A 115,343-nucleotide genomic window follows, 5' to 3' on the forward strand; every position below is an offset into this window, starting at 1 on the left:
GTTTATGGAGGAAATTAGGGAGAACGAGACGAGGAATGCGTCCGGCGTCATGGCGAGATACAAAATGCGCTAATGAATAAGGGGCTGTCCCAACATCCAAAGCTTTGGGGCGGCCCCTCTTTTACTTTTCAATTCTAACCATCTTCGCCTTCCGATCATTTGAATATCATACGTTGGACAATCTCATCCTTTGACGGAACCGATCAGGGCGCCTTTCACAAAATGCTTTTGCACAAACGGATAGACGATCAAAATCGGAATTGTCGATACCATAATCGCAGCCATCCGAACCGTGAATACATTCACCTGGTTTTGAAAGCCGATGGAGAGCCCCGACTGCTCGGTGGCAGCGCTCGTGTTGCTGATGATATCACTGAGCACCATCTGCAGCTGCCACATGTTCTTTTCCGTCATATAAAGAATGGAGCTGAAGAAATCGTTCCAGTACCCGACGGCGATAAACAAGGCGATCGTTGCGATGACGGCATTGGAAAGCGGGAGCACGATACGAAAAAATACAGTCAAATCGCCAGCCCCATCGATCTTGGCCGCCTCCTCCAGCTCATCCGGTAGGCCACGAAAGAAACTCAGCATCACAAATATGTTCCATGCCCCCATTGCATTCGGCAGAATCAGCGCCCAATAGGAGTCGATCATGCCCAGCCCTTTGACCAATAGATAAGTGGGGATCAGCCCGCCGCTGAACAGCATGGTGAACAGAATGAGCAACGCAAAAGTCTTTTGTCCGCGCAGCCGCTTTCTGGAAAGGGCATAGGCCGTTGTCGCGGTGAAGAACGTGCCAATCAGCACGCCGCCCAAGGTCGAAATCACTGTCACCTGAAAGCCGGTCAGCAGCGATACGTTTTGCAACACCGCCTTGTAGGCGGATATCGAAAACCCTTCGGGCATCAGGAAAAATCCGCCCCCCATTGTCTTTTCCGGTTCGCTTAACGAGCCCATGACGATATACCAGAACGGATAGATCATCGCAACCATCAGGATAATAAAAAACAAATGATTCAGCACATGAAACAAACGTTCGCCCTTCGTTAATCCAATCAAGTCCTCACCTCCTACCAGAGCCCCTCTTGTCCGAATTTCTTCACGATTTTATTGGCCGACACGATTAAGATCATTGCGATCAAAGACTTAAATACACCCGCCGCGGTCGCATAGCTGTAATTGGCATCGGCAATCCCTACTCTGTAGACGTAAGTATCGATAATGTCGGCGACGTCATATACGAGCGGGCTGTACAACAGGAAGATTTGCTGAAAGCCAGCTTCCAGAATGTTAGCCAAGCTAAGGATGACGAGAATGATTATGACAGGACGAATGGCAGGAAGCGTCACATGCCACATCTGCCTTCCTTTATTCGCCCCGTCCATTCTCGAGGCCTCGTACAACTCGGGGTTTACGCCCGACATGGCCGCCAGATAAATGATCGTTCCCCATCCCACTTCCTTGTACAGATCACTCGCCACGAGAATGGAACGGAAGTAATCCACATTGATGAGAAAATCGATAGGCTTTCCGCCGGCGCCTTTGATAATATAATTAACTAGGCCATCGACCGGGTTCAGGAAGGTAATGAGGATGCCGGAGAAAATGACCCACGACACAAAATGAGGCAAATAAATAATCGATTGCGTAATCCGTTTAAAGACCATGTTCTTTAACTCATTCAACAGCAGGGAAAGGATGATGGGAACAGAAAAGCCCGCCGCCAGTTTATACACGCTGATCACGAGCGTATTCCGCAATATTTCATAGAAATCAGGGGAATTAAACAACTTATTGAACTGCTCGAAGCCGACCCATTCGCTGCCCTTGATTCCGTTATAAATATTGTAATCCTTAAAGGCGATGACGATGCCGTACATCGGGGCATAACGAAACACGAAAATCAGCAGCAGACCGGGCAACAACAGCAGATACAAATACCTGTCGCGCACAACATCCTTCCACAATTTCCGTTGGCTGGTCGAACTCAACTTCGTTCGGACCATGGTTTTGGCTGACGGTTCCATTCGGACACCTCATCTCTTCTTGAAATGGAAGAGGAGCTCCGCGTCGGAGCTTCCTCTTCCCCATTTTGCAAGAAAACTTCGTCTGGTCTTCTATTGCTGCACGTCTGTCAGGCTGCCTGCTTAAAGTCGGTCCGGCCGGCTGGACTTATGCAAAAAGCTACTTATAGGGAATGATGTTTTCCTCGTACCATTCGTCATACTTGGCGTATTCTTCTTCCTGAGCGCTGTAAAGCGCGTTCGCTTCTTCATCAACTGCCTTGCCGCCCAGCTTCTGATATTGATCTACAAATTTATCGAATGCATCGATGCCGAGCTTGCCGGTAATGATGCCCCAAAACGTCTCGTCGCGGGCTTTTTGGATATCCGTTGAATATTTATCCCATTGCGGACGGTTCGTCGCTTTGAATACGGCAATCTTGTCGCGCATCGGTTGGGACGTTTTTTCCTTATATTCGAACAACTTGGTCACCTCGGGCGTATTGGAAAGGTTGGACGCATCCTTGCGCGTGATGACCCAGGAAAAATTGTCGAGTCCAAGCTTGTTGGCTTCGTCTGGCGTAACTTTTCTGTTATACACGCCGTTATCCATCGTATAATGCTCACCTTCCTTGCCGAAGCGGAGCAAAGAGTTGACTTCCGGCGAAGCAATGACGTTGAGCACCTGCACCGCTTCGTCGGCAGAGCCCGCGTCGGTTACGACCAGATAGCACCAGCCTCTCGGGGCAGACGGAATGTCGGACTTGAAACCGTCCGGCCCCGCCACCGGATCGATGGCCATATATTCGCCGCCCGGGTTGTTCTGTTTAAAATTGATTGCCGCATTGCCTGACGGATTGAAGTAGGCGACCCACCGGTAGAACGCCCCGACCTTGCCGGAAGCATAAATTTCATCGACTTTTTCGTTTGTAATGTTCGCGGCGCTGGCCATTCGGGGGTCAATAACCCCTTCACCATACAGTTGGGCAATCTGCTGCAGCACCGTTTTTACCTGTGGCATGGTGGCACCGTATTTGATTGATCCGTCATCCTGCTTGATGAACGCATCGGGATCCACCCCATATGCATAGAAGAACGGCGCGAGACTGCGGAAATAGTAATCGCCCGACAAGCCGTACGTATCCTTTTTGCCGTTGCCGTCCGGATCATCGTTCGTAAAGGCACGGAGTACTTGAACGAATTCATCCAGCGTTTTCGGCACCTGAAGCCCTAACTTGTCCAACCAATCCTTGCGAATGATTGTGGTCATGGTGCCGGCTTCCGCAACATCTCCGGGGATTTGATACAATTTACCGCTGGAATCCCAATGATAAAAGAGTGTGTCCTTGGAATAGTAATCGATAATTTCTTTGCCGTATTTCTGCAGCGAAGGGGTAAGGTCCTGAATGATGCCCGCCTGGACCCACTTCGAATATTCCTTCGTATCGCCGGTCCATAGAATATTCGGCCGGGTGTTCTTGGCGCTCATCAGTAAGTTGATCTTCGTATCTACTTCTGAAGCCGGCAGGAAGATCGGGTCGACCGTTACCTGCCTCCCGAGTTTATCTGTCAGTTGCTCCTCTAATGTCTTCTCGCTCCATGAATTCGGCGTTTTCGGGCCGCCGTTCAGCGTTATGCTGATATCCATCGGCTTCTCAGGCGCGGCGGTATCGGCCGTCCCGTTGTTCGCCGGCGTATTGTTTCCGCTGTTTGCGCCGTTCGAGCAAGCGGTGCCCAGCAGCGTTACGCCGGTCAGCGCCAGCCCAAGCCATTTCGTTTTGATTCGTTTCTTCACCTTCAAGCCCTCCTCAAAGTTCAACCAATGATTGTAAACGCTTCCGAAATGATGGTAACAACACCTCTTCGTACAATCAGGATGACCGATACGTGAATCCGATTAGTCCGGAAATACCTGGTCAAAGCCAGCTTTGGTCCGCTTCAGGAGCTCTTCAGGATCACCCGCGGGCGGCTCCGGAGTCAGCACCTCTTGCGCAACCGGTCCATCATATCCGATCTTCTTCAATGCGGAGAGGAAACCTTTCAAGTCTATTACGCCTTCGCCCGTATAGAGGCGGTCGTTGTCTCTCAGCTCTTCGACCGGCAAATCTTTGGCATCGTTGATGTGAACATGAACAATTTGTTCTGCCTTCAACCGCTCCAGTTGGGACGGTTGAAATCCGGTCGTATGGCAGTGATAAGAATCAACCAGCAGTCCGACATTCGGAAGGCCGATTGCGGCGGCCATGTCAAGCGTCTCTTCCACTGTCCAAATAAACGGATTCTTCTTGGACGTGCGCGCATGGTGAGGCCCGACGAATTCCAGGCCAAACCGCAGCCCATATGCGCCTAAGATTTCAGCGCAGACGCGAAGCCGATAGACGGCCTGCGCCATAAAGCGGGCGGACGGTTGATCTGTGGAAGGCAGAATGTACGTGACGCAGCGTGTACAGCCGAGCGCAGCCGCAGCGGCAGATGACTCGGCGAGCGCAGGTAAAGCCTGCTTGAATGCTGCGTCAGTACTGCGCCAATCAACAGGGAGCCCGATCGCGCCGATCGCAACGTCGGTTTCGGCAAGCAAGCTTGCCGCCCCCTCCCTGCCCAGCGAACTAATCAAACCTTTCGCGTCGATATCCACCGATTCGAAGCCGTATGCTGCCGCTTTACGGATAAATTCCTCGTTGCTCCATGTTGATCCCAGCCCCGCTCGAGTCAATCCTCTAATCATGTAATCGCCTCCATTTCCTTGTATGGACACATCCTCATGCCAGCTGATGCTGGCGCTGCCAACCACAGTAAAGGTCATGATCGCGCAGGGCCAGAACCGGTTCAATCAAAAACCTTTCACATAATAAAGCGCTTCCATAGCCTTAACAAAAAAAGACTGATGCGCCAAAGGAGATAAACACGTACAGTTACGAACGTTACATTATCGTCATTTTGCACACCAATCTGTTCGGGAAAATTATAGCATCGCTGTATTTAAGTGTAAATATTATTTTTCCAGCAGATGATACCTGTTACATCCAGCAATCTCTCAATGTTGAAATAATGTTACAAACGAATCGATTCGTCATTTCGCAAAGTAAACATAGTTACAAAGTTTGCACAGTAGTTGACAAATATTTGCCAACTATTAAAATTAAATTAATACTCGTACAAAAGAGGGATTGGAAACTGGTGAACAAAAAAGTAACCACCTACGACATCTCCAATGAATTAGGTATTTCTAGAAACACGGTATCAAAGGCACTGAATAATCACGCAAGCATTTCGGAAGAGACCAAAAAAAAAGTCTTTGAACAGGCTATTGCAATGGGTTATAAGAAAATGGTTCCCGGCACCGGCGAACGAACCGCTATTTCCCAAAGCACGAAGTGTATTGCCTATTTAACTCGAATCGACAGGAGTACAAACGGATATTGGATGAACCTGATGAGGGGCGTCGAGGATGTACTCAGAGGAAGCGGTTACGACATGAAGATGTCGTTTATCAAAGATGAGGATATCATTTCCCTCACGGTGCCTCCCATGCTGAACAGTACAATTGACGGATTTGTCGTAGTGGGAATGTTGAACAAGGCCTACACCGAGAAATTACTGGCTCATTCCCTGCCCAAGGTTTTTATTGATTTGAATGCCGAGCTGCCGATAACCGACCTCAAAGCCGATCTTGTACTGATGGAGAGCGAGGAAAGCGTGTACCGGATTACCCGTCATCTCATTGAGTCGGGGCACCGCGAGATCGGTTTTATAGGAGATATTTCGTCCCGAAGCTTTCGTGAGCGTTGGATAGGATATAGTAGAGCCCTTCATGAAGCAAATATTCCACAGAATCCAAGCTACTGCATAACGAGTACGCATTCTATAAGTTATCAATCCTTTGAAGGCATTGCCGATACGCTTGGAGCTCTCGAACAGCTTCCTACCGCATTAGTTTGCGGTAACGACCTTATGGCGCTTCACGCCATCCGGTTCGTAAAGGAGAAAGGTTTGCGGGTTCCGCAAGATATCGCTATATCCGGTTTTGACCAGATGAAAGAAACCGAGCTTCTGGATATTTCGCTTACAACGGTTGCGAATAATGAGTTTCAACTGGGGTTGCGGGCCGCAGAGGAGCTTCTGTACCGGATCCAGCGGCCAAATAGGGCTTTTGAGGTGATTCACCTATCTACAAAGGTTATCTTCGGGGAAAGCACACATACGACACGCCCCTGACGCAATGCCCGCTTTATCTTGCCGCAACGTAACTAAACTGCGAATTGGGTATTCTGTGCCAGTAGATGAGATTAGTTTAAAATCAAATCTTTCCGTAGAAAGTATGACGGTACTGGCGGCGTTTGGCTGAAACCATAACCAAAAATAGGGCGTACTCCAAGGTCAATCATTGACTTCGAAGTATGCCCCTTTATTTTACTTATCGATTCTTACCGTCTTCGTCTTCCCATCCCAGTTTACCTTCGCCCCGAATGTTTCGCTTACCACTGCGCTTATGTAGAATGCAAGCGGCCAGTCGCAATCAATATAGACAACAAGCCCGACTTCGGCACGCCATGCAACATTTTTGCATCCTTTCCGTCAAAAAAAGGGAGGAGGTGTTCACATGAGTTTGGCAAGAAAAATGAAGCTGACGCTGGGGATTGCTGCAATGGTGCTGGCGCTTGCCGCATGCTCAGGGAATAACGCCGCGAACTCGGGAAACGATGATGCGCCTGCCGTGGCCGGAACCGACCAACCGCCAAATGATACAGTTACGGTCCGACTGCCTGCCGAAAAAACGTTCGAGTTAGAACTGGAAGGCATGCAGGAAGAAAAGACAGCGATGCTTGCCGAAGGCAACGGATATTCCCTCTATGTATTCGATATTTTCAACTATGATGCGGCCAACGGCAAGCTCATGATGGATTTCGACAAGAATTACAATGTGGAAATTGAGAAACTGCCAGCGGACTATAATTGGGATGAATTAAAAAAGGAAGCCGAAGCGGAACTGTCGGAACTGGGCGAGGTTAGCGAGCTCCAGGATAACGAAATTCATCCGATGATGCAGGATGCTCGGCTTGTACTGAAAGCCAGCGCTAGTAACCTGACCAAGCTATATATTGTCAAAGACATCGGAGGCAGCACTTATGCGTTCAAAGTCAACAAGCCGCAAGGAGAAGCGAGCGATGGATTCGAGACTCACGCCTATGTGATGCTGAATTCTATCGTAACGCGATAATGCCGCGTCGAATCGTTCATTCGTCCTGATGTCCAAATCGGCGCATTCCACTATAAAAAGCGGTATATATTCCCGTAGGACCGCCGCCAATAATCGTCACCTCGTATAATTCGAGCTGCGCAGACAATCCCTATCCTCCTTCCGGCTCTTGTAACGCCCTTGTTATGATTAACATGATCAACTAATCGCGCCGAAACGCTCATCTATTAACGCTCATTTGCAGTAGCTAAGAGATAAAGAAAATACGGCGCTCCAATAATGGCGACGATTATCCCTGTGGGGATACCGGCAGGCGGTAGAATAACCCTGGATAACGTATCCGCAACAGACACTAGCACTGCCCCAACCAGCGCGCACACGGGTATAAGGATACTATGTCTGGAACCTACTAACCGTCTGGCGAGGTGAGGCGCGATCAGCCCCACGAAGCTTATACTCCCGCTGACGGACACACAGGACGCCGCCAAAGCCACGGAAACAAATAACAACTTTCTGTGCTGTTTCACAACCGAAACACCCAAGCTGTATGCGGTGTCATCACTCATGCTCAGTACGTCTAATTTTCTCGAGTTGTACATTAAGTAGGGGATCAAGATGAGAAGCCACGGAAGCAGGGCAATCACGAATTGCCAATTGCTCCCCCATATATCGCCTGCTCGCCACGCGGCTACAAAGTCATATTGTTCCTCGCTTAGTTTAATGACAAGTACGATGGTCAGGGCAGAGATTCCCGCCTGCATGGCAATGCCTGTTAATATCAATCGCATGGGCGCAATGCCATCCGTTTTTTTGTAGGCAAGAACAGTGATCAAAATAGCCGTCAACCCGGCACCTAGTAAGGCTAAAAAAGGCAGCGTAAATATAGACAAGAAGGATTCCGTGCCAACAAACATGGTAAATAGAATAACCATCAGCCCTGCGCCTGCCGTTATACCAAGCAATCCAGGATCTGCCATCGCGTTTTTTGTTACTCCCTGAACCGTACATCCAGATAAAGCGAGCCCGGCACCTACAAGTATGGATAAGGTTATTCGTGGCAACCGGAAATCGAATAAGATTACATTTTCCCTCTCCGTTCCTCCCCCGAATAAAGTGCGCAGCGTATCAAGCGCGGAGAGCTTTGCATGACCGGTTTTCATACTGACAATAAAGGAAACTGCAAGTGCGCACGCACACATGAGAACGATCGCTATATTTCGAAACGCCACCTTGTTCTCATACGCTTGGTTCTTCTTGATCAGGTCATTCATTACACCGCCCTCCTTTGCCTGCGCGCTAAATAAAGGAAGAAAGGAATGCCGATCAACGCAGTCAGCACACCAATAGGCGTTTCAAACGGCGGGTTTAACATACGCGCACCCAAATCCGCGCTCACCATCAGGATGGCTCCTAAAACGGCCGATGCAGGTATAATCGCACGGTAATCCACCCCTACCAGAAATCTGGTTACGTGCGGTACGACCAAACCCACGAATCCTACCGCGCCGACAGCCGATACCGAAGTTCCGGCTAGAACCAGCACAGTCAGTGAGCATAGCAAGTTGATCAGCTTCGTATTTAAGCCCAAGCCCTTTGCAACATCATCTCCCAGATTGAGGAGCGATATATACCGAGAAAGGACAATAGCACTAATCAATGCTAGGCATATCCAGGGAGACATGAGAGTAACCTGTTTCCATGTGCTGCCAGCAACACCGCCCGCCATCCAAAACATGATGTTTTGCGAAACTTTGTTATACAGCGCAATCCCCTGGCTTAGCGCGGTAAACAAAGCACCGACAGCTGCGCCTGCCAGCACAATCCGCATGGGCGTTGCAGCACTGCGGCGATACATGGCGATTCCGTTGACCATTAAGTAGGCGATCGTTGCACCGATAAAGGAAAAAATAATGACATTATTGTATCCAATTTGCGGAAAGAACGCGATGCAAACGGACAGAGCCAAGCCAGCGCCGGCATTAAGACCCAAAAGGCCGGAATCTGCCATGGGATTGCGCGTTATGCCTTGCATGACTGCGCCTGAAACTGCAAAAGCGGCGCCGACCAGAGCGCTGGCAAGCACACGGGGTATACGTAGGTCGACAATGACGATGTGCGACATGTTGTTACGGTCAAGGTTGAAGATCGCTTCCCAGATCATTGAAAACGGAATAGGTTTGGCTCCCTGCGTAACAGAAAACGCCATCAATAGCAGCAGGGCGATACTCCCGCCAAGCATAAGGAAAGCCTTCATTCCGTTTTTATTTTGAATGTCGGAAGATGTAGCAACGGATTTAGAAACCATTCTGAACGCCCTCATTCTACTGGATATAACACAAGAAATCGGGTGACTGGTATAGTCGGCCCGATTTCCTATGCGGTTTTATTCTTTATTTAACAATGCTTTCTACCACTTTTTCTATCGCAAGCTTCTGGCTTAGCGGGGCGCCTGCCATAGATCCTGGAGGAAGATTGAACACGTGATTAGCTTTCACTGCCTTCAAATTTTTCCATATTGCAGTGTCCTCAGTACCAGGCATAAGCCAGGTTGGCGCATAATTGTCTTTCTCCGCACCGTCTATATTATCCAAAAAAATGTAATCCGGATCCAACTCTGCCAATCCTTCCAGCGATATCTGGGTATATTTCTCGGGGTAACCTTTCGGTGGAGTCAAGCCAAACCCCGTCTTATCAAACCATGGGGTTCGACCAGCAGGATCGGAGCCGACAAGGCCAAAGGTATTATTACCCTGGTCGGCCATGACAACCGAAGTGTTGTCCATGTATGGAGCCAACTTTTCACGGGATGTCGCGATTAAGCTTTCTAGATCGGCGATAATTGTCGCAGCTTCTTTCTCTTTGCCCAGGACCTTAGCATAGTCGTTTAAAACATCTTGCCACGTTTGAGAGTCAAACATCAGCGTGGGTGCAACCTTATTGTATGCTTCATAATCAGCACTATCGTTAGCTGTTGCTACAATTAAATCCGGAGAGACTTCCATCATTTGCTCAAAGCCTTGAGAGTCGGCCAATTCTGTGATGTTTAATTTATCTGCCATCGGCTTGAGCGCTTCTCTGGTCATAATAAACGACTTTGCTCTCGGTGCCGCGACCGGCGGCACACCAAGCGCTATCAGTGTTTCTATGTGTCCGAAATAAGCCGGGATTACTCTTTCAGGGGCCTTCTCAAAAGTAACGGTATGCCCAAGATCATCCGTGATCGTTCGCGGCCACTCGCTTTCGGAAGTTGATGCCGTTGCGTCGGATCCAGCTTCTGTATCTGTAGCAGCTGCTTCTGGACTTGCAGAAGCAGCTTCCGTCGCAGGTTGAACGCTGGCGTTGGATTCAGTATCGTTGTTACCGTTATTCGAGCAACCAACGAGCAGAACCATAATAATAGCAGAGAAAATTAGTGCCTTTAACGAAATCTTGCGTTTTGCTTGCATGTCTAAAACCATCCCTTTTCTCATTTTTATTCCGTAATCCTGTTCAAATCCTATCATTCATTGATAATGATTATCAATATCGATAATTGTATATATATGTTAGCGTTGTGTCAATTACAAAACGCAAAAAACTTTGCCCGACGCTACAATGACCAGAAGACCATCTGTTGAAAGTTGTTCGCATCGTATTCGAATCGGATCAGCTCGCCAAGGTAGAAGTCTCGAGTCCCGCGTTGCTGCTATTTTTAAAACTTGAAAAGGCTGCCGGACATTTCGTCGGCAGCCTATTTTCGTTGTGTGTCACCTATCGCATCAGAATAAATTTCCACTCAGCGGCCTTTAATGAGATCCTGTTCTTGTCACCCGACAGCGATTTACGCAGCTTAGACATGCTCCTCAATAATCGGTCGATATGCTCAATTGTTCCCACTGTTTGGTTTCATCAAGCTTAGCTTGGTCTACCATATTTGCGATTTTCACTGCGTCACTGCCCATCAATAACCGAAGGGGTGGGTTTTCGGCGTTCGCAATCGTAATGATTGCTCGTGCTCCTTTTACCGGGTCTCCCGGTTGCTTGCCGCTTGATTCTCTCGTTCTTTGCAGCATCAGTCCTACCGTGGATGTATAGTTTTCTCCTGGTTCAACATGCTGCATGGAAGCACCCGCCCAATCTGTACGGAATCCGCCAGGCTCAACGATGGATACTTTTATTCCAAGCGGCGCGACTTCTTTGGACAACACTTCGGAAAATCCTTCTACAGCCCATTTAGCAGTTTGATAAGCCCCCAGGCCTGGTGCACCCGTCCGTCCGCCGACGGAAGAAATTTGAATAATATGTCCGGACTTTTGTTTGATCATATAAGGAAGAACGCCTTTGGATACGTGAATAACGCCCCACAAGTTCGTTTCGATTTGCGCCCTAAAATCTTCTTCGGAAGTTTCTTCGATAGCAGCGATATTTCCGTATCCCGCATTATTGACGACCACATCCAATCTTCCAAAAACATCAAATGCCGTTGCAATTGCTTTCCTCACTTCGTCCGTCTTGGTTACATCCAGCGATACGGGATGAACTTGCGAACCATAACGGTCAACAAGGTCCTGTAGCTGATCTGCTTTGCGTGCCGTTGCAATTAATTTGTCTCCGGAAGCCAGTACCTCTTCGGCCAATGAACGACCCAAACCCCGAGAGCTACCCGTAATCAGCCACACCTTAGTCATTTTTTTATCACTTCTCCTTCTAAAAGTATCTTCGTATCTTCGTATTGGAGTCTTGATTCCAACATAATTGAGTGCCGTATTTTTTCAATTACTCCATTAAGTATTGTTAATATCCCTAAGAAATATTCGGAAACAGCAGTAAAGATTAAGAAAGACAAGCAGCTTTGAGTATCCTTCAAAACTGCCCATTGCTTCAACGAACAACGGCAGCCGAAATGTGGGCGCTAGTTGAACAAAAGCAGCCGAACATTTCTGGTCGGCTGCCAAGAGTGAGAATTGGAAATTAGTCATGCGATAGAAGAAATGAGTTCGGCAAGCAAAGCTTTTATCCGATTCAGTAGGCTTATCTTCGAGGAGGAAGCCTGCATATAGATCTTGAGAAACCGTTTCTCTTCCGCCCACTTCCAAGCTTCCGCTTGTTTTAGTTCCACCAGCTTCTGACGCTCGTAGTCATTTAACATCTTTCGCTTCAGGGCCCCCGGTCAGGTCTCGAAATTTATGCCGGTCATGTCCTCGCTGAGCTGCCACAGTCGCTCCGCCATAACGGGATCAATGGCCCAGGTCATGACGCCCGGCTGCCCCATCGGGGTATCGGCAGGCACGACTTTGGCGATATCAACATTTTCGCAGTAGACGCCGCCTTTGCCGTCAAGCTGGGCGCTTGCCGCGCACCATACGCTTGTCGCCGCGCCTTGCTCAGGAGTTTTTAAATTGCTGTTCCGGCGTCCGGCACGAATCTCGTCATTCGACAGATGACGCGTCAGATCAGTCTCGATTATGCCTGGGTGCACGGAGAAGGCGCGCACGCCGGATGCATATCCTCGTTTGTCCAGTTCGACGGCAAACAGCGCATTGGCGGATTTTGATTGTGCATAGGCAATCCACTTATCATATTCCCTCCGCTCGAATATCGGATCGTCGAAATCGACGCCTCCAAGGCGGGCAGCCCCCGATGAGACGGCGACCACCCTGGCCCCGCCTGACTGTTTCAAGGCTGGCCAGAGCCGCGCCGCAAGCTGGAAGTGCCCCAGATGATTGGTAGCGAACTGGGATTCGTATTCCCGGGCGTCGCGCGCCAACGGAGTAGCCATAATGCCGGCGCTGTTCACGAGAATGTCCAGTTGCCTTCCCGAATCGAGAAACCGCCGCGCAAAAGCATCAACCGACGCCGGGTTAATGAGATCCAACTCCTCTAGCTCCACCCGCGGAATGCCGGCGAGCGAAGTGCGAGCTTTCTCCAACGTACGTGCAGGCACGACTACCGTCGCTCCTGCTTTTGCTAGAACTCGAACGGTCTCCAGGCCGATTCCTGAGTAACCTCCCGTTACAATGGCGGTTTTTCCAGTAAGATCGCGACCGCCAAGCGCTTCCGTCGCCGTTGTATCATGCCCGAAGCCCGATGGTATTGGCTGCTGTGGCGTAATCGGATATCCGTTAATTGTCCTCATGTTAACCGTCTCCTTTTAATTCTAGCGAGTTGTTGGCCCGGATTTCTCGTCCAATACACCTGCGAGCGAATCAGCCGCATTTTATTCGGACGGCGTCCAAGATACGGGAGAATGTATACGATTAGTGTACGCCGCCTGAAGCGTTAATTCTCTCACCCGTCAGCCATGCGGCGTCGTCCGAGGCGAGGAAGACGACCGTCGGTGTAATATCCTCAGGCTGTCCGAAACGGCCGCCGAGCGGCGTTGTCGCGGCAAACGCCTTTCCGGCCTTGCTGGCAACGAAACCGGCGTTACCCTCAGTATCTGTATAGCCCGGGGCAACGGTATTGACGCGAATGTTACGCGAACCAAGCTCTTTCGCGAGCGCTAATGTCATCGTATCCACTGCCCCTTTGCTCGACGCGTAAAGCATAGTAGTCGGAACCGGAGTCTTGCTTGCGATCGTTCCGATATTGATGATGCTTCCACCTTCCTTAGGGAAGTGCTTCAACGCTTGCTGCGTGGTCAGAATCGGCCCGAGCACGTTAATGTTATAGTGGCGATAGAAAAGCGCCTCCGTCACATCCTCGACCGGTTGGAATTCGAATATTCCGGCGTTGTTGACCAGGATGCTCGGCGTGCCGAAAGCCTTTTTCGTTTCCTCGAACAGCCGCTCGACATCCGCGGCTTTGGATATATCCCCCTGAACGGCAATGGCCTTGCCGCCAAATTCAGAAATAACCGAAACGACGCGCTCTGCCCCTTCACGACTCGAGGAATAGTTGACGACGACCGTCGCGCCTGCTTCCGCCAAACCCTTCGCGATTCCTGCTCCGATCCCCTTCGACGCGCCTGTTACGATTGCTACTTTACCGTTTAAATTTGCCATGTTTTATATCCTCCACTCCTGATTTATGATAATTATTTTTGTTTTCATCGTTCTTCGCTTTACCTGCGCTGTAATGGGATCGATCGTTCTCATAATAGAAACTCCTACAACCTTTTGTCAACGCATCTACTGCAAACTTAATATTTCATAATTTATGCCAGTTAGTCATTTATTCACGATTTATATTTTACCGATCGTTCTCATTATGGTAAAATCGTAATCAAGAAGTGAAAACGATGACAAGAAGTAAAGAGTTCGATAAAAAAGAAGGACCTAGTTACGCATATAGGCGTACAACGCAGAAGCATGTATAGTCTGGCGGCCTTAATCATCCAATGGAGTATTGTTCTTGTGTTTAAAAAGAGCCATTGCCGACATTGGCAATGGCTCTTGCTTAATTCTTTATTTTGAGCAATCGCATGCTATTGAGAATGACGACTAGCGCCGCTCCCGTATCGCTAATTACGGCAATCCATAATGTGAGAATTTCCGGAAAAATCAAAATTAGAGCCGCTGCCTTGATCATCAGAGAAAATGCAATATTCTGTTTTATAATTCTCATCGCGGTTCGACTCAATCGCATCGTATGCGGGAGTTTTTCCAAATTGTCCGCCATGAGCACAATGTCGGCCGTCTCTATGGCGGTATCCGTGCCGGCGCCGCCCATGGCTATGCCCACATCCGCCGTTGCAAGCGCCGGCGCGTCATTGATGCCATCTCCGACCATGGCCACCGTATGGCCTTCTTCCTGCAGCTGCCGAATGACGGAAGCCTTATTTTCGGGCAGAAGCTCGCTCCCGGAACGGGTTACGCCCGTTAGCGCGGCAATTTTTTTGGCGGTCCCTTCGTTATCGCCCGTCAGCATGATGACCTCGCGGATGCCTTCGCGCCGCAGTCCGGATATCGCCGCAACCGACGCTGCTCGTATCCTGTCGGCGACCGCAATAACGCCGAGCATACGATCGACCGTGCCTACGATAACAATCGTGTTTCCTTCTTGCTGCAGAGCTCGAATCTGTTCTCCAAGTCCGCCAAGGGAAGCCCGAAGCTCCTGGAATAAAGTCATACTACCGGCATAATAGAGCTGACCATGAATGATTGCCCCTACCCCTTTACCCGGCAGGTTGCGGAATTGCTCGCCTCGCGCCGGCGCGATCCCCCTCTCCTTCGCGTATTGAACGACGGATTTTGCAATGGGATGGGTTGAATATTCTTCCAGTCCGTAAGCGATGGCTAGCAGCTCCGCGTCGCTCCCCTCCGACGGAATGACTTGCGACACCATTGGTTTGCCCTCGGTTAACGTACCGGTTTTATCAAAGGCGATCGCAGATACCTTGCCCGCCAGTTCCAGAAACGCGCCGCCCTTAATGAGCACGCCGTTTCGCGCCGCATTGCCGATTGCAGCTACGATCGCGACGGGCGTAGAGATGACTAATGCGCACGGGCACGCCACGACCAATAATTCAAGTCCCTTATAGAACCAGGCGCTCCATGCCCCGAAACCTATGATCGGCGGGAAGATCATGACCGCCAAAGCAAGCAGAAAGACAATCGGCGTGTAGACGCGCGCGAACTTATCGACAATAGCCTCCGTCGGCGCTTTTTTCTCTTGGGCTTCTTCGACGAGATGAACGATTTTGGCAAGGGTCGTGTCCTGCGCCAGCTTCGTGGCTTGAATTTCCAGAAGCCCTTCTTCATTGATCGTTCCGGCATAGACGGGATCGCCCGGAAGCTTGTCGACTGGAATCGACTCCCCGGTAATCGGAGCCTGATTGACGCTGGACTGCCCAGCGACGACGGTGCCGTCAAGCGGAATCTTGTTGCCAGGTTTGACGACCATCATCTCTCCGATTCGAATCTCTTCTACGGGCTTCCTTAGAAGCTGGCTGCCGCTTCGGATGTCTGCTTCGGCAGGCGCAAGATCAATGAGATTTCGAATGGAATCACGGGTTTTCTCGATGGATCGTGCCTGAAGCATATTTCCCAGCGCAAACAACCAAACCACGGTCGCGCCTTCGAGCCATTCCCCGATCGCCGCGGCACCGATCACTGCGGCCGTCATCAGGACGTTCATGTCAAGGGAACGGCTTCTAGCCGCATAATACGCGCTTCGTGCCGGCTTATACCCTCCTATAACGATGGCGATGCCATACAACGCATTCACAAGCATCGACTGAACTCCGGCATGCGAACCAAGAAACCCGCAAACCAACAAAACGCCAGCGATGACGACGGCATTATTTTCGCTGCGATTCTTCGTCGCTTCTCGGCTACGTCCGACTGAGCCTGCCGGCACTGCTTTATAACCGGCTTGAGCAACTGCTTGAATCACCTCTTCGACGGAATTGTCATGCTCGATGGTCATTTTCCCCGAAGTAAAATGGACGCTTACTTGCTTGACGGCCGTGTTCATCTTCAAATGGTTCTCGATCGTCAGCGCGCAGGAGCTGCAATCCATCCCTTCAATCGTATAGGTTCGCATAGCTCTTGATGGCTCGATCCGTTCAAGCGCGTGAGACTCTTGTTCATCGCTCATAGGAAGTCTTCCCTCCGGCGTTTGAGCAGCAATCCAGCTCGTCGTTTTTCTCGCATGCCTCAACTTCGGCTTCAACCTGCGAAAATACGCGCTCCATGAGATCCAGCAGTTGCGTGACTTGTTCGTTCCTTATGCTGTAATAGACATGCTTGCCTTCCTGACGGCTTACAAGGACGCCGCAGCCTTTAAGACAAGCTAAATGCTGAGATATATTGGATTGGTTCCCGTTTAAGGCCACAACGATTTCAGACACTGTCTTTTCGGAGGTTTTGATGCAATCGAGTATCTGCAGTCTAGTTTTATCGCTGAATCCTCGAATGAACTTGGCTTTCACGTCCAGCTTCGTCTTCGTCACTTAGGATCACCTGCTTGATCATATTAGCAACTTCTAATATTAAAATATTAGTGTTACCTAATATGTGTGTCAAGACGCAAGAAAAAAAGCTGCAATTTACAACAGCTTTTAAAGGATCACGTTCAGTCACCCGACTCGAGCCGATCATTATGTAGCGCTACGCAGCCGTTTCTTTCAGTGCCCTATATAAATAAGTGCCTGCTGCCGCACGATTTTTCGCCTTCTCCGGCTCCATTGACTCCCGCTATCGGAACGGTTCTTTATCTCGTCCTTGCGAGTCCAAGCGCCCGATGGTCCCAAAGGATATCTTCAACGACGGAGGCTTGTCCTTCCTCGCACGTTACGACGACGACCACTTCGCCTTTCTTCCCCTGCTTGATTTGAGTTTGGTTTTTCTCTCGTTTGATTAAGTAAATGACCCAGCTGAGGATTATGCCTACGATAAATCCGATTACGGCTCCTACGATCCCCCAGATGATCGGCCCTCCTTGCCATACGAAACCTTTGCTTGCTCCTACCGTCGAGAACAGAAAGGCAAAAATCATCCCCTTATCGATGAACGACACGCCGTCGGCGCGATGGATACTATCCAGGAGTCGCGGTTCCCGCTTGCGCAGGTCTAGCGGTACGGCGTAAATTGAAGCAACCTTCTTTTCCTCCAGTTCCGTCAAGGCGATTTCCAGCAAGCTCGAGTGTTCAAACGTTGCAATGATTTGCATGATTATTCCTCCTCGATGGCAAGTGTGAATCCCGCCGGCTGGTACTTTTCGATCAAGTACGTTTTTTGGGCGTCGATAAACAACTTGTTATTCTCTACGGTATTTGTGTACGCGTCATAGATCGTGAAGAAATAAAAGGACGGTAAATACAATAACCATTGTTCGTCAAGGACGGCCGCGGAGGTACGAACATGTCCTAATATCAGATGGTGCACGGCTAAGATGAAGTTGGACTGCCACACGATAATGATCGTACTGATCAAGATAAAACTAGCCAATACGATACGATGAAGATACAGTTGACCGAGACTCGGTATCCCCATCGACCAAAACGCGGCCACCCATGGTTTACGTCTATCCAGGTAGTTGATCTCCAAAGCGCCGATACTGAAGACGTTAAATGGCCCCTTTTCGCGTTGAGCCAGTAGATAAACTTTATTCAAATCGACGGTTGACCGATAGCTGTCATAAATTGCGAATAAATACACGGGGATGTAGAGGGACATGAACTTCGGATCTAACGCATCTCTTGTGGCTTGGAATTGACCGTTAAAGGTGTAGACGATGGCTGCATTTAGGTGGATTTTTTGGTTGATGAACACTTCCCACATAATCAGTGCATAGCCGCGAAGATATTTGTTCAACAGCAAGTGACCAAAACCCGGGAAGGCCAAGGACCAGCAAGCAATCGTATATGGATTACGCTTATGAAGTTGCGTGGTCCCCAGTATGCTCACATGCGCCATGTAACGTTGGCTGCGGAATTTTTCCCTGAAATTCTCCATCGTCTGCCCTCGATTCATTCCAATTGGGATTATATTCCCCTGTCCAGATGATGAATATTCGGTATTACGTTACGCTTTGTTTTGTCGCTGGAGACTCCGAGCGCGATTGCATCGTTTTAGGACAAGAATAAGCCGGCCATACCGACCCATATGCGTACGCGGCGATGTCAGATCATATCCGCGACGCCGATCAAGAGGCGAAAAAGAAAAAAGCTTGATTTCTCAAGCTTTTTTCTCAATATGTCCCTCTTTTGTGCCCTTGGACATTCGTCATTGCGGCCGGCGCGCTTGTGCTGCCTAGGATCGCTGCACTCTTCCTGCCAAGCATCGGGAATGAGATAAAGTTCTTGTCGATTTCGGAAATGGGATCAAATGCTTGTCATCCGACAAGAGACACTCATGCGTCACCCCATGCATCCAATCCGAGCAATTTTCTGCCAAGCGGCGTTAGTTCGGGCGGACCGTCAAACTCGGTTTGTTCCCATTTTCTCGGATCTCCAGGGAAGGCATGGTGATTCTCGGGCGCGCTGCGCTCTCTCCACATCTTCACGCGTTGTTCCCTGGTCTGCTCGTTTCCCTCCGGGTACATCGTAATATATTGCGCGTAACGAGGGACGGTATTTCGGTTATGCCCGTTTCCGTGCGCCAGCAGCACGTCCCAGATGAGCAGATCTCCAGCCTTCCCGGGAATGGGCTGCACATCGTAACCTGTCAAATCTGGAACACGGGGATTCCGATCGGCGGGCTGCCGATCTAGGTACTGCTCCAAATCACGATATATCTCCGGCACGCATTGAAAACCGCCCTGATTCGCCTCCGTATCCGCCAAATAAAGAACGCCCTGCACTTTACGCCCTTTCGGAATCGGGCGCGGAAGGACGCTCGTATCCGTATCCCAATGAATAAAGCTGTTATCCAAATGTTGTTTATCCGCTCTCACTGGCGGCTTCATATTCACACGGTCAATGCTCACCCACAGTTTCTCCTCATCCAGCAGCGTCGAGAACGCGCCATAGACTTCTTCCAGCTGGCGATTGTCCCACATTGTTTGATGATGATACATTTCGACCATGCCGTCACGGTTCATCACGCTTTGCGGAGGGTTATACCAATTCTCAGGGTCGGATGCGTCCTTACCGAGGCAGGACCAAATCGCCTCAATGACCCTGTCGCAATTAGCTTTGGGAACGATGCCCTCCAGTTTCACATAACCGTTATGACGAAAAAAATCCACCTGTTCCTTGGTGATGTTAGTCATTTCCTTGTCCCTCCATGGATCCGAATTTTGTCTTGCCTTGTTTTCAGATTATGAAGTCGGTTCTGCTAATTCAACTATCCATTTTGCGTCCATCCAGACCCAATACCCCATTACCATTATATCACAGCGACCTTTTTCTGGAAGAAACGGCGTATACATTCTAACTTTAGTTGACATAAATATTATTTCGTCTACTAAGTTGAAAATAGGAAGCAGACCTCAATCACCTGAGCGGTTCACGACAAACATTTCAATATGTAAATATGAATTATTAAAGAAGACCTTTCTAGGATGGTACATTGACATAATGCCCGTTAGCGGAACAGGCTGCCGTTCAATGCCTGCAGCCTTTTTTCGTTGTGCTATTGTGTCCCGTTAGCTGAAGAACGACTTGTGTAAGTGTAAATTCTGCAAGCGTTGTTCTTCGACAAGACTAATTTGTGGCTACCCGATAATCGTTTTGAAATGAATGATTAAGTTTTCCCGACAACGTTTCCTTGAGAGGCGTTGTTCCATATATAAAAACCAAGAACATAAGCAAGTACGCAGCCAATCATAGTATCGAGCAATCGATATTCTAACAAGTGGGCTGTCACTGGACTGCCGGTGCTGAACATCATTAGCATTAACGGTGTCATAAGCATGGCATAGATCGCATAACTTCGATTTTTAAAAATGGGGCGAAGCGCGCCAAGTAATCCGATAACGACTACACTATTCCATTGCGGCAGAGACCACAGCAACAAACAGCTTCCGAGTAGTACGCCTGCCGCCGTACCTATGCCTCTTTGAAAAATACGTCTTTGCGAATAGGCTAAATCACGTTTAAGGACAATAGCCACTGTTAAGCCGATCCAGTAGGAACGTTCAAGATGGAAAACGATCCCCATCAATTGTGCCGCTATCATACATAATGCGACTCGAACTGTGTATTTCCAGCCTGTAAAATGAATTAATTTACTCCGCCACAGTGTAAATCGTTGCTTATAAGAAAGCTTAGCGGTTTGAACTGAAACGTTGTGGTCCGATTTCTGCATTAGGTATCCCGCAATGACAGATAAGATTATTCCCAATAAAGAACCTGATGCAAAATAAGCAGGTACTCTGAAAATGTCCTGATGCAACAATCCATCGCCCATGCTAGAACCAATAATGGAAAGTATCACAAACTGGACGCTGGCTATTGCAACAGATCTGCTTATGCCTCCCAGTAGGGCTGCCAATGTCGAAATCATGACGATTAAACCACCTGTCACCCAACCGTTCCCTGCTATAATGATGCCTATAAATATTGCAACTGTCCCTGTCGCCATTGTACGAAACAGTTCAGTTGCATGTTTCTTGATTGTTCCATTAGACGAAGTATCATTTGTAATCATTACACCAAAAGTAGATACTAATCCGAACATTAAATGATTCAGATAGAATCCTAAAGAAATGCAGCCTGCCATTCCGATAAACCCTGCGATAACTTGCGGGTAATTGATCGGCGCTTCATTAGACCATTGCAGTGTATCTTTCAATATAAATCCTAAGCCTGTGTATCCTTGGTCACTTTTACTCAATAGGTATCCACCGCTTTAGCTAAGTTCTGACGTAATGATAATGCCTGCCATTCTTTGACTCCCACCACAGTATGCTAGGGATCTATACGAATTGTAAAGTGACGACATTCTGTCGTTAAACTGCCGTTAGTTGAACAAAGACTGCTTGGGGCTCGTCTCGTAAGGAGACCTCACGCCAGCCTTCTCCTCTCTGATCTATCGATCAGCTCAGGACGATCCGATCGTCCGATAGAGGGTTACCGCTTATCCGCTCGAATTCGCCGAGCAGCTGCGAGACGGTAAGGCTGCCCTTCCGCGATTCCGGAATGTCCAGAATTATGCGTCCTTTGTCCATCATGATCAAGCGATTGCCTAAGCGAATTGCTTGCTCCATGTTATGCGTGACCATCAGCGTCGTCAGATTCGTCTCACGGACGATCTCTTCCGTCAGCGCCGTGATGAGCTCCGCACGCGCCGGATCAAGCGCTGCCGTATGCTCGTCCAGCAGCAAAATTCGCGGCTGCGTGAACGTCGCCATCAGTAAGCTGAGCGCCTGCCGTTCGCCGCCGGACAACAGACCTACCTTGGCGCTGAGCCGTTCCTCCAGCCCAATACCGAGGCGGTTCAGCTGCTCGCGAAACAGCCTGCGGCGGGAAGCGGTCACGCCCCAGCCAAGTCCCCGCTTCTTGCCGCGTTTGTACGCCATCGCCAAATTCTCCTCGATTGACATCGTCGGAGCCGTGCCTGCCAACGGATCCTGGAACACGCGTCCGATCCATCGGCTGCGCGCGTGCTCAGGTAGCTGCTGAATCGCTTTGCCGTCGATGCGCACCTCGCCGATATCCGGTTTCATGACGCCGGATATGATGTTCATCAGCGTCGATTTGCCGGCGCCGTTGCTGCCGATGACCGTCACGAAATCGCCGGGGTTCAGCTTCAGCCGAACGTTCATAAGCGCGATTTTCTCATCCGGCGTCGCCGGGTTGAACAGCTTCGATACTTGGTCGATTTCCAGCATTACGCTCGACCTCCCTGATTGCTTGCCCCGCCCAACAGCTCCTCGGTTCGCCTGCGGGCTAACGACTTCTGTCTTAAGGAACGCCTTGCGGTCGGAATGACCAAAGCCGCAATGACAATTAGCGCCGTCATGATTTTCAGGTCGGACGCATCCAGCAAATCGATACGAAGCGCCAACGCATGGATGATCCGATACGCGACGGAGCCCAGAACAACCGCAAGCGTGGCTTGGAATACCGAACGGAAACCGAAAATCGCTTCGCCGATAATGACGGAAGCCAAGCCCAACACGATCGTGCCGACCCCGCTGGCAATATCAGCGAAGCCGCCTTCCTGCGCAATGAGCGCCCCGGATAAAGCCACGAGCCCGTTGGAGAGGCTGGCGCCGAGAATTTTAGCCGTATCGGTATTTGCGCCGAGGCTGCGAATCATGCGGGCATTGTCGCCGGTCGCGCGAAGCGCCAGACCTAGGTCTGTATGGAGAAATGCGTCAAGCAGCAACTTTGCGACAAGCACCATGGCCACAAGCACAAGGATGAACACGGCGCGGTTATCCGATATCGCCGAGAACAAGGTATCCGAGCGAAGGAGCGAGATATTCGGCCTCCCCATCAGGCGCAAATTAATCGAATACAGCGCGATCATCATTAGAATACCGGCAAGAAGGCCGTTGATTTTGCCTTTCGTATGCAGCAATCCCGTACATGCGCCCGCAGCCAAACCGCAGACGAACGCGCAAAGCGTCGCAATAAACGGGCTGTGCCCGTGCGTAATCATGATCGCGGTAACTGCGCCTCCCGTAGTATAGCTACCGTCAACGGTCAAATCGGGGAAATCCAGTATGCGAAACGTGATATAGACGCCGAGCGCCATCAAGGCATACAGCAGCCCTAGCTCTACCGCTCCTGTCAATGCAACTAGCACCAGCCCAGCCTCCTCATAGAAACGGGGCGAGCGCCTCTGCCCGCTCACCCCAATCGTGGTTACTTGTGGTTATTCAATGATGTTGGCCGATGGATCCTTCACTTGGTTCTTCATCTCGTCCGTCACCGTGATGCCCTGTGCTTGCGCGGCCTTCAGGTTGAGAATTAGATCCAGCTTGTCCGGGATGGTTACTTTCATATCGGCCGGTTTCTTACCGTTCTTGAGAATATCGACCGCCATTTGGCCGACTTGATAGCCGTGGTCAAAGTACTTGAAGCCGACGGTTGCAAAAGCACCCGCTTCCACCGTATCCCGGTCGCTTGAGAAGAACGGGATTTTGTTGTCGTTTGCGACTTTGATGATGGAATCCACGCTGCTGACGACCGAGTTATCCAGTGCAATGTACAGTGCATCTGCCCGACCGACAAGCGATTCCGCCGCTTGGCTGACTTCAGAGGTTCCCGTTACGGGCGCTTTGAGAAGCTTGATCCCGTGAGCCGCAAGCGCCTTCTCCGCGTAGTCCGCCATGATAACCGCGTTTGATTCGCCTTCGTTAATGACCATGCCGACGGTCTTCACGTCCGGGAAATTGCCCGCGATAAAATCCATCAACTGCGTGATTGCCGCCGGATTCGTATCGGAAGCGCCGGAGACGTTGCCGCCCGGCTTGTCCAGACTGCCGACGATCTTATCCTTCAGCGGATCCGTGACAGCTGCGAACAGAACCGGCTTTTCTTTCTCCTGCTGCACGATGGCGAGTGCGGACGGGGTGGCAATGCCGAGAACGAGATCATAATCTTCGGATGCGATTTTTTGAGCGATCGAGAGGTTGTTGCCAGCATCGGCCTGTGCGTTGTTCATATCTACCTTGAGGTTATCGCCTTCTACGATGCCTGCGTCCTTCAGCGCCGCAAGGAAGCCCTCGCGGGTCGCATCGAGAGACGGATGCTCCACGTACTGCGAAATCGCAATGGAATAGTGTTTCGCGCTTGATCCGGAAGCACTATCGTTCTTGTTCCCGCAGCCGGTCACCGCCGCTAACGCGGCCCCGAATAGGAGCAGAACGGTCAGCATCTTCTTCTTCATTCCGTTACCTCCTTCAAGTTTGTTCACTTCCACGCTAACGCACTTCCGCTTGACTTGGCTATAGGTCGTGAGGACACAATTTCTCAATAATTACCATGAGCCTAGTAGTTATGACGCACGCCATAAACCCCGAGAATGTCCCTCCAAGGCAAGCGAGGGGAACGCAGTGTAAACAAAAAACGACCGCCCTCAAACGAATGTTCGAAAGCGGTCCTGCCGTGCCGGTGATGTTGGTTGATTGCCCCCAGTACAAATGAACGGTTGAAGCCATATAAACCGGTTGGTTTGATCTCCGTAATTATAAAATTTTACCAGTTCAAGGCACGGACCCATACCTAGATATGTATCCTGCACATACAGTAATTAACTTGCTTTCCGAAGATACGATGTGAGATTTGATTCTGGGGGGAATATTAAACGTTTCCCCGATTTGATATTGCTCGAGCTCGATCTGTCTTTTAAACCGCTGCTAGGCGATGACGATGTCGCCTACCGTACCGTTCATCTTCGTTTGTTGATGTGGAACAGTAGGTTTCAAAAAGCGAAGGGAGGATTCAATTGATAATCAAGGGAACCGTTCTTGTCTTTATTAATACATCACGTAGTGATAAGGAGTTATTCTTGAATGGGTGTGCTCAAGGCGGGAGTCGCCTTCTTGCAATCGATAACGGGACTTCTGCGTTATTTCGAAGGAGAAACATACAAAAACGTGTAACGATCTTGACTGTAGAGGATTGTCCGGGCGAACAAGACAATAATTTCTTGGAGGTCAGTCCAGCAACTGCAGAAATGTTTCAATTAAGAAATGAATTTCTGTATTTTCTCGAATTTAACGACATCACGAACGTTTTGGCCATAAGTCTTAGAAGGACTCGAACTACCGCGACATTTGGAATTGAAGAAGTTAACGAACTACGAAATGATACGCTGTTAGTCACTTTCGACACGTTCGTCCAGCTAAACTTACCGGCTAATAATACGATACTAACCGTCACTAGGGCCGGTAAAATTAAAAAGCTCAGATTGCAAGTAGTCTCTAGTGAAATTGAAGGTGCGGGATTTGAAACCAGTCCTCAAACGGCAACCTTTTTGGGCTTTATTACCGGTAATAGGTACATTCTAAGGTTTAATCAAGTGACCAATGTACTCGAGATTCGTAGTGTAGGTGCGAAATAGAACATTTATTGCATGAAGAAACCAACTCTGCGTAAGTCGGTTTCTTTTTGCATATCCGTAAAATAGTTCGTAACGCGCCATGAGCCGATTCCAGTACTGCCCAATAGCAGTACAAAAAAAGCCTAGAGTACTCACACCTTTTACAGGTGTCCTCGTCTTATTCATGTCTGTTCACCCCCTACGTGTTCCAAGGCCGTTCATGAATCGGCAGTCCAAACATTTCACGTCCAGTAAACAGAAAGGTGCTCTACATGAAGGCGTGTCTGGCCGGCATAATCTGCCTATTCCTCAGTAACGGCTGCTGGGATGTATCATTCGGACGGAGCCACCCGTGATGACACGAACTTGATGTCATTCATGACAAGAACATTTATCATAGTGCTGGCCGTGAGGTCATTTCAATAGACGGACGATGATTTGCCCTTCTGCAACGCTTTGATCGTGGAGTCAATTCCCTTCTGGAACGGCGTGGCCACGACCGGACCGACGAACCGTTCGTACTTGTCGCGGCTTAGCGTCAGCGGTTCTTCGGTTAAGTAAAGCATTTCCACGACCTCTTTCATGACGGGCAGGCCGATTCCGAGCAGGGATAAGCCTACCTTCTTCAACGAAATGACCGGCTTGACGCTGCCGCTTGCCGCTTGCGCGATCTTCACGATATTCCGCCCGGCGATTAACCCGGACCCCGGAATATTCCAATTCTGCTCGTAGGCGAAGTCCTTGCCGGCCAACTCGACGATCATGGCCGCCGCGTCCGGTCAATAGATAAACTCGCGGGGCGTACGCATGTTGCCGATATAGAACGCCATCTTGCCGGCAGCGACCGCTTCCAGCGTCGAGCCCAAATACGAGGCTTCGTTGGCCGTAGGCCCGTAATAATCGGGCAGCCGGGCAATCAGCACCTTGGCCTTGTTCCACCGTTTGCTGAACAGCATCCGTTCATAATCCAATCGAACTTTACCCTTGCGCGTATGCGGCTGTTTGGGATGCTCCTCGGTTACCAAATCGGCTTGTCTCCTGCCGTAAGGGTAAATGCCGTCGATCGCGACGACTCGGACGGCCATCCGCTCCGCGGCTTCCATTACCGATTCGCCCAACGGAATCAGCTTGCTCGCCATTTCGTGGTAAGGTACGTTCGCGCAATGGAACCATACGTCCGCGCCGTTTGCTTGAGTAACGATATCGTCGGGCCGCATCGCATCCCCTACCGCAAGCGTCAAATGCGCGGGATGGCCTAGCCGAGCGGCGAACTGCTCCAATTTCTGACGGGAACGCCCGAACGCTATCGTATCGATCCCTCGTCTCACCAGTTCCTCCGTAATCGCGGCTCCCGTTCCGCCGGTTGCTCCAATTACCATCGCCTTCATCATAGTCATTTCGTCACGTCTCCTTCAATTTTTCTCAGCTCGTGTATGCTGATCACCTTACGGATTCTCGGATTTGGTTTTACAGGCCGGGAAGACTGCCTGACTTGGTGCCTGCCTGGTACGGCGTCGTGACACCTCGTAATTGAGCATCATGCTCATGCCCATCGAGGCATGCATGAGATTGTGGCCATGAGCCATCCAGAGGCACGGATTGTTAGCTTCCCAATACAGCTCGTCAATCTCGCCTTTCCTCGTTAAGAGCGAATCTAGATACACCGGCCTGCCTATTGTTGTTCTTTGCCGGATCGCACAAGAAGCGTTATTGGATCAGTTAGCCGCCTCGGCTGTTGTCTTGAGCACGGCGAGCCAGGCTTCAAGCGAGGATGCGAGTGCTGCCCGCATGCCATCGGGGTCGGCTGCCACGGGTGGTCCGTCCCAAGACTCCGTGGTATGTACGAGGACTCCTGTAGGCGTGGGCGTTATGCTCCACACGTGAATACCCTCGATTCCTAACGCCGGACCCCCCCATACAATTCTCCGCTTCGGGACGACCTCGCGGATGGTGGAGGCAATCTTCAGCCCGTGAGTCTCCCAGCGGAACACGCTTCCGACCGCGACCGGACCGGATAGCTGCGCGTCAGAGATGTCTTTCTGCCAAGTCGGCCACTGCTCGATGTCCGTCTGGATTTTCCATACAATTTCTGGAGCAGCTTCGATTTCAATGGAAAGGTCGACGATGACCGGCGCTTCCCGGTCGACATCGACCGTGCTCACCTGTAAATTGAATTCCTTCCTAATCTCGGATCCCGTCCGGTTGCTTGCTTCAAATCCCATCGATTTTCCCATCTTCCTCTACCTCGATTCGTTTGATTGAATTTCTGTTAGTGATTGATCAATCACTAATAGTTACAGAAGGATGTTCGCCTCACCGTTGCGGGGGCGGCTCCTGCCCTTGTTACCTGTATCGTATAAAAAGGCCTTGATCGCTTCGCTTATTCAATTCCGAGCATTGTAATTGATCAATCACTAACTGTTGTATTCACTATAACGAATCGTTAGTGATTGGTCAATAACTAATTTAAAAATCTGCCGCTCATCCCTCCATTAATTCGGGCAGATTAATCGCAACGGCCACGTTGCACAGCACTCCGCGTGCGAGGAACAGCATCGCTCGTTCTTCGGCATTCTCTATGCCCGCATCGCGAAACGCCGCAAGAACCATATCGCGGATTTCCTTATATGCGTTGCGCATCGTTTGCCGGATGGCATCCTCTCGAATGGTCTGAGCCTGCATCTGCAGGAGCATCTCGTTCTGGTACATCGCCTGAATGTTCACGTACTCCTGAACAAGCTTCGTTTCCAGCCATTCAGGCGGAGTCGTCTCCATCACCTTGCGGAACGATTCGATAACCCGGTTCCAAGATGCCTCCAGTGCGGCTAACAGGAGCGCTTCTTTGGTCGCGAAAAATCGGAATACATAAGGCTGCGAGATGCTCGCTCGTTCGGCTACCTGCGCAGTCGTAGCCCGAAAATAGCCGACTTCGGCGAACACTTCGATCGCTGAAGAAATGATATCCGATTTGCGATTTACCGAAGTTGCTTCGATTTTATCCAACGTTGTTCTCCTCCCGTCTCAAAGTGATTGATCAATTAATAAAAACAGTATACATAGGCTGCCGCGACAATGCAACCGTCTGGCGGTTGCTTACCGACTTCTACATGCTTCGAATATGTACGTTCTACTGCTGGACATAATAACCAAGGTTGTCTTACCCTGAAATATGAAGAGAGCTGAATATACGATCTTTATCGATTGAAGGTGCGTGCTTTCCTGGCTCATTCGCGATAAGATTGCGGCAATAGCTATAGGTTAACGGAGGTGGCTTGATGAATGACAATAACATGGACACCGTGACGCTTGGCATGGGCTGTTTTTGGAGTCCTGACGCTTTGTTCGGACAAATGCGAGGAATCATCAGAACCCGCGTTGGCTATGCCGGAGGAACCCTGGATCAACCTACTTACCGGCAGCTTGGAGATCATACGGAAACGGTCGAAATGGATTATGATACCCGGATCCTTTCATTGGAGAACGTCCTGGATGTATTTTGGAGTAACCACAATCCTTTCAATATTAACGATTATAAAGGCCGTCAGTATCAATCCTTGGTTTTGTATCGTGGCCAAATTCAGCTAAACGTAATCCATGGAGTCATGAAAATACGAGAAGAAGAAGGAAAAGGAAAGCCTGACACCGAGATTGCTCCCTTTAACCGTTTCTACCCTGCTGAGGATCGACATCAAAAATATTATTTAAAACGCTATCCTAGCGCAATCGAAGAGCTGAGCAAGCTTTTTCCGTCCCCTCAAGAACTGACGAATGCAACCTTGGCGGCAAGGCTGAACGGTTTGGCCAAAGGGTATACCAATCTGCGTACCATCCTAGACGAAATCCGTACATGGCCGATCAGCGAGGAGGAAAAAGGAAACTTGCTCCATCTTATCCAAAGAATCAGATGGTGATTGAGCACACTTTCTTATTCCACTTAGCATAATTCTGTCCGTTAGCGCAACGACGGTTGCCGATTGATCTGAAGTCGGCCGCCGTCGCGTCGTATCATGATGGAAAACAAAGCCTCTTTTCTAAGCCTGTCATCTCCCCTGCTATTACACGTAGTAATCCCTCGGTCAACTCCGAGCTCCATTCACCCCCAAATACTTTCCTGGCCATTGGATAGGCCCCTTTGCTCATTTCAATTGTGAGTTTTATTTGCATTTCTCCCAACCCCCAAGTTTCAATAAGCATAACGGTCCCTTTACTCTCTACCAATACTCCTTCTAGCGAGTCACAGTTCAAGGAAGCGGACTGTTTCATAATGTTTCCGGTGTGCCCCCCCTTTGGAGTATCAATTTGTAAGAATTTTACTAATAAGAGACATAGATTTGATGTGGAATTAATGTTGAAGGTTCTATATTTACTGAAGAAGCTTGACCAATCTCTAGCAAGTCAAAGCTCAGTAATTTAAATGTTAATGAGGAGGAATAAGTATGAGACAAATCCGCAAGAAAGGGTGCATCCTTGCCGCTACCGGCATCGTCACCGTTACGCTCCTCGCTCCCGGAGCAGCGCTCGCCACGGCAGCGGCGGCCCCGCCGCACCCGACCGCAGGGCACGGCCACTCCGCCCATCCCGCGCAGCAGACCATCTGGCGCGGCGACTTCGACAGCTCCGGCTCCGCCTGGACCGTCGAGACCGCCGGCGGCGCCGCCGCTTGGCTTGGTTGGACGTTCACGCCACGAGACGACTGGTTCGCCTCCGCCGAACCGAAGAACATCGGCTGTGATGCGGACGTTGATCAGCCGCTCGACATCGGCTGCTTCCTCGACGAGCGCAACCGGTTCTCTCGCGCGCGCGGCACGATCGCCGTGGCCGACAACGGGATCGCGGCCGCGAACGGAGCCGTCATTGACAACGCGCACCCCGTCTCCACCGCGCTGATCAGCCCGAGCGTCTCCGTCGAGGGCCGCGACGCCGTCGAACTCGTCTTCGCTTCGCACTACAAGCAGGCGCACAAGGCTGTCGCGCGGGTCACCGTATCGTTCGACGGCGGCGAGACGCAGGAGATCCTGCGCTATTCCGGTGCGCGCATTAGCGACAATGGCGGCGGCGACGTGCTCTCCGCTCAGGAGGTCATTCCGGTGGATGTCCCCGCCAGGGCAAAGTCCGCCGTGTTCCGCTTCGAGTACACCAGCAATAAGCCCGAGCTGTATTGGGCACTGGACGACGTGCTTGTGCGCACGCCGCTCGCCCCGCTGGCTCCGAATGCGAAGGGCACGACACTGCAGGTGTTCAGCGACATCCAGGGCGAGGGTCTCCCCTACCTCGACGCCGCCCTCGATCTGCTGCACCGCGAAGCCCCGAAGGCGCCAGCCGCGCTAGTGGTCGGCGACATCATCAGCGGCCCGAAGGAGAACGGCCAAGATGCGCAGCTCGCCGAGTACAAGGAGGTAAGCGACATATTCGCCAAGCACAAGATGCCGCCGGTGTACCCCGCGATCGGAAACCACGATACGCGCAGCTCCGTGCTCAGCCTCGGCCAGCAGATCGACAATTTCATCGCCTGGGGCAACCAGTGGGGTGCCAAGATCGACAATACCTACTACGAGAAGGTGATCGACGGCATCCCCTTGATCGCGCTTGGCGTTGAGGCCGGTACCACGGCCGCTGAAGGCGGGGTCAGCGAGAAGCAGGTCAAGTTTTTGAAGGACCGTCTCGCGTACTGGAAGACGCAGGGTAAGCAGGTCATCGTAATGGGCCACTACCCGTTTGAGTGGTCGGTCTCCGGCACCTACAGCAGCTTTTACCAGAACAGCAGCCGCGTCCAGGTGCTGGAGGACATCATCGGCCAGTACTCCAACGTCGTATACATCAGCGGCCACTCGCACTGGTCGCCGTACCTGCGCGACTGGTCGGGTCGCCCGGTGACCCAAGGCGGCGACCCCGACGGCTACGCTGCGTTCAACACGGGCGCACTAGCGATGGAGTTCGGTCCAAACCCGATTAACCCGTGGGATGAGGATTCGATGACCGACCGACCGGAATCGCCGACGGTAATGACCATCACTAAGTACGACGACCGGATGATCGTGCGCGACTTCGACGTCCTGACCGGGGAGAAGATCCAGGAGCTGACCGTAGCGAACCCGCTCTCAGCAGACTGACACCTACCTTGGAATCCCAACGCCCCGTCTCGCCCTTACCGGGCGGGGCGAGGTGTTATCGCGAGGGCGGTCAGAGCCCAGTGAGCCACGCGTAACGATTCCTCCTGCATGAAGCCGCCGATTGACAAAGATCCTTCATGGGGTCAATCCGCCTGGTTCAAAAGGAGCAACGTTAGGAACTCGCCGCGCTCATGATCGCGGGGAAAAGCAAACCGCTCCCGACAAGGAGCGGCTGCTAGAACGCTGCAAAATGTTCAACTGAGTCCGTTCTTTATTCATCTGCCGTAATCGCAAAGCCGTAAATGTGGACTGCCCGGCCTAGATCATTGTATAGACGCAATGTATTGCTGCCCGCTTGCATCCGGATGCGGATTTCGCGCTGATCCTTGATATCCCAAGTCGGGAAGCCCCAGCCTGCCGTATTGTGCATATTCGTTCTGTACGTGTCGGCTCCTCCGTTCACTTCTACGCAGAGGTCTCTGCTTTCCCCTGCGCAGTAATCGAAGCGCATTAAATAGTAACCATCCTTAGGCAGCATAATGTCGTCAAACTTCAGCTCGCCTCCGTTACCAAGACCAGTAGCCTTCGCTTCGCCTGACGCATCCAGCACAAACTCTGCGCCGCCGCTCAGGCTGCCTTTCCCGACAGGAATATACCATTCTTTCCGCGGTTTGTTATCGATAATATGGATTCTTTCCAAAGCGGGCACCGCTCCTGCCATACGTTCGATGAGCAAAGCGCTCTCGCCGCCGGCGAAGGGAAATACCACGTCTTTGGCAAGGAATATTTTATTCGAGCCGCTTTGCGGCATTTCCAGTTCCACCTTGTTGATTCCGTCGCTTACGCCCAGTGTCCAAGGCTCCTTTGCTGCATAGAAAAGCCTGATTGTTTGAGGTTCGGCAGTCGTTTTTACGGCGAAAACAACACTGCCATTCAGCAATACGGCTTCCTGTTCATTTTCATAAACCACGGGCTCGCTTCCTTGCCGCGTTCGTGCCGCTATCGCCATATATTCCGTTCTTGCTTCGCTCATATAGCCGGAGGCAATGCCTTTCGGCAATGGCAAAATCGCTTTCGCGATATAAAGGCCGGCACCGCCGCTTTTCAGAAGCGGAAGTTCGATTACATCCGCGGAGGTCACTTTGCCGCGCTTAACTTTCATCATTTCGCCGCTGGAGTCATCCTCGTAAATCTCGGCCTCGAACTCGCCTTCGGGCAGGAAATCCATGTTCAGACGCACGATCATCGCTTCGTTCGTGATGCAGCCAATCAACCATTCTTCTTGGGAGCGGCGTAAAATGGCGGCATGATGACCGGGAAATCCGGACAGCACTTTGACTTCATCGTAGACGGGCTTCATGCGGCGCAGGAAATCCGTCCCTCTCCACGCTTCCAAATAATAAATGGAAGCGGCGACGTGCGAAGCGCCTGATTCAAACACAACCGAAAGCGCCATTTGATGCGCTAACGTCGTATTGCGGTTTTTGTTCGAAAATCCGGTCGGCGTATAATCCATCGGCCCGACCACATTGCGCGTGAACGGAACCGTACAATTGTGTCGTGCGTCCGGCAAACCGCTCCACATATAATGTTCAAGCCCCAAAATCCCTTCCGCCGTCAGAAAATTCGGCCATGTGCGTCCTTCGCCCATGCATTTGGTCGCCCCATGGAAATTAATCATCAACCGATGCTCGGTCATGATATCGGCAATCATCTCGTATTGCCGCATCGTGTGCTGTGAATCGTTCTGGAAGAAGTCCACCTTGAGACCGTCTACCCCGCAGCCGGCCCAGAGCGGAATTTTCTCCCTTGCCTTTTCAGGCGTATCGATGTACTGCATGGCGCTCCACAGCCATACGACAATCCCTTTCGAATGGGCATAATCGCACAACTCTTTCAGCCACGTCATATCCCAGTCCGCATCCACGGTGAGTCCTTCGAAACCGATCCCTGCCGCAAAATCCACGTAACGTTTTTGCTCCGTGTATAGCTGCGCGCTATTCATATCCTCCCACCAACCCCATAAGCAACGCCCCGGTTTAATCCAGCTTGTGTCTTCGATTACGGAAGGCGGATTCAAGTTATAGTGGATTGTCGTGTTCACCAATTCGTTTAGATCGTCCGTCGCCACGATGACGCGCCAAGGAGAGGCGAACGGCAGCTTGCAGGAGAGCGGCTTTCCCAGTTCTTCCGGGGCGAACTCCAGAGACATGCCGCGGCCTCCGGCTCCGCGCAAGTGACAAGAACAATAGCTGCCGTTCGTGTTATACACCTGCGCTTCCGTAATCATGACCCAAGCGCCATTGTCGGCGTGAAACAAGCTTGGCATTCCATAGTCCCTGCCCGCTTTGTCTTCCCATCCGCTACGGTCGTACGTCGCTTCATAGCTGCTATTCAAATGCTGCAACCACAAATCGTCGTAGGTCTCCGCCAAAATAAAATCGGTTGCTTCGCGCAAGACTAGCATAGGTTTTTCTACATCGGAGCGTACTTGATAGCGGAAAGCAGCACCGTCTTCATAAGCACGAGTGCACAGTACGAACGTATACGCTCCGCACTCAAACGTTAACGTCATCTCATTCGCATAATTCGCATAAACGTCCTTTTTTCCCGCCGGTAGCGAATACGTCTCGTCGACAACGGCACGGGCTTCCTTGATAAAACGAAAAGCCTTCGTGAAATTTTCCAAATCGCTTTCGAACCCGAGCTTGCTTTGCTCGATGACCGCTATGCCATTGCGTTCGACGGCATACCGTAACGCTTTCTCAGAATCTTCAAAAATCGTTAGGCAGACGGCATGATTCGGCGAATAAAGTTTCCACATAGATACAATCTCCTGTATGCTCGTATTTTGTCATTTCATGCAACTGGCATATTCATCATTGAAAAGAGCACCGCGGGTCTTCACAATACACGGGGCAGAGTACGCCTTGCCGCACCCTGCCCCGTAATAAAACCGATGCTCTTCGGTATTGCGAAATGTTTATTTGCTCTCGGCGGCCTTGTACAATTCCAAACGGGCCTTATAGTTATTCGAGTAAATATCTTCGATTTTCACAGCATTGTTCGCATCGATTTCGGCAATCATCTTTTTATACATGCCATCGATTTCATCATTTGATTTTGCATACGCCATCGCGGAAAAGCCGCTGTCCATCATATCCTTGATTTTTTGCTCGCTCAAGGCGTCAGGCGTGCCGCTCTTTGGACCGAGATCATCATAAAGCGCGGTATCCCAAGCGGAGCCTGCCATGGATTTCAATGCATGTTGATTCACGTTATCTCTGTTGTAACGGAACATTAAGTCATAAGGCGTGCCGTCTTCGCCCAATCCATTGCGAATCATCCAGGTCCATTTGCGCGCGCCCGTCGTTTTCGAGAATTCCGCCCAATCCTTGCTGATGGCATCCAACGCTTCCTGTGTCGGTACATGAACGCCGTTCTCCATCTTCCAGTTCATGCCTTCTTTGCCCCACATCAGCAAATATTGGCCTTCTTCGCTGGCCAGGAAGTCCAAGAATTTGATCGTTTCTTCCGGATGCTTATTCGCTACCGTAATCCCGACGCCGTCCCAACCCAGAGAGCTGCGAGGCCCGTAGGTTGTCTTGGTCGGATCAACGCCCGGAGCCGTTACTTTAAACGCGTAGAACAGATGATTCGTATCCTTGCCGTATTGCGCGCGAAATGCATTGTTGGCTTCGTTCATGATACCGCCGCCCGTTGCGAATACACGTCCGCTGGCCGATTTCTGTTCGAAGTTTTGCGCTTTATTGATCCCCCATTCGCGGTCGAGCAAGCCTTCCGTATACAGCTGGTTAATGAATTTGATCATTTCCAAGTAACGCGGATCTCTGACGATGAATTCCAAACGGCCATCATGCTCATAATACGTTTTCATCCCGTACATCGCCTTGAATGAACCGACGATGGCGGGCATTTGATCGGCGTTCACGGTCATCGGTATGGAAGGTTTTCCGTCTACATCGGGATATTTCTCTTTGAACTTTCTCAGCAGATCCAGAAATTCATCCTGCGTGAAGGAATCCCCCGCCTTGGCGCGTTCTCCGTATCCGAACTCTTCCAGGACATCCATCCGCATATTGATTGCCCAGTTCGGATCCGGATCCAACCCGTACCAGTTGTTCAAATAATAATTCTTGCCATCCTCGTATACGCTTTTGGAAAGCACGTCGCCATAGCGCTTCTTGATATTCGGAGCATACTTGTCAATTAGATCGTTCAGCGGAATCAAAGCTCCGCCGGCAATGTATTTGTTCAAGGTAGCTTCGCGCCTGTCAATCAGGGCAATATCGGGCAAATCCCCGCTGACCAGCATCAAATTCAGTTTTTCGTCCGGATTGCCGGTGGGCTGTTGAATCTCGATAAACACGCCCGTGCGTTCCGTGATCTCCTTGGCTACGGGGTTCGTAAACGGATCGCCCACGTTTTTGTCGAACAACGTCAACGTTATGGGTTTCTTCGGCGTTTCTTTTACCGGTTCGCTCGCTGCTTCGTTCGCTGGTTTGTTTGATTTTTCGGCTTCGAATGCGGAATTAACCGCATTTTTGTTTCCGGTGTTGCAAGCGCTCAAGAGCATCACGCTTGCAATAACCCCTGCCAAGATGAGTCTTTTTTTCATTGAGATCCCCCTCATGGAATGAAATAGCCATTATTTTGCCACATTCCGAACGGACCAAGCTTCGGAAAGATGGAGAAAATACGTTCGATGCTTCGTAACGCTCAGCCTTTCACGGATCCGATAAGCATTCCTTTTAGGAAATATTTTTGCAGCAAGGGATATAAAAAAATGATCGGCAGCGTGGCTACCATGGTCACGGCCATACGGATCGTCTCGCTGGAAACCGGCATTTTCCGCTGTTCATTGGCAAGCTGCTGCGCTTCGTTCAACATATCGTTCGTCTGGTACTGATTCAGAATTTTCACCAACACGGCCGACAGCGTTTTCAAAGAAGCGGCGTAGGTATAAATATAAGAGTCGTACCAGGCATTCCAATGGCTAATGGCCGAAAACAAGGCGATGGTCGCCATCACCGGCGTGCACACGGGCAGAATGACTTTCAGAAAAATCTGAATATCGTTTGCGCCTTCCATTTGCGCCGCCTCTTCCATTTCTTTGGGCAAGCCCTCCATGTAGGTGCGAACCAATATCATCCAAAAGACGCTGATCACTCCGGGGAAAATGAATACCCAAAAGCTGTCGATGAGATGCAAGCTGCGCACGATCATATAGGTGGGAATCAACCCGCCGCCGAAATACATCGTAAAGATAAAAAACAAGTTGATTCCGCGCCAGCCCACGAGTTCTCTTTTACTAAGCGCATAAGCCAGCATCGAAATACAAGCCAGCGTAAGCGGTACGCCAACGATCGTTCGACCGACCGTCACCAGGATGGAATTCAGAATTTCCGAATCCTTCAGAACGGTTTTGTAACTTTCCAGGCTGAATTCATTCGGCCACAGCATGAATTGTCCATACGCAGGGTCGGACGCATCGTTCAGGGATAACACGAAAATATGCCAGAACGGGAAAAACGTAATGATAAACAAGCAGATCAAGGATCCATAAACGCATGCATTTCCCGTAATTGTTGCCAGGGTATGTCGTTGTAACCGATTACTTATTGCGGTAGACTTGCTAACCCGCGCAACTTCGTTTTCCATGCTCTAACTCCTTCCAGCTGCATAACCGGCTTAGAACAGACGCGTTCCGCTCATTTTTTTCGATAAATTGTTGACCGCTATCACCAAAATAAACGCTACGACCGATTTGAACATACTGACGGCAGTCGCAAACGAGAACATCCCATTCTGAATGCCATACCGGAACGCATAGGTATCGATCACGTCGGAATACGACCTGTTCAGCGAATTACCCAGCAAAAAGTATTGATCGAAGCCGGTATTCAGCAGGTTGCCGATGTTCAAAATCAGAAGAATCATAATCGTCGGCCGCAGCATCGGCAGTAAAACATGCCAGATTTGCTTCATACGGCCGGCGCCGTCCACTTTTGCCGCTTCAAATAGCTCCGTCGGAATGGCTGCGATGGCCGCCAAATACATGATGGAGTTATACCCCATTTCTTTCCATGCATTCGATAGGGCAATGACGATCCAAAACAGCTTTCCTTCCTGCATAAACAAAACGCCTTGTTCGACGAAGCCGAGTTTGATCAACAATTGATTTACGGGCCCTTCAGCCGACAAAAAAGTAATCACGATGCTCGCGGCAACCACCCATGAAATAAAAAACGGCAAATAGGATGCTGTTTGTACCGTCCGTTTGAACCAATTTATTCTGACTTCGTTCAACGTAATGGCAATCACAATCGGAACCGCAAATCCGATGGACAGCGTTAACACGCTCGAAACCAACGTATTGCGCATCACCCGTACAAAATCTTGCCCGGAGAAGAAGTATTCGAACCACTGGACTCCCACGAACTTCGCTTTAAACAAAGAGCCCCAGAAATCGCCCAAGGCAGGTTTGTAATCGATAAACGCCATGTACAAACCAGCCATGGGCGCATAAGCGAACAATACGGCCCATACTACTCCCGGAATCAAAAGCAAAAATAAATAGCGCTGCCGAAGCATTCTTCTTAAGGTGGGATAAACATCGCGTTCCATTCGCCCGACTCCTCATATCCATATTAGGTTCATGAGTTCATCTTAGGGTATCCCGTATGCGTTCGCTATCTCTCGATTTTCCGATTTCTATTCGGAAAAAACGAACTTTCGTTATAGCCGTTTGACTGAAGCTATTGGAATTGACAGTCCAGGTACTCGAATTTATACTTTGATCTAAGTAATGGATATTATCGTGCGATAATTCGCGGAGGCTCAATGTATGTACACGATAATCGTAGTGGATGACGAACGGCTCACCTTAGATCACCTGGCCAATTATATCGAATGGGAACAAATGTCTTGCCGAGTCATTGCTACTGCGAACAATGGACGAGATGCCTTGAATAAGATTGAAAGCCTCCAACCGGATATTCTCCTGACCGACATCAAAATGCCCGTCATGGATGGCATCGAGCTCTGTAAACAAGTACACGCCCGCTTTCCTGCTATTCAGATCGTATTTCTCAGTGGATACAATGAGTTTGAATATGCTTGTGCCGCGCTGCAGCATGGCGCCTGCGGCTATTTGCTGAAACCGGTCGACAACGAGGAACTGGCGGCCACGATGAAAATGGTCCATCACCGGTGCGAAGAGCAGAAAAACCGTCTTCATTCCACCGTGGTAACAGCTGGAGAATATATGCGCGAACTTCTCCAAATCGGCGGTAATCTGCTCTCCGGCTTAGCGGATGAAGTGACGTCTATCTACAACCGCTATTTACATCTTCCCGCCGAGAACAAAACCTTTTACTTTGTATTTATCAGCATGGACGAGTATATGCTGCTGGCGGAGAATCCTCTTGCTATCGACGCGTCTCCCGGTGATTTTTCCGCCGCGGAAAGATTGGAATTTTTCGTCGCCGGATTGCCCGGCTGCATCCCCGGCGTACTGACCAAGCTGCGCGACGGTCAATGGATTTTCGTCACGCAGGAAGCGAACAGTACCGCGTTTACGCATTGGCGAAATCAGTCCGAGCATGCCGGGCGCTGGATATCGCTATTCTTGACAAGCTCCCCGCAAACCCTGCTTTCTTTCACAAAAAAATGGCCGAATATGCTGAAACTACGCCATTATCTGGTCGCAACTCGCGGCACGGGACTTATTAACGACAGCTGGGAAAACGTGAACGTTACCTGGCGCAAGGAACCTTTTCCCCCAACAACGCGCTTGATTGCCGCCGTACAACAAAACCGCAGAGACCAAGTCGAGGAATGGCTCCATGACTTTTACGATGGCGGTCTGCCGCCCGGAAATGTCAGCCAAGTTTTTGTAGAGACCGTTTCAATCTTTGATTCCGTGTTCTCGGCCATCGGGGCTAACAATCGCCACTTGCAAGACATGATCGAAAAAGATGCCACGTTTCTCGGACGCCTTTCCCTTATGGAAAGCATGCAATCCATGAAAACGCACATGCGGCAAATCCTAAACCTGATGATGGACGAGCTGCAAGCCTCTCCCGTCGACCGGCATATCGAGATCGTCAATGAAGTGTGCAGCATCATTCGCAAAAATTACGGACAGGTTATTTCGGTTGATGAGCTGGCAGAACTTATTTTTCTTTCACCCAACTATCTCCGCACGATTTTCAAGGATATTACCGGAAAAACCTTGCTGGAATACGTAACCCAAATCCGCATGGAAAACGCTTGCATGATGCTGCGGGAAACGAATATCAGGATCCAAGAGATTGCCAAACGAGTCGGCTTCGAAAGCCCCTCCTATTTCGGCTCGGCCTTTTTCAAACGCACGGGGCTCACGCCCAACCAATACCGTACGCATGCGAAAAAGGGATCCCTGCCTTGATTACGCCGAAAAAGCTCTTCCAAAATTTATCTTTGCTGCATAAGTTGCTGCTCATGTTTCTTACGGTAACGATAATCCCTCTATTATTCATTACGGTGTTCTTCTACGATCGTACGGAGCAGCGGCTGTTGGAATTGACCTACGAGAATATGTCCAGCAGCAACCAACAAATCAACAGCAATGTCAATGCTCAATTGGATGGTCTTCGCCAAATTTCATCTCTGATTTATACGGATGAAGCCTTGCAGGTGTATCTGACGCAAACCTACACAACCGACTATTCTACCGTCGAAGCCTACCGATATATCGATGGACTCTTATACAGCATGCTGACCGCGAACAGCAACCTCGCTAGCATCAACCTTTATGTATACAATGAAACCCTTCCGGAGGATGGTCTGTTTCTCAAACATATCACCCCCGAGAATCTGCCGATTCAGTATCTCATTCAATTGCAACAAACCTACGGCAACAATATATTCAGCAACGTGATCCAGGACCAAAAAGGGAAAAACGTGATTTATCTTGGGCGAATTCTCAACTATAATAATCAAAACCAACATTACGGGATGTTGACGATCGGTCTCTACGAAGAACTGCTCTATCGGTTAATCGAAAAAGAAGAGCAAAACAAAAGCGTCTACTTGCTCAATGAAAACAATCAAATCATCTCCGCATCCGATAAATCGCTCTTAAACCTGCCGTTCAGCGAAGCCATCGGCCCCGACTTGTCCAGCAATCAAAAAGTCGTCACCATAAAGGGACAACCCCATTTGCTGGTGTATAACACCATGCAGCATGGTTGGAAAACGGTTTCTCTCACGCCAATTGACGAAATCATGCGTTCATCTCGTAAAACGGCCATGCAAATCGTCGTCATTGCGCTTGTTAGTCTCGGCTTATCCCTCTTCATGATCGTGGTCATCGCCAACTATTTTTCTCGCCGCCTGCGTAAGTTAAACCGTCAAGCATTGAAAGTCGAGCAAGGAAATTTCATCATCTTGCCCGATGATTTCAGCAAGGATGAAATCGGTCAATTAGGCACGGCTTTCAACAAGATGAGCGCGCGTCTCAAAGATCTGATCGATACGCTGTACGTCAAGGAAATTGCCAAGCGCGACGCGGAACTCTATGCCTTGCAAAGTCAGATCAACCCTCATTTTCTTTATAATACGCTGTCGGGCATTTCCTCCCTGGCCATCCGAAACAGCGACATGGAAGTAAGCAAAATCGTGAACCATCTCGCAAGATTCTACCAAGTCTCGCTGAATATGGGGCATCAATTCATTACGCTCGAAAAAGAACTTGCCCTTACCAAACACTATCTTGCCATCCAGCATATGCGCTTTGAAGACAGCTTTATCGAACACTGGGAAATTGACCCAGGCCTGGCATCCAATGAAACGCTAAAACTGTTGCTGCAGCCTTTTGTGGAAAACGCCATTAATCACGCCATCGTTGATGACCATACAAGCTTGAACATTACCATTCGGGTGTACCAATCGGTACATGCCGATGCTCCGGCGCTCTTGCTTGAAATCGAAGACGATGGTTGCGGTATGTCTTCCGATCAGGTAGGAACGATGATATCCAATGAATCGAAAGCCGGGTATGGAATAAAAAACGTTCATGAGCGCGTGCAGCTTGCTTACGGACGAAACTACGGCGTTACCATTCGCAGTCAAGTCGGAAGCGGGACGAAAATTATCATCATGCTGCCGTTGCAGCAGCAGCTGAACAAGCGTTGACGATTAAAGCTAAAACCCGCACGGGAATCTAGCCCTCGTGCGACGGAAGTAGCCATGGGTCTCGTAAGTGAAGTCCCCTAACCGATCGAGGCCAAACCCGACATGACGTCCTCCCAATCGATCGTCCCTTGGTACGGAAGCAGATGCGCATCCATCAATCCATGATTATCCTGGATATGGACAGCCTTGAGCAGCGAGCCAAGGACGCGAAGGGAATCGCCTTGACGCAGGCTTTGAATATGTGCATGCCCCGTATCCCAGCAAGCGCCAAACAGCGGATGGTTCAAACTCCCGACCAGCTCCGCCAGCTCCTCGGCCGCGGCGCAGTAGCTGCGCAGCGGTCGGCCGCTGCCTCTTGGCCGGTCGAACATGTTTTCGAGCGCCACGCCGACAACCCCCGCTGCATGCTGTCGAAGGCTGCGCCGTGAATAAGCCCGTGCGTTTGCGTGAACGCGGCCCATCCTGCCTCTGAAGTCTTTACGGCTACCCACGTTATGACCCCACCTAACCTGGAAAACGTTGCACGTCCGATTTTACCCTCCCACCATGTGCCTCGCGTTAAGGAAATGCCAATTATTTGTTAAGCTTCTCTACCACGCCTGTTCGCTATATAAAACGAGCCCGTTGGTAAGGTGAACGATAATCTTGTGGAGCAGTGCGACGGAGCAGTAAAAAAAGGAGCGAAAGCTCGCTCCCTTCCGGTTGCTCCATCCATTCCTTCTTCATACAATTCTTGTTAATTCGCTGTTGATTACTCGATGTGCGGCAACAAAACGGTCTTTCGGACTAATCCCAAAAGAGGCAAAATGGACCTTTAGATGATCGGTACTAAATTGTACTTCATACTGCTTCGCATTTCCCACAAAAAAGCTATTATATGTGGATGCGTTCGGTTTTACAATAAACGCAGCGTTATGAATCAATTTCTTCTTCCCGTTTAATGCATATACTTTGATTCTTACTTTAGCATTTACACGTTGATTCTGATTTAACGCGTTTACAACAATATCTTTGGAAACAGTCTTATCTTTTTCCGTTAAATTATTCAGAGGTCCAGTCGTATATCTTCGAATCATATATTACTCCCCCTTTCATAAAGCGAGAAAGTCATGTCGCTGTAATAGCTTATTCATTCAGAGGTTTATCTGATTGGACGGAGCCTTCCTTCCTCCAAACTGCGTGGAGAGGGCAAACTTAATCGTACGATTATTGAGCTGTCGTGTTCCATTAGCGTAACTGGGACGCGATTTTATTTTCGACAGATAAAGATCAGTTCCTTGTGGTCTGCGGTAGCTGGTTCGTCGCTGAAATCTCCAAAAATCCGTATGTCGCCGAAGCCTGCGCGCTCAAGCATGAACACCAACTCGTTCTTCGTATAGTCATCCAACTTTTGCGTATGAACTTCCTCCTTGATAAGCTCTCCTTCGTGCCACAGCCGGACTCGTATCTGACGGGTGGCGACGTTCTCCAAGGGATCTGTCTCAAGTGACCGGGCAGCTATTTCCAGCTCTGTGCCGTCGGCCAGGCGCTGGCGCTCACTGGATGCGGGCCATCCCTCGGGTTTAACTTGCCTGTACTCTGGCAACCTCGCCAGCCAAGCGGGCGGGTCGTTCCATCGCACCGCATAGTTAAATGCGAACGTTCCGCCTGGACGTAGATGCTCGTGGCAGCGCTGCATAGCCTGCATCGTCAGACGATGCTCTCCACCAAGACCAATTACCCCGCAAGCAAATATCGTCCTATAGCGCCGGGGCAGATCCAGCTCGTGCATGGCCTGCGCATAGAGCCTGGGTGAAAGGCCTTGCTTTGCTGCCCGCTCCTGACAGACTGCAAGCATATCCTCGGAGTAATCGCAGCCATCCACATCCAGACCAGCCTGCAAAAAGTTGAGCAACAAGCGTCCGCTGCCGCAGCCCAGATCAAGCGCCGGTTGTCCGGACGTCTCGATCAGCTTCTTGTAGTATGCCCCTTCGGGACCAGCCTCCGCAGCATTCGCCCACGATTGCGCGACAAGGCCATAGTGCCATATTTGCGGTCGTTGCATACATTCATGACCTCCTTCTATTCCTCTTTGGGAAGTTGCTCTCGTGAGTCCCGCCTTAAATTAACTCGCCGATTAAACAGGGAAATTTATACATATTTCAGTTTATTAAATAAATCACATTTGTGGTCGGTAAAAATCACTATAAATTGAACTATCCAGCCCCGTTAGATGAACACTCTTTTACGTCCTTGGACACTCATCATTGCGGCCGGCGCGCTTAATCGCTGCCTCCTATCCATTGAACGCATCACCTATGCGGAAATCATCCAGTCCAGTGGATATGACTCCTCCCACAAGCTACTGTACGGCTTTTTGCAGCCAGTCCGACACATATCTCCTTCATTGGATGGAAATGTTAATGAATAAGGAGTGAGCACGATGGTAATGAATACTCGTCAGAATAGGAGCCTTCCGGACGAAGCCGTCGGCCTGAAGCCGGAATTCGATTATAACGGGCCTCTCAGCGCAGCGCTTGTTGAGAACGAGGCGAAGCTCCGTACCATATTCGATAAATGCGGCGACTGTAAATTCCATCGCTTTCAGATTGCCACGACCTGCGAGGCTCTGATCGTTTATTTGCCGGGACTGATCAGTCACGAGTTCCTGGAACAAGCCGTAATGAGGCCGATGTTTGCGCTGGATGCTATTGCGGAGGGCAACCGAATTGACATGGCCTCCTTTATGAGATACCACGTGCTGCATTCCCTCTCGATCGTCACGGTGGCGTCATACGAAGAGACGGTGAATGGCATTTTATCTGGTAATACCGCCATTTTGTTCGAAGGCACCGCCGAAGCAGTCCTGATTGAGACGGCTTATCTTCATGATCGGACCATTACGGAGCCGAATTCGGAGCTCACCCTGCGTGGCGCGAGAGAAGGATTTATCGAGAATATTCAGACCAACCTGAGCATGCTTAGGCGAAAAATCAAAAGCGAGCGGCTGAAGGCGGAGCCGGTCACGATCGGCGACGTCACCAGGACTCAGGTCGAGATCGTCTATCTGTCGGGCATTGTGAATCCGAGGGTCCTTGACGAAGTCAAACGCCGTCTGGCTGCGGTGAAGCTGGACGGCGTGCTGGAGAGCGGTTATATCGAGGAATGGCTGGAGGATACGCCCTGGTCTCCCTTTCCCCAGGTGCAGAATACGGAACGCCCCGACGTACTCGCCGCGAATCTGCTCGAGGCCAAGGTCGGCATACTGGTGGACGGCACGCCTTTTGCGCTGATCGTCCCATTTGTCTTCTGGGGCGGGCTGCAGGCGGCCGAAGACTATTACGAACGCTTCGTCTACGCGTCGCTCATTCGTATTCTACGCCTGGTGCTTCTGCTGCTTTCCTTGATGCTGCCTTCCATCTATGTGGCGATCACTACCTTCCATCCTCAGATGATGCCGACCAATCTGCTGCTTAGCTTCGCGTCGGCGGTCGAACCCAGCCCTTTTCCGGCGCTAATCGAAGCCTTACTCATGGAATTTCTATTTGAGGTATTGCGGGAAGCAGGCATACGGCTACCCAAGCAAGTCGGTTCAGCCATCAGCATCGTCGGCGCGCTCGTCATCGGGCAGGCCGCCGTCCAGGCAGGCATCATCTCTGCTCCAATGGTCATCGTTGTATCGCTTACCGGGATCGCCTCATTCGCCATTCCGCGTTACAGCTTCGCCATCGCGTTCCGGATACTGCGTTTTCCGTTGCTGATCGTCTCCGGTATGTTCGGCATTATCGGTCTGTCCATCGGCTTAATGTTTATTCTTATCCATTTGGTAAATCTGGAGTCTATAGGCATTCCTTACCTAACCCCGGTCGCACCGGTTAACCTTAAGAATTTGAACGATGTCATCGTGCGGGTACCGCGTCGCTTCTTACGCGAGCTGCCTGCCGCCATCGCAGGGCGGAAAATGAGGCGCTACCGTCAGACGAAAGAGTGAACGAATCGGGCAGGGGTTCCGAATAAGGAGCGAGACTTAATGATTCGAATACTATCGGCGGTACTGCTGGCTTACGCGGTTATATTGCCGCTTGCGGGCTGCTGGAGCAAGCATGAGCTTAGGGATGTAGGCCTCATTTTGGGCTGGGGAATGGATAGAGACAAGAACGGAGCCTATATCGGCTCGGCGCAAATTGCCATTCCATCGCGAATTACCCTAGGCCAGGGCGGTAGCGGGAAGGACACGCCTCCTTATATTACGCTCAGCGGAAAGGGCAAAGATATCCTGGAGGCAGCGTCGGATATCCAGCTGAAAACGTCACGGCTTTTGTTTGCCGGCCACCGGCAAAATATATTTATCGGCGAAAAACTGGCTCGCTACGGGTTAATTGAAATTCTTGACGAATACAGCCGCAATCCCAATGTTCGGCTGCGAACCGACATTTTTGTCGTTAAGGGCGGTACAGCCAAAGAGATTCTAAATGCGGATCAGCCCTTCGAACGCGAACCCGCGCAGGAGTTCAGCAAACTCTTCGGGACGATCTCCGGAGCTCGGTTAAAGTCCTTTCTTCAGCTTTTACAGGATGCCGGCGAAAGGGGCAGCTGCGTGTCCATTCCGGCCTTCACTTCCGATCTCCGAACAGAAAGACACCACATCTACAAATGGGCTGGCGAAGGCGTTTTTAATAAGAATTTGCAATTGATCGGCTATTTGGACGCGATTGAGTCGCAGCTGCTGATGTGGATGCAAGATCAGCAGCAACCCGCCTTCTCCTACACCTTACCCGTGAAATCAGAAGGCGCGGTGGCCTCGATGGACATCCAGCATTTGCGAGGCCGCATCAGTAGCTCGGTAAGCAATGACAAGCCGTCCTTCCGCGTCACGTTAACCGGCAAGGTATTCCTTCGGGAGAATGAGTCCAAGGTCAATCTCAGTGCCAATAACGCGATGGAAATCCTTGAGCAAAAGCTGAACCGGAGCATCAAGAGCGATGCGGAAAAAATGATTGAGCGCGTTCAGAAAAGGCTTCGGTCCGACGTCCTGCATTTCGGCAGACAATTGCACCGAGAGCATCCCTATGCGTGGAAGCGTATGAAAAACAACTGGGACTCCGTTTATTTTCCAGATGCGGAGGTTAAGGTGGATACGCGCGTCACCCTCGTCAAAATTGGATTGACGGGTACCCCCCAGCATCTTGAGCGAAGGCAGGTCATTCCATGAAATCCGATTACTCCATGACATCCAATCAGGTGATGTGGCTGCTGGCTACGATGAATTTCGGGACCACCGTGCTGCTAAGCTTTACCGGGACCATTACAATCGCTGGTCAGGACGCTTGGATCTCCGTTATTTTATCGGGAGCGGGTTCCCTTTTTCAAGCGTTCGTCGCACTGCGCCTCGCCTCCCTCTTCCCGAACAAGACACTTAGTGAATTCAGCCAGATCCTCCTGGGAAAATGGGGCGGCTACATGATTACACTCGTATATATGGTTATGTTGTTGTTGATGATTCCCTTCGTCCTTAGACAAGGCGCCGATTTTGTCACAATCGCGGTGCTTCAGGATACGCCCATCTCGGTAGTAAGCGGATTAATCTGCCTGCCTTGCTTATATCTCGTCATGTTCGGTCTTAAGTCGCTAGTCCGTTGCAGCGAGGTAATCGGGCCGATCGTATACGCGCTCGTTTTGCTTCTGCTCATCGTGCTGGTGAAGGACGTCAACCTCCACAACCTGCGGCCTATTTACGCCGATACCGGGGCGGCGAATATTATGAGGGGATCGCTAGGCATGATGAGCTATTTATGCGAATCCGTACTGCTGCTCCTGCTGCCGCCTTTCATGAGCGATTCTGTCAAGGCGAAGCGTCGGGGATTTATACTTGGAATTCTAATCGCATGGCTGTTCCTGTCCTTGTTCTTGCTATTCGTCCTCATGATATTCGGTCCCGATCTTTCCAGCAAGATGTGGTATCCGGCTTATGGAGCGGTTAGGTTTATATCCTTTGGGGGCTTTATTGAGCGTGTCGATCCGATCGGAGTACTGATTTGGATGTATTGCATGGTAATTAAGTTATCCTTATTCATTTTGATGGCTGCCTATAATCTGTCCAAGTGGCTTCAACTTAAGAAATGGAAAAGCAGCGTGTTGATCATCGTTGTGGCGGGATATATAGGCTCGCTTGTTCCGCATAATATCATCAACATGCAAAAGTACTTTCCCGAGCGGATTTGGCTCCCTTGGATTTTCCCCATCAATCTGGTGCTCATTCCCCTGTTGCTATGGATGTCATCGATTATTCGCCGGTGCAGAATTCCGGATACGGGAAGGCAATGAATTTCTGTAGAGGAACTTCGAAAGTATCTGTTAGCACCGACGACGGCAACCAATCGTTCTAAGGCCGGCTTGAATCCCATCGGGCCGCCTCCTTACGCAAGCCAATCGGCTAAATGAGCCTGTACGAAATCGTCGTCATTCAAATGCGGGTACTCCGCGTACGCGCGGTCGATCTCGTCCTGCTGACCGCCGGAAAGCTCCTCGTGCGGATTCAGGCACCACGTCCCCTTAAGCAAGCCCTGCCTCCGCAATACTTCATGTATGCCGGGAATACAACCCGCAAACCCGTGCGCGGGATCGAAAAACGCGGCATTCGTATCCGTCACTTCAACATTGCGGGAAAGCCATTCGAGCGAGAGGTTGCCTTGCTTGCGGGCGGATTTGATTTCCTCGAGCAGCTCGACCGCCTTGCGCGTCCACACGGCCCAGTGGCCCAGCAAGCCGCCGACGATTCTTTTCTCGAACGTTCGCCCGTTCACGTTGAACCGGTAAACGGTCAGCAAATCGTTCACGATATTGTCGTCGTTGCCCGTATACAGCGCGATTTCGTCTCGACGGTCGGAGCAGCATACGGCGCGGGCGACATCGATCGTCTGGTAGCGGTTGAACGGTGCGATCTTGATCGCGACGACGCCGGGAATGTCCGCGAACGCCCGCCAGAAATCGAAGCTGAATAGCCTGCCGCCGACGGAAGGCTGCAAATAAAAACCGATCACCGGCATGACTTGCGCCGCCCTCTCCGTCCGCTTTAAGAGGTCTGATTCGGTTAATCCTTGAAGACCGCCCATGCTGAGCAGCCCCGCGTCGTACCCGAGTCCCTTGGCGATTTCGGCTTCGGCAATCGCCTGCTCGACCGGACCGCACAAGCCCGCGACCCGGACGAATGGGCGCCGCAGCCCCGCGCGGTCCACCTCCTCCGAGGCTAATCGCAGCACTTTCCCGTATAAATTGAATTGAGGCTCGCGAATTTCGAATTGGGTGGTATGAACCCCAACGGCGACGCCGCCAGCACCCGAGGCGATGTAATAGCGGGTTAAGGCGCGCTGACGTTTTTCGTCGAGCTGCCTGTTTTCATCCAAAGCGAGCGGGTGGGCGGGAATGACAAGACCGTCATGGAGCGCGCGCTGCTGCTCCGCGCTTAGGGGACGATAGCTGGTCACGGCTTTAGAACGTCCCCTTTCTTTCTTGGAAGTGAGTCGGCTTGTTCAGCGTCGGTCCGCCGGCTTCCACCCATTCGGCGACCCAATCGATCATTTGCAGCAACGATACGCGCGGGTAACCGAACATCTGCTGGCATTTCGCGGCGTTGTTAAGCAGCGCGCTGTCGGATTCCGTCCCTTCGAAGACGGGCGCGATGCCAAGACGTCTGCCGAATTCCTCCGCCGCCCATCGGATCGATACCGTCTCCGGTCCCGTAACGTTCAGGAATCGGACCGGCGTCTCGCATGCGAGCAAGGAGCGGATGGCGATCTCGTTGGCATCCCCCTGCCAAATAACGTTCGCGTAGCCCATAGCCAGATTGATCGGCTTGCCGGCCTTTACGGATTCGGCGATTTCGAGCAGTACCCCGTAACGCATGTCGATGGCGTAGTTGAGCCGATAGATAACCATCGGGATGCGATGCTTCTTAGCAAAGTATTCAAACACGCGTTCGCGCCCTAGACAGGATTGACCGTATTCCCCCACCGGCGAAGGGGACGTCGCTTCGCTTGCTCCGCCATACCCGACCTGCGTGAACGGATAGACGTTTCCGGAGGAGAACGCGACGATGCGCGACTTCCGATACTTTTCGGCCACCCGGCCGGGCAGATACGCATTCATCGCCCATGTGAACGATTCGTTGCCGGTCGTGCCGAATTTGTTGCCCGCCAAGTAAATGACGTTCGGGACTTCGGGCAGCTTTTGGAGCTGCTCGTCGTCCAGCAAGTCGCAGGCGATCGTCTGCACGCCATCCGCTTCGAGCTGCTCGCGAAGGCCTTTCTCGGAAAACCGGGATACCCCGATTACGTTTTTGTCGGCGCCCGTTTCTCTGATCGCGTTGATCAGTAGACGAGCCAAGCTCGGTCCCATCTTCCCTCCGACGCCGAGCAGCACGATATCTCCCTCGATCTTCTTCAAGTCTGCCAGTAACGCTTCCGACGGATCCGCTAGTTTCGCTTCCAATTGTTCGATGGTGTTCAGTTTCTTTCCCTCCCCAGGGCAGAAGTTTGCCTTGCGCTCAGCTATATTCGCTGCCGCCGAATAGGCCGCCGCTATGCGCGTAGAACTCAGGCAGCAAGCGAAATTGCCCGTCCTTTGCGTTGATCCAGCTGCCGTCAGGCATAGGATGCTTCTCCTTCATGACTTCCCAATTGACATAGTTTTGTTTGCCATTCGATTCAATCAAGCCCATGGAAAGTCCGGGCACGGGCGGTAAATGCGCTGCAAGATTCTTATTCCAATCCACCATGATCGGATTTGCGGTCAAGTCCGCGCAGAAGCACGGAATCCCATGCTCGCCGGCTAGCTTCGCGACACGCAAACTTACGCTCATCGTCTTGGCCACCGGCTTTAAGGCCATGGCCCCGTATCCCATTTGGATACGTTCCAAAGCATCTTTTTCATCATGCACGCTTTCATCGCCTGCCACCCGGACCGGCAGATCGGATACATCCACGCGCACATGCTCCGGAAACGGCTCTTCCACCAATAAAATGTGCTCGATCGCCCCGCTGCGCTCAGCGGCATCCAGCAGTCTCCACAGCAGTTCCTTGCGCTCGTACCGTCCGTTGATGTCGAGATAATAGGCGATTTTTCCATGATCCGTATGCATGCAGGTCCGGCTCCCGGCAATTCGATGTATCTCCGTCAATCGATGAATATCCCATGCCAGCATTTTCTCGGGGTCGCCGTCCTGGTTCGGATCCGAGCCCAATTTGATTTTCAGCACGAAATAACCCTCGTCGAGCAAAGCCTTGACATCCGCCTCCGTCATTCCATAAGAAACGACGGGCGTGCAGGCAAGCCGATCATGCCGGGCCGACAGCACGGAGCGGTACGCCTCCGGGATCAAGTCTATGAAACGTGAACCGGGTGATTGATGGCCGAGCAGCATCCAAGCCGCATGATCGACGGGAACGAGCGCGTTCAGCGCAAAGGTAGCTCTGAGCGGGTCCCCGTCCCAAACGCGGTCAGCATATTCATAGGCTTGCGCCGCTAGCGGATCCAACATGTCCATGGGGGTAGTAAATGACGTGTTGCGGGCTGCCATTAACGCATGGCTTGTAATCTCGTTCATGAATAAATTGCCGCGCTCGTTGCCCCAACGTTTATAGACCTTCGGATCGGACCATAGAATGCTCTGGACGCCAAGCCCAACGCCGATGTTTCCTTCCAGATCCTCCATGGACACGATGGTTTGCCAAAGCTCGTTGACGTACCCGCCTTTGAAGCCGAATGGCGCAAGCAGCGGTTCTCGCGCAATCGTAAGATTCGCGTTCTTGATCGTGATCATCTTATAGCCCCTTCGCTTTCATTCGGTATTGTGCAGCGAACGCTGCCCCTTCGTAACCCGGATCTTCGTCCGATAATTGCTTTAAGGCTACCTCCTGCCCGCCCAGCGACAACGATTTTCTCGCGGCCACCGCGGCGAGCTCGGCCTCCAGCAGTTGACTGATCGCCGCGGCGGGTCCCGCTTCCCCAGCCAAGTAGGGCAGGCTCGCCTCCAAAAAAGCACGATATAATCGGCTGCTATCCGCTTGCAGATGCTTCACCGTATGCTCGGTCACGACCGTCGCATAAAAAGGCAAGTAGCCCTGCGTAGCTCCGACGCTGAGGAATCCCTTGCGCCCGTCCTTCCATAGAAGCTCAATCTGATGCTGAAGATGCACGCCCGCGGATCGCACGCTTTCGATGCCCGGTCCCATGATGGCCTGCAGGAAATAAAACGCATGGATGCCGTAATTAAAGTCATCCACGGAGCAGCCCGCGAGTACGGTCACGATCGGATCGCCCGGATCCTGCTGCCGATGCCAATCCGCGGCTTCTTCGCAGACGCTTAACGATGAACCTCCCGTAATACGGACGCCGCTGCGTTCCCACTCCAGGAGCTGCCGGATGTCGCGGATGTTTCCTGCCATAGGCTTATCGATCAATACGGCTTTACCCGCCTCGACGAACGGACGCGCACGTTCGACATGCAAATCCCAATCCACGCTATGGATCATGACCGCGTCTACGATTGGAGCCATTTCTTCCAGCGATTCGCAAATAACGTTGATGTTGTGCTTCTTGGCGAATTGAGAGGCATAACCGGATTCATGCACGGTTCCCCCATCAAATACCGCGATCACCTGATGGCCTAATTCCTTGATGATCGGCACCCAATTGCCCGGATGCGACGTGTCCAGATCTACGATTCCGATTCGCAGCGGCTGCATGCGTTTGCCTCCCATTCCGGGCTCTAACCTGTCGATGCCTTAACCTTAACAAGGCCTTCCAGGAAATAAAAGTGCTAGATCTGCACTTTTCTCTACTGCCGGCACGGTATGGGCGGAAATTTCGCGAATCGCCCCGTCTTCAAGAGCACGACCGGCAAATTCCCGCGGTGCACAAAAGTATAGATTATGCAGCTCGATACAAGAGGAAAGTACGGATATTGGACTATATATTATTTGGCGAATTGATAAGTTAGAAGTATGGATAATGTCCATGACCACTTATCGAGGAGGCATTGCGTAATGCGAACAAAAACGAGGCTTGGCTTTGGCTTAGCGTTAACGTTGACGCTTGGCTTAATCGGCGATTTGCTGCCCGCGCCAAGCGTATTCGCCGCTGAAACGACGACCTACTACGTGGCTGCGAACGGAAGCGACTCCGCAGCGGGGGATTCAGAGGCGGCCCCCTTCAAAACCATCAATAAATGCGCCCAAATCATGCAGGCCGGCGATACGTGCATCATCGCATCGGGTACATACCGAGAGACGGTTACTCCGGCTGCGTCGGGCACAACCGGTTCCCCCATCACCTTTCAGACGGCTCCCGGCGCGAACGTTATTGTAAGCGGTACCGAGCCTATCGGCGGATGGACGCAGCACGCCGGGAATATTTACAAAGCCGATTTATCCTGGAGCCTTGGAAAAGAAAACCAGCTATTCATGAATAACGGCGCTGCCGTTGCCCCGCTTTGGGAAGCGCGCTGGCCGAATATCGGCGAATACACGCTGCCGGGACTGAAAGCAGGCGTTGCCACCGCAGATGCAGGATCGGCGACGTCCATCGTGGATGCCAGTTTGACGCAGCCGGCCGACTTCTGGAAGAACGCCTTGGTATGGGAACGAGGCGGGAACGCTTACCAAGGCATGACCAGCAAGGTTACGGGCTATAACAGTGCGACGCATACCCTCACGTATGAACCGATTACGGGCGATTACGCGGAACTTTATCCTCGCCTCGGCAGCACGTATTTCCTCAGCGGCATTCTGGGCGCCTTGGATGCGCCGAACGAGTGGTATGTGGACGAGGCAGCGAAGAAGGTATACTTGTGGGCGCCGGACGGGGGAATTCCCGCCAACGTCGAGGTCAAGAAGCGCCTGACGGCCTTTAATTTGAACGGAAAATCAAATATTGTCTTGCAGGGGATCCATACCTTTGCCGCCAACATTACGATGAACGGTTCAAGCCATAACGTGTTGGACGGCATTCAGGCTGATTACGTATATTTTTCTAATTTCTCCCAGAATACGACGAATCCGGATCAGCTCAACGGCGGAGTCAGCATCGTTGGCGACAACAACGAGATCAAGAACAGTACGATCGCCTATTCCTCGGGAACATTAATCAATATCGAGGGGAACGGCAACCGCATCGTGAACAACGTCATTCATGACGGCAGCTACATGGCCTCCTACGATCCGTTGATCAAGCTTTCGAGCGGCACCGGCAACCTGATCAGCCGCAACGAGATTCGCGGTTCCGGAAGATTCAACATCTATTGGCGGTCGGGCAGCGGAGAGATTTCTTATAACGATATTTCTGAAGGCATGTGGCTTTCCCGTGACGGCGCGCTGCTCTATAGCTGGGGCCTCGATATGGGTAACAGCAACATTCACCATAACCTGATTCACGACAGCAAGGGCTCCGATATGAGCGTCGGCCTCTATTTTGATAATTACGCGAACAACGTCGTCGCCCATCATAACGTCATCTACAACAACGACGTGGGAATTCAGCTCAATACGCCGGGCAATTACAGACTCGTCTATAACAACACGGTCGTGAACAATACGACCGGCAGCGCGGGATTTTGGGGATCCCCGCCTTATAATCAGGAGTTGTTCGGATCGCGGGTGTTCAATAACATCTTCACGAACAGCGTCTCTTTAACGGCCGACACGGCGAACGGGTACAATACGACGTCGAGCGTCGGCGTAAACTTCGTGAATCCCGCGTCGAACGACTTCCGGTTGAAAGCCAGTTCAACGGCAATCAACGCAGGGGCGATCATCAAGGGAATTACGGACGGTTACGCAGGTCCGGCTCCGGATGCGGGCGCTTATGAATTCGGCGGGACCGATTGGCAGGCAGGGCCGGATTGGGTCCATCCTCCAAACGCGGTCTACGTCCCCGTCGACACGTCTTATATGAATCTTATCCAGAACAGCGGCTTTTACGGCAATACGGATAAGTGGCTGAAATGGACGACGAACGGCACCACCGACGTCCAGCAAGTGCCCGCCTCTCCCGACTGGCAGGTGAGAGGAAGACAATTCCGTTTGAAGCTGGGGCCGGGCGGAGCCGGCGTGGAGCAAAAAATCACGGGTCTTAAGCCGGACACCGACTATAAATTCGTGGCTTGGGTGTACAACGAGCCTGGCGAATCTATCGTTCTCGGCGTATTCAATTACGGCGGCAACGCCATCGATATCACTTCGAAGGATACGCAGTTCGTTCGCAAAGAGATTACGTTCCGAACAGGCCCTGCGAATACGGATGCCAGAGTGCGCATCTATAAACCGGCATCGGCAACGGGCATTTCGTACGCGGACGATACCGGACTCATCGAAAACACCCCGTTCGATTCCGGCGTTAGCCAAAGCCTTCTGAAGGACGTACAGTTCTCGTCTCCGACGAATCTGTTCACGGTCGGACAGGAAGGAACGCTGAGTCTAACAGGGACGCTGCAGAACGGCTCGCCGGCGGATCTCTCCGCAGCCGACGTCCAGGTCGTTTCCAGCGATCCCCAGGTTCTCCGCATCGATGGCGTAAGCAAGGGTGCCGCTTCGATAACGGCCCTGTCGGAAGGTCAAGTCACCTTATCGGCGACCGTCTCGATGGACGGGATTACCAAAGCGGCTACGCAGATCTTGACGGTCTTCCCTACCGGAGGAACGGATACCGGCTCGACGGGTTGGACGGTAAAGCAATACGGCCCCCACAGCAAGGGCTTCGTCTCGGTCGGTACCGATGCCAGCTACTCGCTTGTCGGCGTCGGGGATAATGTTTGGGACAAATCGGATGATTTCGTATTCCTTAGCAAAAACGTTCATTTATCCGACCCCAATAGTAAAGTCACGCTGACGGCGACGATCGATGCCTTTGATTTTCCGGATCCGGCTTCGGTCGGCTTAATGATGCGCGCCAAGGATACGGCGGATTCGAAGCATGTTCAGTTCCGCACGGACGGCACCGGCAAAGTGCTCCGATACGTATTCCGCAACGACGAAAGCATCTTGGACGCACAGAAGCCTCCGGCCGAGCAGCAATACTGGGGATCGGCGACAGGACTGCTTCTGGACTATGCGGGCAAGAGCATCGGCGCCCCGTTCCGGATGAAGCTGGTCAAGGAAGGCAGCACGGTTACAGGCTATTACTATAAAGATTCGGGGTGGCAGTCCATCGGTTCCGCGAACGTGGAATTCGACGGACCCGATTTCCTGGCCGGCATCGGGCTGTTCTCGGGAAGCGGAAAGCCGCCGGTCAAGGCGGTCATCTCGCAGCTGGACGTACAAACGGAAGAAGTCCTTTCCTCCGTTTCGATGACGGCGGACAGCATGTATCTGGGAGCCGAATCCTCGGCTGCGCTGACGGTGACGGGCTCCGCATCCGACGGAAAGCAAACGGATTTGAGCCAGGCGACGATCGTATACGAAAGCGATGATCCTGCGGTCGCGATCGTCGATGGCAATGGCATCGTAACCGCGACCGGAGAAGGCATTACCTCGGTTCATGCTTCGGTTACGCTCGCAGGCGTCACGAAAGAAGCGAATGTCTCGTTCCTTGCGGACTTGACGCCTCCTTCTACGATCGCCGAAGCCGTAGACGGTACGCATACCTCAGTTGCCCTCTTGGCGATCGACAATCTGTCCGGCATCGCGAGAACCGAATACCGAATCGGCGACAGCGGGAACTGGAGCACCTATTCCGGTCTTATCTCGCTTGAGCGCGGCGTCACTCAAACGGTACAGTATCGTTCCACCGATAAAGCGGGCAATGCGGAGGCCGTCCAATCCATCGTCATCGGCCTTGACCGAACGCCTCCGACGTTGACCGTGACGCTGGACAAAACATCGCTTTGGCCGGCCAACCATAAGATGGTCCCCGTCCAAGCCACCTTGAACGCAAGCGATGCGGAATCCGGGGTTGCTTCGATTATCTTGACCTCCATCACTTGCAGCGACCCTAACGCCAGCGCCAACGATATTCAAGCGCAAATCGGGACTTCTGCTGCGACGTTCAGCCTGCGCGCCGAGAAGGATCGCAGCTATACCATCCTTTACACGGTTACCGATAACGCGGGCAATGAAACCGTCGTGACCAGCGTTGTCACCGTTCCCCATGACCAGTCCGGCAATTAAGAAGCTTACTGCGAGAACTACGATGACTCGGTACCGATGCATGAATGAACAGGCTCGCTAACGGCTTCTCATTAATCAAAGAAACCCTCCGTCTTCCACAAGGCGGAGGGTTTGCTTTTTGTTTTTGGTTTCTTGCCTGCGTGCTATTTTATTCCTTCGCTCCAATCGAACGACAACGTCTGTCCGGCTGCCATGGACGCATCCGCCCTGAACCCGACGAGGTGTCCGACGATGGAATGTTCCAGGGACGTGGAGAATTGAGCGGACGCGTCTCCTCGCACCGCCCGCACGAAATCCTCCACGAGCCGGTGATCGCCGCCGCCATGCATGTCGCGGCTGACCGGAATATCGACGCGCTGCTCGCTGTATACGCCGCCTTCCCGCAGATCCGGGCGGCGCACCACGTAGAACCCTTCCTCGAGTTCCCCGTAGATCTCGCCCTTGCTTCCCGTAATATGCACGGTCCGGCAGGCTTTCGCCGTTCCGCCCACCAAATTATGAACCGCCGTGCTTCCGTTCTCGAATTCCATCATCACCGCCTGATGATCGGCGATATCGTTATCGCAACGCCAGACGCAGCGGCCGAACGGGTTATCGGTACGCAGGCTCTCCAGCTTCTCCTCGTCGCTGAGCCGGACGCCGTCCAGGTAACGCGGCCAGACGTATACGGGCCAGAGCGGATAGTCCACGTACAGCTTCTTCGCTGAGTATACGCAGCTTTCTTCAATTGCGCAGTCGGTCAGGCAGCGGGTTCCCGACCCATGAGGAGCCCGCGACTCGCGAAAATACGAGCGGCCGCCGCAGCTGCTCACGTTGATCGGCCGCACCTTCGCTTGAAACCAAGTGATGAGGTCGAGGTCATGACAGCATTTTTGCATGAGGAAGCTCGAGCCTCCCCGCTCCTTATTGGAGAACTTACCGCGCACGAACGCCGTGGCCATGTGGTGATAGTCTACGTTTTCTTCGGTTTGAATGTGGAGGATCTCTCCGATCGTGCCTGCCTCCAGCGCCCGCTTCAGCTCCACGTAGAACGGAGCATACCGCAGCACATGGCAAATCATGACCTTGCGGCCGTAAGCCCGTGCCGTGCGATACAGCGCCAGTACTTCCTCCTCCGCAATCCCGATCGGCTTCTCCAGCAGCACATCATAGCCTTTCCGGAGCAGCGGCAAGCTCGTCGACACGTGCTGCGCATCCAAGGTCCCGTTAATCGCCGCGTCCGCCAGCCGCGGCCGCGCGACTAGCTCCTCCACGCTTGCGAATCTCATATTCTCCGCCAACCCATAACGTTCGGCCGTATGCGCGCGCCGGTTCGCATCCGGGTCGACCACCCCGACCACGCGCATCTGATCGGGATGACGCAGGGCATAGCTCGCATAATTCATGCTGCGGCTGCCCGCGCCCACGATAATGACTTCGATTGGTTGATGCTCAGCGTTCATTGCTTTCTCCCCTTCCGTTCGACTCCGCTGCATCCTTTATCGCCCGATTGACCCGTTCCCGAAGCCCGAGCAGCCATTCGGCATCGTTCGGATAACGGCTGAAACTCAACGGCTCCGCAAGTCCTTCTTCGATTAATGCCAGCACGCGGTCTCTGCCAGCCAAGCTTTCCAGCAGCTGCAGCGCCCTAAGGTCCTGCAGCCCTTCATAGAACACTTCCAGGCGAATGGACTCAACCGGCCCTTCTTTCCCTGGATATACCAGAAAGGCGTCGCCGGACGGAAAACTTCGGCCGGCGTCCGTTACGCGGTACGGGTCAATGGCTTGCAGCGAATACTGCGTATTCCAGAAGTTGTAGCCCCAATGCAAGAACCCGGCGATTCGGAACTTGTACAGCTGGACGCCGATTACGCGATTACGGGCGGACGGCATGTTGAAGAACCGATTGGACACTTGCCGGTACTGCACGCAGCAGTAATACGTCCACAGCTCCGGCACCTGACGCTCGAGGAACGGTTCGATGTGATCGTTCGCCGGAATCGGCCGCTGCACGAGCCCCTGTTCATAGTACTCGTAATGGGTCAGCGCATCGAGGATCGGCATCCCGCTCAAGTGAGCCTGCATGAGCTCGCTTGCGCTTCGATACCAGGGCATATGTTCAAGCAGAGGCTCATCCGAGATGTGAAAATAGCACCGTCCCTCAAGTTCTTGTTCGCGCAGAAACGTTGTCAAAGCAGGCAGATACTGGCCCAGGAACGACGTATACGCCTCCCCGGCAGCATCCGTCTCCCAGCCGAAAATGCGGCGCAACTCTCCTTGCTCCTCCGCCATCACTTTCGGAGCGTGCTTCGCGCCCCATTGGGTAAACAAATGCGAGAACTCGAAATAGCGGATACCGACCCGATCGCACAGCTCGACCCATCGCAGCAGGCGGCTGAAGCCAAATGCATATATGCCGCCGGCGTCCTTCCGGACATCCACCAGCTGCACCGTCGGGCGTTCGCCGCCGACCCGGGTATCGAGCGGCGGCGTGAAATGCGGCGTGAGCACCATGTTCATGCCGTGCCGCACGGCGGTCTGCAGATACCGCTCCATCAGCTGCCAATGCGCATCGCTGAATACGGAGACGCCGTAGTAATTGGCCAAGCAGTCGGCATGAAACCACTCCGTGTGAATAAGCGTCTGGGGCGGCAGCACGGCGGGAATAACCTCTAGGCGAAAACACTCCTCGCCGAGCTTCTCCCCCGTCGCCGCTGCAAACCGCACCGTCACGTCATGCGTACCGGGCGGTGTCTCTTCGTTCAGCTCTACGCTTATCCAGATCGTTCTCCACTGATAATGGATCCCCGTCACACCCTGCTCTTCGTCGATCGGATACAGCGGATCGGGGTACAATCCCGGCGCGACCCGCAGCACGTTATCGTCATGGCGGCGCTGGCAGGGGAGTTCCGACGGCGCCAAGCCGACCTCCCGCAGCGTGATGCTCGCCCGCAAGCCGGAAGCGACGCTCACCCGGATCGGCTTGGTCAACGCGGGCGCCCGGTAGGCGACCTGAAAATCGAACGTCTCTCCGCGCAGGGCGGAGCCTCGCGCATAAGACGCCGCCTGAAGCTCCTCGTCCGGGAACACTTTGACCAAGGCATGCAGACAGCGCGTCTCGAATCGAAACTCGTCCTGCATCGGAATTCCCCCTCTGTTCAATTGGCTTAGGATCAGCGTAACCCCCGAATAAAGCTAAAAAAAGTGCGAGATTCGCACTTTCTTTCACCGCCTTGATGAACAATTTGAACTTTTATGCACGAGAGCGATTCGAAGGTCTGCTACAACGACAACGATCGCTTGATGCGGTAATCCTTCGGCGTCGTGCCGAAGCGCTTTTTGAACAGCTTGAAAAAGTAGCTCGGCGAGCTGAACCCGACCTTCTCGGAGATTTCGTTCACCGGCTGGTTATTATTCTCGAGCAGCATGACCGATTTCAGCAGCCGAATCTCGTTGATGTAATCCGCGACGGAGATGGTCTCCTGCCTCTTGAAAATGCGGCCGACATACGCGGAGGACATTCGGAGCATATCGGCGATCTCCTGCAGGCTCAGATTCGGGTCGGCGTAATTGGCCTGAATCACGTCTTTGATCGTATCGATGATAAAATGATCCTTCGTCTCCGTCCCGCGTTTTTGATCCTCGAAAATCGCAACGAGAATGGCGCCGAACTCCGCGAAAATTTCGTCAAGCGTTTCCTTCTCGAATACGAGGCGATCAATGGAGCGAAGGTCGATAAGCAGCGGCGATAGCTTGTTCTGGTTGATTTCGCGGACCGTCTGTTTAATCAGGATGCCGAGTTGAATGACCGATTGCACGACGGCGTCGGAGCTCATGCCCGCAATCAGCCGGCGCAGCTGCTCCAACTCTTGGAAGACGTTCTCCGGATGACTCGCTTTGATCGCCTCCGCGAATTTCCGTTCAAGCTCAAGCGGGATCTGCGACTCCATATTGGCGAGATTGCCCTGCACCATCTCCGGCGCAATCACGGAGCCGAGACCAAAATTCATTTTGTATAGATAGTAATCCAATGCTTGCTCGTAGCTGGCCGTGAGCTCGCGATAATGAAGCGCGACATCGCTCAGCGCAACCGTGAAGGAGACGTGGTAGTAATGGCCGATGACGTGCTGCGCCTGCTTCAGCAGCTTTGCGATCGCCGCATAGCTTTCCTCCGGGTTCGCGCCGGCTTCGAAGAACAGCACCAGATGCTCGCCGCGAATGTCGACGACGTCCCCGCGCAGCTCTTCGGAAATATACTCCCGGAGAATATTGGACGCGGCAAAATTCAATAGATTCACGTCCACGCCGCGCTTTTTCGCTTTCAGCTCTTCGTACCGATCGAATTTAAGGACCCCTACGATGCTCGCCTGCTCCAGATCGGCGTTCACGTATCCGCCCCGCACGCACTCGGCCCACTCCTCGGACGAGAAGGATCCGCTGTCGGTCACGAGCTTGCGCAGATAGTAAGAGCGCACGATCGCTTCGTTGCTCTCCTGCTTCGTCTGCTCGGTCATAAGCTTCTCGACCAGATGGTTATAGATATGCGAGATGTAACTGATCTCGTCCTGCTCGTTCGTGCGGTCCGGCTCGCCGCCGGGCAGCCGCTTCGTTTGCTTCAGCAGCCCGTTGATGGGGGAATACAGCCGATTCGCGACGATCCAGGAGGCCGCGATGGCGAGAACAAGACAGATGGCGGCGACCGTTGCGAAGATGATCTTCAGCTGATTGACCGCGGAGATGACGCCTACATAAGGCTCGACATCGACGATCACCCAGTGAACGGAGCTGTTCACGATGTAGTTGACGATTTGCTTCTCACCGCTGGCCATATACGTAAACTGGGATACCTGGCGGTGGGAGGATGCGATTTGCCGATACACCTCGTCCTTGAGGCCACCCAGGCCTTGATCGTTTTGAATGTCCGGACTGTACGTTTCTTTATTCTGATCCAGGACGAAGATCCGGTTGGATTGATTCGAGGACTGCCGGTTCATCAGCTCCAGCTTCTCGAACAGCCATTCCGGCTTGACATTGATGATCAGCGCGCTCTCTTTCTTCGTATAGGCATCCAGCGAGTCGTACATGATCAGGGTGAACACTTGCTGCGAACGCTCGGGATGCTTAAGGTCCGGAACGTAGCGAAGCGGCATCATCTGCATTTTGAAGATTTGTTTGCCGCCGCTCAGAAATTCGTCGATTTGATTCATCAGGTTGCTGCTCGAGCTCGTGATCGCGTCGTCGCCGCTCGAGAAAAACTGGTTGCGCTTGCTATTATAAAAAACAATGGAGTGGATAAAGGAGTTATACGCGATCGTCTTGGTGAGCTTGTTTATGCGGTCGGTATCTTCGAAGGTATCCTGCTCGCCGCTAAATAACAAGTGAGCCATATCGGTATCGTAGAACATGGAGATGGCGAAGTTTTTCACGGTGTCGTTCATATATGAAATGTTGTAGTTAATCTGGGCTAATACCTTCTCGTTGGCTTCTTGCTGCGAATCCAGGCTGATCTTCTTCGAATAAAAAAAAGCCGACAGCAAGGAGGCCAGCATAACGGAGATAATAAGCAAATTGATCGATAGTATGATACGCATGAAATATTTCCGTTCCCGATACTTGCGCAAGTAGTTGTTCATCGATGCATCCCCTCATCCACGACGTCCTATAGCGTTCGAATCGCTGGCAGCCCCTCCACGGGATTGGATCGCTTATACGTATTTCAACACGAAACGCCTACTTCCTTGTTGCGGCACGACACCCTCCGGATAACCGAAAGGCGTCGTGCAGCGCGGATGGTCGATCTCAAGCCAGCAAATGCATCTGCTCCGCCAACACTTCTCCGCTCAGGGGACGGCCGTCAAGATAAGCTCGCAGGTCGTTCACGATGGCCTTCGCGATACGGCCCATGCCATTATGGACAGCGCCGGCGATATGCGGGGTTAGAATCACGTTCGGCAGCCCGCGCAGCGGATGATTCTCATACGGCGGCTCCGGATCGGTGACGTCAAGACAGGCAAATAATCTGCCCTTCCTTAATTCGGTTTCGAGCGCCTGCTCGTCAATGACCGAGCCACGGGCGGTATTGATCAACACGCAATCGTCTTTCATCATCGACAGCCGCTCGGCGTTAAACATCCGGTACGTCTCCGGCAGAGACGGCAAGTGAATCGAGATGACGTCGCTTTCTCGCAGCAGGTCCTCCAGTTCCAGCTTCTGCGCCCCCATCTCGCAGGCTCGCTCCTCGCTCACGAACGGGTCGTAGAGCACGATCCTGACGTCGAACTGCCGAAGCAGTTTGATATAGTGGGAGCCTGCACGTCCTGCTCCAACGACCCCTACCGTCAGATTGAACACTTCGCGCACGCGAGAACCGTCGCCCCAGCCGCCTGCGGCCGTATCCCTGCTGAGCCGCCACATGTCCTTGAGCGAGACGATGGTAAAGCCGAGCGCAGTCTCCGCCACCCCTATGCCAAGCGCTTCGGCAGCGTTGGTTACCCGAATCCCGCGCTGCCACAGCGATTCCGTCACAATCGGCTTTACGGTTCCCGCCGCATGCAGGACGAGCTTCAAATCCGGCGCGTTCTCCAGCACCCGCTCGGTCAGCGGGCAGCAGCCCCAGGAGGTGATCGCTGCGTCGGCTCCTGCAATCAGCTCGCGCGCATGCTCCTCCGACGGATTGCCGTCTTCCTCGTTGAGCGTCAATTCGCCAAGTTCGCGAAGTCGCGTCAGATGCTCCCGGCCAAACACCCGCTTCCGTATGTCTCTTCCTTGCAGCATCGCAATCTTCACTTGAAGTCCTCCCCCATTCTCTTGTTCCGCAAGATCGACCCGCGGCATCTCTTCGAAGAATGCCTATGGAAACCCGGGCCTCTTCCGCTCGAGGGAGTTAGCCCAGGTTTCCATAAGTCTATTCGCCGATCCTATTTCTTGCCGTTCGCCTTCAGCCACTCGTCAAGCTGTTTCTGACGTTCGGCTACGATGACATCGGCGCCGGCTTTTTTCAGCTTCTCTTCGTAGATGGGCAGGTATTTCGCCGGATCGAGCGTACCTGTCGCGAGACCGGCATAATACTCGTCGTTGACCGCCTTGACGTTCGCGGTTTCGGTCTTGACCGGATCCGTATTGAAGACAAACCCGGTAAGCGGCGAAACCTCGCCTTCCGCGTTGACTTTCGCCGTCTGCTCCAGCTTGTCGGCCGGCGAGCCTTCCGGCAAATACTCGTTGATGATGCTGCCGAAGATCCAATCCGTGTTGGTGAAGTACCCGGCATCTTGATTGATTTTAATGAAATTGTCGGTCGTCTTCGCGTAATGCTTGCCTTCGATTCCGTACACGAGCGTGTTGTACAGTTCCTTGTCCGTGTTCACCAGCTCCAGGAACTTCATTGCTCTCTCCGGATTCTTGGAAGTCCGGCTGATCGCGTTCAAGGTGCTGGCCGAACCGCTAAAGACCGCCTTCGCCAGCGGTACGAGCACGACGTCATTGCCGCCGTCCGCCGCTTTGAACTCCACCTCGGAGCCCGGCTTGCCGGTAAAGTCGAACCAGACCGCCGTGGTGCCCTTGTTATACGCATCCGCCGCGTTTTTCAACGTAGCGGCATCCTTATTAATGTAGCCCTTCGTATACCAGGAGTGAACGAGCTTGAAGTTGTCTCTCAATTCGTTCGTCACGTCCGGAAGCACCTTGAAGGTCGCATCGTCCTTGTACACCGGCCCTTTCGGATCAATGTTGTACAGATAACCGGTATAGAAGCCGCGAGTGGTGCCGAACGGGACGATTCCCGGCTCGTTATCCTTGATCTGCTTCAGGAAAGGCTCGATGTCCTCCATCTTCTTAATGGCGTTGACGTCCAGATTATACTTATCCGCAAATCGCTTTTGAACGACCAGCCCTACCCGTGTAGCCGAGATCTGGTAGTTCGGCACCGCGTAGATTTTGCCGTCCATCTTCGCATCGTTCCAAAATTTCTCCTCCATCGTTTGGTACAGCTGCTGTCCCTCGTTCTTCAGCAAGTCGTCCAGCGGCTGGAACACGCCTTTCTTCTGATTCTGATCGAACTTAAACAGCCAGTTCGACGTCCAGATGATATCCGCCTCTTCGTTTGCGGCCACGATCGTGTTCATCTTTTGCTCGTACGTGCCGAAGTCGATCGGCATCAGCTTAATCGTCGCGTTGATCTTCGCTTGCGTAATCTTGTTGACGGCATCGTTCACCAGCTGCAGATCCGGGTTGGCCTTATTCTGCGGGTAGTACCACGTCAGCTCTACCGGGTCGAGCTCCTTATCGGGCGAGGCGGCATTGTCGGACGGTGTGTTGCTAGTCGCTGCCGTATTGTCGGAGGCGGTCGCTTGGTCGGACGCGGCCGCGTTATTGGAGGAAGAACCGTCGTTCCCCGAGTTGTTGCTGCCGCAGCCCGTTACGGCCAAGGCGATCGCTGAGCTGATCGCAAGAAGCGACATCCACTTAATAGGCGTTCTATTTCTGATGATCGTCGTCAAGGTAAAACCCTCCCTTAAAATGATGTTTGAGTTGGTCTGCAATTTATGGAAGCGGATACAAACGGCCGGATGCTTCCCCTGGATTCCCCTCCTTCCCGGCTTTGCCCCTCCGCGAATGGCAGCCTATCCTTTAATGGCGCCTATCGTGAGCCCCTTAACGAAGAACCGTTGAAAGAACGGGAACACCAACAGCATGGGTCCCGCCGATAGAACGGCAACCGCGAATTTTGCCGACGTCTTCGGAAAATCCCCCATGTCCACATTGAGCGAAACCATGGCCGTGGCGAATTCGGGACGCGACGTGATGAAGTCAAGCGTGTTCATGGTCCTTACGAGCAGCAATTGCAGCGGCACCAGCTGTTCATTGTTAATGAAGAGCAGCGCGTTGAACCATTCGTTCCAATAGTTAAAGAGAATGAACAGTCCCAGCGTAGCCAGCGCCGGCTTCGAGAGCGGAAGAATCATCTTCATGTAGATCAGCCACTCGCGCGCTCCCTCCACCTTCGCCGACTCGATGATCTCCGTCGGAATTTTGGACATGAACCCCTTCATGATTAGCACATAGAACGGACTTAGCAATCCTGGGATGATAAGTGCCCATATCGAATTTTTTAACTGCAGAATCTGAGTCACGAGAATGTAGAAAGGTACAAGACCGCCGTTAAACAGCATCGTGAAGAACACGTAGAACGAGGTCGCCCGCTGCAGCCCGTAATCCTTCCTCGACAGCACGTACCCCATCGTGGAGGTCAGAATCAGACTGATGCAGGTGCCGATGACGGCGACGAGGATCGTCACGCCGTAGGCGCGAAGGATGGTGTCCGGCGTTTTCAGAAAGTAATGATAAGCCCGGACGCTGAACTGATCCGGAATGAGGCGAAAGCCGTTATGCAGGATCGACTGTTCGTCGGAAAACGAGATGATGATGACGAGCGCGAACGGAACGAGCATCACGATCGTGATCAGGATAAATACGGCATGGATGATCAACTGACTCCATACCGCCTTGGTCGACTTGGTTGCCACGGCTTGTTTTCCTCCTTAGAACAGCGAATTGTCCTCATTGAATCGTCTTACGGTGAAATTCGCGACGACGACCAGAACGAAGCCGACGAACGACTGGTACAACCCGACGGCGGAAGCCATGCTGACGTCGGCAATTTCGCTAAGCGCCCGATAGATGTACGTATCGATAATATCCGTCGTCGCGAACGTCATCCCGTTGTTGTTCGGGATAAAATAGTGCAGACCGAAGTCGCCCCGGAACATGTTGCCGATACTGAGAATTAGCAGAATGATAATCAGCGGCGTCAGCTGGGGAATCGTAATGTTCGTCACCATCTGCATCCGCTTCGCGCCGTCTATCCGGGCTGCTTCGTACAGCTCGCCGTCAATGCCGAGAATGCCGGCGTAGTACACCATCGCCGAGAAGCCGATCGCTTTCCACAAGTGCACGATATTCAGAATGTAAGGCCAGTACTTCGCTTCGAAATACCATTGGATCTTTTCCATTCCGGCCGAAGCCAGCCAGCTGTTGATGAAGCCGTTGTCGTGGTCGAGGAACGCCAGCGTGATGTAGCTCATGACCACCCACGACAGGAAAAAGGGCAAAATCAACGCGGTCTGATACACCTTGAGCCACTTTTTCGCGATTTCATTGAGCAGGATGGCTACGGCGAGCGCCGCGATCGTGGTCAGCGCCATGTAGCCCAGGTTATACAGCACGGTATTGCGGGTGATACGGAGTGCCGTCTCCGTTTTGAATAGAAACTCGAAGTTTTTGAAGCCGATCCATTCGCTGCCCAGAATTCCCTTGTCGTACCTATAATTCTTAAAAGCGACCATGACCCCGAACATCGGGATGTACGACATGATAAAAATATAGATCACTGCGGGGAGCGAGAGGGTAAACAGTTCGATGTTCCTGCCGAAAAACCGGATTGCCTTCTTGCGCTTCATGCGATGTCTTCCTCCTTGCCTGCGACGATTGGATTGGCCTGCTTGCCTGAGATCAAGATAGCTAAAATTCCATCTTTAAAACAGTGTAAAAACTGTACTTTTATCGCCGCGTTGAGTAGACGATCTGCATTTTTCTAACCGCAAGTTGCCCGGGCTGCGGAATGCCGCGAGGATCCGAGCTTGGAGACAGACGGCGGAAACGACTAAAATGGCCGAGAACCGCACGGTGTGGTTTGCACCGTCGTTCTCGGCCTTTTAGCCCTGTCTATCGATCGGGGTTCATTTCTTTCCCTTCGCCTTCAGCCATTCGTCCAGCTGCCTCTGTTTCTCCGCCCTTATCCTTTCGCTTCCGGCCCTATTCAACTTTTCTTTGTAGATCGGCAAATACTTCTCCGGATCGACCGTTCCGGTGGCGAGCGCCGCGTAATACTCGTCGTTAACCGCTTTCACGTTGGCGAGCTCCGCCTTTAGATCGTCGGTTCGGAACACGAAGTCGTAGTATGGGGATACCTCCGCCTCATTGTTGATGCGTTCGGTCTGTTCGATCTTGTCCGCCGGCGCCCCCTCCGGCAAATATTCGTTGCGAATATTACCGAATACCCAATCCGTGTTCGTGAAATACCCGGAATCCGGAATCAGCTTGATGTAGTTGCCGGCCGCTCGCGTATAATGCTTGCCTTCGATCCCGTACACGAGCGTATTATAGAGCTGCTTATCGGTGTTCACCAGCTCAAGCAATTGCATCGCCTTGTCCGGATGCTTCGACGTCCGGCTGATCGCGTTCATCGAGCTGGCCGCGCCGGTAAACGACGGCTTCGCCAGCGGAACGAGCACGACGTCGAATCCGCCGTCACCGGCCTTGAACTCCGCTTCGGAGCCCGGTTTTCCCGTAAAATCGAACCAAACGGCCGTGTTGCCCTTATTGTAGACATCCGACACGTTATTCAGCGTCGCGGCGTTTTGATTAATATACCCTTTGTCGTACCAGGCGTGGACCAAAGCGAAGTTCTGCCTCATCTCCGGCGTGACATCGGGAAGAACGCGGTTGGTCGAATCGTTGCGATACACGGACGCGCGCCAATCAATGCCGTAGATATGGGACGTATAGAAGCCCCTTGTCGTGCCGAAAGGAACGATGCCCGGCTCTCCTTCCTTCAGCTGCTTTAAGAAAGGCTCGATATCGTCAATCTTACGGATCGTGCCGAGATCAAGCTTATATTTATCGACGAACCGCTTCTGAATGATCAAGCTCGGACGCGTAGCGGCAATTTGGTAGTTCGGCACGGCAAGCTGCTTGCCGTCCAGCCGGCCGTCGTTCCAGAATCGCGGAGACATCGACGCCTTCAGCTTCCGTCCGTCGCGTTCAAGCAGCTCGTCCAGCGGCTGGAACACGCCCTTCCGGGCATTGGCGTCCCAGGGGAACAACCAGTTCGACGTCCAGATGATATCCATCGGATCGCTTGCCGCCACGAGCGTATTCAACTTCTGCTCGTAGTTCTCAAAGTCTACGGGCTGCAATTTGACCTTCGCATGAATCTGGTCCGCGATCAGCCTATTGACCTCGTCGTTCACCAGCTGCAAGTCGGCGTTCGCCTTGTTCTGCGGGTAATACCAAATTAACTCGTCCAGACCCGTGCCGCCGTCGCCGTCCGCCTGCTGCGACTTCGCGCAACCGGTCGCGAAGAGCAGCAGGAACATGGCTGCGCCTACAATAGCAATCCGCCTAAAACGATGTCCGGGTACCCTGCCCCGGAATTGCCTGACGTGTATCTTGTTTAAGGCCATTCTCCCCTCTCCCACCGGCACTCCGACCTCCGCTGCATTTCCTCTCTTCGATTATAACTTGATCTCCTCCGAGTGGACATAACACGTTCGGCCGATCCGATTTTTGGAGCAAGAGGTACATCGTGTTGGCGCTGCTGTTATTCCCGCGAGCGGAACATTCAAGGATTAAAGACTGGCTTCTTTCCGGCGTCTTCCGGATTTGTTGAGGGGCCAAGCGGAAGTAACGGTGTGTTGCCTTTACGAATATAGATCCGTGCTTAAGTATTTCAATCCGGAATCATTAATCGTCAGTACGATGCGTGCCCCCTTCTCTCGCGACTTCAGCAGCCGCAGGGCTGCGGCAACGTTAGCCCCGGAAGAATAACCCGCAAAAATTCCCTCTTCGCGCGCTAATCTCCTGCATGCTTCAATCGCCTCCTCATCGGTAACCGTCAAGAAGTCGGCGATCAAGCTCCGATCAATCAACGGCAGCGCGATGCTATAACCGCCGCCTTGCAGTCTATGGCTCGGATTGGTCTGCGCTCCGCCCGCCAGATAAGGCGCCCCTTCCGGTTCTACCAAATAGCTGCGAATGGCAGGGTTATAGGCATGCAGCCGTCCGGCACAGCCGGCAAACGTTCCGCCGCTTCCCGCAAAGTCAAGAAACACGTCGAATTCGCCGCTCGTTTGCTCCCATATCTCTTCTGCCGTATGCAGCTCATGCGCGAGTAAACTTCCTCGATGATGGAATTGATCCGCACGGAATGCGCCGCGTTTTTGAACGATATGAAGCGTTTCCGCTTCGACGAGCGCAAGATCCTCGCCGGACACTTGACCGGGAATCGAACCCGCTGCTTGTTCTATCAGTACGACCTCAGCTCCCAGCGCGCGCATCATCCGCGCCCTCTCCATCGAATTGCCTTTTGACATCACCGCAACAAACGGGTACCCTTTCACCGCGCAGACGATAGCAAGCCCGGTTCCGGTATTGCCGCTAGTCAGCTCCACGACGGTCTGACCGGGCGCAAGCGTGCCGTCCAGCTCTGCTTCTTCTATGATTTGAAGGGCAATCCGGTCTTTCTTGCTGAAGCCGGGATTGAGGTATTCGAGCTTGGCATAAATATCCCCGTCTAATTCCCTGGTTAACCGGCTCAATCTAACCATTGGCGTGTTTCCGATCGCTTGATGAGCGCCGTCCAGAATTTTTCCGCGGTAGTCGATCATTGCTCCGCTCCTTCTTGGGCTTATCTAACGCTCTATTCGCCCAGGCATGTACCGGGCCTCTTCCGATCGACGGAAATAATCATCCATCAGCTCCAGGCCGAATTCCGCCATAATCTCTTTCACGGTTACGTCCTCGGATTCGCTGGTCAATAGTACGCAGCCCAGAAATCCAGGGTCGTGAATGTTGACTTTCGTCCCGTACTTCTGCTTAATCTTGAGGAAATGCGCGCCGTTTTCATCAATATGAATAACCGCATAATCCAAATTAACTTTGGCTGTAGTAAAAGAGTAGTAATTTGTGCTCTGCGCCGCCACCTCTCCCAGCGGCGTTATTACTGTGCAAGGCAAGCCCGATATGGAGCCGGCAAAATAAGATCGGCAGGAATACGCCCAATAATTCTGCATCATCCCGCCATGATACATGGAAGGAAAGACGATGACATCCGGCTTCGCTTTCGCATATTGCTCCCGAAGCCCGTCAAAATTCAAATCAAAGCATATCGCTGCCGCCACTCGCCCAAAATCGCATTCAAAGATGGGCGCTTCCTTCCCGTAAAGAATCGCGTTCTTGTCAAATTCATCTGGAACCAGATAGTTTTTATGGTAAGCTCCCATTACTTGACCTTCGCGATCAATTAACTGCATCGCGTTGCGCCAGCTGCCGTCCTCCGCTTCTATATGCGCGGGGTACGTGATATAACAGCGGTGCTGCCTCGCAACGCCTGCCAGATAATCGCGGATTTGAAAGCTACGAACCTTGTAATACGCTAATCTCCGATCTTGCGGGAACTTCCTTTGATCCGGCCTGTCACAGGCTTCATGCAGAACGATCAAATCCGGGCGATCCGGAAGCACCTGGTCCAACTGGTGCTGCCAGTGTTGAATCATCTGTTCCACCGCTTCTTGGGCAGGCGTATCTGCCTCGATAACCAAAGGTCTCGGTCCTAAACAGCTTATCGTCACATACTTCGCCATAGACGCTCTCCGCCTTATCAATAAATAGAATTAGGACTCGGATACCCACCAAGCCTTCGCTGTATGAGGCTCCATCATGATTTCTCCCGCCTCTAAACGATTGACGGGTTGCCCCGTCCAAAATTCTTCGTGGGATCCTTTCAATCCGGCAAACGGATGCGGCAGCTTCTTGGGCCTATAATCATCGCTGAGATTGAATATCGCCAGCAGTTTGCGGCCAGCCCCCTCGGCAACCACGATCGGCAAATCGTCCCCATCGTAATCGAAAAGATTCATCGGCACGCCTCGTCCGACCAGCTCCTGAAGAACCGTGCTCAAGAGCGCCACGCCCGCTTCATTTAGATGATTGAGCGCGTCGCCGAGAACCATATCGCCGCCGGTGACGTAGCAGGCAAGCAGCAGCGTCTGCGCTTCTGCCAGATTCATCTCGCGGCCGGCATACCAATTCGCACCCGAATGCCACGGTCTTTTGGGTAAGCGCCGACTTAGCTGGATATCGTCCGTGGTGCTTCCGCACCTGACGATCGCGAAATCGGGATCGGTATTCCCGATCGTTCCTTGCATCCACCAGCGAGCTAGCATAGATCTTATATTTTGCCGGATGTGACTCCAATAATGGTGGATGTCTCCCGTCGTTCTATGGGAATCGGCAATGCCGATGACCGCCTCGTAAGGGGCGCCGCATGCCAGAAGGTATGCATCCTCTCCTATTGCACGCCGAATAAGACGGAATAGTTCACGAAGCATGCCGGCTGGCGTGATGTCGTCACGCGCGAACCGGGAAGCGCCTAGCAGCATCTGCGTAAAATCACACTTGAAGTAGGTAAAGCCCGCTCGCCGCAATTGGGTGTATATCGTAAATAAATGCTCCTGCACCTCAGGAACGGTGATATCGAGTTGAGCCATGGAGCCGTATCCAAGACTTACCAGATAAGGATTACCGGCTTCATCGTTGACAAACCAATTCGGATTCTCCCTGTATAAGGAGGTATTGCCATGCACCATGAGCGGAGCCGTCCAAATCCCGGGTTCGAATCCAGCCTCGCGAATCGCTTCGCATAGCGTCTTCAGCCCGTCGGGAAACTTCCATCCCGCGTCCCAAATCCCCCACTGGCACTGGTAACCTTCATCAATGACGATATAGCGCATGGCGTCTGCGAATCGTTCCCGAGCAGCGACGGTATTCCGGGTAATATCGCGCTGCGTAACAGCCCCGGCGTAATAATCCCAGGAGTTCCAGCCGGTTATGCGCGGTTTGCTCAACAAGGATCGGGGAAGTCGATATCGAATGAACTCCCCATATTGGTCCAGCAAGCTAATCCCATCTATCCCGTGAAGCAGGATTAGGTGGGCCAGCGCCACCTCGCTTTTCGCCGCGATCCGTCTAGGCGAGGTTAACTGCACGCTGATGCCGAAGGCCCCGTCCCGGTGCGCGCTTTCATGCAGAATCGGGAAGCTGACGAAACAATCCTCATATGGCGGCAAAGCCCCTAGCAGCCACGCTTCGCCAGGCCGCCTGCGGGACAACACGGTTACCATGGCAGAGGGTTCGGCAGGGTCGGACCAGTCGCCCGGACGATGCACGGGGCGTACTCCCGCAAGTTGTTCGAAACATGGAGAATGATGAAGTTGAACATAATTCCTGGCATCCAGATATGGAGAAACAGGAAGCGGTTTCCATTGCAAGCTGACCTTGCGCAAATGAACGTCATGAACGCCGGTATTTTGAACCTTCAAGCTCCGGATCTGATCTTCACTCGTAATCGTGACAGCCAAATCATCCCATCGCCAGGTCTGCATGCCGTTCTCCGCATCTTCCTCCCTATGGGCGCTGCCACAGTCCAACGTACGATCGAAGCATTCGATCCGCAATGTAAGACGATTAAATTGAAACTGATCGCGTAGTTGCAAGCCCTTCCCCCCATTCGTACACACATCCAACGTAAACCGGAAGGCAAACAAAAAAAAGTGCAAGATCTGCACTTTTCTCTATTAAGGCATCAAATGTTGAAAACTCTTCCTGCTAATTGCCAGAGATATAAGTATTAGTGAGCGGTGTAACCCCCATCGATCACCAAGTTGCATCCCGTTACAAATTCATTTTCACACAAGAACACGACTGCGTGTGCAATTTCAGATGGATGACCCAGGCGACCGATCGGATGCCGGGCAACAAGTCCAGTATAATAGTCACCGAGCGTATCTCGATTAACCATTCCCGATTCTACATATCCTGGACAAACCGAATTAACGCGAATGTTATGCTTTGCATATTCAAGTGCTAAACTCTTGGTCAAACTATTAACTGCCCCTTTGCTTGCATTATATGCAAATGCACCCGGTTGCCCGACAAGCCCTAAAACCGATGCCGTATTCACGATGACGCCGCCGCCGGTTTTCAGCATTTCGCGAATAGCATATTTAGCGCCAAAGAACACCCCGTCTTGATTGACTGCAATTACGTTCTGATAATCCGAATAGGACAGTTCATGCGCAGCCCCTTGAGCTCCAATGCCCGCATTATTAATCATAATATCTAATCGGCCATATTTTTTAATCGTTTCCGTAACCATATGTTCCACCGACTTTTCGTCTGCTACGTTTACTGGAACAAAATACGCCTCGGCACCGCGTTCAAAACGTTTTTTTTCAATCTCCATGCCTGAAGGCTCATTCAAATCGGCTAGTACCACTTTTGCGCCTTTTTCGATAAAAGCTCTTACAGTCGCTAATCCAATCCCGCTTGCTCCGCCCGTAACGATTGCAACCTTTTCATTTAAATCCATCATATTTTGATTAACTCGCTTTCTTAAGGTCTTTGTTTCCTCTTTACTCCGATTGTTAGCTCTCTACGTTGTGAAGCGGCAACCATTCGGGTGCACATCTCAAAGTTAATTATCTTAATACAAAGGTATAAGATGCTAATCCCTGTGTCAATGGTTAAGCAAAAGCTTAACATTATCAGGTTTTCCCTCATCGGCGGCAACCAGGGAATAGATGTAAGTTGAATCCGGAGCCACTACCGTCGAAACTTGATTGAGCTCACGCTCCGTCAGCTTAATCCGTGTACGATCCACTGCCCGCCATTAGACGTCTTGAGCTTTCTTATTGGGTATTTATTGGATTTTATTGGATAACATGTTCAAGTATAAGTTTACCTTGAAAGAAGAGGACGTAATGAACGTAAGCGATACCATCACCGATAACGAAAAAATCTTTAAAAATATGTTCCAGAATTGTTCTGATATTATATTTCGCGACATTAAGTTTATGGACCGGCAGAGGGTATTATTCATTTTCGTCGACGGCATGATCAATACCGATCTGATCACCACAAACGTGTTAAAGCCATTAATGTACAATGGTCTGCCTCAAGGTCTAGGGACGATCGACAGCATCGCCAAAATGTGCGACCAAGAATTATTTTCCGTTTTACAAACCAAGAAACTTTCCAACATTGAAGAGATAGCGGCTCGCATTTTAAAGGGGAGCATTGCCATATTGGCCGATGGGGAAAATACGGCCCTTCTTGCCGACGTAGCAAAGTTTGAGACCAGGGCCATTGAAGAACCATTTAATGAGGCATCGATTCGAGGATCCAAGGAAGGCTTCACCGAGCTCCTTAGGATGAATACCACGCTGCTGCGGAGGATCTTGGCAACACCGAGATTGAAGTTCGAATCGTTCACTCTCGGAGAACTGTCGCAGACCGATGTAGTCATTGCTTATATTGAGGGAAATGTCTCCACTCCCGTTCTGAATGAGGTTCGCAACCGAATAAGTTGCATACAACTCGAGGCCGTTCTTGAATCAGGGTATATCGAAGAATCCATTGAAGATACTCATCTTTCACCCTTCCCGCAAATGTTGGTTACTGAGCGCCCCGACAATGTGGCTGCCGGACTGCTAAAGGGAAAAGTGGCCATTTTATCCAACGGAAGCTCATGCGTGCTTTTGGTACCCATGACGTTCTGGGAAGGACTTCAGGCCCCTGACGATTACTACGAACGATTTTTATTCTCGTCCATGGTTCGGTGGATTCGTTATATATTTGCGTTACTCTCGGTAATATTCCCTTCAATCTATATTGCGTTAACTAATTATCATATGGAGATGGTACCTACGAAGCTGATGATGACCATCGCAGCGCTGCGGGAAAGAGCGCCGTTTCCGACCTTGATCGAAGTTTTTATCATGGAGTTTACGTTTGAAGGATTACGGGAGGCAGGAATCCGTTTGCCAAAACAGATTGGTCCTCTCGTAAGCATCGTCGGGGCATTAGTCATCGGGGAGGCAGCCGTCCGCGCCGGAATTATTTCCGCGCCGATCGTTATTGTCGTAGCGGCAGCCGGAATCTCGTCGTTTATCATACCGCATATTCGATTCGCTTATCCGCTGCGGATTTTAAGATTCCCTTTATTGATTTTATCCGGAACATTCGGTCTTTTTGGTTTAGGGGTCGGAATATTTGCCATCGTTATTCACCTCGTTCAACTAAGTCCATTCGGGACTCCTTATTTAAGCCCGGTTACGCCGCTAAGAGCTCATAAGCTAAAGGACACGCTGATGCGATGGCCTCGAAAACGTGCTATTGAAGCCGAATTCCGAAATGAGGCGGATCATTCATGAAGCGAACGGTTGGGCTATGTTTCGTATTGATCCTGGTCGTATCATGCACAACCGGTTGTTGGAACCTGAAGGAGCCGGATGAAGTTGCATTCGTTGTGGGGGCAGGGCTGGATTTAACCAAAGACGGGCAATTAGAACTTAGCTCTCAAATTGCGATACCTTCCAGTCTTGGCGGTGGACAAGAAGGCGGCGGCGGAATAATGAAACAAAACTTTCGAGTGGAAAGCTCAATAGGAAAGAACGTTTACGATACGGTTCCAAGAAATCAGACAAAGATTTCGCGAAAAATATTTGCCGGACACCGGCAGATCATTCTTGTCGGACAAACGATGGCCGAGCATGGAATAAGCGACGTACTGGACCAGTTTGTTCGTCTTCCTCAATCGGAGCTGCGTTCAAAAATGTATGTTGTGAAGGACGGTCAAGCGAAAGACATCCTTTCTACCGAGCCCAGTTTTGAGCCGCTTACCTCTACGGCGCTCGTGCTGGAACAAAAAACGTTAGGGCTAAAGAGTTACTATTTCCGGGAATTTTTGACGGATACACTGAGTCAAGGCGTGCAACCGCTGCTGCCGGCAATTAGCTTAACGGCTTCAAAGAAGCTCATGTATACGGGAACGGCTATTTTTAATAAAGATGACGGCCTGAAATTGGCGGGTTTCTTAAATATGCAGGAGTCATCCATTGCCAATTGGATTACGAACAGGCAGACCCACTTTACCGTCACATCAACCATTACGGAGGGCGGAACCGTCAGCTTAAAACTGCAATCATTAAGTCGGAGTATCCGTGCGAGCATGGTCGGTAAGCAAATCCATATTTTCGTCCATCTTACCGGTGAAGGGATCATTTTCGAAAACAATACGAAATTCAATCCTTCCAAACGAAAGGATCTCCTCATCATCCAAAACGAACTCGATCAAACGACTCAGAAATCGGTACAGCTTTTGATCGAAAAAGTTCAGAAGCAATATAAGACGGATATCTTTGGATTTGGTAAAACTGTTCACCGGCAATATCCTTATCAATGGAAAACGGTGAAACGAAATTGGAACGAAACTTTTTCTAAGCTTCATGTTTCGATTACAGTTGAGCTGCATTGCGTGGATCCTGGGCAAGCCAATTCCTCGATCATGAATATGCATACGTCTTAATCCCGGGTTGTCTATCATCGATAAGGAGTAGAAGAAAAAATGAAACTTTCGGGATCGCAAATGGTTTGGATTGTTGTCACTCAAGTCTGTCAGATCATCGGGATAAGAATGACACCGGCGATTGAACTAGCGAAACAAGATACATGGCTTTCCATGCTTGTTGGGGGCTGCATCGGTATTGCCTTAACCCTGCTCGTAGTTCACCTCAGCATTCTCCATCCCAATCAAACGTTGACCCAGTTCAGCCAAGCGCTGCTTGGCAAATGGTTAGGGCGAATCATTGTCCTTCCGTATCTCATTTCCTGGTATATCTTCTGTGCCGGTCTGCTGCGTGAATATCCGGGCTTTTTGCAACCTATTCTTTTAGACCGAACACCCTTATGGATCATCATGCTGCTCTTATTGGGGTTAATGATCTATTTAACCTATACTGCGGGTATTACGGGAATCGGTCGTTTATCCGAATTCATGGGGCCAGTTATTATGATTACGTTAGTTGTCAGTTTCATTTTAAATATCGTCAATGCGGATTGGCATAACCTGCTTCCGGTCTATGCCGATTCCGAGTGGAAAAATATTGTAAAGGGATCGCTTGGTCCCGCTTTTTGGTTCCCGGGTCCGTTCACCTTATTGGTTGTTATCGCTTTTATGAACAACCCTAAACAAGCCCTTTCAAAATCCATGCTGGGCGTAGGCATTACCGTTTTCATGGTATTTGCCTCCACGCTTATGGTGCTTATGGTGTTTGGACCGGATTTAGCTGCCAAAATCAGATTTTCTTACTTTTTGTATGTTCGAACCATTAATGTATTGAATTTCATTCAAAACATCGATATATTCTTTATGTTTATTTGGATTTTCGGTGTGACCGTCCAATTATCGTTATATTTGTTTGTCGCCAGCTATGAATTGGGACAATGGTTAAATCATAAAAATTGGCGGAAACTTCTTTTATTCATCGCGCCGGCCATTTTTATAATGGCTGTAATGATCCCGGATGAGACGGCATTAACATCTTACGATAAGTTTTGGTCGGCAGTGGTCTTCCCCGTGTGCGGAATTGGAATTCCCCTTTTATTATGGATCCTTTCGATTGTCAAAAAGAAAACGGTACACGCATAAATGGTTATGTCGGAAAATCTGCGCAGCACCAGCGTATTACAGTGCTATTCCCATGGCGTCGATTAGTTTCACCAGCATCATAAAAAACCTCCTTGTGTTAAGAGGCTGGAAGCCACATTGTGGTCATTTGAGAAGGGTGCTGTAATGATAATGAAAAAGTTCAAAGAACAGCTAAACCTTGTGAACCAAAATACGGTATGTTGGTCCATGCCGCGACCTGCAAGTGGACGAGCATGCCATCATCCATGATATTAAATACAGATACTGTTCCCTGATTACCGTTTAGTGCGTAAAAATAACGTCCATCCTTACTTACTCCAATATCAATTGGACGTCCGGTTGTCTTACCTGCAGGCGTACTGGCAATATTCCGAACGAAAGTCAGTGCTCCGTTGCTATCTAAACGGAAAGTGGCTATCGTGCCACCTAAGGTATTGGAAGTGTAAGCGAATTGTTCATTCCTCGTAGTAACTACCCAGCAAGTAGCCTTCTGGCCGGTGGTTACAGATCCGCTAATAACATGAAGTTGTCCATCACGACTCATTGAATACGATGAAAGCGCATTGGAGCCTTCTTCTGTAACCAACAAGACTCCCGATGATAAAAATAAAGAGCCAAAAGGATGCACACCTTTAGATTCGTTTATTATGGGTCCAGTGACGGTACCGTCTTGATTGACATGAAAAACACTGAGATGATCTGTCGTTAGTTCAGAAACAACGATTTTACTGCCATCAAGATTGAATAGAATCTGTGATGGCTGAGCATTAATCGTACTCAGGGAATGGGTGGACCCAGGAATAGGACTAAGGTGTCCGTTATTATCTACCCGAAACCCTGTGATATTCGAGTTAAAATTGTTAGCGGTATTCCCAACATTGGAAACATAAAGCATATTACCAAACACGGTTATACTATTAGGCTGAGCACCTCCAGATGGTTTTACATCCGCCAGGACGGGTATCCCGTTATTGGTTATGATGAAGCTGCTTATACTATTACTGCCAGCGTTAACTGCAAAAAGGAAACGACCGTCAGGCGATAGAGTGAGTGAACCCTGTGAAGCAAGGGGATCGATGCCATCGTTTGTCGTAGCAGCGGAAACTTCCCTTGCTCCGGTGCCTATTCCATGTGTGGGGTAAGACCCTACAAAAGTGAGGATTCCATTCATATCCCTATAAAAAGCAACGACCTGGTTCGTTACTTCCATATTGGTCATCATGTAAACCATTCCCGGCATTTTACGATTTCCCTCCTTCAATAGGGCTAGATTCAGTATTTTTCTGCCAACGTTTAATCGTATTCACTTGCACTGAAAATAATGAAGAGAACATGCCTGCCGTTCTTCCACAGTCCTTAAGAATTTCCGCGCATCTCTGCCTATCGGTTTTTAAAGCAAAAAAAACCATCGCCGCAAACATTCGATGGTTCTTATTCACTCATGATGTCATAAGTATCCTAGTTTCTCAATGATATACATTTTACGATTTCCAAAGCTTCCGACGGTTCCATTCTCGTTCTGTGATTAATATCTGAGGCGCTTGCAAGGATTCGGCCGTTCTGATGAATAACATACGTTGCAGGGACGGGCAGTTCAAACGAATCGTCTCCGTTTATTTCCGGTAACCTACTTAAAATGCCGCGCATGAAATCGGGGAGCGTAAATTTTAAGTTGTACCTTTCAGCCACTTTATTTTGGCGATCACTGACCACAATAAAACTCAGTTCAAGCTTTTCTTTTTGCGATAATGAATGATCCGGCGTCTGTGGACTGACTGCGATAAGTTGAGCACCTGCCGACTTAATCTCACTCATGATGCGTTCATAGGCTTTTAACTGCAAATTACAAAATGGACACCATTCTCCTCTGTAGAAAATGAGGATAATAGGACCTTTCTTCAATTCCTCCGATAACGTGATCCGCTTTCCGGTTGCGTCTTCCAAGGTGAAATCCGGTGCCGCAGCTCCGATGTTTAGTCCCTTGCCTGCACCTTTGTTACGAAGGTCTTGCAAATAATGTTCAAACACAGCCGCTGCTTGCGAATTGCTTGCATTAATGTTCGCCTGGATTTCCAGCTCTGCCTTCAATGTTGGTTTCACGACTAATCACCCCTAGACAGATTTAACCTTCACGAAGAAAAGGTCGTAAACAACGCTCTTAACTCATGAAGGATAACATGCTGATAATCATTGCCAACTTGATAGAGCTCTCCGATCTCCCCATAGGTTTGGTTCAAGTTCGTTTTGTAATCGGCTTCCTGATTGTCGGGATGGTTCGTTTTAAACCGGTCCATTACAGCCTGAATATAAGCGGGTCGTGCTCCCCATCTGCCTAGAACATCGCCGGACGCATTCAAGAAAACCGCGATCGGCTGGTTTCGTCCGCCATTTGTGAGAAAGAGATCCATGGTTTCCAGGTGCTCCTCCATGAGCAATACTTCAGTCGAAATGCGGCTCTGCTCCATCACTCGAAACAGCAAGGGGACATTCCAGATGACGTCCGGGCACCAGTCCGTGCATAAAATCAAACAATGCAGGTCGGAGCGACGGTTTATCCCGGTAAAAAAGAATTGCTGATCTTCTTGCGCCCATGTGAAATTCTCGTAATTGGAGATGAACTTGTCTTTGGTGTTCAGGATCTTACTGTTTTCCATATTCCGATTCTTCATTCCATCCATGAACCGTTGAGGCGAAATCCCTTGACCGATTTTGTGTTTTAAGTTCAATTGTGCTTTCATTATAACATCACGCACCCTCATCAATATTGTAAAACCTAGATCGACATCCGGACGCTCTTAGGAAGGCTTTTAACCACCATGTCGTAAGAGTGGTCAATCATTTCTAAAATAGCCGACTCAGGTAAAGAACCCTCGAGAATAATCGTGTTCCAGTGCTGTTTGTTCATATGATACCCCGGTCGAACGTCTTCATGCTGCTCTCTCAAGTTTTCCGCAATCACCGGGTCGCATTTTAAGACCAAGTATCCTTTTTTCTCAAAAAAAAGCGCGAATATTTTACCGGCAATTTTTATCGCGATTGGATCGGGTCCCGAGGGATAATCCTTCATCGCTTCTTTTTTGTTTAGACAGTAGTCAATTAAATTATTATTCACGCCAACTCATCTCCTTCGTGAATGAAATCTGATCGTCCACTTGGTATGGGGCAAATGTTAAACAACTTTTGGGAATGATCGCCGAAGCGAGAGACTCAAGCGAAAACGGGCTGATCAAGATGTCTTGACCAACCCGTCTTCCTGTTGTCAGTGGGTGTTTACGCCGCTCTGAAATTAAAGGGTAATGATTTGGTAATCGTCCGCAATCAATTTCGTAATGCTGAGATGTCCTTCCGCATCCGCGAATGTCGGGAGGCCGGCAGATTGGACATCCTCGGTCACGCCGAATACGTTGGCGCAGAAATTGCAAACCCCGGCGATAAGGCCGAGCCCTTTAACGCCTTTGTAAAGGGGATTGAACATGTGGGATGGATCCTCCAGCGTTTTGACCCAGATCGTACCTTGGCCGTCGAAATAAATTTTCACATCGACATTCGCCTCGTGCAGTTCTTGACCATATAACAGGGCATGAGACACTCTTCCCCCTTCATTCTCCGTGGCGTGTACGATAATCGCTACTTTTTTCATGCTTGAACACTCCTTATTGTGAGGATGTAGGATGAACTTATCTTAAGCGGAATGAGACGCCGTGCTCGGAAGCAGCGCCGCGAGCTGGGGCGAAATCGACATCGTGATTAAAACGTCATCGCATGCTTTTCGGCATCCGATATACCTTTGCGAATAATTTCCTCTTCTCGCTCTCGGTCAAAATCATGTCCTTCCACATACAATACTTGCACATCATGGATACCTATGATGTTCAGCACCTGTTTTAAATAGGGATGACTATGATCCATTTCAACCCATGGCCCATGCGAATAAATGCCGCCGCTGACTTGAATATGAATCGCTTTTTTACCTTTTAAATGTCCCACGGGACCATTCTCTTCGTAATGAAACGTTTTTCCCGCGACGACAATGGAATCGATAAAAGCTTTTAATCGAGGGGGAATACTCCAGTTCCACATAGGAGATACGAATACGTATTTATCGGCGCTCGCAATCCGATCAATAAATTGATGTAAAGCATTGATTTTTTGCTGTTCGACTTGACTCAACGCTGAAAATGGCAGTCTCCCTCGACGGATTTTTTCCCAGCCGTTCAGGATATCTCGATCCACGATTGGAAATTCCTCTTCATATAAATTGATATCCTGAATCTCATCATTTGCATGCGTTTCGCAATAAGCTTTGAGAAAAGCTTGTCCTACTCGGTGACCCACTGAGCTTTCAACTGATTTTGGATTAACCGTAATGTATAGCACTTGTGCCATGTGAATTCAAATGCTCCTGTTCATCGCCACTCAACAATCGCGTTGAGAGGTTGTCTTGTTTGTGGACGTTTGGGATCCTTTTGGCGATAGCCGAAAGCGACCATACAGGCTACACCGAAATCGTCGCCGTTAATGATCCCCTCATTTTGTAAGATAGCGGTCAGCTGCTTCTTATCAAAACCTTCGATCGGACTGGAATCAATACCGATCTGAGCCGCGGCGGTCATCATGTTCCCCAATGCTATATAGGTTTGTCTGATGGACCATTCAAAAATGAGACGGTCATGATCTTCGAGCTCCGTTTCGACGAAGGATGTGTAGAACTCGTTCCAATCTTGCACGACTTCTTCAGGCATATGATGAATGTCTTTCCACATTTTGTTCACGTAAGCCGAATCAGGTCGTAAGTCATCTTCTCTTCTGGCCAAAATAACAACGAAATGGCTGGCAGTGGGCAGTTGTCCCGTGGCACCGCCAGATACCGGTTTTAATTTTTCGCGAAGCGCTGCATGTTGGATCACGACAAACTTCCACGGTTCGAAACCGAATGAACTTGGAGACAATCTTCCGGTTTCCAAAATAAAGTGAAAATCTTCATCCGAAATCTTTTTGTTGGTATCAAAGGCCTTGCAAGCATGTCTAAACTGGTACGCTTTCAAGATGTCTTGTTTTTGGATCTCCGTTCCTATCATGTGGAATCAACCTTCCTTTTTATAAATGGACTCGCTTTTGGAAACCGGAAACGTCTGTTAGCCGCGCTTCGCATTGCGTCCGGCAACGGATAACCGCGCGGCCGATACCGCTTGTCCCGTATACCTTGAAGCTGACTTTCTCTCCCGAATTGCCATGCACATGAACCGGCTTGGCTTGGGGCAGGATTAAAATACCTTCGCCGCTCAGAATCCGATGCAATTCTTCGCGGTAAAACACCTGCTTTCGGGAAGCACATTATGCATCTTAGCATGTATAATTGGATGGAAGCAGATCCACTTTCCGATAAAATTCAACATACCACTTCATATAGGAGGCTTGCTCTATGCCCCGGCGCGCGTTGTCTGCAGCATCTGAATCGAAAACGAAACAAATCTATTCTTTACTGCGCGAACAGATCTTTCAAGGTGTCTATCCAGCCGGTGTTAAACTCCCGTCGACGCGGGATTTAGCAAACGAATTCGGCGTATCGCGGGCACTCATCGTGGACGTGTTCGAACAGCTAATCGCCGAAGGGTACTTGGAGGGCCGTCAAGGCTCTGGCAGCTATGTCGTTGATTTGGGCGGAAGTACACGACAATTCCCTACTCCGCTTCAAGAAATCGATGTTTCCGGTGAAGCGGCCTATGCGGAACCTCCGGCTCGCTTCCAAGGCATCGATTTTCGTCCGAGTTTTCCCGCTTTGGCGCACATCCCTTTTAAGAAATGGAAAGAAACCGCCATTGCCGCATTTGCCAATACGCAATCAGCAGAATTCGGCTATGACGATGATCCTGCGGGACATTGGCAGCTTCGCGCGAATATTTGTCGGCTGTTGCTGCATTCCAAGGGGATTCGGTGCCAGCCTTCACAGGTGGTCATAACCGCCGGTGCGACACAAGCCATAGCCTTACTGACCCGGTTTTTATTGAAACCGGGTGACGCTGTAGCCATAGAAGATCCTAGCGCCACCTTCATTCAACATATTTTTGCATCGACAGGTGCTGATCTTATACCGGTTCCCGTAGATGAACATGGTCTGCGCGTTGACGACATGCCGACTCATCGGCATCCCAAATGCGTGTTTGTCACGCCATCGCATCAATTTCCTTTAGGGAGCATTCTTTCGATCGGCCGGCGCATGCAGCTTATCGATTACGCCCGACAAACCGGGTCTTATATCATCGAAGATGATTACGACAGCGAATTCCGTTATACAGGAATGCCGATACATGCCCTGCGAGAACTCGACTCGGAACGTATCGTTTATGTCGGAACGTTCAGTAAAAACTTGTTTCCCGCATTGCGAATGGGTTATATGGTCGTTCCGGAGGAGCTGCTAACGCCGCTTCTGCGTTTAAAGAAGCTGACGGACATGCACTGTCCGATCTTGCCGCAAATCACATTGGCGCGATTTATCTCCGCACGCCACCTGGAACACCACATCGCCCGTATGAAGCGCATTTACGGCAAAAGACGAAAATGTCTCATCGCCGGCCTATCCAACGTTTTCGGGAGCGGAGTGAAAATATCCGGGGATGCCGCAGGCCTGCATCTGGTTGCGGAAATGGCCGGAAGCCTATGCGACTCCCAGGTAGCCGCTCAGCTTGAGGAGCTTCACATTAAAGTTTATCCAGCAGAAAGATACACCATCGTTAAAGGAAGGTACGAAGATCGACTAATAATGGGTTTTGGTAACGTAGAAGAAAACAATATTTTGGAGGGAACCAAGACGATTGCGAGTGTCTTAAGACGTAGGTTGTAAATGGCGATTTGACGGACCGTTCCAAGGAAGCCTTGTACGACTTGTCATCCGACAGCCAACAAGCCAGCCTATCACAGGCCGGCTTGCTTTTTATCTCGTCAATAGGTTCAGCAGACGGTCAACTTCCTGCGTCCAATCCATTCCCATCGCCCTTGCATCTTGAAGCATGAGACCGCTAACAACCGAAAGAAATAAAATCAGCCGCTTGTAGGCATCGCCCGCCGAGAATATTCCTTCTTGCTGCCCGCGGATAAATATTGGGATAATCTGCTCGATGGTATCCTGAGGAGAATACCGCTCGAGGGCTTCCTTCGCCTTAGTCGGAACACCTTCCGACGTTTGCGCCTGTTGAACGAGCAGAAAATATAGCCTATGGTTCTCATCTAACAGTTGAAGCGTAAACGCCCTGATTTGCTCAAGAGGTGAACCCGGTAACTTCCCGATTTCCTGGATGGCGTTCCGGGCTTCCTCGATCGCTTCCTCCAAGAGAAGCGTGAAGATCTCGTCTTTGGATTGGAAGTAGCGGTACGATAAACCTTGGCTGATACCGGCCTCCTCCGCAATCATACTCATCTTCGTGCCGGCGAGACCTTTCGCTGCAAATATTTTAAGAGCGGCTTTTTTGATCTGCTCCTTGCGCTCTTGTTCAGATTGCATTTTTGCTATTCTTTGCATAGGTTATCCTTCTTCCTTTTTCTACGGTTATCGCTTGTTAAGCCTGCGACAATCGGATCATCTTTTCGCTCACTTCCCATAGTTTCCTCGCTGCTTCCGCGTCTTTCGCTTGTGCCGACAGCGTCCCAACTTGCTTATCGGCATAGTACCGCCCGCTCTCCAGGTTCTCTTTGGCAGTATCCGCCAACCAAACGAGCGTCTCTGCGCCTTTCTCAGGCGTTCGCGCGAACCTCATCAGGACGGACGTCGTCATCCGGGCCATCCAACCGTTATCCCGATTGAAATTCGTGGCGACGAGTCCGGGATCAAAACTATACGCTGCCACATTCGTGCCTTTCAACCTTTGCGCCAGTTCTGCGGTAAACAAGATGTTCGCCAGCTTCGACTCGCCGTATCGGAAATTTGGACCGCCCTTCAGCTTCCCCAGAAAACCAAAATAACGCTTGCCGCTCCAATCGTCGAAATCGATGCCTTTCCTGGCCATCTTATGACCGTGGGATGATGTCGTAATGACACGGGCATGTTCACTCATCATCAGTCTATCAAGCAATAGCCTCGTTAACAAGAATGGTGCGGTATGGTTGACCGCCATGGTCATCTCGTGCCCGTCCTCCGACAGCTTATGATCGACGAACATGGCACCTGCATTATTGATCAGCATATCGATCTTCGGGCATTTCGCTACAATTTCGTTTGCCGCACGGCGGATCGAACGCTGGGACGACATGTCAGCGATAAAAACGTCCACCGTGATCTGATTGCCAACGGATGCCTGAATCCTACCCGCAACCTCGTTTGCTTTAGCCGCATTACGCGCAACAATCCCTAAGTTCGCTCCTCTCGCAGCTAACTCTCGGGCAGCCGCCAATCCGATACCGCTCGTCGCGCCGGTGATCACCACATATTTTCCTCTGACATGTTGACCATTTGCTTGATGATTTCCGTTCATTTTGAATTCCTCCTCAAATTGAATGATTCATTCATTTACCTAAAGTATATGAACGATTCATTCATTTGTCAACGGGGCAGGAATACATTTCCGCTCCATTCAAAACCCCTTCAGTGTCATCACTGAAGGGGCTGCGCTTTAAATCGATTGGCTGATTACTTCTGATGGTTATGACCGTTATCGCCTTGAGCGGGGTGGTCCTTCTTACTAAGAACGAGCTCCGCCGTAATGGGCAAGTGATCCGCTGCGACGGTGTCTATAACCGTCCCTGCTTTTATTTTTACATCGTCAGACGTATAGATGTAGTCGATTCGACGATTAGGCTTGTCTGAATAATAATAAGACGTATAAGCATCATTCAGACCAAGTTCCGCAAAGGTGTCATGATACTGCGCAGACATTTTTATAATTTCAGGACTATCCGGCGTGGCATTCAAGTCACCCACTAAGATACTTGTTCCTTCATCTTGATTAACAATGGACAGGATCTCGTTGACTTGTATATCTCTTTGTTCAGATCTTTTATTGTCCAGATGCGTATTGTAGAAATTAATATGATTGCCCTTTACATTAATGACCGTTTTCGCAAGCCCGCGCTGCTCTGAAGGATATTGCGTGTTATCGAGTAAATGATTTTCGCTGGAAAGAATCGGATATTTACTTAAAATAACCGTTCCGTATTGACGACGAGGTTCCCCCGCATTTAAGGGATCATTGTCAAGATTCGCAGCAAATTGATAATGCATGCCTAAGTAATTGGCTAACCATTTCGCCTGATCCTCGAAATTACTGCGCGAGGAGAAATGATTATCGACTTCTTGCAGACCGATGATATCAGCACCCGATGATTTAATAACGTCACCGATTCTGTTCAAATCGAGAATGTCATCCATGCCTTCGGCATGGTGAATATTATACTCCATCACTTTAATGGTAGTCTCTTTTCCTTTTTTCAACTCTGCGGCATAAGATTCACTGCTTATCGAGAACATAGGAACCATAGACATCAACAACACAGAAGAAACAAGAACTGATTTTTTAAGCATGCACAACATCCTCTCGAAGTTTTCAAAACGATAGGTGAATCTGCTTCTATAATTCCATAGACTGGTTTTCATTTCCATAGGCTGGTGGATGTGGATTGTTCTAAGCCATTCTTGTCTTTTTCTAGGACCATATGTAAGGGAATTGTAATTATTAGTTGTTTTCATCGTAGGATTCTTGCTGCCCTAGATAAACCGCAATGAAAAGACATCAAGTTCTTGTCATCGGACAAGAACTTGATGTCTTAACAGAGATCCAAGACTTACGCGGCTTTGATGGGATCATGTTCTGGTCATCCCGTTTCCCGTTAATCTGGGATTTTACTCGACCGGGAAATCAGCCGATCTGCTGACGTCCGCCCATTTCTCAGCTTCTGCCGTGCGTTCCTGGGACGACTTCAGCGCACTTTCCAATGCAACTGCCCCAAGGATCAAGCGAAGCGGCGGTTGTTCTTCATTCGCCAGATTGATGATCGCACGCGCCGCTCGAGCGGGATCACCGGGTTGATTGCCATCGGTTTCTTCACGCATTTTGTTGATGGCTCCAACCGTCTGCTCATATTCCGGTCCCACCTGCGCCCTGATCATCGAGGAACCTTGCCAGTCGGTACGGAATGCTCCTGGCTCGATGATGGTGACTTTTACGCCGAACGGCTTCACCTCGTTGTTCAAGACTTCCGAGAAGCCCTCCACCGCATACTTTGCCGTTTGGTATGCCCCCATTCCCGGCGTCCCTCCGACGCGGCCGCCAATGGAAGAAAATTGAATAAAAAAGCCGCTGCGCTGTTTACGAAACACCGGCAAAGCCGCCTTTGTTACATTTACGACGCCAAACAAATTCGTTTCAATTTGCGCCCGGAAATCTTCATCCGTCATTTCCTCAATGGGGGCGCTATTGGCATACCCCGCGTTATTCACAACAATATCTAAGGAGCCAAACGCCTCAACGGCAAACTGAACCGCTGACCGGGCCGCATCTCGATCGGTCACATCCAGCGAAAAGGTTCTCACCTGCTCACCGTATTCGGACACAAGGAACTCCAGTTGATCCAGCCGCCGTGCGGTCGCTACGACTTTATCGCCGTTCGCAAGCACTGCCTTCGCAAGCTCGCGGCCGAATCCACGCGAGCTTCCAGTAATGAACCAAACTTTTGACATCGTTTAATCCTCTCCATTTGAATGCTGTCCACCATCATCTTCCTTACTCTGTCGATGATAGGGGTTTTTTTACTTTTCCCTTTAACGTTAAATGTATCCTTTAGGCTTGTATGACATCGTACATGCAAAAACGAAAGACCCGCGGCAAAGGGGGAAATTCGTGATCAATTCCCAACTAAGCGAGGGGCTAACGGATATTTTGGATAATTCAGGGAAACGTAATACCGTCATCCCTAACCATTGCCAAAGGAGCTCTTTGCAATGAAATTTAAGAAACACTCTTCCGGCACACCTACGGAAGCCGCCCTTCGTGCGCTTCACCAAAATACCGACTGCAACAACCCGATGAGCTCAAGCATCTCGAACAATGAACAACAGTTAAGATCGATTTTCCATGATTGCTCCGACGTTGTGTTCCATAACGCTCCGATACCCATGCAGGTTGAAACGCTTGCCATCTATATCATCGGCTTATCCGATACGAAACATCTCGATGAATTGATGTTGAATCAGCTGATCGCCAGTCATTCGCAGGAACCATTGAGGTCCGATCGGTTGGACGGCGTAGAATCCGTGTTTCAAAAGAGGCTTGTACCGGTCAGTATGTCCAGAAAGGTTACATCAATCTCCGAAGTCGTCGATAGCGTGTTGAAAGGTGAAGTAGTTTTTTTATTTGAAGGCGAATCCCAAGGACTCGCCGTATGCGTCCCCGGAACCGAAGGAAGAGCGGTCGAAGATCCGCCATCGGAGCCTGTCATACGCGGCCCTCGCGAAGGTTTCGTGGAGAGATTAGCGACGAACACCAGTTTATTGCGCAGGCGGCTTCGGAGCGCTCATTTAAAAATCGAGACCTTCTCGATCGGTACGCTTTCCCATACAGAGATCGCGCTGGTCTATGTGAAATCTATTGTGAAGGAGGAACTGCTCCATGATGTTCGCAACCGGCTTCAACGGATCCAAATCGATGGCGTGCTGGAATCCGGGTATATTGAAGAATTCATAACGGATACCCCTTATTCCCCCTTTCCCCAAGTTCAGAACACCGAGCGCCCTGATGTCGTGATCGGGAGTATTCTTGAAGGCAAAGTAGCCGTTTTAACTGAGGGGACGCCAATTGCCCTGGTGCTGCCGATGACCTTTTGGACCGGTTTGCAGGCAAGCGAGGATTATTACGAGCGATCGATCATTGCGACGCCCATTCGTTGGCTCCGCATTTTATTCATGTCCGTCTCTTTATTGCTGCCTTCCTTATACGTTTCCTTGGTCAGTTACGACCATCCGGCTTTACCGACCAATCTTCTCCTTAGCATCGCGTCATCGCAGCGTCTCTCTCCCTTCCCCGCGATCATTGAGACGTTTCTGATGGAAATTACGTTTGAAGCCTTGCGAGAAGCGGGCGTCCGGCTCCCGAAAGGCGTCGGCTCTGCCGTTACCATCGTTGGCGGGATCGTTATTGGACAAGCCGCGGTTCAGGCCGGTTTTATTTCAGCCCCGGTGGTGATTGTCGTGGCCACAACCGGAATCGCATCGTTCATCATTCCCCGCTATAATTTCGGGCTTGCCTTTCGCTTGTTACGATTCCCGTTGTTATTGCTGGCCGGGTTTATGGGCTTTTTTGGTTTAATGATCGGCATTCTCGCGATCATCGTTCATTTGGCCGCGTTGCGTTCTTTCGGATTGCCGTATCTGTATCCGGTGGCGCCGCTGTCGCCGGAAGGATTGAAGGACGTGTTTATTCGTAAAACGTGGTTCAACATGGGATCGCGGCCAAGGCCGGCCGCTCCGCAGAATCACTTCAGAATTCCGCCGGCGGAGGAGCCCGACTCACGCATTCAAGACGAATAATACGCGGAGGTACAGATGATCAGAACCGAAAAAATCTCGCAGTGGCAATTTATCATCATCATGAGCGTTTCCGTTCTGGGGACTGAGATTTTTAATATTGCGGCTTTTCCCGCGCAATTCTCCAAGCAGGATGCATGGTTGTCCATTCTGATTGCACCGGTCACAAGCATTTGGTGTATTCTGGTTTCATCCGCGCTTGCCGCCCGTTACCCTAATATGACGCTTATTGAATACAGCAGATGCATTCTCGGAAAATGGTTCAGCCTTTTCGTTGAAGCTTATTATCTATGCCTGCTCTTTGTATACACGAGCGTGATTTCGAAAGTGATCGTAGATCTCATCTCCTTGATTTCTCACCCGCTCACCCCTCACGTCGTGCTTCTGTTCATGCTGTTCACCATTTGCGGCGTAGCGGCATGGTGCGGAATCGGCGTCATCGGCCGATGCGGCGAAATCATCTTTCCGATTATGGTCGTTATCGCCTCTTCGATCTTTTTGTTGACGATCCGCGACTGGAATTCGGTGTATCTGCGTCCGGTGGCGGAAAATGGATGGGCCTCCATCCTGAGAGGAGCTTCGGTACCCAGCGGCTGGCTGGGGGAAGTTATGCTTATCGCGTTTTTGATTCCCTTCATGAATCAACCGAAACAAGCGCGCAAGGCTTCCTTCTACACGACGGTCATTATTACGCTATTCATGCTGAAAACGGTACTCGAGTGCACGCTGGTCGAAGGTCCGCTCGTCTCGGAATTTCCGTTCCCCTATGCCGCGGTGATTCGCTATATCAGTTTAGGCGATGTGCTGGAGAGGATCGATCCTGTTTTTCTGCCGATTTGGGTCTCCGTAGGCTTTTTGAAATTGTCCACTTTTCTTTTTGTCACTTGTCTTTGCGTGAGTCGGATGTTTAAAATCAACAATCAACGCACGGTATCCCTGCCCGTCATCCTGGTCATTTTTATTGGCTCGCTTTGGACAATGAAAAACTCCTCCGGGATGGATGCGATTTTGCAGTTTTATTTTTACTCATTTCCGATTGCTAGTTTTATTGGAGCCAACCTCATTCCGACGATGTTATTAGGGTTGGATTGGATCCGCTCGACAAGCTGGAGGACAATCCGCGATGAATAGACACCTGCTTGTCGTTTTGATTATCGCATGCTTACTCACGACGACCGGCTGCTGGGATCGGAAAGAGGTAAAAGACTTGGCGATCGTTACCGCAACCGGTGTGGATCTCAATCCGGATGGCACCGTGACGCAGAGCGTCCAAATCGCGCTCCCTTCACCGATGCAATCTAGCGGAGGCAGCAGCAATCAGAAATCCTATTTCGTCCTTGGCGCAAAAGGAAAGACGCTGGCAGACACGCGGCAACAATTGCAGCAAAAAATACACCTTAAGCTGTACTATTCGCATCGAAGAGTAATCATCATCGGCGAACGTATGGCACGGCATGGACTCGAACAAGTTTTTGACAGCTTTCATCGCGAAATCGATATGCGGATGAGAAATATGGTGTTCGTCGCCAAAGGATCGGATGCGGCGACGATCTTGAATTGTCCGGTGAAGCTCGAGTCCATCCCGGCAGATCAATTTCAAGATCTGCATATGCAGCCGTCCGGATTGGCGACAACGATTATGAATTTCGATGCGACTGCCGCATCGGAAGGAATTGAACCGGTCATGGGGGCTTTCGAAGTAAGTCAAGAACAATCGGCCAGCCAATCCGGAGCGTCGGCTGCGACTGCCGAACCGCGCATCAAATTATACGGCGTCGGCATATTCAAGCATTTAAAGCTGATTGGTTTCTTTAACGACGATGAAACCCGGGCGATGAAATGGGCTACGGAAAATATGAAGGATGCTTATTTGACCACGTACGTCCCGCAAGGACATGGCAACGTCAGCGTACATATTCTCTCGTCCAAACGCAGTATTCGCCCTGAAATAATCGGTAAGAAGATCCGCATGAAGGTGTCCGTGCAAAGCAATTGCGAGCTTATCGAAAACGGGACCGACCTGGATTTCAATCAGCCCGCCAACGTACGTCTCGTCAATGCTCTGCTCACCGATCAGGTCAATCGCGCGGTAGACCATTCCGTAAAGAAGAGCCAACAGCTCTATAAGGCCGATGTGTTCGGATTCGGGCGCATCCTTCATGCAAAACATCCTCGGGAGTGGAGACGACTAGCTTCGTCCTGGGAAGACCTCTATCCGCAAATTGAAGTAATTCCGCATGCGAACGTAACCGTTATCGGTACGGGGTTCGCAAAGCGGCCGCTGCATCGAAATGTTGAAACGAGAGAAGGCAAATAATGCAGATGCTAAACGTACTCTTGTTTTGGGCGCTGTTGTCCGCCCTAACTTTCATACAAGTCCGCAAGCTGTTCCGTAAACACGAGGTGACAACGGCCATCGTCTATCTTGGATTAATGTCCGTTGCGGCCGCCATGTACGCAGTTGTCATCTTGAGCAAGCAGCTTCCATTCAGTCCTTTGAGCCTTTTACAAATTCCGTTCGAACCGATTGGGAAGTATCTTATTGATCGGACTTCTTAACCTTGACATAGATCGGGTACGGTTCCTCAAGATGATAAACGAAAAAAGCTGCGATTTACGCAGCTTTTTAAGGGGCAATGTTCTTGTCACAAGACAGTAATCGTGACCAAATTCATAAGGTCTTGTGGCATCTGCGTCTCGTCTAACCATTCTTAATTGTAGGTCCTACCTTTTCAAGAATATACGCTTGTTATAACGTGGCCTCTAATTGAATGTCCCGCGTTTCTCGGTTATAAATCCACTCATTAATCTCTACCCTCTACTCGCTCATTCCCCTTAAGAACGTGACATTCACTGCCTTTTTGCCGATGATCGATGATGATTTTGTTATTGGTAAGGATCGATCGTCCGAATCGTGCCGTCCTCATTGTATTGCAGCTCCGTATACTTGACGCAGCGCTTGTGGTTCACGCCTTCTGACAGCGAGCAGTCATGGTAGAACAGATACCATTTGTCCCCGAACCGCACGATGGAGTGGTGCGTCGTCCACCCGATAACTGGGGTCAGAATCGTCCCCTTGAACGTATAAGGGCCCAGCGCATTCGGACTTACCGCGTACACAAGCTTGTGCGTCGTGCCGGTCGAGTAGCTCAAATAATACAAGCCGTTGTACTTATGTACCCAAGGACCCTCGAAGAATCGCCGCTCCTCGTCTCCCGCCACGATCGGATGTCCCGTTTCGTCCACGATCGAGATTTCCTGCGGCTTCTCCTTGAAGCTCAACATATCGTCGCTCAGCAGCGCCGCACGCGGTCCCAAGGCAGGCTCGTCCGGCGCTGGCCCCGTTGCGGCGGGGTCGAACTCGCCGGTCTGCCACTTCTCCAGCTGTCCGCCCCACAATCCGCCGAAAAAGATGTAGGCTTGATCGTCTTCGTCTACAAGCACGGCAGGGTCGATGCTGAAGCTGCCTTCGATGTACCGTTCCTGCGGAGCAAATGGTCCCGCCGGCGATTGCGACGTCGCTACGCCGATGCGGAAAATCCCTTCCAGATCCCTTGCCGGGAAAAACAAATAGTACGTGTGGTTCTTATGTGCCGCATCCGGCGCCCACAGCTGCTTCGAGGCCCACGGGATGTCCTTCAGGTGCAGCGCTTCTCCGTGTTCGACGACGGGCGAATCGAAGCCGTCCATCGACAACACATGGTAATCTTCCATGGCGTATTGGTCGCCGTTGTCGTTGCTAGGTCCGTCGTGATCCAAATCATGCGACGGATAGATATAGATTTTGCCTTCAAACACATGGGCGGACGGGTCCGCCGTGTAAATATGCGTCACGAGTGGCTGATTCGGTTTCGGCGCGTTGCTCATATTCGCAATCTCCTCTTCTAGTTCTTCTATTGCCGCTATCACGAGTGCCGGCTTTTTGCGATTCCGTTCGTTCAGTCATGTCCTTTGCTTCGATCAATGCCAGCATAGGACCGAACAGCTCTTCCCGCGCTATCTTCATAGAGACGCCTGATCGGATGGCATATAGTTGGTCGCGTTTACAGTTCCAACATGGCTTTGATGACTTTCGTTTCGGGCTTTAGCCAGCTCTCGAAGCTCTCTATCATGTCCTCGAACGGAACGCGATGGGTTACGTAACGGCTCACGTCGATAGCTCCTGCTGAGATCGCCTTCATAACGGCGTCAAAATCTTCCCTCGTCGCGTTACGGCTTCCCATCAGCGTTAATTCCCGTTTATGGAATTCCGGATCATGGAACGCGATATCCGACTTGACAAGCCCGACAAAGACGAGTCTTCCTCCATGCGCGACGTATTGAAAGGCGCCGTTCATAGAGGCTGCGTTGCCCGTCGCATCGAAAACGACCGTGGGGAGCTCGCCTTGATTGGCTGCCAAGATCCCTTCGCTCGGAGCATGCAACGCGTTCACGACCGCATCCGCCTTTGCCCAGGTTTGACAAAACGACAGCCGTTCTTCATTCACATCCATGGCAATGATCTTGGCCCCCGCATGCTTGGCAATGGCCATCACCCCCAGCCCGATCGGACCGCCGCCGATCACGAGCACCGATTCGCCCGGCTGAACGTTGGACCTCCGAACGGCATGCGCTCCGATTGCCAATGGCTCGAGAACCGCCGATTGGTCGAGCGTCAGACCGTTCGTCCGCACTAAACCGGTAACCGGAACCGCTATGCGCTCTCTCATGCCCCCATCGATGTGCACGCCAAGCACCTTCATGTCCGTACAGCAGTTCGTCTTGCCGTTGCGACATGCAATGCAAGCTCCGCAATGCATGTAGGGAATGATGCTTACCTGGTCGCCGGCACGAAGTCCTTGGTTGTTCTCGCCGATCTCTTTGATGACGCCCGCCAGCTCATGACCGAGAATGCGCGGATAAGTAAAGAAGGGTTGATTCCCTTTGTAAGCATGCAGGTCCGTCCCGCATATCCCCACGCGTTTAATCTGGACGATCGCATGCCCTGATTCCCACACGGGCTCCGGCAAGCCATCCGATTTCTCGAACCGATCTATTTCCGCGCATACGATGCCTTTCATGAGCGGTTCACTCCAATGCCTTCATTATATTCGGGCCGCCCGCTGATCCAAGTTTCATTATGGATGGGTTTTAGAATGTCCAATACATCCGTTAGGAGTGCATCATCGATGGGTTCGTCCGTCCACATCGCGTTCTTCCGAATGTTCGCCGGGTTCGCCGTACTGACCAGCGTGGTGGGAATGCGGTCATGGCCGGTTGAGAATTGAACGGCCAGCTTGGCGATGTCCGTCCCTTGTGCCGCGCAGTATTCCGCGGCTTTCATGCAGGTTTCTTTAATACGTTGACTCGCCGGATGCCAATCGGGCGTTCCTCGCGTTCCTAGCAAGCCCATGGAAAGCGGGGATGCGTTGACAAGCCCGATTTCGTGCTCTTCGAGTAAAGGCAGCAGCCCGAGCAATGAAGTATCGTTCAGGGAATAATGGCAATAGGAGATAATCGCATCCGCGTTTACTTGAGGCAACAGCTTCTCGAACAGTTGTACGGGAAGTCCGCAAATGCCGGCGAATCGAATCTTGCCTTGTTCCTTTAGCTTCATAAGCGCAGGAACAGCCTCCTCGATAATGATGGCTGCCGGCACGAATTCGATATCGTGCAAAAACAAGAGATCCAAGTAGTCCGTATGCAGCCGGTTCAAGCTTTCGTCCACGCTGCTCACGATCCGCTCCCGGGAAAAATCAAAGTCGTTCATGCCGTAACGGCCGGCTTTCGTCGACAAGAGGAATCGATCTCGAGGCAGCTCCGCAATCGCCTTGCCCAGCACGGTCTCCGCCTTCGTTAATCCATAGTAGGGAGACACGTCGATCAGATTAATGCCTGCGTCAATGGCTTCATGTACGGTGCGAATGGCTTCGTCCTCGTTGGTGTCCCGGAACACGGAGCCGAGCGAAGAAGCCCCAAAGCTCAGAACCGATACGTCCAGTCCCGTTTTGCCGAGTTTTCGATATCTCATGCTTCAGCCTCACCTCGTCTATTCATCTTGGATTTGCGGACTGCCGACGCGATTACGAGGCAGTCTGTGCCATTCGATATTCCATCTCTCCTCTTAAATTTAACAGCAAAATAATCGAATCAAATAGTGAAACATTGCAATTTTATACGCTTTTTTGCTATCTTTGATAGGAACCTTCCAAAGGAGCGATTTGGCCTTGAGACCTGTTAGGAAAAACTTCGAATCGTTGCCGGACTTCCCGTTCTCCCTTGCGTTCAGAGACACAAAAACGCCCCAGAACGAGCTGCCGGACCATCTTCACGACTGGTATGAACTGGTCTATGTACATCGCGGCAAAGGCTCGTTCTTTATTGACCGAACGATTTATGATATGCGCGAAGGCGATCTTTTCATCATTCCGGGCAATACGATTCACCGTGCTTTCCCGGACAAAGAAGAGCCCGTTACGTCCACGGCTCTGTTTTTGAGCCCTCTCTTCGTCGAACAACCATTAATCGGAGAAGCGTTTACCTATTTGCAATGCTTCGACCAAAGCCGAAAAAATCGCATCTTTAAACTGGCTTGTTCCGCAGAGCTTCAAATGCGCATTGAAGGCATTCTTGCCCGTATCGAGGCTGAATTACGGTTGCAGGAGTTAGGTTATCGTCACGCCGTTCTTCTGGACACCCAACGTTTGCTTCTCGAAATCAATCGCGATCAAAACGACGGCAAGCAGCCTAAGAGTCACGCAGCCTTTAAAGGTCCCAATTGGGTAAGGGATATTTTGCTCTATATCGACAATCATTTCACGGAAGACATCGGGCTTAGCCGCCTCTGTTCAATGGCTTCGGTCAGTCCTGCTCATTTCAGCCGCGTCTTTAAGCAATTAACAGGGATGAACGTGACCAGATTCATTAACGTAAAACGGATCGTTCATGCGAAGGAACTGCTGCTTGAGACCGAAGAAAACGTAAGTACCATCTCTTCGGCATGCGGATTCGAGAGCTTGCCTCATTTCCATCAGGTGTTCAAGAAGATCGCCGGCGTGACGCCCAGTCGATTCCGGAAGCAGGACTAAGGTAAAATGTAATCGCTTCCGAAGCTTTATGCGCGGGAAGAACAATAACCGCATGCGTTCAATGTTGAAGTTCGCGGTAAGCGCCGGGAGTCGTTCCCGTGTATTTTTTGAACACCTTCGCGAAGTAGTGTTTGGTGTCGAAGCCGACCTGCCGTCTGATCGCGCAAACGGTCGCATGCGGCTGCGTTCTCAGAAGTTTTTGCGCTTCCCGGATTCGCAACGCGTTCAAGTAATTGACGAGCAGTTTGGATTACACGGCAGCGATAAGCGCATCGCATCGGAGTAGAAGCAAGAAATCATGGCAATCGTTGCCCATCCGGGAGCACCGTGTAGACGGCGCCGGCATGCGCATGAAAGCGCAGAAGTCCGGCCGGTCTTTCGGCTTGGACCGGTTTCTCCCCCACGGTAACTGAGCAACGGATCGGACTACGGACGCAGCACGGTCCATCCACGGTAGAGGCAATTCGGGCCTTCGTAAGGCTGCCTTCCTTCCATTCCAAGTCGACCGTATAGCCGCCTCTGGCGCGAAGCCCGCGAACGAAGCCCGTCGGCCAAGCGGCCGGAAGCGCCGGGAGCAGGTGAAGCTCGCCCGCATGGCTCTGCAGCAGCATCTCGGCGATCGCGGAGGCGCCGCCGAAATTGCCGTCGATCTGGAACGGCGGGTGATTGTCCAGAAAGTTCGGCAGCGTCGAGTGGGTCAGAAGCGCGGCGAGATTGGCTTCCGCCTTCTCCCCATCAGCCAGACGCGCCCAGAAATTGACGATCCACGCGCGGCTCCAGCCGGTATGGCCGCCTCCGTTCTCGAGGCGCCGCTCCAAGGCGCGCCGGGCCGCCGCCGCTAGCTCGGGCGTGCCGTTCGGGGTGATCTGGCTGCCGGGATGAAGGGCGAACAAATGGGAGATATGGCGATGTCCCGGCTCCTCTTCTTCATAGTCCTCGTACCATTCCTGAAGCTGGCCGTGCCGGCCGATCTTCGGCTTCGGCAGCTTCTCCAGCACCCGCCGCAGTTCGTTCCCCAGACTTTCGCTCTCCGGCGTTTCCAGCGTCCCTTCGGCCTCTAGAACCGCCGCGAACAGCTCGCGGATAATCTGGGTGTCCATCGACGGCCCCGCGCACAACACCCCCGATTCGCCGTTCGGCAGCCGATACGTATTCTCCGGCGATACCGACGGGCAGGTCACGAGCTCGCCGTCCGGCGTCTCCGTTACATAATCGACGAGGAACAGCGCCGCTTCGCGCAAGGTGGGGTATACCCGTCGAAGAAATGCCGCATCCATCGAAAACCGGTAATGCTCCCATAGATGCAAGGAGAGCCAGGCGGCCCCCATCGGCCAATAGGTTGCGGGCAGATAGGTGTCCTGCGGGGCGGTATCCGCCCACAGATCGGTGTTATGGTGAGCGGTGAAGCCCCTGCAGCCGTACATGACGGCCGCCGTATGCCGACCCGGTTCGCGCATCCGCTCCAACAGGTCGAACAGCGGCTCATGGCATTCGGGAAGGCCGCAGGTTTCCGCCGGCCAGTAGTTCATCTGCGCATTGATGTTGATCGTGTACTTGCTGTCCCAGGGCGGCAGGAAATGCTCGTTCCAAATGCCCTGCAGATTGGCGGGCAGCGAGCCGGGACGGCTGGAGGCCATCAGCAGATAGCGGCCGAACTGGAAATAATGCGCGAACAAGCCCGGGTCTGCTTCGCCGCCGCGAAGCCGCTCCATTCGGCGTGCCAGGCTCAGCCGCTCGGCTTCCGCGTCCGCCGGACCGAGTGATAGGGCTACGCGGCCGAATAACGCACGGTGGTCGTCGATATGGCGCTTGTGCAGCTCCGCGTAGCCGATTCGGAGGGCCGCAGCCGTTCTCTCCCGCGCTTCCGCCAGCGGGTCCGCAACGCGGAACGTCGTGGCGGCGGCCAAGACAATCGTCACGCCGTCGGCACCTTCCACCAGCAGGTGATCGCCGATCGCCTTCACTGTCCCGCCTTCCGCCGACGCCTTCAGCACCGCCGCGTATTCGCTTCCGCCTTCGCCGCCGCAGTTGCCGGCCATCCATATCGCGTTGTCCCCCGTTCGGCCGGTCCGATCGGCATAGCGCCAACGTCCCCGTTCCAGGCGCGCGGTAAAGCCGATTGCGCCCGGTCGATCGGCGGTCAGTCTCATGACGATCGCCTGGTCGGGATGACTGGCGAACAACTCCCGCCTGAACGAAACGCCGCCCTGGCTGAACGCAACCGAAGCGATGCCTTCTTCCATATCCAGCACCCGCGAATAGCGCTCCGGCATGCCGTTCGGCAGCGCGAAATCAAGCAGCAGGTGACCCAGCGGCAGATAATGCCGCTGGGTTTCCGGCAGACCGGACAACGACAACAACGCAAGGCGCTCGGCTTCCTTCAGCTTCCCTTCGAATATCAACCGTCGGACATCCGGCAGATTCGCCCGCGCGTCCGGGTTATTGCGGTCCCTTGGTCCTCCATGCCAGATGGAGTCCTCGTTCAGCTGCAGCCGCTCGTGCCGAGGCTGGCCGTACATCATCGCGCCTAATCTGCCATTGCCGACCGGCACCGCTTCATTCCAATCTCCCGCCGGCTCTTCGAATAACAATGCGTGGGTTGTCATCTTCTCACTCCTTGCTTCTTGAATAATGGAAGGCCGCTTCCCGGTATTCCTGAGGCGTGACGCCCGTTGCTTTTTTGAAGAAACGCGTGAACGATTGGGAAGCCTCGTACCCGACCTGAACCCCGATCTCGAGCACCTTCAGCTTGTCGTTCTTCAGCAGCTCCTTCGCCCGGTCGATTCGCGCGGATTCAATATAATCGGACAAGTTGACGCCGCACTCCTGCTTGAACAGGCGCGATACGTACGACGGATTAAAATGAATGTAACCGGCGAGACGGACCAGCGACAGATCTTCGTCCAGATGTTCCCCGATATAAGCGCGAACCTTCAGGATCGCTTCGGCGGCCCGGTTGCTTTCGCCGGAGCTTCTTAGCTCGAATAGCGTCTTGGCGATCGTTCGGAGGAATGCGAACGCGTCCTTCCACGACGCGAATTCGTCATGGCGCATGAGGGCGGACGCGCCGGACACCTGATTCTCCAGCTCCCATCTGTTGATGTACGACAAGAAGACAAGCGAAATCGTATAATACAGTTCCAGCTGATACGGCGCGCCGATGTCCCGCTCCGATTCCGTCAGCTCGTCGAACAGCAGGAGAAATTCGTCGCGCCTGCCGGCATCCAGATGCACGGACAACGCGTCCGATTTGTCCCGCGGCGATCGCTCCTTCGCGCAGCCTGAAGCCTGCAGGTTCACCGCCTGCACCATTTGAGCGCCGTCGCCGGTTCTGGTCTGCCGCTCCCGCCTCATTTTGTCATAGGTCGAAGACAGCTTTATCCATTCGGACGGGCGATCCCCCAGCGTGACGGCGACGGAGAGGTCGAGGTTCTTCAAGCACGCTTGTTGGATCAATTCGAATTGGCCGACCAGATAGGGGAGGACGGATGCGCCTTCCTCCGCTTCGTTCCCCTCTGCCGCGTCGGCCGGCGTCTGAATGAACCAGACCGGATCTCCGAAGCGGTCGATCGTGCCGAGGACCCGAACCTGGCCGTTCAGCAAGCTCTCGGCCAGCAGCGTGACGGCCATCGCCGATTCATGCCGATTGGCATAGGACGATACGCCGGACGAGACATGGGACAGATCGCCCTGCGCCACGTAGACCGGTCTGCCGGCATCGAGCGAGATGCGCAGCTTGCCGAAGTCCGCGACCAGATTCGTTGCCGGGTTCGCGCCGTGCAGCAGATGGCGGAAGTACTCGCCGCGCGCAAGCACCTCCAAGGTTTTCAAACTCTCCTGCGCCCGCTGAACGAGATCGTTCACGCGCAGGCCGTCGTCCAGCTCCGCCACGGCTTGGACGACCGCCTGAATGACCTTCGGGTACCCTTCGCTCTTGAGCAGGTATTGAACGCCGGGCGTCTGAATCGCCCGATAGACGGAATCGAAGTCGCTGTAGCCGGTGAGGAAGATCACGCGGCAATGCGGCCAGTTCCGCTTGATGATGGACATGAGCTGCATCCCGTCGATGCCCGGCATCCGGATATCGGACAACACGATATCCACGCGGGATTGATGAAGCCAATTCAAAGCTTCCCTGCCGGAGTAGGCCTTGCACAAATCCAGATCCAGATCGCATCCGGCCAACGTCTCGTACAGGCCGTCGGTTATCATCTCTTCGTCGTCAACGATCAGCAATCGGTACATCGGATTGTCCCTCCCATGGAAAGTGAAGCGTGACTTGAAGGCCGCCGAGCTCGCTTCGGGCGACCCGGACGCCGCCTCTATCGCCGTACGTGATCGTTAATCGTCGATGGATATTGACCATTCCCGTCGTCTCCGCGTATTCGTCCCGGTTCGCCAATGCCTTTGATAATTCGACGAGCTTCTCCTCGGACAAATCATCGCCGTTATCTTCGATCATGATTCGGAATTCATCGGCTGCGTGAACGAAGCGAACGACGATCAACCCTTTCTCCTCCTTGCGTTCCAGGCTGTGCTCGAAAGCGTTCTCGATCATCGGCTGCACGATCAGGCGCGGCACTTTCGCCTGCGCGGCTTCCATCGGGAGGTCCTCGAACCGTGCCCGGATTCGCCTGGAGAAACGAAGGAGTTGAATGTCCGTATACGTGCGCGCGTGATGGATCTCCTGCTCGAGCGAAATTTCGTCGGAGGCGCTGCGCGTTACGAAACGAAAATATTCGCCGAGCTGGATCGTGAATTGCTCGACCCGTTCCGTATCTCCCGTTCGGGCCATCGTATTTAAGATAAACAAACTGTTGAACAAGAAATGCGGATTGATCTGCGATTGAAGCTGCTTCAGCTCCGAACGCTGCACCATGAGCTTCTGCCGGTAGGCTTGGTCGATCAACGACCGAAGATTCGCGACCATCTGATTGAACCGGCTGTACAAATAACCGAATTCATCCTTGGATTCGTGCGTGATGACCTGCTCCAGATCGCCGTTCTCGACGCGGCGGAAGCTCTTCACGAGACGCAGCAGCGGTTTGTGAATGAATTTATACGTCGACATGGCATAGATGGCGACGATGACGAGCGCCGCGGCGGCAAAAAGCCAGGCCCACGTATAAAACTTGTCCAAAGGCTTTCGGATGACCTTGGACGGAATGAACCGATAAATGGCCATGTCCAGCTTGTCCGAGCCGGCGAAGATGGTGTAATACCTTTGTCCCCCGAACGACCTGGCTTCGCCGTAGTCGCCGGCGTTTTTCTTTTGCGCCACGTACAGGGACGCTTCCTTCATGAAAGACGCGACGGAACCGCTCGCCAGCTGGATGCCGCCGTTCGCCGAGAGCAGCAGGGACCCGCTTCCGGAATAGGTGTTGAATTGGGCCAAGGCGTCCGTCAGCGTCTGCTGGTCCAATTCGATTTCAACGATGAATAACGGCTGTCCTTTCGGGCTGCCGCTCGGCTTCGCCGCGCTTAAGTACAGCCCGTCGTTCCATTCGATGATGCGGGTATTCCGGCTGCCGTATACGGAGAGCACGGAGTCATAGAGCGTCTTCACGAGCGGGCTTACGCCGTCGACAGACGAAATGACGCGTCCGATCGGATTGATGTAAACGCTTACCTCTTTGATGTACTTGCTGCTGTTCTGAACAAGATAAAGCCGGTTGCGCAGCGAATTGATTTTGTCGGTCTTCTCGATAACCCCCATCCGATCCCAGAGGAGCGTCAGCTTGTTCAGGTCTTCGTCTTCGAGCAGCCCGAATTGCAGCAGCTTGATCCGCTCGATTTCGTTCTCGAGATCGGTTAGATAGAAGGTCGTTTGGGAGGCCGCCGTCTTGGCGATATCCTCTCTCGCCGTATGAATGGACCATTGGTACAGATAGACGCCTAGAATGATCAGGGGCGTCAATATGAGCAAAAAGGTAAAGATCAACCGAAGAAACAAGGTGTTGCGAATCGAAAACATCGGCGTTTTGAACATGGCGCTCCCCCACCCCCTCATCATGTCTAGTCGATGCCATCCTACCGCTTCGCATTAACTTGCATGCGGCTGCTTCTTCATCGATGCGTAATAGGCGTTTACTTCCTTCGTAATCTGCAAGCCCCCAAGCTTGTTCCAATCCTGCACGAATTTATCGAATTCCTTTATCGGCGCGCCAAGGATGATGCGGACGAAGACTTCGTTTTGCATCTTCTCCAGCGTCGTTTGCCGCTCCACCATCGTTGCGGTCGGAGCGCCTTCGAATTTATCCAATAGAAATTGATGGTTCTTGTCGTACTGATCGACGATGCCCTCCGCTCCTTCGGGTCCGTAGATGCGCTCCCAGCCCCACAGCGCGAAACCTTCCTTGGACCCGGACGCATAGGCGTCCAGCTTTTGCTGGATGACCTTTGCTTCGCCCGTCAGCTTCAACTTGTCGCCCGTCTTGCGCACGTCGTCCAACGTTCGGAACAGCTCCAGATTTTTCTTCGTCGGCGCGGGTTGGACCAAGGACAGCTGCCATACGCTCTCCGCGTCGGGCGGCGCATAGTAGTAATCGTTCTCCTCGGTTTTGCCCCAATTCTTCTCCACGTGCAGATTGAACAGCTTGACGATGGCCTCGGGATGCGCGGCGCCTTTGCGGACGGCGAAAAATTTCGTCGTGCTGAACTTGAGCGGAACCTTCGCCGGTCCGCCGGATTCCGATACGATCGGGAACGCGCGCCACTGCGCGTTCGGATCATGGTTTTTATTTAATTGCAGCGGCCAGATGGAATTCCATTGCTGGCCATATTCCATGCCGATTTTGCCGCTTGCGATGACCTCCGATACCTTCGTGCCCTCTTTGACGCCGAACTCTTCGTCTAATTCACCGTTTTTGTACATGTTTTGCAGGGCTTGAAGCGCCTTCTTCATCTCCGGTTGAACGCTGCCGAACACCAGCTTGCCCTCCGGGTCCTCCAGCCAGATATTCGGGAAAGCGCCATAACCGGCCATGAACCCCTCGAGTCCCATCGATCCTCCGAACAGTTCCTTCGTAATGGCGAGACCGAACGTGTCTTTCAAGTGATTGCCGTCCGGGTCGCGCTCGGCGAAAGCTTTCGATATCGCCAAGACGTCGTCCATCGTTTTCGGAGGCCGCAAGCCCAATTTATCCAGCCAGTCCGTGCGAATCCAGACGAACTGGGCTTGTTCGATCGATGACCCCGTCTGCGGAATCGCCATCAGCTTGCCGTCGAACGTCGCGGAGTCGAACGGTCCCGAGCCTTCCTCGGAGAGGATCTCCTTGAGCTCAGGCGATGCATACGCGTTGTATAAATCCGTCATATCCTCGATCTGGCCCGTGTCGGCGAGCTGCTTGAGCTGCGTGGCGTTGACCGGAATGACGTCCGGAAGATCGCCGGAGGCCAGCATCACGTTCACCTTCTGCAAATACGGATCCGACGTGTCGTTGCCCTTGACAATCCAGTTATATTTAATCTTAATGCCCAGCTGGTCGTAATAGAGCCGGCTCCAACGGTTATCCTCGAACTTCTCGTCCTTCAGCACGCCCAGGACGTTGTTCTCGACGATATCGCTCAGGTTGCGAACGGTCGTGATCTCGATCGGCGGGTCGTATTTGCCATAGGGTCCTGCCGCCGCTTGCGTTCTCGCGGCCGTATTGCCGCCGCGGCCATCGTGATTATCGTTGTCATCGCAGGCTGCGGGCACCGCCATGAGCACCATGGCCGAAAGCAAAGCCAACAACGAACGCGTCCTGCCTGTGTTCATAGCCATCCCCTCTTCATCGGCTTTGCCTCTGCAATGGTTACGCTCTCATTATAGGCTAGCGCGAACGGACTGAACAACGTTCTTCCATGATCTGGCGTTATTCCAGCGAAAACGAAGCCAAGCTGGCCCCTCCCGCGCCCTTATACGTAAAGTACAGCGCTTGAATGCCGTCCGGAATGAGGACATCGGCCGAATAGGATGTCCATACGTTCGTAAAGTCGACCGGAATCCTTCCGAGAGCAGGTCCGTCCCACGCTGTCTTCACTTCGAACGTACCGCGGCAATAGCCGCGCGCCTGAATGCGGACGGTCCGAATTCCCTCGCAGCGGAAATACTTGAAGCCTGCCGTCGCGGAGTCCCTCATGTTGGCGATATAACCGGCTTCTTCATCCCCGTCTTTGCCATCCTGCGTGATTTTCGGAAATCGGCTGTCCATCCATTCCCCGGGGGCCCCCGTATAGAGCGCTTCGTCTCGGCAGAACAGATTGCAGGCCAGGTACGCGGGATACGCCCCTCGGCCTTCCAGCGGCCCTCCGTTCGGACCGCAAGAGGTCATCTCCGCCTGGACAATCGTGCCGTCCGCCCTGAATGCGATGGGTTCGATGCAGCCCTGCCGGCTGAAATTCGTTCCGTTCGTATGCCGATGATAGAAAATGTACCACTTCCCGTTCCATTCGACAATGCTGCCATGGTTATTGCCTCCATAATACATGGGCATTTCAGCCGGCTTGTACGAATCGATATGCAGATCGTTATTGCTGATGACGACGCCTCGATAGACGAAGTCCCGGGTCGGAGATTTGCTGGTCGCGTAGCACAGCTCGTGCATGACGATCGACGAATAGATCAAATAATACGTATCGCCCTTCTTCCTGATGGAAGGCGCCTCGAAGAAGGCATGTCCCTCGAAGCCGCTCCCCTCGCTGTACGGTTCGCTTGGCGCGACGCATGCCGGTTCTTCCAGAACGGTGAGCATGTCCGGACCAAGAACCGTCGCCATGGCGCCATGCCTTGACCGGTCACCGGCCGCGCAGAAGCCGGTGTACAGATATGTCTTCTCTCCTTCCGTCAGCACGCCCGGGTCGAACGAAGGTTCGTCGCCGTCCTTCTCTCCGAGCCGCGTGCCGTCGGCATGCTTGACGTAGCCGTAAAATGCATACCTTCCGGCCGGCGTATCGCAGACCGCTACGGATACGACGGACACCTTATCGAGCACGTAATAGAGATAATATCTCCCGTCGGGGCCGACCGTGACGTCCGGCGCGTACAGGCACATGCTGCCGTCCGGATTCAGCGGGTCGTCCGTTTTCTCGTAAATCAAGCCTTCGTATCTCCAATTCCCCGGATCCTCCGCGGGAGCCGACCAACAGGCATAATCGTTCAAGCAATACGCATGTCCGTTGAATCGGTCGTGCGAACCGTATACGTATACCCTGCCGTTAAAAACGTACGGTTCGCCGTCGGGAATGTATTCCCATGACGGCAGATAAGGGTTGAATCCTTGTTTCTTCATAACGTTACACGCTCCTTACTTTCGTATTTGCAAGTTTCCTCCAGGCAATGAACGGACCTTTCGGCGCGGGAGGCGAAGCCGTTACGCCTTGGCCGTTACGCCTTAGCCTCCCTGCCGAACGTATCATAGATGCGGTTTCGCTTCGCCCTCTCCTCCGGAAGGAGCTTCTGGGCGTCCGCGATCTCGTAGCCGCCAAAGGTGTCGTACAGCCTCGAGGCAGGATCGACCTCCACGAAGGTGCACCAAGGCAGCCAGTGATAGTGGCTCTGCAGCGTTTGGCTCGCGAAGTTGCCGCTCTCGTGTCCCAGGCCGGGCATGGCGTATCCGATGCTCCCATCGACATCGGTCGACTGCCTCGTGTTCTTATGGATGAACTCGGCGAAATCGAGATAGTGCTCGTCGCCCGTGATGACGTACAGCCTATAGTACGTATAGGAGCAGGCGGCCATATAGACGTCGGCGCCGCCTCCGATCGTAATGATGCTCTGACCGCTGATCGAGTAGCGATTAAAGGGATGCTTCGGCCATGGCGCTTGCACGGGGAATGTCCAGGCATAGGTCCACGTCTCGGTATAGTCGGCGGCTCCGATCATTGCTTCGAGCCAACGCTCCTCGCCGGTCAGATCATGCAGGGCCAGGAATCCGAATAACGCGTAAATCCCGGCCTCTTTATCCTGAATATCGGCGTTGTCGCAGGTGCCGCCCCGGTATTCCAGGGTCCGGTAATTGTGATCGTAGGCCCATTCGCCGGCTTTGATCGCGGCGGTTCGGTATCGATCGTCGCGGGATACCAGGTAAACCTGTACCAGGAAACGGATCACGCTCGGCGTGTTGGATTTCGAGTCCATGCGGATGGAGCCGTCGGCGTAATACGCGCGATAGAAGCTCCCGTCTTCATTCTGAACCTTCACCAGCCAATCGGCGGTCCTCTCGCAGAATTCCAGCCAGGCCGGCCGCTCGTCGCCTTTCGCCCTCATATAAAGGTAGGCATCCAAGACGGCCTCGATTCCGTCGGCCAGCATGCGGATATAATGCGGATACGGCTCGAACCCCTGGAGGGTCGGATTGTAGCACATCCGCGGCAGACCCGATTCGGTCATGGCCGTACGCGCCCAAAAATCGATCACGCCCACGCCTTTATCAAAGGCTTCGGGGACGTTCTCCTTGTCGCCGTATCGAAGCAGCTGATAGCCGATGCCCGGCTGCTGGCCCACGAAGCCGAACTGAAAGGAAACGCTCGAGATGTCCATGTCGGGCAATTGGCAGGCAAAGGGCAATCCGTACGAATCGCCGTACTGCCGCGTGTATCGGTTCAAGATGTGCATGCCGTTATGGAAATGGCGTTCATTATCCACTTCGAATAGCTTGTCGCGCAGGCGAGCATAGGTAACCCGCCAGAGCTCCTTCATCATCGGCTGGAAGCCGCCGTATTGGCCGAAATGGACGGCGACGGCGTAATGCTGCTTAAAGCCGGGCTCTACGGGATGATTGATGCGCTGGAAAGTTCTCGGCTTCTCATGGTAATCCAGGCCGGCATAGGATCTGTTGACGGGCAACTGGCCTTCGCCGCCCGGATATACGTAATCGATCGACAGGCCGGCTGTCTCCGTCTGGAGTTCCTTGCGTATGCCATAGCCGTAATACATATAGTTCAGCGTCTTGCTCTCCGGCCTGCTCATGCCGATGGCTCCGACCGTGCACTTCGGGTCCGTTATATTTTCCGACCGTACGATATCCGTAGACGGCAGCGTTGCGTCCGCCGCCCAGCGCGACAGCGCCGCCGCTTCTCCCGACGCGATATGCTGCATGGCGAACAGCGGCAGGGCGTAACGGGTCTCCATTCGCCAAAAATATTCGTTGTCCAAATCTTTGCCGATGGCGGAGTCGGGCGCGAATTCGTTTTGCTTGTACCAAACGCCGGGCGCGAAGCAGTTGTAGGCATGGACGTCATCCGACGCCTCCATCTTCAAAGAGATCTTGGTGGAGAAGCCGAGGTCGTCGCCTGCCGCCAGCACCTCCACGGTCCGGCTCGCTTTGAACCCGGCGCCTGCGGCTTCGTAGACGTCCGTGAAGGCAAACGCCGAACCGGAGGGCACGGTTATCGTGCCTTGGGCCACGATCGTTTCGCCGGAAACGGCGATGTCCGCGTAAGCGCCGTCGTAAAACGCATTGACGGCAAACGCGGTTTTTACCGTCACGAACATCGGCCGCTTGTTGGAATAGAGGATCCTGTCGTCTTTTCGCACCTCGATGCCGCCCTCTTTGAAGAGCAGGATGTAGCTGCCGCATGCCAGTCTCATGAAACGTCCTCCTTTGTCCATCTATTCGTTCGAATTCGGTTGCAAAAAAAAAGAGGGATATAGCGTATGGAAACATACCCATCCCTCATGGATTCATTTCGTCGAACCTTACTTGTTGGCTAACGCGTCGGCGCGCATTTTCACGATCTTCTGGGCCTTGACCGTATCCGCTGCCAAGACATCCTTCCAGCCCAGGCCTTCCACGTCCTTCTGCATCTTGGTCCATAGCTGGTCGAATTCCGCTTGGTTTTTCGCGAATACGATTTTCCAGGACGTGTTCTTCACATAGTCCGAGATCTGGCTGCGTTCGTTCTTGATATCCGACGAATCGGCTCCAAGACTCGTGTTGATATTGGGCACGACGTCGATCATCTTGTTCTTCAGATAATAATCCGTCGGGTTCTCGGCGTTATACGTGCTCTGCCAATCCGTCGTCAGCGCCGTCTTGTTCGCTTCGATCGTCGATTTCCAATACGTGCTGTTATAGAATTCTCCCGTATCCGGATCGACGACGAAGTCGCTCATGATCATGCTGTTGATTTTGCTCTGTCCGTCCTGATAACCGCCGCCGCCGTACTCGTCCGGGACGGGCGTGTTTTTCTGGAAAGCGCTCTGTCCGACTTCGGTCAGCTTGGACTTGCCATCCTCCGTCTTCTCGTAGTTAAAGCCTTCAAAGCCGTTCGTGTAGTAACGCAGCCCTTCCGGGGAGCAGAGCCAATCCATGAATTCCATGATGCGATCGGGATCTTTCGCCTTCGCGCCGATCGCGAATACCATGCCGTTGCCGTAATAGGCGTCGCTGCTTTGAATCAGATGCGTGTCGGCAATCGGAACCCCTACGATGCCGTCCCCGTTTTTGCCTCTTTCGATGGAATTGTAGAAGCCTCGTTCCCAAGAATACCAGGTGAGAAGAACCTGATTGTTGGTCAACTTCTCGGATACTTTGTTCCAATCCTGGGTCGGCGAGTCGGGGTCGACCAGCCCCATTTGATTGGCATTAAAATAAAACTGCAAAATCTTCTTGTACATGCTGTTATCGTCGATGAGCGGAACGATATCGCCCTTTGCGTTTAACTGGATCGTCGTCGTGCCGTCCGGCTGCTCGAAGCCGTACCAGTTGCTGAGCCAGCGGACGTTCTCCATGCTGCCGCCGTCCCAGTCCTTCCATAGGGTGATCGGTACGATCGGCTTGCCGTCCGGCGACTTCGGATATTTCTCATGCATTTGCTTCAGGACCTTCAGCAAATCGTCCAGGTTGTTAAGCTTGGGGGCTCCGACGCCCTTGTAATAATTCCAGGGCAGGATCGGGCTGGAGTAAGGCATTTCTTCCGAGAAGGTCGTCGGCGACGTGTCGGCTTCGAACGTCGGCAGCCCATAGATCTTGCCTTCCGGGTTCGCTTTGTCGAAGCCGGCGTTGAAGGGCTTGAAATGCTTGTCCACATACTGGGACAGATACTTCGTATTCTTGATTTTATCCGTCATATCCATGACGAGACCCGCCGGAATCAGCTCTTCCAATTGGCTGTTATCGACGATCAGGAGATCTCCCAGATCGCCCGCCGCCGTTCGGGTCTTGTACAGCTGATCGCCGGCCACCTGCGGCGCGAGAATGTTCAAGGTGATATTGAACTTGTCCTTGAGCAGCTTGCCGTACCATCCCGTCTGTTCGCCTTGATAATTGGCCGCATTGTCGAACACGGTAATGGTGAGCGGCTTGCTGTGATCGATCGCGCCGGCGGTCTGGGACGCGCCTGCGTTCGTGCCCGTTCCGGACGGCTCGTCGGTTGCCGTCGTATTCGCGTTTCCGTTGCTGCAGCCGGTCATTGCGGCCGATACCAAGAACAAACCGGTCATCGATGCGACCATCGAGCGCTTAACGACTTTCCTATTTCTGCTCATTTGCTACCCCCACTTGGTCAATTTATTATAATGGCGCATGCGCAAGTTAGCCTTTCACCGCACCGATCATAATCCCTTTCACGAAAAACCGTTGGAATATCGGATAAATCAGCAAGATTGGCGCCACGACGATGATGGTCACCGTCATGCGGATCGAAGTCGTCGTCTGCTTGGTCGCCAGGCTTGCCATCGTCGTCGAGCCGGCGTTCTGCAAATTGACCATCGTCGATAACGAGCTCGCCTGATTGATATAGTTGTACAGAATAAACTGCAAGCTATAAAGTTTGTTATCCGTCACGAGCAGCAGCGTATCCTGGAACGAATTCCATTGATCCACGGCCGCGAATATCGCGACCGTCGCCAATATGGGCTTGCTTATCGGCAGCATGATCTTGAAGAAAAGGGTCATGATTCCCGCCCCGTCGATGCTGGCCGCCTGCTGCAATTCCTTGGGCAGCGATTCCACGAATGTCTTGACCAGGATGATGAAGAAAGGCGCGACGATCGTCGGCAAAATATAAGCCAGAAAGTTATTGGTCAGGTGCAGCGACCGCATCGTCAGATACCATGGAATGATCCCTGCATTGAAGAACATCGTGATCACCGTAAAGCGATACCAGAATTTCCGCCCCCACATATCCTCTTGGGAAAACATGAACCCGAGGAATGCCGAAGCGCCCACCGTCAACGTCGTTCCGATTACCGTTCTTCCCAGAGAAACGAGCGCCGCGGTGCCCAGCCCCGGAATTTTGAACACGTCCACGTAGTTCTGGAAGTGAATATGCTTCGGGAAAAACACGACCTCGCCTTTGGCGCTGATATCGTTCGCGCTAATGGTATTGATAATGATCGAGTAAAAGGGGTATACGCAGAGAAGCGCGAACAGCGAGAACAGCGTATAGATCACGACCGAGATGAATTTGTCCGTCGCGCTGGCTTGAAAGCGCGTCTTCTTATCCGATCGGGTTTGATGCGCCGCCTGCCGTACCAGCTCGGCCATATTGTCGCTCATACGATACTCTCCCCTCTTAAGATTTTGGACAGTTTGTTTACCGAAAAGAGAAGCACGACGCTGATCAAGCTCTTCAGCATGCTGATCGCGACGGATACGGAATAGCTGCCGCCCCCCATGGCCAGGTTGTAGACGTACAAGTCCAGCACCTGAATGTGGTCCTTGTTAAACGCGTTCTGAAAGACGAAGTATTGCTCCAGGCCGTTGTTCAGGAAGCTCGCGATTTGCAGCATCAACAGCACGAAATACGTCGGCAGCATGCTTGGGAGAACGACATGCCGGATCACCTGCATCCTTGTCGCGCCGTCTACTTCCGCCGCCTCGTAAAGCGAATCATCGATGCTCATAATCGCGGCGATATACAGGATGGCGGACCATCCTAAGGCTTTCCAGGTCGTCCACATCCACATCGTCAACCACACATGGTTGGAGCTCTGGAGGAATAAAATCGGCGAATCGGTGATTCCGAGCTGTTGAAGCATGCCGTTGACGATCCCTTCGCTGGAAAACATGGAGAAGCCCAGCGAATAGACCAATACCCAGCTGATAAAGTTCGGAAGCGTGGTGACCGTCTGGATGAACTTCCGGAACCGGACGGCTTTGATCTCCGTCAGAAAGATCGCAAAAACCATCGGCAGCCAGGAGAAGAGCAGGCTGAGGCCGCTTAGGCCGAACGTGTTCTTGATGACCTGCAGCAGCTGATCGATCTTTACCTGGTTTTCGACTAATGACCGAAACCACTTCAGTCCGACAAAAGGCGATTCGGACAGCGGAATAGGCGGCGTGTAATCAAAAAAGGCATAGACCCATCCGTATAGCGGGTAATACGCGAAAACGGAAAGCAGAATCATAAAGGGCAAAATATAGAGAAATTTTCTTACCGACAGGCTTCTAATGCCGTATTTTTGCATGCGCACCGTGTCTCTCCTCTTCAATAGTGGGATTACGCACATCGTTTCCGGTTGTCTAGCGATCTATCATTTCCTGTCGAATATGCCGACTCTCGCTCCGAATCGATTGGGCGCTTCCTTCCTTCATAGCCATCCCCCTTCACTTGGCGATCGCTTCTATGGTTGCGCTTTCATTATAGGCGTCCGGGAAAGGCGCGAACAACGCGCATCTTTTTACTTCCTTCACGATCGTTTACGCAATTGTAAGCGTTATATTTTCCGGATGGCCGTACCCGCGTGAAAGGCGGGCCGTACCGGCGCTGAACGTGCCCGATCCACGAGCGGCTCTTCATGGATTCGCGCCAGAAACGTGGCCATAAATGAAAAAAGCTGCGATTATCGCAGCTTTTCAAGGGATAGTATCGTATGATTGTCATCCGACCGTACTTGCATCCATTCGTTTTCTTAAACTACCGTATTGCTGATTGCACGAACGGCTCCGTTCTTTTTAGCGGTATCCAAGCTGTAAATATCGAATCGTTAGATCGCTTCCCACAGATGTCGGACCTGCTGCAGCCCTATACGGGACCCAAGCTGACAATCCTCCATCCCCTCGAATTCAAGGGAGATGTAGCCATCGTAGCCGGACGCTTTAATTTCCGCTAGGATCGTCTGCAACGGGATGTCCCCGTGCCCGGCAATAGCGCCGCGCAAATAATTGCCGCCCGCCGATCGGAACCATCCTTCGGTGAAAGCAGCAGACGCCGGACGTAAATAGAAGTCTTTCAGATGCACCATGGATGCGATCGGCAGGTTTTTCCTCACGGCGATTAGCGGATTTTCGTCTACGCACATGAAGTTGCCGACGTCTAGCGTCGTCCGGAAGTTTGGCCGGTCTACGGCAGACACGAGCCGCTGCACGCGGTCGGAAGCCTGGATGTAGTAACCGTGGTTTTCCACGCTCGTCGTGATGCCGTATTGCGCCGCGTAATCGGCCACTTCCCTGCACGCCTCGACGAGTCTCGGCAGATCCGCCTCGAAACGCTGGATTGTGGCCTCTGCCGTCGGGCGAGACGCGACGTCGTGGCGCATGAGCTTCACGCCCAGCCGGTTTGCGACGTCGACATGCACCTTCGTCTCCTCGATCGCACGGCGATAGTCCGCTTCGTCATCGATCGCGAAGTTAGCCCCGACCGCATAGTTGGATATCGCGATGCCGGCTTTGTCCGCCGCGTTCAAGAGGTCATCGGTTAGCCCTGGATTGTCGACCAGACTGAAGCCAAGAGGGACGATTTCTAAATGCTCCCCGCCGTGAGCCGCGATCCAACGCGGCACATCGAGGATCGGAAGAACCCCGTTCTGAATATCACGGTACAAGCTGTAACTGCTAAGACCCAATTTCATTTGACTGACCTCCGTCCGAAATGGATAAATTGAACATTCTGAACCGCTTGCGGATACCGCCTTCCGAATCAAGGTCCGTTTCGCTGATCTTATTCAGAAGCGTAACCGTTCTTCTCGTAAAGGGGATTCGTGCAGATCCAGTTATCCTTCTCTTGCGTCATTACCGTTTTAACATGCCTCTGTAAATACCCGGAGAGGAATCTTCGATGATGGTAGCATGGACAACCTTGCTGTAGAATTCGGTAGGGCCGGCACTGCCGATAATCGCATAGCCGTATCCGATTGCATGCATGGCATGGAGGCTCGCCAATAGCAGCCCTTTGCCGATGCCATGTACGCGTGCGGATTCCTCCACGCCCATCGGTCCGAAAAAATTTCTGCAAGTCGCATCATAGCACGCAAACCCAACCATTTTTTGATTCTGCACCGCAATATAACAGGATACCGGTTGATTGGTGAAGGCAACCTCGCATTCGCTCGTCCAGCCTTCCCCGAAACGTTCCTTGATCCAATCCAAAACAAGATGTTTCTCAGGAGCAATGGCCCGGCGAATCTCAATTCCGTTGGCCGATAATTGCTTCCGCACCGGATCTGATTCCGGAAGCTGGTAGAGCTTTACAAGCATGTCTGGCATAAACCCATCTCCATTTCGTAAGGATTTCTTATGAAACTTCTTGC

The 115,343-nt window shown here is 51.9% G+C and carries 91 protein-coding genes and 1 pseudogene (2 of these 92 running past the window's edge); 20 read left to right on the forward strand and 72 right to left on the reverse strand.

Annotated features, from left to right (window positions below; translation table 11 throughout):
- On the forward strand, nt 1–73 hold the 3' portion of the coding sequence (locus I8J29_RS02830) for a hypothetical protein (protein WP_208846077.1). It extends 1,307 nt beyond the left edge of the window; 73 of the gene's 1,380 nt are visible here — the last part of the coding sequence; the start codon falls outside the window, past its left edge; its stop codon occupies nt 71–73.
- A 110-nt stretch (nt 74–183) separates the two neighbouring features.
- Here the strand turns inward: I8J29_RS02830 and I8J29_RS02835 are convergent, their stop codons facing one another.
- From I8J29_RS02835 to I8J29_RS02850, 4 genes are all read right to left on the reverse strand, one after another.
- Nucleotides 184–1,062, reverse strand: a complete 879-nt coding sequence (locus tag I8J29_RS02835; RefSeq protein ID WP_240545829.1) for a carbohydrate ABC transporter permease — start codon at nt 1,060–1,062, stop codon at nt 184–186.
- A gap of 11 nt (nt 1,063–1,073) precedes the next feature.
- On the reverse strand, nt 1,074–2,030 hold the full coding sequence (locus I8J29_RS02840) for an ABC transporter permease (RefSeq protein WP_240545830.1): 957 nt from the start codon (nt 2,028–2,030) through the stop codon (nt 1,074–1,076).
- 157 nt (nt 2,031–2,187) lie between these two features.
- Entirely contained in the window at nt 2,188–3,801 is a 1,614-nt protein-coding gene (locus I8J29_RS02845) for a type 2 periplasmic-binding domain-containing protein (protein WP_338113015.1), read from the reverse strand.
- A gap of 102 nt (nt 3,802–3,903) precedes the next feature.
- Nucleotides 3,904–4,731 (reverse strand): sugar phosphate isomerase/epimerase family protein, encoded by an 828-nt coding sequence (locus I8J29_RS02850; RefSeq protein WP_208846079.1) that lies wholly within the window; start codon nt 4,729–4,731, stop codon nt 3,904–3,906.
- A gap of 452 nt (nt 4,732–5,183) precedes the next feature.
- Here I8J29_RS02850 and I8J29_RS02855 point away from each other — a divergent pair, with 452 nt between their 5' ends.
- Nucleotides 5,184–6,221, forward strand: a complete 1,038-nt coding sequence (locus I8J29_RS02855) for a LacI family DNA-binding transcriptional regulator (protein ID WP_208846081.1) — start codon at nt 5,184–5,186, stop codon at nt 6,219–6,221.
- A gap of 385 nt (nt 6,222–6,606) precedes the next feature.
- A complete protein-coding gene (locus I8J29_RS02860; RefSeq protein ID WP_208846083.1) occupies nt 6,607–7,224 on the forward strand; it encodes a hypothetical protein in 618 nt (205 codons plus the stop codon).
- Between the two features lie 206 nt (nt 7,225–7,430).
- On the opposite strand, the gene I8J29_RS02865 is transcribed toward I8J29_RS02860, so the two are convergent.
- The 15 genes from I8J29_RS02865 to I8J29_RS02935 all read right to left on the reverse strand — a co-directional run bounded on the left by I8J29_RS02865 (nt 7,431) and on the right by I8J29_RS02935 (nt 24,410).
- A complete protein-coding gene (locus tag I8J29_RS02865; RefSeq protein WP_208846085.1) occupies nt 7,431–8,474 on the reverse strand; it encodes a FecCD family ABC transporter permease in 1,044 nt (347 codons plus the stop codon).
- Complete coding sequence (locus I8J29_RS02870) at nt 8,474–9,508, reverse strand: FecCD family ABC transporter permease (protein WP_240545831.1); 1,035 nt, start codon at nt 9,506–9,508, stop codon at nt 8,474–8,476. The genes I8J29_RS02865 and I8J29_RS02870 overlap by 1 nt, the downstream gene beginning before the upstream one ends.
- Before the next feature lie 85 nt (nt 9,509–9,593).
- A complete protein-coding gene (locus I8J29_RS02875; protein WP_208846089.1) occupies nt 9,594–10,649 on the reverse strand; it encodes an ABC transporter substrate-binding protein in 1,056 nt (351 codons plus the stop codon).
- Between the two features lie 396 nt (nt 10,650–11,045).
- On the reverse strand, nt 11,046–11,870 hold the full coding sequence (locus tag I8J29_RS02880) for an oxidoreductase (protein WP_208846091.1): 825 nt from the start codon (nt 11,868–11,870) through the stop codon (nt 11,046–11,048).
- A 482-nt stretch (nt 11,871–12,352) separates the two neighbouring features.
- Complete coding sequence (locus I8J29_RS02885; protein ID WP_208846093.1) at nt 12,353–13,318, reverse strand: oxidoreductase; 966 nt, start codon at nt 13,316–13,318, stop codon at nt 12,353–12,355.
- A 121-nt stretch (nt 13,319–13,439) separates the two neighbouring features.
- Complete coding sequence (locus I8J29_RS02890; RefSeq protein WP_208846095.1) at nt 13,440–14,186, reverse strand: SDR family NAD(P)-dependent oxidoreductase; 747 nt, start codon at nt 14,184–14,186, stop codon at nt 13,440–13,442.
- 394 nt (nt 14,187–14,580) lie between these two features.
- Entirely contained in the window at nt 14,581–16,722 is a 2,142-nt protein-coding gene (locus tag I8J29_RS02895; protein ID WP_208846097.1) for a heavy metal translocating P-type ATPase, read from the reverse strand.
- A complete protein-coding gene (locus I8J29_RS02900; RefSeq protein WP_208846099.1) occupies nt 16,712–17,077 on the reverse strand; it encodes an ArsR/SmtB family transcription factor in 366 nt (121 codons plus the stop codon). Before I8J29_RS02900 ends, I8J29_RS02895 begins: the two co-directional genes overlap by 11 nt.
- A gap of 260 nt (nt 17,078–17,337) precedes the next feature.
- A complete protein-coding gene (locus I8J29_RS02905; RefSeq protein ID WP_208846101.1) occupies nt 17,338–17,796 on the reverse strand; it encodes a hypothetical protein in 459 nt (152 codons plus the stop codon).
- Between the two features lie 2 nt (nt 17,797–17,798).
- Complete coding sequence (locus tag I8J29_RS02910) at nt 17,799–18,581, reverse strand: hypothetical protein (protein ID WP_208846103.1); 783 nt, start codon at nt 18,579–18,581, stop codon at nt 17,799–17,801.
- A gap of 397 nt (nt 18,582–18,978) precedes the next feature.
- On the reverse strand, nt 18,979–19,839 hold the full coding sequence (locus tag I8J29_RS02915; RefSeq protein ID WP_208846105.1) for a phytanoyl-CoA dioxygenase family protein: 861 nt from the start codon (nt 19,837–19,839) through the stop codon (nt 18,979–18,981).
- Nucleotides 19,840–20,312: 473 nt separating this feature from the next.
- Complete coding sequence (locus I8J29_RS02920) at nt 20,313–21,404, reverse strand: FUSC family protein (protein WP_208846106.1); 1,092 nt, start codon at nt 21,402–21,404, stop codon at nt 20,313–20,315.
- A 202-nt stretch (nt 21,405–21,606) separates the two neighbouring features.
- The gene (locus tag I8J29_RS02925) at nt 21,607–22,401 is read right to left on the reverse strand and encodes an ABC transporter ATP-binding protein (RefSeq protein ID WP_208846108.1); all 795 of its coding nucleotides are present in this window, start codon (nt 22,399–22,401) and stop codon (nt 21,607–21,609) included.
- Entirely contained in the window at nt 22,401–23,324 is a 924-nt protein-coding gene (locus I8J29_RS02930) for an ABC transporter permease (RefSeq protein WP_208846110.1), read from the reverse strand. The genes I8J29_RS02925 and I8J29_RS02930 overlap by 1 nt, the downstream gene beginning before the upstream one ends.
- 69 nt (nt 23,325–23,393) lie before the next feature.
- On the reverse strand, nt 23,394–24,410 hold the full coding sequence (locus tag I8J29_RS02935) for an ABC transporter substrate-binding protein (RefSeq protein WP_208846112.1): 1,017 nt from the start codon (nt 24,408–24,410) through the stop codon (nt 23,394–23,396).
- A gap of 558 nt (nt 24,411–24,968) precedes the next feature.
- On the opposite strand from I8J29_RS02935, the gene I8J29_RS02940 reads away from it, so the two are divergent.
- Nucleotides 24,969–25,586 carry a hypothetical protein gene (locus I8J29_RS02940; RefSeq protein WP_208846114.1) on the forward strand — a complete coding sequence of 206 codons (618 nt, stop codon included), beginning with the start codon at nt 24,969–24,971 and terminating at the stop codon, nt 25,584–25,586.
- Nucleotides 25,587–25,984: 398 nt separating this feature from the next.
- Here I8J29_RS02940 and I8J29_RS02945 read toward each other — a convergent pair.
- The 4 genes and pseudogenes from I8J29_RS02945 to I8J29_RS02960 form a co-directional block, all read right to left on the reverse strand.
- Nucleotides 25,985–26,956: pseudogene (locus I8J29_RS02945) on the reverse strand (NAD(P)H-binding protein).
- Between the two features lie 54 nt (nt 26,957–27,010).
- Nucleotides 27,011–27,229 (reverse strand): multicopper oxidase domain-containing protein, encoded by a 219-nt coding sequence (locus I8J29_RS02950; protein WP_338113016.1) that lies wholly within the window; start codon nt 27,227–27,229, stop codon nt 27,011–27,013.
- Between the two features lie 51 nt (nt 27,230–27,280).
- Nucleotides 27,281–27,799, reverse strand: coding sequence for an SRPBCC family protein (locus I8J29_RS02955; RefSeq protein WP_208846116.1), 519 nt, complete (start codon nt 27,797–27,799; stop codon nt 27,281–27,283).
- A 247-nt stretch (nt 27,800–28,046) separates the two neighbouring features.
- Nucleotides 28,047–28,568, reverse strand: a complete 522-nt coding sequence (locus I8J29_RS02960) for a TetR/AcrR family transcriptional regulator (protein ID WP_208846117.1) — start codon at nt 28,566–28,568, stop codon at nt 28,047–28,049.
- A 272-nt stretch (nt 28,569–28,840) separates the two neighbouring features.
- Between I8J29_RS02960 and I8J29_RS02965 the strand changes: the two genes are divergently transcribed.
- Together I8J29_RS02965 and I8J29_RS02970 are read left to right on the forward strand one after the other, a co-directional pair.
- On the forward strand, nt 28,841–29,476 hold the full coding sequence (locus I8J29_RS02965) for a peptide-methionine (S)-S-oxide reductase MsrA (protein WP_240545832.1): 636 nt from the start codon (nt 28,841–28,843) through the stop codon (nt 29,474–29,476).
- A gap of 525 nt (nt 29,477–30,001) precedes the next feature.
- Nucleotides 30,002–31,675 carry a metallophosphoesterase family protein gene (locus I8J29_RS02970; RefSeq protein WP_208846121.1) on the forward strand — a complete coding sequence of 558 codons (1,674 nt, stop codon included), beginning with the start codon at nt 30,002–30,004 and terminating at the stop codon, nt 31,673–31,675.
- A gap of 271 nt (nt 31,676–31,946) precedes the next feature.
- Here the strand turns inward: I8J29_RS02970 and I8J29_RS02975 are convergent, their stop codons facing one another.
- From I8J29_RS02975 to I8J29_RS02990, 4 genes are all read right to left on the reverse strand, one after another.
- Nucleotides 31,947–34,499, reverse strand: a complete 2,553-nt coding sequence (locus I8J29_RS02975) for a glycoside hydrolase family 97 N-terminal domain-containing protein (RefSeq protein ID WP_208846123.1) — start codon at nt 34,497–34,499, stop codon at nt 31,947–31,949.
- A gap of 159 nt (nt 34,500–34,658) precedes the next feature.
- Complete coding sequence (locus tag I8J29_RS02980; RefSeq protein ID WP_208846125.1) at nt 34,659–36,314, reverse strand: extracellular solute-binding protein; 1,656 nt, start codon at nt 36,312–36,314, stop codon at nt 34,659–34,661.
- A 101-nt stretch (nt 36,315–36,415) separates the two neighbouring features.
- Nucleotides 36,416–37,357, reverse strand: a complete 942-nt coding sequence (locus I8J29_RS02985; protein WP_208846127.1) for a carbohydrate ABC transporter permease — start codon at nt 37,355–37,357, stop codon at nt 36,416–36,418.
- Nucleotides 37,358–37,387: 30 nt separating this feature from the next.
- The gene (locus I8J29_RS02990; RefSeq protein WP_208846129.1) at nt 37,388–38,323 is read right to left on the reverse strand and encodes an ABC transporter permease; all 936 of its coding nucleotides are present in this window, start codon (nt 38,321–38,323) and stop codon (nt 37,388–37,390) included.
- A 220-nt stretch (nt 38,324–38,543) separates the two neighbouring features.
- Here I8J29_RS02990 and I8J29_RS02995 point away from each other — a divergent pair, with 220 nt between their 5' ends.
- Together I8J29_RS02995 and I8J29_RS03000 are read left to right on the forward strand one after the other, a co-directional pair.
- Entirely contained in the window at nt 38,544–40,127 is a 1,584-nt protein-coding gene (locus tag I8J29_RS02995) for a response regulator (protein ID WP_208846131.1), read from the forward strand.
- Nucleotides 40,124–41,875, forward strand: a complete 1,752-nt coding sequence (locus I8J29_RS03000; RefSeq protein WP_208846133.1) for a cache domain-containing sensor histidine kinase — start codon at nt 40,124–40,126, stop codon at nt 41,873–41,875. The genes I8J29_RS02995 and I8J29_RS03000 overlap by 4 nt, the downstream gene beginning before the upstream one ends.
- 77 nt (nt 41,876–41,952) lie before the next feature.
- On the opposite strand, the gene I8J29_RS03005 is transcribed toward I8J29_RS03000, so the two are convergent.
- The 3 genes from I8J29_RS03005 to I8J29_RS03015 all read right to left on the reverse strand — a co-directional run bounded on the left by I8J29_RS03005 (nt 41,953) and on the right by I8J29_RS03015 (nt 43,919).
- On the reverse strand, nt 41,953–42,261 hold the full coding sequence (locus I8J29_RS03005; RefSeq protein ID WP_208846135.1) for a sugar phosphate isomerase/epimerase family protein: 309 nt from the start codon (nt 42,259–42,261) through the stop codon (nt 41,953–41,955).
- Between the two features lie 336 nt (nt 42,262–42,597).
- Nucleotides 42,598–42,951 (reverse strand): hypothetical protein, encoded by a 354-nt coding sequence (locus I8J29_RS03010; protein WP_208846137.1) that lies wholly within the window; start codon nt 42,949–42,951, stop codon nt 42,598–42,600.
- A 173-nt stretch (nt 42,952–43,124) separates the two neighbouring features.
- On the reverse strand, nt 43,125–43,919 hold the full coding sequence (locus I8J29_RS03015) for a class I SAM-dependent DNA methyltransferase (RefSeq protein ID WP_208846139.1): 795 nt from the start codon (nt 43,917–43,919) through the stop codon (nt 43,125–43,127).
- A gap of 378 nt (nt 43,920–44,297) precedes the next feature.
- Between I8J29_RS03015 and I8J29_RS03020 the strand changes: the two genes are divergently transcribed.
- The 3 genes from I8J29_RS03020 to I8J29_RS03030 are packed head-to-tail and all read left to right on the forward strand — an operon-like array spanning nt 44,298 to nt 48,178.
- Nucleotides 44,298–45,845 (forward strand): spore germination protein, encoded by a 1,548-nt coding sequence (locus tag I8J29_RS03020; protein WP_208846141.1) that lies wholly within the window; start codon nt 44,298–44,300, stop codon nt 45,843–45,845.
- Between the two features lie 39 nt (nt 45,846–45,884).
- Nucleotides 45,885–47,066 carry a Ger(x)C family spore germination protein gene (locus tag I8J29_RS03025; RefSeq protein WP_208846143.1) on the forward strand — a complete coding sequence of 394 codons (1,182 nt, stop codon included), beginning with the start codon at nt 45,885–45,887 and terminating at the stop codon, nt 47,064–47,066.
- Nucleotides 47,063–48,178 (forward strand): GerAB/ArcD/ProY family transporter, encoded by a 1,116-nt coding sequence (locus tag I8J29_RS03030; protein WP_208846145.1) that lies wholly within the window; start codon nt 47,063–47,065, stop codon nt 48,176–48,178. Before I8J29_RS03025 ends, I8J29_RS03030 begins: the two co-directional genes overlap by 4 nt.
- Before the next feature lie 92 nt (nt 48,179–48,270).
- Here the strand turns inward: I8J29_RS03030 and I8J29_RS03035 are convergent, their stop codons facing one another.
- From I8J29_RS03035 to I8J29_RS03050, 4 genes are read right to left on the reverse strand one after another with little or no spacing between them, the layout of a single operon-like run.
- A complete protein-coding gene (locus I8J29_RS03035) occupies nt 48,271–49,338 on the reverse strand; it encodes a dihydrodipicolinate synthase family protein (RefSeq protein ID WP_208846146.1) in 1,068 nt (355 codons plus the stop codon).
- Between the two features lie 4 nt (nt 49,339–49,342).
- Nucleotides 49,343–50,359: an NAD-dependent epimerase/dehydratase family protein gene (locus I8J29_RS03040; protein ID WP_208846254.1), complete on the reverse strand. Its 1,017-nt coding sequence runs from the start codon at nt 50,357–50,359 to the stop codon at nt 49,343–49,345.
- 37 nt (nt 50,360–50,396) lie between these two features.
- Nucleotides 50,397–51,671 carry an enolase C-terminal domain-like protein gene (locus I8J29_RS03045; protein ID WP_208846148.1) on the reverse strand — a complete coding sequence of 425 codons (1,275 nt, stop codon included), beginning with the start codon at nt 51,669–51,671 and terminating at the stop codon, nt 50,397–50,399.
- A 1-nt stretch (nt 51,672) separates the two neighbouring features.
- Nucleotides 51,673–52,596, reverse strand: a complete 924-nt coding sequence (locus I8J29_RS03050; protein ID WP_208846150.1) for a Gfo/Idh/MocA family protein — start codon at nt 52,594–52,596, stop codon at nt 51,673–51,675.
- Nucleotides 52,597–52,854: 258 nt separating this feature from the next.
- Here I8J29_RS03050 and I8J29_RS03055 point away from each other — a divergent pair, with 258 nt between their 5' ends.
- Entirely contained in the window at nt 52,855–57,012 is a 4,158-nt protein-coding gene (locus I8J29_RS03055; protein WP_208846151.1) for an OmpL47-type beta-barrel domain-containing protein, read from the forward strand.
- A gap of 143 nt (nt 57,013–57,155) precedes the next feature.
- Here the strand turns inward: I8J29_RS03055 and I8J29_RS03060 are convergent, their stop codons facing one another.
- The 12 genes from I8J29_RS03060 to I8J29_RS03115 all read right to left on the reverse strand — a co-directional run bounded on the left by I8J29_RS03060 (nt 57,156) and on the right by I8J29_RS03115 (nt 74,197).
- A complete protein-coding gene (locus I8J29_RS03060) occupies nt 57,156–58,454 on the reverse strand; it encodes a Gfo/Idh/MocA family protein (protein WP_208846153.1) in 1,299 nt (432 codons plus the stop codon).
- On the reverse strand, nt 58,444–60,132 hold the full coding sequence (locus I8J29_RS03065) for a DUF4091 domain-containing protein (protein ID WP_208846155.1): 1,689 nt from the start codon (nt 60,130–60,132) through the stop codon (nt 58,444–58,446). The genes I8J29_RS03060 and I8J29_RS03065 overlap by 11 nt, the downstream gene beginning before the upstream one ends.
- Nucleotides 60,133–60,272: 140 nt before the next feature.
- Nucleotides 60,273–62,624, reverse strand: a complete 2,352-nt coding sequence (locus I8J29_RS03070; RefSeq protein WP_208846157.1) for a helix-turn-helix domain-containing protein — start codon at nt 62,622–62,624, stop codon at nt 60,273–60,275.
- Between the two features lie 166 nt (nt 62,625–62,790).
- A complete protein-coding gene (locus I8J29_RS03075; protein WP_208846159.1) occupies nt 62,791–63,777 on the reverse strand; it encodes a hydroxyacid dehydrogenase in 987 nt (328 codons plus the stop codon).
- A gap of 131 nt (nt 63,778–63,908) precedes the next feature.
- Nucleotides 63,909–65,486 (reverse strand): ABC transporter substrate-binding protein, encoded by a 1,578-nt coding sequence (locus tag I8J29_RS03080; protein WP_208846161.1) that lies wholly within the window; start codon nt 65,484–65,486, stop codon nt 63,909–63,911.
- Between the two features lie 123 nt (nt 65,487–65,609).
- Nucleotides 65,610–66,512 (reverse strand): carbohydrate ABC transporter permease, encoded by a 903-nt coding sequence (locus tag I8J29_RS03085; protein WP_338113017.1) that lies wholly within the window; start codon nt 66,510–66,512, stop codon nt 65,610–65,612.
- Between the two features lie 15 nt (nt 66,513–66,527).
- Nucleotides 66,528–67,445 (reverse strand): ABC transporter permease, encoded by a 918-nt coding sequence (locus I8J29_RS03090; RefSeq protein ID WP_208846163.1) that lies wholly within the window; start codon nt 67,443–67,445, stop codon nt 66,528–66,530.
- Between the two features lie 279 nt (nt 67,446–67,724).
- A complete protein-coding gene (locus I8J29_RS03095; RefSeq protein ID WP_208846164.1) occupies nt 67,725–69,143 on the reverse strand; it encodes an ABC transporter substrate-binding protein in 1,419 nt (472 codons plus the stop codon).
- Between the two features lie 324 nt (nt 69,144–69,467).
- Complete coding sequence (locus I8J29_RS03100) at nt 69,468–70,433, reverse strand: PLP-dependent cysteine synthase family protein (RefSeq protein WP_208846166.1); 966 nt, start codon at nt 70,431–70,433, stop codon at nt 69,468–69,470.
- 24 nt (nt 70,434–70,457) lie between these two features.
- Nucleotides 70,458–71,408, reverse strand: coding sequence for a carbon-nitrogen hydrolase family protein (locus tag I8J29_RS03105; protein WP_208846169.1), 951 nt, complete (start codon nt 71,406–71,408; stop codon nt 70,458–70,460).
- 30 nt (nt 71,409–71,438) lie between these two features.
- Nucleotides 71,439–73,319 (reverse strand): glycoside hydrolase family 36 protein, encoded by a 1,881-nt coding sequence (locus tag I8J29_RS03110; RefSeq protein WP_208846171.1) that lies wholly within the window; start codon nt 73,317–73,319, stop codon nt 71,439–71,441.
- A 134-nt stretch (nt 73,320–73,453) separates the two neighbouring features.
- Nucleotides 73,454–74,197, reverse strand: a complete 744-nt coding sequence (locus tag I8J29_RS03115) for an SDR family NAD(P)-dependent oxidoreductase (protein ID WP_420831091.1) — start codon at nt 74,195–74,197, stop codon at nt 73,454–73,456.
- 388 nt (nt 74,198–74,585) lie between these two features.
- Between I8J29_RS03115 and I8J29_RS03120 the strand changes: the two genes are divergently transcribed.
- The 3 genes from I8J29_RS03120 to I8J29_RS03130 are packed head-to-tail and all read left to right on the forward strand — an operon-like array spanning nt 74,586 to nt 78,313.
- The gene (locus I8J29_RS03120) at nt 74,586–76,037 is read left to right on the forward strand and encodes a spore germination protein (protein ID WP_240545833.1); all 1,452 of its coding nucleotides are present in this window, start codon (nt 74,586–74,588) and stop codon (nt 76,035–76,037) included.
- Nucleotides 76,034–77,191 carry a Ger(x)C family spore germination protein gene (locus I8J29_RS03125; RefSeq protein WP_208846175.1) on the forward strand — a complete coding sequence of 386 codons (1,158 nt, stop codon included), beginning with the start codon at nt 76,034–76,036 and terminating at the stop codon, nt 77,189–77,191. Before I8J29_RS03120 ends, I8J29_RS03125 begins: the two co-directional genes overlap by 4 nt.
- A gap of 39 nt (nt 77,192–77,230) precedes the next feature.
- The gene (locus tag I8J29_RS03130; protein WP_208846177.1) at nt 77,231–78,313 is read left to right on the forward strand and encodes a GerAB/ArcD/ProY family transporter; all 1,083 of its coding nucleotides are present in this window, start codon (nt 77,231–77,233) and stop codon (nt 78,311–78,313) included.
- A 160-nt stretch (nt 78,314–78,473) separates the two neighbouring features.
- Here I8J29_RS03130 and I8J29_RS03135 read toward each other — a convergent pair whose 3' ends face one another.
- From I8J29_RS03135 to I8J29_RS03165, 7 genes are all read right to left on the reverse strand, one after another.
- Entirely contained in the window at nt 78,474–79,553 is a 1,080-nt protein-coding gene (locus I8J29_RS03135; protein WP_208846179.1) for a lactonase family protein, read from the reverse strand.
- A 218-nt stretch (nt 79,554–79,771) separates the two neighbouring features.
- The gene (locus I8J29_RS03140; RefSeq protein WP_208846181.1) at nt 79,772–80,413 is read right to left on the reverse strand and encodes a peroxiredoxin-like family protein; all 642 of its coding nucleotides are present in this window, start codon (nt 80,411–80,413) and stop codon (nt 79,772–79,774) included.
- Nucleotides 80,414–80,442: 29 nt separating this feature from the next.
- Nucleotides 80,443–81,051, reverse strand: a complete 609-nt coding sequence (locus tag I8J29_RS03145) for a thioredoxin family protein (protein WP_208846183.1) — start codon at nt 81,049–81,051, stop codon at nt 80,443–80,445.
- A gap of 35 nt (nt 81,052–81,086) precedes the next feature.
- On the reverse strand, nt 81,087–81,425 hold the full coding sequence (locus I8J29_RS03150; RefSeq protein ID WP_208846185.1) for an MmcQ/YjbR family DNA-binding protein: 339 nt from the start codon (nt 81,423–81,425) through the stop codon (nt 81,087–81,089).
- Between the two features lie 174 nt (nt 81,426–81,599).
- Nucleotides 81,600–81,953 (reverse strand): DsrE family protein, encoded by a 354-nt coding sequence (locus I8J29_RS03155; protein ID WP_208846187.1) that lies wholly within the window; start codon nt 81,951–81,953, stop codon nt 81,600–81,602.
- Between the two features lie 107 nt (nt 81,954–82,060).
- A complete protein-coding gene (locus I8J29_RS03160) occupies nt 82,061–82,699 on the reverse strand; it encodes an FMN-dependent NADH-azoreductase (protein ID WP_208846189.1) in 639 nt (212 codons plus the stop codon).
- Between the two features lie 20 nt (nt 82,700–82,719).
- Nucleotides 82,720–83,391 carry an NAD(P)H-dependent oxidoreductase gene (locus tag I8J29_RS03165; protein ID WP_208846191.1) on the reverse strand — a complete coding sequence of 224 codons (672 nt, stop codon included), beginning with the start codon at nt 83,389–83,391 and terminating at the stop codon, nt 82,720–82,722.
- Between the two features lie 344 nt (nt 83,392–83,735).
- Between I8J29_RS03165 and pdxR the strand changes: the two genes are divergently transcribed.
- Nucleotides 83,736–85,154 carry a MocR-like pyridoxine biosynthesis transcription factor PdxR gene (gene pdxR / locus I8J29_RS03170; RefSeq protein WP_208846193.1) on the forward strand — a complete coding sequence of 473 codons (1,419 nt, stop codon included), beginning with the start codon at nt 83,736–83,738 and terminating at the stop codon, nt 85,152–85,154.
- Between the two features lie 90 nt (nt 85,155–85,244).
- Here the strand turns inward: pdxR and I8J29_RS03175 are convergent, their stop codons facing one another.
- The 4 genes from I8J29_RS03175 to I8J29_RS03190 all read right to left on the reverse strand — a co-directional run bounded on the left by I8J29_RS03175 (nt 85,245) and on the right by I8J29_RS03190 (nt 88,979).
- Entirely contained in the window at nt 85,245–85,829 is a 585-nt protein-coding gene (locus I8J29_RS03175; RefSeq protein ID WP_208846194.1) for a TetR/AcrR family transcriptional regulator, read from the reverse strand.
- 37 nt (nt 85,830–85,866) lie between these two features.
- Nucleotides 85,867–86,778, reverse strand: a complete 912-nt coding sequence (locus I8J29_RS03180; protein WP_208846195.1) for an SDR family NAD(P)-dependent oxidoreductase — start codon at nt 86,776–86,778, stop codon at nt 85,867–85,869.
- 155 nt (nt 86,779–86,933) lie between these two features.
- Nucleotides 86,934–87,824: an endonuclease/exonuclease/phosphatase family protein gene (locus I8J29_RS03185; RefSeq protein ID WP_208846196.1), complete on the reverse strand. Its 891-nt coding sequence runs from the start codon at nt 87,822–87,824 to the stop codon at nt 86,934–86,936.
- Between the two features lie 318 nt (nt 87,825–88,142).
- Entirely contained in the window at nt 88,143–88,979 is an 837-nt protein-coding gene (locus I8J29_RS03190; RefSeq protein ID WP_208846197.1) for an oxidoreductase, read from the reverse strand.
- Nucleotides 88,980–89,240: 261 nt separating this feature from the next.
- Between I8J29_RS03190 and I8J29_RS03195 the strand changes: the two genes are divergently transcribed.
- Genes I8J29_RS03195 through I8J29_RS03205 form a run of 3 tightly spaced genes read left to right on the forward strand, consistent with a single transcriptional unit; the run spans nt 89,241 to nt 93,138 of the window.
- Entirely contained in the window at nt 89,241–90,824 is a 1,584-nt protein-coding gene (locus I8J29_RS03195) for a spore germination protein (RefSeq protein WP_208846198.1), read from the forward strand.
- 15 nt (nt 90,825–90,839) lie between these two features.
- Nucleotides 90,840–91,952: a GerAB/ArcD/ProY family transporter gene (locus tag I8J29_RS03200; protein ID WP_208846199.1), complete on the forward strand. Its 1,113-nt coding sequence runs from the start codon at nt 90,840–90,842 to the stop codon at nt 91,950–91,952.
- Nucleotides 91,945–93,138 carry a Ger(x)C family spore germination protein gene (locus tag I8J29_RS03205; RefSeq protein WP_208846200.1) on the forward strand — a complete coding sequence of 398 codons (1,194 nt, stop codon included), beginning with the start codon at nt 91,945–91,947 and terminating at the stop codon, nt 93,136–93,138. Before I8J29_RS03200 ends, I8J29_RS03205 begins: the two co-directional genes overlap by 8 nt.
- 569 nt (nt 93,139–93,707) lie before the next feature.
- On the opposite strand, the gene I8J29_RS03210 is transcribed toward I8J29_RS03205, so the two are convergent.
- The 3 genes from I8J29_RS03210 to I8J29_RS03220 form a co-directional block, all read right to left on the reverse strand.
- On the reverse strand, nt 93,708–94,688 hold the full coding sequence (locus tag I8J29_RS03210; RefSeq protein WP_208846201.1) for a glycoside hydrolase family 43 protein: 981 nt from the start codon (nt 94,686–94,688) through the stop codon (nt 93,708–93,710).
- Between the two features lie 176 nt (nt 94,689–94,864).
- The gene (locus I8J29_RS03215) at nt 94,865–95,881 is read right to left on the reverse strand and encodes a zinc-binding alcohol dehydrogenase family protein (protein WP_208846202.1); all 1,017 of its coding nucleotides are present in this window, start codon (nt 95,879–95,881) and stop codon (nt 94,865–94,867) included.
- Nucleotides 95,878–96,831, reverse strand: a complete 954-nt coding sequence (locus tag I8J29_RS03220; RefSeq protein WP_208846203.1) for an aldo/keto reductase — start codon at nt 96,829–96,831, stop codon at nt 95,878–95,880. The genes I8J29_RS03215 and I8J29_RS03220 overlap by 4 nt, the downstream gene beginning before the upstream one ends.
- Nucleotides 96,832–97,027: 196 nt before the next feature.
- On the opposite strand from I8J29_RS03220, the gene I8J29_RS03225 reads away from it, so the two are divergent.
- Nucleotides 97,028–97,888, forward strand: coding sequence for a helix-turn-helix transcriptional regulator (locus tag I8J29_RS03225; protein ID WP_208846204.1), 861 nt, complete (start codon nt 97,028–97,030; stop codon nt 97,886–97,888).
- Between the two features lie 58 nt (nt 97,889–97,946).
- Here I8J29_RS03225 and I8J29_RS03230 read toward each other — a convergent pair whose 3' ends face one another.
- From I8J29_RS03230 to I8J29_RS03285, 12 genes are all read right to left on the reverse strand, one after another.
- Complete coding sequence (locus I8J29_RS03230) at nt 97,947–98,117, reverse strand: helix-turn-helix domain-containing protein (protein WP_276316231.1); 171 nt, start codon at nt 98,115–98,117, stop codon at nt 97,947–97,949.
- Nucleotides 98,118–98,184: 67 nt separating this feature from the next.
- Entirely contained in the window at nt 98,185–100,494 is a 2,310-nt protein-coding gene (locus I8J29_RS03235; protein ID WP_208846205.1) for a glycoside hydrolase family 95 protein, read from the reverse strand.
- Between the two features lie 4 nt (nt 100,495–100,498).
- On the reverse strand, nt 100,499–102,133 hold the full coding sequence (locus tag I8J29_RS03240; RefSeq protein ID WP_208846206.1) for a response regulator transcription factor: 1,635 nt from the start codon (nt 102,131–102,133) through the stop codon (nt 100,499–100,501).
- Nucleotides 102,111–103,877 carry a sensor histidine kinase gene (locus tag I8J29_RS03245; protein ID WP_208846207.1) on the reverse strand — a complete coding sequence of 589 codons (1,767 nt, stop codon included), beginning with the start codon at nt 103,875–103,877 and terminating at the stop codon, nt 102,111–102,113. Before I8J29_RS03245 ends, I8J29_RS03240 begins: the two co-directional genes overlap by 23 nt.
- 54 nt (nt 103,878–103,931) lie before the next feature.
- Nucleotides 103,932–105,647 carry an extracellular solute-binding protein gene (locus I8J29_RS03250; RefSeq protein ID WP_208846208.1) on the reverse strand — a complete coding sequence of 572 codons (1,716 nt, stop codon included), beginning with the start codon at nt 105,645–105,647 and terminating at the stop codon, nt 103,932–103,934.
- Nucleotides 105,648–105,744: 97 nt separating this feature from the next.
- The gene (locus tag I8J29_RS03255) at nt 105,745–107,160 is read right to left on the reverse strand and encodes a family 43 glycosylhydrolase (protein ID WP_208846209.1); all 1,416 of its coding nucleotides are present in this window, start codon (nt 107,158–107,160) and stop codon (nt 105,745–105,747) included.
- 95 nt (nt 107,161–107,255) lie between these two features.
- Nucleotides 107,256–109,460 carry a glycoside hydrolase family protein gene (locus I8J29_RS03260; RefSeq protein ID WP_208846210.1) on the reverse strand — a complete coding sequence of 735 codons (2,205 nt, stop codon included), beginning with the start codon at nt 109,458–109,460 and terminating at the stop codon, nt 107,256–107,258.
- Between the two features lie 108 nt (nt 109,461–109,568).
- On the reverse strand, nt 109,569–111,359 hold the full coding sequence (locus tag I8J29_RS03265; protein WP_208846211.1) for a type 2 periplasmic-binding domain-containing protein: 1,791 nt from the start codon (nt 111,357–111,359) through the stop codon (nt 109,569–109,571).
- Between the two features lie 46 nt (nt 111,360–111,405).
- The gene (locus I8J29_RS03270; RefSeq protein ID WP_208846212.1) at nt 111,406–112,371 is read right to left on the reverse strand and encodes a carbohydrate ABC transporter permease; all 966 of its coding nucleotides are present in this window, start codon (nt 112,369–112,371) and stop codon (nt 111,406–111,408) included.
- Nucleotides 112,368–113,282, reverse strand: a complete 915-nt coding sequence (locus tag I8J29_RS03275; RefSeq protein ID WP_208846257.1) for an ABC transporter permease subunit — start codon at nt 113,280–113,282, stop codon at nt 112,368–112,370. The genes I8J29_RS03270 and I8J29_RS03275 overlap by 4 nt, the downstream gene beginning before the upstream one ends.
- Nucleotides 113,283–113,801: 519 nt before the next feature.
- On the reverse strand, nt 113,802–114,665 hold the full coding sequence (locus I8J29_RS03280; RefSeq protein ID WP_208846213.1) for a sugar phosphate isomerase/epimerase family protein: 864 nt from the start codon (nt 114,663–114,665) through the stop codon (nt 113,802–113,804).
- A gap of 160 nt (nt 114,666–114,825) precedes the next feature.
- On the reverse strand, nt 114,826–115,343 hold the 3' portion of the coding sequence (locus I8J29_RS03285; RefSeq protein WP_338113019.1) for a GNAT family N-acetyltransferase. Its footprint extends 76 nt past the window's final position; 518 of the gene's 594 nt are visible here — the last part of the coding sequence; its start codon lies off the right edge, out of view — the gene reads right to left on this strand; the stop codon is at nt 114,826–114,828.

The sequence above is a fragment of the Paenibacillus artemisiicola genome (assembly GCF_017652985.1).
Classification (GTDB): Bacteria; Bacillota; Bacilli; order Paenibacillales; family Paenibacillaceae; genus Paenibacillus_Z; species Paenibacillus_Z artemisiicola.

Excerpts from the sequence above, each read along its gene's own strand:
- I8J29_RS02910 (WP_208846103.1), bottom strand. The coding sequence starts at position 18,581 with ATGGAGAATTTCAGGGAAAAATTCCGCAGCCAACGTTACATGGCGCAT.
- I8J29_RS02995 (WP_208846131.1), top strand. The coding sequence starts at position 38,544 with ATGTACACGATAATCGTAGTGGATGACGAACGGCTCACCTTAGATCAC.
- I8J29_RS03270 (WP_208846212.1), bottom strand. The coding sequence starts at position 112,371 with ATGAGCGACAATATGGCCGAGCTGGTACGGCAGGCGGCGCATCAAACC.
- I8J29_RS03160 (WP_208846189.1), bottom strand. The coding sequence starts at position 82,699 with ATGGCACAAGTGCTATACATTACGGTTAATCCAAAATCAGTTGAAAGC.
- I8J29_RS03120 (WP_240545833.1), top strand. The coding sequence starts at position 74,586 with ATGAACGTAAGCGATACCATCACCGATAACGAAAAAATCTTTAAAAAT.
- I8J29_RS03015 (WP_208846139.1), bottom strand. The coding sequence starts at position 43,919 with ATGCAACGACCGCAAATATGGCACTATGGCCTTGTCGCGCAATCGTGG.
- I8J29_RS03165 (WP_208846191.1), bottom strand. The coding sequence starts at position 83,391 with ATGATAGGAACGGAGATCCAAAAACAAGACATCTTGAAAGCGTACCAG.
- I8J29_RS02865 (WP_208846085.1), bottom strand. The coding sequence starts at position 8,474 with ATGAATGACCTGATCAAGAAGAACCAAGCGTATGAGAACAAGGTGGCG.
- I8J29_RS03255 (WP_208846209.1), bottom strand. The coding sequence starts at position 107,160 with ATGAAGAAACAAGGATTCAACCCTTATCTGCCGTCATGGGAATACATT.
- I8J29_RS03060 (WP_208846153.1), bottom strand. The coding sequence starts at position 58,454 with ATGAACGCTGAGCATCAACCAATCGAAGTCATTATCGTGGGCGCGGGC.
- I8J29_RS03050 (WP_208846150.1), bottom strand. The coding sequence starts at position 52,596 with ATGCAGCCGCTGCGAATCGGAATCGTAGATCTGGACACGTCGCATCCG.
- I8J29_RS02880 (WP_208846091.1), bottom strand. The coding sequence starts at position 11,870 with ATGACTAAGGTGTGGCTGATTACGGGTAGCTCTCGGGGTTTGGGTCGT.
- I8J29_RS03185 (WP_208846196.1), bottom strand. The coding sequence starts at position 87,824 with ATGCTTAAAAAATCAGTTCTTGTTTCTTCTGTGTTGTTGATGTCTATG.
- I8J29_RS02915 (WP_208846105.1), bottom strand. The coding sequence starts at position 19,839 with ATGACTAACATCACCAAGGAACAGGTGGATTTTTTTCGTCATAACGGT.
- I8J29_RS02975 (WP_208846123.1), bottom strand. The coding sequence starts at position 34,499 with ATGTGGAAACTTTATTCGCCGAATCATGCCGTCTGCCTAACGATTTTT.
- I8J29_RS03220 (WP_208846203.1), bottom strand. The coding sequence starts at position 96,831 with ATGAGATATCGAAAACTCGGCAAAACGGGACTGGACGTATCGGTTCTG.
- I8J29_RS03245 (WP_208846207.1), bottom strand. The coding sequence starts at position 103,877 with ATGTTCAAAACGCCGATGTTTTCGATTCGCAACACCTTGTTTCTTCGG.
- I8J29_RS02990 (WP_208846129.1), bottom strand. The coding sequence starts at position 38,323 with ATGGAACGCGATGTTTATCCCACCTTAAGAAGAATGCTTCGGCAGCGC.
- I8J29_RS02850 (WP_208846079.1), bottom strand. The coding sequence starts at position 4,731 with ATGATTAGAGGATTGACTCGAGCGGGGCTGGGATCAACATGGAGCAAC.
- I8J29_RS03105 (WP_208846169.1), bottom strand. The coding sequence starts at position 71,408 with ATGGCGAAGTATGTGACGATAAGCTGTTTAGGACCGAGACCTTTGGTT.
- I8J29_RS03260 (WP_208846210.1), bottom strand. The coding sequence starts at position 109,460 with ATGAGACTGGCATGCGGCAGCTACATCCTGCTCTTCAAAGAGGGCGGC.
- I8J29_RS03100 (WP_208846166.1), bottom strand. The coding sequence starts at position 70,433 with ATGATCGACTACCGCGGAAAAATTCTGGACGGCGCTCATCAAGCGATC.
- I8J29_RS03215 (WP_208846202.1), bottom strand. The coding sequence starts at position 95,881 with ATGAAAGGCATCGTATGCGCGGAAATAGATCGGTTCGAGAAATCGGAT.
- I8J29_RS02970 (WP_208846121.1), top strand. The coding sequence starts at position 30,002 with ATGAGACAAATCCGCAAGAAAGGGTGCATCCTTGCCGCTACCGGCATC.
- I8J29_RS02905 (WP_208846101.1), bottom strand. The coding sequence starts at position 17,796 with ATGCAAATCATTGCAACGTTTGAACACTCGAGCTTGCTGGAAATCGCC.
- I8J29_RS03200 (WP_208846199.1), top strand. The coding sequence starts at position 90,840 with ATGATCAGAACCGAAAAAATCTCGCAGTGGCAATTTATCATCATCATG.
- I8J29_RS03055 (WP_208846151.1), top strand. The coding sequence starts at position 52,855 with ATGGATAATGTCCATGACCACTTATCGAGGAGGCATTGCGTAATGCGA.
- I8J29_RS03090 (WP_208846163.1), bottom strand. The coding sequence starts at position 67,445 with ATGAAGCGCAAGAAGGCAATCCGGTTTTTCGGCAGGAACATCGAACTG.
- I8J29_RS03065 (WP_208846155.1), bottom strand. The coding sequence starts at position 60,132 with ATGCAGGACGAGTTTCGATTCGAGACGCGCTGTCTGCATGCCTTGGTC.
- I8J29_RS02955 (WP_208846116.1), bottom strand. The coding sequence starts at position 27,799 with ATGGGAAAATCGATGGGATTTGAAGCAAGCAACCGGACGGGATCCGAG.
- I8J29_RS02935 (WP_208846112.1), bottom strand. The coding sequence starts at position 24,410 with ATGAAGAAGAAGATGCTGACCGTTCTGCTCCTATTCGGGGCCGCGTTA.
- I8J29_RS03030 (WP_208846145.1), top strand. The coding sequence starts at position 47,063 with ATGAAATCCGATTACTCCATGACATCCAATCAGGTGATGTGGCTGCTG.
- I8J29_RS02840 (WP_240545830.1), bottom strand. The coding sequence starts at position 2,030 with ATGGAACCGTCAGCCAAAACCATGGTCCGAACGAAGTTGAGTTCGACC.
- I8J29_RS02925 (WP_208846108.1), bottom strand. The coding sequence starts at position 22,401 with ATGCTGGAAATCGACCAAGTATCGAAGCTGTTCAACCCGGCGACGCCG.
- I8J29_RS03240 (WP_208846206.1), bottom strand. The coding sequence starts at position 102,133 with ATGTACCGATTGCTGATCGTTGACGACGAAGAGATGATAACCGACGGC.
- I8J29_RS03190 (WP_208846197.1), bottom strand. The coding sequence starts at position 88,979 with ATGTCAAAAGTTTGGTTCATTACTGGAAGCTCGCGTGGATTCGGCCGC.
- I8J29_RS03045 (WP_208846148.1), bottom strand. The coding sequence starts at position 51,671 with ATGATCACGATCAAGAACGCGAATCTTACGATTGCGCGAGAACCGCTG.
- I8J29_RS03020 (WP_208846141.1), top strand. The coding sequence starts at position 44,298 with ATGGTAATGAATACTCGTCAGAATAGGAGCCTTCCGGACGAAGCCGTC.
- I8J29_RS03180 (WP_208846195.1), bottom strand. The coding sequence starts at position 86,778 with ATGAACGGAAATCATCAAGCAAATGGTCAACATGTCAGAGGAAAATAT.
- I8J29_RS03250 (WP_208846208.1), bottom strand. The coding sequence starts at position 105,647 with ATGAACACAGGCAGGACGCGTTCGTTGTTGGCTTTGCTTTCGGCCATG.
- I8J29_RS03095 (WP_208846164.1), bottom strand. The coding sequence starts at position 69,143 with ATGTTCCTGCTGCTCTTCGCGACCGGTTGCGCGAAGTCGCAGCAGGCG.
- I8J29_RS02985 (WP_208846127.1), bottom strand. The coding sequence starts at position 37,357 with ATGGAAAACGAAGTTGCGCGGGTTAGCAAGTCTACCGCAATAAGTAAT.
- I8J29_RS03115 (WP_420831091.1), bottom strand. The coding sequence starts at position 74,197 with ATGATGGATTTAAATGAAAAGGTTGCAATCGTTACGGGCGGAGCAAGC.
- I8J29_RS02875 (WP_208846089.1), bottom strand. The coding sequence starts at position 10,649 with ATGCAAGCAAAACGCAAGATTTCGTTAAAGGCACTAATTTTCTCTGCT.
- I8J29_RS02885 (WP_208846093.1), bottom strand. The coding sequence starts at position 13,318 with ATGAGGACAATTAACGGATATCCGATTACGCCACAGCAGCCAATACCA.
- I8J29_RS03025 (WP_208846143.1), top strand. The coding sequence starts at position 45,885 with ATGATTCGAATACTATCGGCGGTACTGCTGGCTTACGCGGTTATATTG.
- I8J29_RS02890 (WP_208846095.1), bottom strand. The coding sequence starts at position 14,186 with ATGGCAAATTTAAACGGTAAAGTAGCAATCGTAACAGGCGCGTCGAAG.
- I8J29_RS03195 (WP_208846198.1), top strand. The coding sequence starts at position 89,241 with ATGAAATTTAAGAAACACTCTTCCGGCACACCTACGGAAGCCGCCCTT.
- I8J29_RS03275 (WP_208846257.1), bottom strand. The coding sequence starts at position 113,282 with ATGCAAAAATACGGCATTAGAAGCCTGTCGGTAAGAAAATTTCTCTAT.
- I8J29_RS02980 (WP_208846125.1), bottom strand. The coding sequence starts at position 36,314 with ATGAAAAAAAGACTCATCTTGGCAGGGGTTATTGCAAGCGTGATGCTC.
- I8J29_RS03010 (WP_208846137.1), bottom strand. The coding sequence starts at position 42,951 with ATGATTCGAAGATATACGACTGGACCTCTGAATAATTTAACGGAAAAA.
- I8J29_RS03205 (WP_208846200.1), top strand. The coding sequence starts at position 91,945 with ATGAATAGACACCTGCTTGTCGTTTTGATTATCGCATGCTTACTCACG.
- I8J29_RS03280 (WP_208846213.1), bottom strand. The coding sequence starts at position 114,665 with ATGAAATTGGGTCTTAGCAGTTACAGCTTGTACCGTGATATTCAGAAC.
- I8J29_RS03145 (WP_208846183.1), bottom strand. The coding sequence starts at position 81,051 with ATGAAAGCACAATTGAACTTAAAACACAAAATCGGTCAAGGGATTTCG.
- I8J29_RS03130 (WP_208846177.1), top strand. The coding sequence starts at position 77,231 with ATGAAACTTTCGGGATCGCAAATGGTTTGGATTGTTGTCACTCAAGTC.
- I8J29_RS03155 (WP_208846187.1), bottom strand. The coding sequence starts at position 81,953 with ATGAAAAAAGTAGCGATTATCGTACACGCCACGGAGAATGAAGGGGGA.
- I8J29_RS03210 (WP_208846201.1), bottom strand. The coding sequence starts at position 94,688 with ATGAGCAACGCGCCGAAACCGAATCAGCCACTCGTGACGCATATTTAC.
- I8J29_RS02870 (WP_240545831.1), bottom strand. The coding sequence starts at position 9,508 with ATGGTTTCTAAATCCGTTGCTACATCTTCCGACATTCAAAATAAAAAC.
- pdxR (WP_208846193.1), top strand. The coding sequence starts at position 83,736 with ATGCCCCGGCGCGCGTTGTCTGCAGCATCTGAATCGAAAACGAAACAA.
- I8J29_RS02860 (WP_208846083.1), top strand. The coding sequence starts at position 6,607 with ATGAGTTTGGCAAGAAAAATGAAGCTGACGCTGGGGATTGCTGCAATG.
- I8J29_RS03125 (WP_208846175.1), top strand. The coding sequence starts at position 76,034 with ATGAAGCGAACGGTTGGGCTATGTTTCGTATTGATCCTGGTCGTATCA.
- I8J29_RS03265 (WP_208846211.1), bottom strand. The coding sequence starts at position 111,359 with ATGAGCAGAAATAGGAAAGTCGTTAAGCGCTCGATGGTCGCATCGATG.
- I8J29_RS03070 (WP_208846157.1), bottom strand. The coding sequence starts at position 62,624 with ATGAACAACTACTTGCGCAAGTATCGGGAACGGAAATATTTCATGCGT.
- I8J29_RS02895 (WP_208846097.1), bottom strand. The coding sequence starts at position 16,722 with ATGAGCGATGAACAAGAGTCTCACGCGCTTGAACGGATCGAGCCATCA.
- I8J29_RS03235 (WP_208846205.1), bottom strand. The coding sequence starts at position 100,494 with ATGACAACCCACGCATTGTTATTCGAAGAGCCGGCGGGAGATTGGAAT.
- I8J29_RS03175 (WP_208846194.1), bottom strand. The coding sequence starts at position 85,829 with ATGCAAAGAATAGCAAAAATGCAATCTGAACAAGAGCGCAAGGAGCAG.
- I8J29_RS03135 (WP_208846179.1), bottom strand. The coding sequence starts at position 79,553 with ATGCCGGGAATGGTTTACATGATGACCAATATGGAAGTAACGAACCAG.
- I8J29_RS02965 (WP_240545832.1), top strand. The coding sequence starts at position 28,841 with ATGAATGACAATAACATGGACACCGTGACGCTTGGCATGGGCTGTTTT.